Source organism: Chryseobacterium sp. ERMR1:04 (assembly GCF_001297705.1).
GTDB lineage: Bacteria > Bacteroidota > Bacteroidia > Flavobacteriales > Weeksellaceae > Chryseobacterium.
This window is the reverse complement of record NZ_LIRF01000006.1, coordinates 235686-341354: the sequence shown is the minus strand read 5'-3', so window position 1 is coordinate 341354 and position 105669 is coordinate 235686. Positions and strand designations below refer to the sequence as shown.

At 34.2% G+C, this 105669-nt stretch carries 85 protein-coding genes, 9 tRNA genes and 1 rRNA gene (1 of these 95 cut by a window edge); 45 read left to right on the top strand and 50 right to left on the bottom strand.

What is annotated here, in order from left to right:
• The 5 genes from AMQ68_RS14765 to AMQ68_RS14745 form a co-directional block, all read right to left on the bottom strand.
• Window positions 1-1085, bottom strand: a 16S ribosomal RNA gene (locus AMQ68_RS14765); the annotation flags it as partial.
• A 2092-nt stretch (window positions 1086-3177) separates the two neighbouring features.
• Complete coding sequence (locus AMQ68_RS14760; RefSeq protein ID WP_241775139.1) at window positions 3178-4191, bottom strand: DUF2931 family protein; 1014 nt, start codon at window positions 4189-4191, stop codon at window positions 3178-3180.
• Window positions 4192-4270: 79 nt separating this feature from the next.
• On the bottom strand, window positions 4271-5881 hold the full coding sequence (locus AMQ68_RS14755; RefSeq protein ID WP_054511391.1) for a DUF2235 domain-containing protein: 1611 nt from the start codon (window positions 5879-5881) through the stop codon (window positions 4271-4273).
• Window positions 5878-6285, bottom strand: coding sequence for a hypothetical protein (locus AMQ68_RS14750; protein WP_054511390.1), 408 nt, complete (start codon window positions 6283-6285; stop codon window positions 5878-5880). Before AMQ68_RS14750 ends, AMQ68_RS14755 begins: the two co-directional genes overlap by 4 nt.
• Window positions 6263-8383, bottom strand: a complete 2121-nt coding sequence (locus tag AMQ68_RS14745) for a type VI secretion system Vgr family protein (protein WP_054511389.1) — start codon at window positions 8381-8383, stop codon at window positions 6263-6265. The genes AMQ68_RS14750 and AMQ68_RS14745 overlap by 23 nt, the downstream gene beginning before the upstream one ends.
• Window positions 8384-8969: 586 nt before the next feature.
• Here AMQ68_RS14745 and ppk1 point away from each other — a divergent pair.
• The 9 genes from ppk1 (at window position 8970) to AMQ68_RS14700 (ending at window position 20892) form a co-directional block, all read left to right on the top strand.
• Window positions 8970-11042, top strand: a complete 2073-nt coding sequence (gene ppk1, locus AMQ68_RS14740; RefSeq protein ID WP_054511388.1) for a polyphosphate kinase 1 — start codon at window positions 8970-8972, stop codon at window positions 11040-11042.
• On the top strand, window positions 11039-11926 hold the full coding sequence (locus AMQ68_RS14735) for an exopolyphosphatase (protein ID WP_054511387.1): 888 nt from the start codon (window positions 11039-11041) through the stop codon (window positions 11924-11926). The genes ppk1 and AMQ68_RS14735 overlap by 4 nt, the downstream gene beginning before the upstream one ends.
• A gap of 93 nt (window positions 11927-12019) precedes the next feature.
• The gene (locus AMQ68_RS14730) at window positions 12020-13054 is read left to right on the top strand and encodes an aldehyde reductase (protein WP_054511386.1); all 1035 of its coding nucleotides are present in this window, start codon (window positions 12020-12022) and stop codon (window positions 13052-13054) included.
• 86 nt (window positions 13055-13140) lie between these two features.
• Window positions 13141-13800, top strand: coding sequence for an NAD-dependent epimerase/dehydratase family protein (locus AMQ68_RS14725; RefSeq protein ID WP_054511385.1), 660 nt, complete (start codon window positions 13141-13143; stop codon window positions 13798-13800).
• Window positions 13797-14912, top strand: a complete 1116-nt coding sequence (locus AMQ68_RS14720; RefSeq protein ID WP_054511384.1) for an MBL fold metallo-hydrolase — start codon at window positions 13797-13799, stop codon at window positions 14910-14912. The genes AMQ68_RS14725 and AMQ68_RS14720 overlap by 4 nt, the downstream gene beginning before the upstream one ends.
• Window positions 14913-15214: 302 nt before the next feature.
• A complete protein-coding gene (locus AMQ68_RS14715) occupies window positions 15215-16015 on the top strand; it encodes an AraC family transcriptional regulator (RefSeq protein ID WP_054511383.1) in 801 nt (266 codons plus the stop codon).
• 336 nt (window positions 16016-16351) lie between these two features.
• Entirely contained in the window at window positions 16352-16765 is a 414-nt protein-coding gene (locus tag AMQ68_RS14710; RefSeq protein ID WP_054511382.1) for an ester cyclase, read from the top strand.
• 161 nt (window positions 16766-16926) lie between these two features.
• Window positions 16927-19965, top strand: a complete 3039-nt coding sequence (locus tag AMQ68_RS14705; protein ID WP_054511381.1) for a choice-of-anchor I family protein — start codon at window positions 16927-16929, stop codon at window positions 19963-19965.
• 99 nt (window positions 19966-20064) lie between these two features.
• The gene (locus AMQ68_RS14700) at window positions 20065-20892 is read left to right on the top strand and encodes a Sir2 family NAD-dependent protein deacetylase (RefSeq protein WP_054511380.1); all 828 of its coding nucleotides are present in this window, start codon (window positions 20065-20067) and stop codon (window positions 20890-20892) included.
• Window positions 20893-20948: 56 nt separating this feature from the next.
• Here the strand turns inward: AMQ68_RS14700 and AMQ68_RS14695 are convergent, their stop codons facing one another.
• The 4 genes from AMQ68_RS14695 to AMQ68_RS14680 all read right to left on the bottom strand — a co-directional run bounded on the left by AMQ68_RS14695 (window position 20949) and on the right by AMQ68_RS14680 (window position 26905).
• A complete protein-coding gene (locus AMQ68_RS14695) occupies window positions 20949-21563 on the bottom strand; it encodes a response regulator transcription factor (RefSeq protein ID WP_054511379.1) in 615 nt (204 codons plus the stop codon).
• A gap of 10 nt (window positions 21564-21573) precedes the next feature.
• Window positions 21574-24546: a HAMP domain-containing sensor histidine kinase gene (locus AMQ68_RS14690; RefSeq protein WP_054511378.1), complete on the bottom strand. Its 2973-nt coding sequence runs from the start codon at window positions 24544-24546 to the stop codon at window positions 21574-21576.
• Between the two features lie 180 nt (window positions 24547-24726).
• Window positions 24727-26310: a flotillin family protein gene (locus AMQ68_RS14685; protein ID WP_054511377.1), complete on the bottom strand. Its 1584-nt coding sequence runs from the start codon at window positions 26308-26310 to the stop codon at window positions 24727-24729.
• A 28-nt stretch (window positions 26311-26338) separates the two neighbouring features.
• Window positions 26339-26905, bottom strand: coding sequence for an NfeD family protein (locus tag AMQ68_RS14680; RefSeq protein ID WP_054511376.1), 567 nt, complete (start codon window positions 26903-26905; stop codon window positions 26339-26341).
• Window positions 26906-27533: 628 nt separating this feature from the next.
• On the opposite strand from AMQ68_RS14680, the gene AMQ68_RS14675 reads away from it, so the two are divergent.
• Both AMQ68_RS14675 and AMQ68_RS14670 read left to right on the top strand, forming a co-directional pair.
• Window positions 27534-29144, top strand: a complete 1611-nt coding sequence (locus AMQ68_RS14675) for a helix-turn-helix domain-containing protein (protein WP_054511375.1) — start codon at window positions 27534-27536, stop codon at window positions 29142-29144.
• A 131-nt stretch (window positions 29145-29275) separates the two neighbouring features.
• Window positions 29276-30001 (top strand): hypothetical protein, encoded by a 726-nt coding sequence (locus AMQ68_RS14670; protein ID WP_054511374.1) that lies wholly within the window; start codon window positions 29276-29278, stop codon window positions 29999-30001.
• A gap of 145 nt (window positions 30002-30146) precedes the next feature.
• Here AMQ68_RS14670 and AMQ68_RS14665 read toward each other — a convergent pair whose 3' ends face one another.
• From AMQ68_RS14665 to AMQ68_RS14655, 3 genes are all read right to left on the bottom strand, one after another.
• Window positions 30147-30395: a NifU family protein gene (locus AMQ68_RS14665; protein WP_054511373.1), complete on the bottom strand. Its 249-nt coding sequence runs from the start codon at window positions 30393-30395 to the stop codon at window positions 30147-30149.
• Window positions 30396-30447: 52 nt separating this feature from the next.
• Window positions 30448-31554 (bottom strand): Mrp/NBP35 family ATP-binding protein, encoded by a 1107-nt coding sequence (locus AMQ68_RS14660; protein WP_054511372.1) that lies wholly within the window; start codon window positions 31552-31554, stop codon window positions 30448-30450.
• A gap of 205 nt (window positions 31555-31759) precedes the next feature.
• Window positions 31760-34102 carry an outer membrane beta-barrel family protein gene (locus tag AMQ68_RS14655; protein ID WP_054511371.1) on the bottom strand — a complete coding sequence of 781 codons (2343 nt, stop codon included), beginning with the start codon at window positions 34100-34102 and terminating at the stop codon, window positions 31760-31762.
• Between the two features lie 105 nt (window positions 34103-34207).
• On the opposite strand from AMQ68_RS14655, the gene AMQ68_RS14650 reads away from it, so the two are divergent.
• Entirely contained in the window at window positions 34208-37009 is a 2802-nt protein-coding gene (locus AMQ68_RS14650; protein WP_054511370.1) for a GH92 family glycosyl hydrolase, read from the top strand.
• 758 nt (window positions 37010-37767) lie between these two features.
• On the opposite strand, the gene AMQ68_RS14645 is transcribed toward AMQ68_RS14650, so the two are convergent.
• Window positions 37768-38481: a phytanoyl-CoA dioxygenase family protein gene (locus tag AMQ68_RS14645; RefSeq protein WP_054511369.1), complete on the bottom strand. Its 714-nt coding sequence runs from the start codon at window positions 38479-38481 to the stop codon at window positions 37768-37770.
• 272 nt (window positions 38482-38753) lie between these two features.
• Entirely contained in the window at window positions 38754-40004 is a 1251-nt protein-coding gene (locus tag AMQ68_RS14640) for a dicarboxylate/amino acid:cation symporter (RefSeq protein ID WP_054511368.1), read from the bottom strand.
• A 218-nt stretch (window positions 40005-40222) separates the two neighbouring features.
• Between AMQ68_RS14640 and AMQ68_RS14635 the strand changes: the two genes are divergently transcribed.
• The 5 genes from AMQ68_RS14635 to AMQ68_RS14615 all read left to right on the top strand — a co-directional run bounded on the left by AMQ68_RS14635 (window position 40223) and on the right by AMQ68_RS14615 (window position 48761).
• Entirely contained in the window at window positions 40223-40714 is a 492-nt protein-coding gene (locus tag AMQ68_RS14635) for a BON domain-containing protein (protein WP_054511367.1), read from the top strand.
• A gap of 6 nt (window positions 40715-40720) precedes the next feature.
• Window positions 40721-41140 carry an SH3 domain-containing protein gene (locus AMQ68_RS14630; protein WP_054511366.1) on the top strand — a complete coding sequence of 140 codons (420 nt, stop codon included), beginning with the start codon at window positions 40721-40723 and terminating at the stop codon, window positions 41138-41140.
• An 81-nt stretch (window positions 41141-41221) separates the two neighbouring features.
• Window positions 41222-43924 (top strand): outer membrane beta-barrel protein, encoded by a 2703-nt coding sequence (locus tag AMQ68_RS14625; protein WP_054511365.1) that lies wholly within the window; start codon window positions 41222-41224, stop codon window positions 43922-43924.
• A gap of 113 nt (window positions 43925-44037) precedes the next feature.
• Window positions 44038-46809 carry a TonB-dependent receptor gene (locus AMQ68_RS14620; protein WP_054511364.1) on the top strand — a complete coding sequence of 924 codons (2772 nt, stop codon included), beginning with the start codon at window positions 44038-44040 and terminating at the stop codon, window positions 46807-46809.
• A gap of 92 nt (window positions 46810-46901) precedes the next feature.
• Window positions 46902-48761: a CocE/NonD family hydrolase gene (locus AMQ68_RS14615; protein ID WP_054511363.1), complete on the top strand. Its 1860-nt coding sequence runs from the start codon at window positions 46902-46904 to the stop codon at window positions 48759-48761.
• A 483-nt stretch (window positions 48762-49244) separates the two neighbouring features.
• Here the strand turns inward: AMQ68_RS14615 and AMQ68_RS14610 are convergent, their stop codons facing one another.
• Together AMQ68_RS14610 and AMQ68_RS14605 are read right to left on the bottom strand one after the other, a co-directional pair.
• Window positions 49245-50531, bottom strand: a complete 1287-nt coding sequence (locus tag AMQ68_RS14610) for an adenylosuccinate synthase (RefSeq protein ID WP_054511362.1) — start codon at window positions 50529-50531, stop codon at window positions 49245-49247.
• Between the two features lie 98 nt (window positions 50532-50629).
• Window positions 50630-51190, bottom strand: a complete 561-nt coding sequence (locus AMQ68_RS14605) for a hypothetical protein (RefSeq protein WP_054511361.1) — start codon at window positions 51188-51190, stop codon at window positions 50630-50632.
• A gap of 92 nt (window positions 51191-51282) precedes the next feature.
• Here AMQ68_RS14605 and AMQ68_RS14600 point away from each other — a divergent pair, with 92 nt between their 5' ends.
• The 6 genes from AMQ68_RS14600 (at window position 51283) to obgE (ending at window position 56455) form a co-directional block, all read left to right on the top strand.
• The gene (locus AMQ68_RS14600) at window positions 51283-51903 is read left to right on the top strand and encodes a hypothetical protein (protein ID WP_054511360.1); all 621 of its coding nucleotides are present in this window, start codon (window positions 51283-51285) and stop codon (window positions 51901-51903) included.
• 247 nt (window positions 51904-52150) lie between these two features.
• Window positions 52151-52933 (top strand): alpha/beta fold hydrolase, encoded by a 783-nt coding sequence (locus AMQ68_RS14595; RefSeq protein ID WP_262483907.1) that lies wholly within the window; start codon window positions 52151-52153, stop codon window positions 52931-52933.
• 23 nt (window positions 52934-52956) lie between these two features.
• Window positions 52957-53358, top strand: coding sequence for a hypothetical protein (locus tag AMQ68_RS14590; protein WP_054511359.1), 402 nt, complete (start codon window positions 52957-52959; stop codon window positions 53356-53358).
• Between the two features lie 741 nt (window positions 53359-54099).
• The gene (gene hpt, locus AMQ68_RS14585; RefSeq protein WP_054511358.1) at window positions 54100-54654 is read left to right on the top strand and encodes a hypoxanthine phosphoribosyltransferase; all 555 of its coding nucleotides are present in this window, start codon (window positions 54100-54102) and stop codon (window positions 54652-54654) included.
• A gap of 154 nt (window positions 54655-54808) precedes the next feature.
• The gene (locus AMQ68_RS14580; protein WP_054511357.1) at window positions 54809-55387 is read left to right on the top strand and encodes an adenylate kinase; all 579 of its coding nucleotides are present in this window, start codon (window positions 54809-54811) and stop codon (window positions 55385-55387) included.
• Between the two features lie 84 nt (window positions 55388-55471).
• The gene (gene obgE / locus AMQ68_RS14575) at window positions 55472-56455 is read left to right on the top strand and encodes a GTPase ObgE (protein WP_054511356.1); all 984 of its coding nucleotides are present in this window, start codon (window positions 55472-55474) and stop codon (window positions 56453-56455) included.
• A gap of 67 nt (window positions 56456-56522) precedes the next feature.
• On the opposite strand, the gene AMQ68_RS14570 is transcribed toward obgE, so the two are convergent.
• Together AMQ68_RS14570 and AMQ68_RS14565 are read right to left on the bottom strand one after the other, a co-directional pair.
• Window positions 56523-58364 carry a S8 family serine peptidase gene (locus AMQ68_RS14570; protein WP_054511355.1) on the bottom strand — a complete coding sequence of 614 codons (1842 nt, stop codon included), beginning with the start codon at window positions 58362-58364 and terminating at the stop codon, window positions 56523-56525.
• A 10-nt stretch (window positions 58365-58374) separates the two neighbouring features.
• Window positions 58375-59517: a hypothetical protein gene (locus AMQ68_RS14565; RefSeq protein WP_054511354.1), complete on the bottom strand. Its 1143-nt coding sequence runs from the start codon at window positions 59515-59517 to the stop codon at window positions 58375-58377.
• A 193-nt stretch (window positions 59518-59710) separates the two neighbouring features.
• Between AMQ68_RS14565 and AMQ68_RS14560 the strand changes: the two genes are divergently transcribed.
• Together AMQ68_RS14560 and AMQ68_RS14555 are read left to right on the top strand one after the other, a co-directional pair.
• Complete coding sequence (locus AMQ68_RS14560; RefSeq protein ID WP_054511353.1) at window positions 59711-60196, top strand: DUF6438 domain-containing protein; 486 nt, start codon at window positions 59711-59713, stop codon at window positions 60194-60196.
• Between the two features lie 87 nt (window positions 60197-60283).
• A complete protein-coding gene (locus AMQ68_RS14555) occupies window positions 60284-61561 on the top strand; it encodes a DEAD/DEAH box helicase (protein ID WP_054511352.1) in 1278 nt (425 codons plus the stop codon).
• Between the two features lie 59 nt (window positions 61562-61620).
• On the opposite strand, the gene AMQ68_RS14550 is transcribed toward AMQ68_RS14555, so the two are convergent.
• The 10 genes from AMQ68_RS14550 to AMQ68_RS14505 form a co-directional block, all read right to left on the bottom strand.
• The gene (locus tag AMQ68_RS14550) at window positions 61621-62757 is read right to left on the bottom strand and encodes a hypothetical protein (protein ID WP_054511351.1); all 1137 of its coding nucleotides are present in this window, start codon (window positions 62755-62757) and stop codon (window positions 61621-61623) included.
• 75 nt (window positions 62758-62832) lie between these two features.
• A complete protein-coding gene (locus AMQ68_RS14545; RefSeq protein ID WP_054511350.1) occupies window positions 62833-63600 on the bottom strand; it encodes a TatD family hydrolase in 768 nt (255 codons plus the stop codon).
• A gap of 5 nt (window positions 63601-63605) precedes the next feature.
• A complete protein-coding gene (locus tag AMQ68_RS14540) occupies window positions 63606-64133 on the bottom strand; it encodes a DUF4269 domain-containing protein (RefSeq protein ID WP_054511349.1) in 528 nt (175 codons plus the stop codon).
• A gap of 8 nt (window positions 64134-64141) precedes the next feature.
• A complete protein-coding gene (locus AMQ68_RS14535; protein WP_054511348.1) occupies window positions 64142-65092 on the bottom strand; it encodes a GSCFA domain-containing protein in 951 nt (316 codons plus the stop codon).
• Complete coding sequence (locus AMQ68_RS14530; RefSeq protein ID WP_054511347.1) at window positions 65070-65648, bottom strand: hypothetical protein; 579 nt, start codon at window positions 65646-65648, stop codon at window positions 65070-65072. The genes AMQ68_RS14535 and AMQ68_RS14530 overlap by 23 nt, the downstream gene beginning before the upstream one ends.
• 1 nt (window position 65649) lies before the next feature.
• Window positions 65650-66258 carry a hypothetical protein gene (locus AMQ68_RS14525; protein ID WP_054511346.1) on the bottom strand — a complete coding sequence of 203 codons (609 nt, stop codon included), beginning with the start codon at window positions 66256-66258 and terminating at the stop codon, window positions 65650-65652.
• Window positions 66259-66261: 3 nt separating this feature from the next.
• Window positions 66262-67233, bottom strand: a complete 972-nt coding sequence (locus tag AMQ68_RS14520; RefSeq protein ID WP_054511345.1) for a polyprenyl synthetase family protein — start codon at window positions 67231-67233, stop codon at window positions 66262-66264.
• Between the two features lie 103 nt (window positions 67234-67336).
• Window positions 67337-68479: an inorganic phosphate transporter gene (locus tag AMQ68_RS14515; RefSeq protein WP_054511344.1), complete on the bottom strand. Its 1143-nt coding sequence runs from the start codon at window positions 68477-68479 to the stop codon at window positions 67337-67339.
• Window positions 68480-68493: 14 nt separating this feature from the next.
• Window positions 68494-69132, bottom strand: a complete 639-nt coding sequence (locus AMQ68_RS14510) for a DUF47 domain-containing protein (RefSeq protein ID WP_054511343.1) — start codon at window positions 69130-69132, stop codon at window positions 68494-68496.
• Between the two features lie 151 nt (window positions 69133-69283).
• Window positions 69284-71014: a DEAD/DEAH box helicase gene (locus tag AMQ68_RS14505; RefSeq protein WP_054511342.1), complete on the bottom strand. Its 1731-nt coding sequence runs from the start codon at window positions 71012-71014 to the stop codon at window positions 69284-69286.
• Window positions 71015-71241: 227 nt separating this feature from the next.
• Here AMQ68_RS14505 and AMQ68_RS14500 point away from each other — a divergent pair, with 227 nt between their 5' ends.
• From AMQ68_RS14500 to AMQ68_RS14470, 8 genes are all read left to right on the top strand, one after another.
• Entirely contained in the window at window positions 71242-72552 is a 1311-nt protein-coding gene (locus AMQ68_RS14500; RefSeq protein WP_054511341.1) for a TolC family protein, read from the top strand.
• 2 nt (window positions 72553-72554) lie between these two features.
• Complete coding sequence (locus AMQ68_RS14495; protein ID WP_054511340.1) at window positions 72555-73814, top strand: efflux RND transporter periplasmic adaptor subunit; 1260 nt, start codon at window positions 72555-72557, stop codon at window positions 73812-73814.
• A gap of 24 nt (window positions 73815-73838) precedes the next feature.
• The gene (locus AMQ68_RS14490; protein WP_054511339.1) at window positions 73839-74531 is read left to right on the top strand and encodes an ABC transporter ATP-binding protein; all 693 of its coding nucleotides are present in this window, start codon (window positions 73839-73841) and stop codon (window positions 74529-74531) included.
• Window positions 74521-74667 (top strand): hypothetical protein, encoded by a 147-nt coding sequence (locus tag AMQ68_RS25110; protein WP_241775137.1) that lies wholly within the window; start codon window positions 74521-74523, stop codon window positions 74665-74667. Before AMQ68_RS14490 ends, AMQ68_RS25110 begins: the two co-directional genes overlap by 11 nt.
• Before the next feature lie 24 nt (window positions 74668-74691).
• Window positions 74692-75921, top strand: coding sequence for an ABC transporter permease (locus AMQ68_RS14485; protein WP_054511338.1), 1230 nt, complete (start codon window positions 74692-74694; stop codon window positions 75919-75921).
• 32 nt (window positions 75922-75953) lie between these two features.
• The gene (locus AMQ68_RS14480) at window positions 75954-76619 is read left to right on the top strand and encodes a DUF2461 domain-containing protein (protein WP_054511337.1); all 666 of its coding nucleotides are present in this window, start codon (window positions 75954-75956) and stop codon (window positions 76617-76619) included.
• Window positions 76620-76798: 179 nt separating this feature from the next.
• Entirely contained in the window at window positions 76799-77593 is a 795-nt protein-coding gene (locus AMQ68_RS14475; RefSeq protein WP_054511336.1) for an FkbM family methyltransferase, read from the top strand.
• 9 nt (window positions 77594-77602) lie between these two features.
• Complete coding sequence (locus AMQ68_RS14470) at window positions 77603-79081, top strand: lipopolysaccharide biosynthesis protein (RefSeq protein WP_054511335.1); 1479 nt, start codon at window positions 77603-77605, stop codon at window positions 79079-79081.
• Here the strand turns inward: AMQ68_RS14470 and AMQ68_RS14465 are convergent.
• From AMQ68_RS14465 to AMQ68_RS14445, 5 genes are all read right to left on the bottom strand, one after another.
• The gene (locus AMQ68_RS14465) at window positions 79074-80144 is read right to left on the bottom strand and encodes a hypothetical protein (RefSeq protein WP_054511334.1); all 1071 of its coding nucleotides are present in this window, start codon (window positions 80142-80144) and stop codon (window positions 79074-79076) included. The two genes, AMQ68_RS14470 and AMQ68_RS14465, sit on opposite strands and share 8 nt — an antisense overlap.
• Window positions 80145-80382: 238 nt before the next feature.
• Window positions 80383-81237: a glycosyltransferase family 2 protein gene (locus tag AMQ68_RS14460; protein ID WP_054511333.1), complete on the bottom strand. Its 855-nt coding sequence runs from the start codon at window positions 81235-81237 to the stop codon at window positions 80383-80385.
• Window position 81238: 1 nt separating this feature from the next.
• Window positions 81239-82036 carry a class I SAM-dependent methyltransferase gene (locus tag AMQ68_RS14455; RefSeq protein WP_054511332.1) on the bottom strand — a complete coding sequence of 266 codons (798 nt, stop codon included), beginning with the start codon at window positions 82034-82036 and terminating at the stop codon, window positions 81239-81241.
• An 8-nt stretch (window positions 82037-82044) separates the two neighbouring features.
• Window positions 82045-83445, bottom strand: a complete 1401-nt coding sequence (aspA, locus tag AMQ68_RS14450) for an aspartate ammonia-lyase (RefSeq protein ID WP_054511331.1) — start codon at window positions 83443-83445, stop codon at window positions 82045-82047.
• A 71-nt stretch (window positions 83446-83516) separates the two neighbouring features.
• A complete protein-coding gene (locus tag AMQ68_RS14445) occupies window positions 83517-84545 on the bottom strand; it encodes an N-acetylmuramoyl-L-alanine amidase (RefSeq protein WP_054511330.1) in 1029 nt (342 codons plus the stop codon).
• A 136-nt stretch (window positions 84546-84681) separates the two neighbouring features.
• Here AMQ68_RS14445 and AMQ68_RS14440 point away from each other — a divergent pair.
• The 9 genes from AMQ68_RS14440 to AMQ68_RS14405 all read left to right on the top strand — a co-directional run bounded on the left by AMQ68_RS14440 (window position 84682) and on the right by AMQ68_RS14405 (window position 87741).
• Window positions 84682-84766, top strand: a tRNA-Ser gene (locus AMQ68_RS14440).
• A 28-nt stretch (window positions 84767-84794) separates the two neighbouring features.
• A tRNA-Pro gene (locus AMQ68_RS14435) sits at window positions 84795-84869 on the top strand.
• 32 nt (window positions 84870-84901) lie between these two features.
• Window positions 84902-84975: transfer RNA gene (locus AMQ68_RS14430), tRNA-Arg, on the top strand.
• A gap of 381 nt (window positions 84976-85356) precedes the next feature.
• Window positions 85357-86103 carry a serine hydrolase gene (locus AMQ68_RS25655; RefSeq protein WP_262483905.1) on the top strand — a complete coding sequence of 249 codons (747 nt, stop codon included), beginning with the start codon at window positions 85357-85359 and terminating at the stop codon, window positions 86101-86103.
• On the top strand, window positions 86100-86936 hold the full coding sequence (locus tag AMQ68_RS25650; protein ID WP_262483904.1) for a serine hydrolase: 837 nt from the start codon (window positions 86100-86102) through the stop codon (window positions 86934-86936). Before AMQ68_RS25655 ends, AMQ68_RS25650 begins: the two co-directional genes overlap by 4 nt.
• A 400-nt stretch (window positions 86937-87336) precedes the next feature.
• Window positions 87337-87411 (top strand) — tRNA-Pro (locus AMQ68_RS14420).
• A 32-nt stretch (window positions 87412-87443) separates the two neighbouring features.
• Window positions 87444-87517: transfer RNA gene (locus AMQ68_RS14415), tRNA-Arg, on the top strand.
• A 43-nt stretch (window positions 87518-87560) separates the two neighbouring features.
• Window positions 87561-87635: transfer RNA gene (locus AMQ68_RS14410), tRNA-Pro, on the top strand.
• A 32-nt stretch (window positions 87636-87667) separates the two neighbouring features.
• Window positions 87668-87741, top strand: a tRNA-Arg gene (locus tag AMQ68_RS14405).
• A 101-nt stretch (window positions 87742-87842) separates the two neighbouring features.
• Here AMQ68_RS14405 and AMQ68_RS14400 read toward each other — a convergent pair.
• The 9 genes from AMQ68_RS14400 to AMQ68_RS14360 form a co-directional block, all read right to left on the bottom strand.
• Window positions 87843-89081 (bottom strand): M20 family metallo-hydrolase, encoded by a 1239-nt coding sequence (locus AMQ68_RS14400; RefSeq protein ID WP_054511329.1) that lies wholly within the window; start codon window positions 89079-89081, stop codon window positions 87843-87845.
• 32 nt (window positions 89082-89113) lie between these two features.
• Window positions 89114-90382, bottom strand: a complete 1269-nt coding sequence (gene preA, locus AMQ68_RS14395; RefSeq protein WP_054511328.1) for an NAD-dependent dihydropyrimidine dehydrogenase subunit PreA — start codon at window positions 90380-90382, stop codon at window positions 89114-89116.
• Window positions 90383-90418: 36 nt separating this feature from the next.
• The gene (locus AMQ68_RS14390; protein WP_054511327.1) at window positions 90419-91756 is read right to left on the bottom strand and encodes an NAD(P)-dependent oxidoreductase; all 1338 of its coding nucleotides are present in this window, start codon (window positions 91754-91756) and stop codon (window positions 90419-90421) included.
• 87 nt (window positions 91757-91843) lie between these two features.
• Window positions 91844-92710 (bottom strand): nitrilase-related carbon-nitrogen hydrolase, encoded by an 867-nt coding sequence (locus AMQ68_RS14385; protein WP_185113402.1) that lies wholly within the window; start codon window positions 92708-92710, stop codon window positions 91844-91846.
• A 27-nt stretch (window positions 92711-92737) separates the two neighbouring features.
• Complete coding sequence (gene hydA / locus AMQ68_RS14380) at window positions 92738-94120, bottom strand: dihydropyrimidinase (protein ID WP_054511326.1); 1383 nt, start codon at window positions 94118-94120, stop codon at window positions 92738-92740.
• A 30-nt stretch (window positions 94121-94150) separates the two neighbouring features.
• Window positions 94151-94819, bottom strand: coding sequence for a cytosine permease (locus tag AMQ68_RS25835; protein ID WP_082384099.1), 669 nt, complete (start codon window positions 94817-94819; stop codon window positions 94151-94153).
• Window positions 94820-94835: 16 nt separating this feature from the next.
• Window positions 94836-95717 (bottom strand): cytosine permease, encoded by an 882-nt coding sequence (locus tag AMQ68_RS25830; RefSeq protein ID WP_082384097.1) that lies wholly within the window; start codon window positions 95715-95717, stop codon window positions 94836-94838.
• A gap of 268 nt (window positions 95718-95985) precedes the next feature.
• Window positions 95986-97335, bottom strand: a complete 1350-nt coding sequence (locus AMQ68_RS14365; RefSeq protein WP_054511325.1) for an aminotransferase class III-fold pyridoxal phosphate-dependent enzyme — start codon at window positions 97333-97335, stop codon at window positions 95986-95988.
• Window positions 97336-97561: 226 nt separating this feature from the next.
• Window positions 97562-98992 (bottom strand): CoA-acylating methylmalonate-semialdehyde dehydrogenase, encoded by a 1431-nt coding sequence (locus tag AMQ68_RS14360; protein ID WP_054511324.1) that lies wholly within the window; start codon window positions 98990-98992, stop codon window positions 97562-97564.
• 549 nt (window positions 98993-99541) lie between these two features.
• Between AMQ68_RS14360 and AMQ68_RS14355 the strand changes: the two genes are divergently transcribed.
• Window positions 99542-99616 (top strand) — tRNA-Pro (locus AMQ68_RS14355).
• Between the two features lie 32 nt (window positions 99617-99648).
• Window positions 99649-99722, top strand: a tRNA-Arg gene (locus tag AMQ68_RS14350).
• Between the two features lie 588 nt (window positions 99723-100310).
• On the opposite strand, the gene AMQ68_RS14345 is transcribed toward AMQ68_RS14350, so the two are convergent.
• Window positions 100311-101132: a hypothetical protein gene (locus AMQ68_RS14345; protein ID WP_054511323.1), complete on the bottom strand. Its 822-nt coding sequence runs from the start codon at window positions 101130-101132 to the stop codon at window positions 100311-100313.
• A 555-nt stretch (window positions 101133-101687) separates the two neighbouring features.
• Here AMQ68_RS14345 and AMQ68_RS14335 point away from each other — a divergent pair.
• Window positions 101688-102545, top strand: coding sequence for a hypothetical protein (locus tag AMQ68_RS14335; protein ID WP_054511321.1), 858 nt, complete (start codon window positions 101688-101690; stop codon window positions 102543-102545).
• Between the two features lie 18 nt (window positions 102546-102563).
• Here AMQ68_RS14335 and AMQ68_RS14330 read toward each other — a convergent pair whose 3' ends face one another.
• The 7 genes from AMQ68_RS14330 to AMQ68_RS14300 form a co-directional block, all read right to left on the bottom strand.
• Window positions 102564-102887, bottom strand: coding sequence for a hypothetical protein (locus AMQ68_RS14330; protein ID WP_054511320.1), 324 nt, complete (start codon window positions 102885-102887; stop codon window positions 102564-102566).
• A gap of 83 nt (window positions 102888-102970) precedes the next feature.
• Complete coding sequence (locus AMQ68_RS14325) at window positions 102971-103534, bottom strand: hypothetical protein (protein ID WP_054511319.1); 564 nt, start codon at window positions 103532-103534, stop codon at window positions 102971-102973.
• Window positions 103534-103740 (bottom strand): hypothetical protein, encoded by a 207-nt coding sequence (locus tag AMQ68_RS14320; protein WP_054511318.1) that lies wholly within the window; start codon window positions 103738-103740, stop codon window positions 103534-103536. Before AMQ68_RS14320 ends, AMQ68_RS14325 begins: the two co-directional genes overlap by 1 nt.
• 117 nt (window positions 103741-103857) lie before the next feature.
• The gene (locus AMQ68_RS14315; RefSeq protein ID WP_054511317.1) at window positions 103858-104529 is read right to left on the bottom strand and encodes a hypothetical protein; all 672 of its coding nucleotides are present in this window, start codon (window positions 104527-104529) and stop codon (window positions 103858-103860) included.
• Complete coding sequence (locus AMQ68_RS25345) at window positions 104519-104668, bottom strand: hypothetical protein (protein WP_160317991.1); 150 nt, start codon at window positions 104666-104668, stop codon at window positions 104519-104521. The genes AMQ68_RS14315 and AMQ68_RS25345 overlap by 11 nt, the downstream gene beginning before the upstream one ends.
• Window positions 104668-105126, bottom strand: a complete 459-nt coding sequence (locus tag AMQ68_RS14310) for a hypothetical protein (RefSeq protein WP_123905713.1) — start codon at window positions 105124-105126, stop codon at window positions 104668-104670. The genes AMQ68_RS25345 and AMQ68_RS14310 overlap by 1 nt, the downstream gene beginning before the upstream one ends.
• 287 nt (window positions 105127-105413) lie before the next feature.
• Window positions 105414-105669, bottom strand: partial view of a hypothetical protein gene (locus AMQ68_RS14300; protein WP_054511315.1) — the 3' portion only. The gene runs 242 nt beyond the window's last position; 256 of the gene's 498 nt are visible here — the last part of the coding sequence; its start codon lies off the right edge, out of view — the gene reads right to left on this strand; its stop codon occupies window positions 105414-105416.

The following is a 105669-nucleotide window of genomic DNA, read 5'->3' as shown; positions in this document are numbered from 1 at the left end:
TGCAGGACTTAACCTAACACCTCACGGCACGAGCTGACGACAACCATGCAGCACCTTGAAAATTGTCCGAAGAAAAGTCTATTTCTAAACCTGTCAATTCCCATTTAAGCCTTGGTAAGGTTCCTCGCGTATCATCGAATTAAACCACATAATCCACCGCTTGTGCGGGCCCCCGTCAATTCCTTTGAGTTTCATTCTTGCGAACGTACTCCCCAGGTGGCTAACTTATCACTTTCGCTTAGTCTCTGAAGCTTAAAGCCCCAAAAACGAGTTAGCATCGTTTACGGCGTGGACTACCAGGGTATCTAATCCTGTTCGCTCCCCACGCTTTCGTCCATCAGCGTCAGTTAAGACATGGTAACCTGCCTTCGCAATTGGTGTTCTAAGTAATATCTATGCATTTCACCGCTACACTACTTATTCCAGCTACCTCTACCTTACTCAAGGCTCGCAGTATCAATGGCAGTTTCATAGTTAAGCTATGAGATTTCACCACTGACTTACGAGCCCGCCTACGGACCCTTTAAACCCAATAAATCCGGATAACGCTTGCACCCTCCGTATTACCGCGGCTGCTGGCACGGAGTTAGCCGGTGCTTATTCGTATAGTACCTTCAGCTTTCCACACGTGGAAAGGTTTATCCCTATACAAAAGAAGTTTACAACCCATAGGGCCGTCGTCCTTCACGCGGGATGGCTGGATCAGGCTCTCACCCATTGTCCAATATTCCTCACTGCTGCCTCCCGTAGGAGTCTGGTCCGTGTCTCAGTACCAGTGTGGGGGATCACCCTCTCAGGCCCCCTAAAGATCATTGACTTGGTGAGCCGTTACCTCACCAACTATCTAATCTTGCGCGTGCCCATCTCTATCCACCGGAGTTTTCAATATCGAATGATGCCATTCAATATATTATGGGGTATTAATCTTCCTTTCGAAAGGCTATCCCCCAGATAAAGGCAGGTTGCACACGTGTTCCGCACCCGTACGCCGCTCTCTCTGTCCCGAAAGACAAATACCGCTCGGCTTGCATGTGTTAGGCCTCCCGCTAGCGTTCATCCTGAGCCAGGATCAAACTCTCCATTGTATGTTTGTCTGACTCACTCAAAGTTATTAACGTTCTAGTCTTTTCCTTACTTGGTTGTTATATCTATTTTTCAATGATCTTCTTATATCTTACGCTTTTTACTATACCTAATTTTCTGTCGTTTTCAGTATAGATTTGCGTGTGCAAAAGTAAAACTTTATTTCTAATTGACAAAGCGTTTTCTAACTTAATTTAGTGTCTTGTAAATAACCCTAACCTCGTTTTTAATACTCCTTATCTTCTACTCCTCTGCTCCCGTTTTACCGGACTGCAAAGATACAAATCTTTTTAACTTTTCCAACTCTTTCTAAGAAAAAGTTTAAGTTATTTTTTGATTCGTTTTTGTTGTGTAGATTTTGTCTTACTATCTTCTGCGCTACCAATCAACATATCGTTTTTCAGTGGGGCAAAAGTACTCTCTTTTACCCCACCAATCCAAACTTTATTAACTTAATGTTTACTTTGGGTTCATATTAAACTTTAAACTTCTGATTATAAGAGCTAAAAGTTTTAAACATTCGTTTGAGAGTTGGGGGTAATTGGGGTGATACGCGGGAGAGTTGGAGGAGTTGAGAGGTGGTGAGTTCTTAGTGATGGAGAGGTTTAGGGCTAAGATAAACTATGGTTGGGTAATATAAATGGGGGAGAATAGCTCCAGAGTTTGGTTTATGGAAAAAGAATATGTAAGGAAATATTGGAGTTCTACACGAAATCAAGTTTGAGGATAATAATCTCTCGCAGATTTAGCGGATGAAGCAGATTCTTAAATGAATCAATTTTTATCTAAAAAGGAAGGTTAGACGCTTACAGAAGATGGCAAAGATTTACACAGATGCTGTAAAACACTAAATGAGTTTTTTTTTGAAGGAATAAGTTAGGTACAGGAGAATGAGCTTTAAGGAATGATTACTTTTTTATTTCCCACAGATTTTCGCAGATTTACACAGATATTGGAATATAGCGTTCGAGGATCTTAGCCTCGGAATGTTTGAAGGTATAAATGTGTGTGATCATTTCCTAGAATTGGTTTATGGAAAAGGATATGCAAAGAAATATTGGAGTTCTACACGAGATGAAGTTTGAGAATAATAATCTCTCGCAGATCAAGCGGATGAAGCAGATTTTTTAATGAATGAATTTTTATCTAAAAAGATAGTTTAGATCATTACAGGATGACAAAGTGAGTGGTTACTGTTTTTGAGAAAAAATATTGGGCTTTGGCAGTTTAGTATAAGCTCGATTCGGTAATAAGGATAAACAAAATGCTTTTTTATCGCAAGGTCAGACAATGGATGATTGAAGTTTGAGTATACAAGCTAAACAAAGGCGTAAACTTATCAAAGTAATACAAAGGGAAAGTTTATTCTTTTGATTTATTGAGTTATTCCTACCTGGAGGTAAATGATAATGGAAGTCATAATTTAAGTTTTGGCTAAAGCCTTTTAATATTCATATCATTAAAGTGGGCTGAAGCCCACCTCTATTGAATATTAAATACAATCCCAAGTATACTATATATAAGGTATACCCTAGTAAATCTAGCAGGTTTGGACTTGAAGCGTGAGTGGACTGTTTTTCATTTCCCACAGATTTTCGCAGATTGACACAGATGTTTGGTTAAGTATTGAATAGATTGAGCATAGACAATAGTGGATGGATGAAATGTTGATTTTTTTACTCTTAAAGCAAACCTAACAGGTTTCAAAAACCTGTTAGGTTTAGAGGCGATGAGAATTACCAATAAATAATCCCCCGAGGTAAGCTTTGAAGTATTTGTCTTCGAATACATCGTTTTCTTATTTTATCTCTGAATATTTTGTGAAGCTGTCATTCTGAATGGAATCCAGTGGAGTGAAGAATCTCTATCCTTTTTTTTGAATTTAGCTATTGAGATCCTTACAGGATGACAAACTTTATGCTAATGCTGACTGTTGAAAAGAACGACCAATACCATAGCCCAGATAGAAACGGGTACCCCGCAACATTGGATTGGAGCGTAAGAGGGGTTGAGCCTTGGAGCGCGATGGCGTGAGGAGTATGAGTGGAGAGCTGGATGAAGCTCCTGAAAAAAATTATTATAATGTAATGAATTCTATTTATAACTTTCCTTATAATTTCCTGACCACTGATAAATACGAATACTATCCGTTTCTAAAGGTTGCCCGTTGAGTAAAATTTCGACAGAATTATTATCTTCCGCAATCTTCACCTGCATATCGATCTTATTACCTGCTTTTTTAAAGGCTTCATTGGTTTTTTCCCAATTGAAAAAGGCTCGGGCATTCAGTTGCTCCTGCTTTTCTTTTCCTGTTTCCCAAAAGAATACCATCTCCATAGGAATGGCTCTTTCTTTGTAAGGCATATCTAGAACCCAAGGTCTTAATGCGCCTTCTTTTTCTCCATTATAGGTATAATTAAGCACTTCAAACAATCTAAATTTAGGATGAGTAGAACTTACCACAGGACGCCAATGATAACGTACCCTATAATCATCCCATTCTTTAGGGCTAGCATCAGGTATGAAAAAAAGTTCTTTTTCCTCTTTATAACGTTCGGGGCTAATCCGATACATCGCTAAGTATTTTTCTTTGGCCTTGGCTATTTCAGTAGGATCTGTAACAGGTTTTGCCTGATAACGCCCCAACTCAATACGGGTATTCCCAAAATTTAACCAGACGACTACCATGCCTTTGGGAGCAAAACCGAAAACTAGGGTAGAAAAGCTGTCATAAGCCTTTCCACCACCTGATTGAAAACCTCTCCCTAACCTTTTGTATTCCTGGGTTTCTCCCTCTGAATCGTCTTTTCTGGAATAGGCCCGCTCCATATAGTCTTTTATTGTATCTATAGGAAAATCTATATTCAGACGATAAAAAGTTTCTGTGCCTTCATATCTTGAATAATAGGTAATATCAGCCCCAATAGGGGTTCCGTATTGCTCCGTCCATCCTTTGCCTGAATCTCCCCAGCTCCCGGAACTTCCTCCATATGGTAGTCCTGCATGATTTCCTTCCAACGTCTTTATGTTATCAAATACAGGTTCTATTCTGTATTTTGTGGCAGGAGAACTTATTTCCACCTGAAACGCCATTTTTTTATCTTCCATCTTTTGACATTGTATAAGATTGATGCATAATACAAAACAGAGTATGTAGTTGATGATGTTTTGTATTGTACTATTTATATTATCCATTTTGTATATTTCTTGTACGTTCTTTCCCGCTGGTTACCTTGCCAATCCTTGGTCCGTATCCTATTTTGGTGGCACTGGCAGACCAGTGAAGGTATTGATTTCTCAAGATTTTAAGCTTTTCCAAATCTACAAAACTTTCGTAATGCAACGCATTTAATTGGGTAAGATAATCTCCCGAGTCGTTGCTTCGGTTATACTCTTCAATATAGGTATTTCGCAACAAAGTACAGGCGTTCATATAATGGAGCAACTGGTCTCGGATTTCCAAAAGAAAAGGATCGGTTATTTTATGCCTACCCGCCAAGTCGTTATCATATTTCACTCCACATCCTTGGGAGTAATGAAACATCGCATTAAAGGAAATTTTATCATAGGTATTATAAGGCTTTCGGATTCCTTTTAAAATATGCCTTGCATCCACCCCATTCCTATGCGGAGACAGTCTTTCGATAAATATTTCTTCGGGTTTGTACCAGCCTTCTTCGATGATTATTCTTCTAAATTCTAAGCATTTTTCACCGCTGCCTTCTTCCTCATATAAATCTACTTTTTCTTCATTTTTATTAACGTAGCAACCCCCAATATCGGAATGTACTCCCGGTAAGATAAACTGCAATCCTTTTACCCCGCAACTATCAATATTGGTAAGGTCAAAATTATCACGGAATTCATCATCTGCTGTTATTTGTAAGGTAAAATGCGCCTCCTTAATAGCAGTAAGACCTAACTGTTCAGTATCTCCGGGAATGATTGGGATTCCTCCTATTTCTTTAGGACGGTGCTCAGAACCATAAGAAGCTACCGTATCATACAGCCCTGCAAAATTAAATGTTATTTTTTGTGGGATAACCTCCCAATAGGCCAAACATGCTCCAAAATATCCGTGCTTATCTGTTAGCGGAGTATGTGCTTTTATTCTAACAGCGTCTATTAAAGAATCCTGATGCTGAGGAGAAAGCGCATAAATTCCAAACTTATTTTCAACTACTTTCGCTGAAGTATTAGAAATGTGCAAAAAATGTCTGGCTGCTGTTGCTCCACGGCTGAATCCAAAGACATTTACCTTGAGATGAATGTCTTTTCCAGCATATTTTTTTAATGCTTCAGCTCCTTTTATACAACCTTTCAATACTTTGGCAATAACACCGCGTGAGCCTGTTCCAAAGAGAATTCCTTTATTAGGAACATTACCAAACAGATGCATTTCACCTTTACCATCTTCTGTTCCAATTCCTTCTATATAATAAGATACTTGGTTTTCAGCAGCCGGATCTACCGCATCATATCCTCGGGCTATATTAGAATAATCATTGGTATAGCTGTCATCATCATGATTAGATTCTTTATAATCTTTCCCTAAATCTGAATTTGTTTTATTATTTTGGGTACCGTCAAAAAAAAGATTAAGACTTACCTCCAATAAATTAACTGGCTTATTATTAGGATCAATATTTTTTGCTTTACCATAACTCACCCCATTTTCTTTTCCGGATTGTTCTAAAGAAATGCCTGTGTTATGAGTAATATCTTCTTTAGAAAACACCGAATAATCTCCTTTCACTTTAGTGATTACTTTTCCTTCTACGAAATATTCAATGCTCATGATAGTGGGATTAAAAATTCTTCTTTCATAAAATCATACACTTTTGCCTGGCCATACACATAAAAACTAGATTCCAGTAGCTCCAACATATACGAGTATTTCAGACAAACCGCAATGGATCCGTCTTCAATATTTACAGAATCTCCAGGATTTTCTAGCTCATAGGTTTTTCCACAGAAAGAAAAATTGAATCCTCCGGTACCAAAAACATTAGATTTTCCATCCACAACGTGCCGTAAATAAATCTTACTGGGACACTCTTCATTACCATAAGTATAGAAAAAAAATGCTTGGTTTCTCTTATTAAATAGAGTCATACTTTTCCCAACAATAACAACAATGGAGATTTCATCTTTTTCTAGATTCAAAATAGGAGATTGGCTAGTGATTTTTAGATTTTTCATTGCTGTTGTTTTTAATTTCTTTTTCGGCATGATGCTCTACTTTATTTTCACTACTTACCTCTACCCCTTTTATAGCGATTGTTTTATGTTCTTTTTCGCCAAAGGTTTCCATATCTCCCTTTACATAATGGGTAAGTTTCCCTATGATATTGGTGACAAAATCTTTCCCTACGGTCAACATATTCATCATCCCCACATTTAAAGATTTGTTGATTCCAACCGTTTCATTAGAGTTCATTTCAACAGTTGTTGTCATATTCTGTCCCACCACATTAAGTTTTCCTATGATATTGGTGACAAAATCTTTCCCTACGGTCAACATATTCATCATCCCCACATTTAAAGATTTGTTGATTCCAACCGTTTCATTAGAGTTCATTTCAACAGTTGTTGTCATATTCTGTCCCACATTGATTGCTAAATTTCCTCCCGCATTAAATGTTATATTATTTGGCGCTGTAATGGCAATATTCCCTTGACCGTCCATCAAATACGTATTCCCGCTAGGGTCAATAATATTCACGCTTCCTTCATTATCATTCATCAGAAGTTTTATTCCACTTTTAGTCTGCCAAGATTTCATGTGATTGTTTGCACCGCCGCCTAAACCTGTGCCACCATGAAACATTCCTCCCATCACGAAAGGTCTGTCGGGATGGCCGTGTTGAAAGTTAACCATCACCTGATCCCCCACCTCAGGAATCGCAACATAGCCTCGGTTTTGTGTAATCTGATCCGTCCCGCCAGCATCAGGACTCATCATTCGAATAAAATCGGTGGTATCATTGAGTTGCCAATCGAATCGCACTGTTACTCTTCCTTGTCCCGCAGGATCGGTATTTGAAATTACTGTAGCAATTTGAGGTTCCGGTCTTGGAACATGAAATTCAGGTTTGGGCATATAGCCTGTTCCTTCAGAAATGGCTTCAAAACTTCCTTTATAATATCCTCTGGCATCTACTTCATGAGTCGTTTCTGTAATCATAATCGTGGTGAGATGACGGGTTTGATTAGAATCCTGTACCCTTATTTTAAGATCGGTGACACATCCCGGATGAAGAAAAGGAATAGAAGTGGAGCCCGAAACATTCATCACATCAACGGCTTTACTACCCGAGGAACTTTTCTGAGAATATTCAACATCCAAATGCGTGGCAGCCTTTATAGGAGCCACTTGTAATGAAGGGGTTTTGTATATTTTATCATTGTTTGTGTAGGCAGTTTGTGCCAAGTCTCCCAAGTGTTTTATAGGAGTTTCTCCTGATGTCAATTTTTCATTCTTACTGCTGTTATAGCCGTAAAATTGAGGTTTTGTATAGACTGCTTTGATCTCTATGTTGAGATCGCTTACATTGCTTCCTTCAATTAATTGAATGCGTTTACTACTAGGTGCAGGAAGTTTCCCAAAATGTAAAACATAGCCATCGTAATAAAATTGTTCGCCATACGCCTCGGCCATTCTCGCCAGATAATTATAATGCGTTTCATCATATTGACTGCTGTATAAAATCTGTGAACTGTCGTTGGTATCAATATTAAAATCGAAATCAGAGCCACTGAGCCCTTGCTTAATGACTTCATTAGCAATGATTCCCATATTGACGGGTAAATCTCCTCCGAAACTTTGCGTATGAGGCGCGCTGTCTAACAAGATCGTTGGACTGTATCCTTTAAGAACAATATCTCCCAAACTGGTCTTTTCACGACTGAAACCCACGGAAGTAATTACGCCTACAAAAGACTTATTGGGATTATCTTCGGTATCAGCATCTTTATATTTAAAAGTAGTGGTGAATCTTTTTCCTAATAACTTATTGGCATCCTCCAAATTTTGAGATTGGCGGTTTTCTAAGCTGTCATGGGCCAAAATAATTTCAAACTCATGATGGTTGATAGCACTTTGTTTTAATTTAAAGTGTTTGAAATGCTTAATAGGTTTTCCGTTAGCGAGAACTTCAATGCCTACCACACGGTTAATTCCGGCAATATGATTTGCTGAAATACCTTTTGCATTGTTATCAGGTATAAAAGAAGGTTTTCTTAATTTTGAATAGTCTTCATTAGAAATAAGTTCATTTTCATTGTTTCTGTTTTTCATATGTAGTGTTTTTTTTAGAATTGGTGTATTGCTATCTATTCATAATTTTTTCTATTGAATAGGTGAAGGGTACCCTCTTAAAAGAATAGATGGTTAGGAAAATAGATTCCTTCAACTTGCTCTTAGAAAAAATGAGATTTCTTCCAATTATTCTCAATCTATACCGATTGAGTTTTATATAGATTGATTGCAGAATGGGAAATGAGAAGCCAACAAATGAGGGTCTTGGCTATGCTATAATCCTATCTTTTGTCTATTACAGACGATAATAAAGTTCCTGGAAATGTGATGAGTTTGACAGATCATTTGTGTTTTATTTGTGTGTTTATATTCAAATGTAATAAAATATTTCCAAAAACCCACTTATCAAACTGATAATGAAATATTTACATAATTTAAATTTTTATAACCTATCTCATTCTGATAAAAAATAATTAATTAAAATTCACAGATGTAATTTAAAAATCAATATTTGTTTTCATTTATAAGAAATATTTTCACCTTTGTTAAAATTAATTAAAGTTTAACCTTAGAAATAGAGATCAAAACCTTATGAATTATTATTTTTGATAAATTTTACACAAATATGTCATTACATTTTAATCCGAGAGATATCACATGGCTAGCCTTTAATGAAAGGGTATTGCAGGAAGCTATGGACGAAAACGTTCCTTTACATTTAAGAATCCGTTTCCTGGGGATCTTTTCAAACAATCTAGACGAGTTTTTCAGAGTGCGGGTAGCCGGATTAAAACGTGCAATGGATTTTAAAGAAAAATTAATCGCTGAATCTTTCTACCAACCGCCCTCAAAGATCCTTCAAAATATTAACGAGATCGTTATTAATCATCAACAGAATTTTGATAAAACCTGGAGAAAAATTCTGTCTGAAATGGCAGATCAAAAGGTTTTCATTAAAAATTCAAAGAACTTAACAGCTAAGCAAAAAGAGTTTGTAAGAACGTATTTCGATGAGGTGGTAGAAGCTAACGTGATCCCTATTCTACTTCACGAAAATACGCCTATGCCTTACATGAGGGATAAAAGTCTTTATTTGGGCGTTGCGATGAGAAAAAAAGACTGGCAATATTCAAGCAATTATGCCATTATTGAAATCCCCTCTCGTTTTGTGGGAAGATTCGTCTTGCTTCCAACAGAAAATCCGGAGGAAAAAAATGTAATGCTCCTAGAAGATGTGATCACCTTCAATTTACCGCATATTTTCTCTTATTTCGGATATGACGAATTTGCAGCGAACGCTTTTAAAGTGACAAAAGATGCCGAAATGGATCTGGATAATGACATCAAAACCAATTTCGCAGAGAAAATAGAAAAAGGAATTAAAAACAGAAGAAAAGGAAAACCTACAAGATTTGTTTTTGATAAAGATATCGATAAAGCTTTGCTGGAACTGCTGATCCGTAAACTGAATTTAACAAAAAAAGACAGCATCATCCCGGGAGGAAAAATTCATAATTTTAAACATTTTATGGATTTCCCTGACGTTTTTGAATCGTATGAAAAACCTGTAGAAAGAACTTCTTTTTCACATCCTGCTTTTGAACACGGCGAAAGAGTGACAGATGTTATTCTGGCAAAAGATATTCTGCTTACTTTCCCTTACCATAAATACAGTCCTGTTATTGATCTTTTGCGTGAAGCAGCAATGGATCCTGATGTAAAATCAATTCAAATTACAGCATATCGTTTGGCCAGTAGCTCAAAGATTATTAATGCTTTGATTTATGCAGCAAGAAATGGCAAAGATGTTACGGTAATGCTTGAACTTCAGGCAAGGTTTGATGAAGAATCCAACTTAAAATGGAAAGAAATGCTGGAGCCGGAAGGCATCACTGTCTTAGTCGGAATTCCAGACAAAAAAGTACACGCCAAGCTTTGTATCATTAAGAAAAGAGCTCAGAATAAAACGCTTCAATATGGTTTTGTAAGCACCGGAAATTTTAATGAAAAAACAGCCAGAATTTATGGTGATCATTTGCTAATGACCTCAGATCGTCATATCATGGCCGATATTAATAAAGTTTTTAATGTTCTTAAAAAGCCTAAAGAAGATTATTTACCTGTTTTAAAAACCTGTAAAAATTTACTTGTCTGTCCGCAGTTTATGCGTGAAAAGATTGTTCACCACATCGATAAAGAAATTGAAGAAGCTAAAGCAGGAAGAAAAACGGAGATCATTATTAAAGCCAACTCTGTGAGTGACCGTGCTTTAATTCTAAAATTATATGATGCCGCAAAAGCCGGAGTTATTATCAAAATGATTGTAAGAGGAATCTACTGCCCTATTAACCAGAAAGATTTCCAAGAAAAAATAAAAGGAATCAGTATTGTGGATGAATATTTGGAACACGCCAGAGTAATGTATTTCTACAATAAAGGTGCAGAAGATATGTATATTTCTTCCGCCGACTGGATGACCAGAAACCTAGACCACAGAATTGAGGCCTCTGCAAAGATCACCGATAAAAGTTTAAAGAAAGAATTGAAAGATATTCTAGACATACAGTTGAGAGATAACGTAAAAGCTCGTATTTTAGACAAAAAATTGAGCAATGAATATATCAGCAATGATAAAGAAGATTGTCGCTCACAGATAGAAACTTACAAATATTTAAAAGCTAAAACAAGCACGAAATGAAGATCGCAGCTATAGACATAGGAAGTAATGCAGCCCGACTTTTGATTAATGAAGTAAAAATTAATAATAAAAAACCTGAATTTATTAAGCTTAATCTTTTGAGAATTCCTCTGAGATTAGGAATGGATGTTTTTACATTAGGAAAAATCGGTGAGGAAAGAGAAAAAATGGTGGTTGATTCCATGAAAATTTTCAGTGACTTAATGAAAATTTATAAGGTTGAACATTACAGAGCCTGCGCCACGAGTGCCATGCGTGATGCAGCCAACGGACAAGAGATCATCAAACAAGTAAGAGATGCTTCCGGAATAAATATTGAAATTATTACCGGAGATGAAGAAGCGACCCTAATCTATGAAAACCACGTTGCAGAAGGTTTAGACAAAGAATTTGCCTATTTATATATTGATGTTGGTGGTGGTTCTACCGAGCTTACATTCTATGAAAACGGAAAAATGATCTATGAAAAATCTTTCAATATCGGAACCATCCGTTTGTTGAATAATTTGGTTACGGTAGACAACTGGAAAGAAATGAAGGAAGAGATCAGCAACAATATTTCCAGTAAAAAACCTATTGTCGCCATTGGTTCCGGAGGAAACATCAACAAGGTTTTCTCTATGAGCAAAACGAAAGACGGAAAAGCCATGACTCTTTCTCATTTGAAAAAAATGCATAAAGAATTCCATGATCTTACGGTAGATGAAAGAATGACAAAACATAATTTAAGAGAAGACAGAGCAGATGTTTTAGTGCATGCTTTAAAAATCTTTAATCATGTGATGACGTGGGCAGACATCAATAGAATATTCGTTCCTAAAATATCTGTCGCAGACGGACTTATCCACAATATATACAGTCAGTTGCACGACAAAAAAGACTAATATTACTGAGCTTTTCAACAAAACAAATTTGAGCTTCTCAGCAAAACATACGTACTGATTTTATACTGAAATTTGCAGTATAAAATCAGTAAAATGTACAATCAAAATACTACCATACTCGTAACAGGCGGAACCGGATTTCTCGGCGCGCACTGTATTCTTCAACTTTTACAGCAAGGTTATAAAGTAAAAACCACCATCAGAACGTCAAGTAAAAAAGACAAAGTTCTGAATATGCTTAAAAACGGAGGAATTGAACATTTCGAAAACCTTTCTTTTGTAGAAGCCGACCTTACCCAAGACAAAAACTGGGATGCAGCCGTAGACAACTGCGACTATGTTCTGCATGTTGCTTCGCCTATTCATTTACAACTTCCGAAACATGAGGATGAAATGATTCTTCCTGCAGTAGAAGGAACTCTACGTGTTTTACAAGCCGCCCAAAAAGCCAATGTAAAAAGAGTGGTAATGACCTCTAATTTTGGAGCAGTGGGCTACAGCAGTAAAAATCCGAATGAGATCATCACTGAAAAAAACTGGACAGATCCTAAAGAAAAAGGACTTTCAGCGTATAATAAATCTAAAGTAATGGCAGAAAAAGCAGCTTGGGAATTCATGAAAAATAAGGGCGGAGCGATGGAACTTTCTGTTGTAAATCCTGTTGGAATTTTCGGGCCAGCTTTAGACAAAGACCTTTCCAGTGGTTTTGATCTTTTAAAAAAAATTATTGATGGAAGCATGAAAGCCATCCCAAATCTTGTCTTAGGAATTGTGGATGTGCGTGATGCCGCAGATTTACACATTAAAGCAATGACTAATCCGAAAGCAGCTGGTGAACGCTTTCTCGCACTTTCGGACGGAACTTTTTCGCTTCCTCAAATCGCAAATTTACTAAGAGAAAAAATGCCGGAAATTTCAGGAAAGATCTCTAAAAAAGGAGTTCCGAACTGGCAGGTAAAACTGGCTGCTTTATTTAATGATCATGCAAAAGCCATTGCTCCCATGTTAGGCGTAAACCGCAATGCAAGTAATGACAAAGCCAAAACATTCCTCGGCTGGAAACCAAGAACCAAAGAAGAGGCAATTTTAGAAACCGTAAAAAGTATGATCCATTTTCAGAATATTTAACACCCAATGAGTGAAAATCATATCACTTAAAATCTTAACTTTAAGAAAGTTCATTGAACACCAATTTATATAACCCATTTTCAATCATGAATTCACAACCCATCAAAATAATTCTTACAGGCGCTACCGGAATGGTAGGCGAAGGTGTTTTACTGGAATGCCTAGAAAATCCAAATATTTCTGAAGTTTTAAGTGTAAGCAGAAAACCATCAGGAAAAAAACATGCGAAATTAAAAGAATATCTGGTTTCAGATTTTTTAAAGATAGATTTAAATGACGAAAATTTAAAAGGATATGATGCCTGTTTTTTCTGCGCCGGAATCAGTAGTGTGGGCATGAGCGAGGAAGATTACACCAAAATCACTTACGATACAACTTTACATTTCGCAAAAGTACTTTTAAACCTCAACCCAGAAATGGTTTTTAACTATGTTTCCGGAGCAAGTACCGATAAAACAGAAAGCGGAAAGCTCATGTGGGCTAGAGTAAAAGGCAAAACAGAGAACGACTTAAAAAAACTAGGGTTTAAAGATGCCTACAACTTCCGTCCCGGATTTATGAAACCTGTAGAAGGGCAAGTGAATGTAAAATGGTTTTTCAAACCTTTGGTATGGCTATTCCCTATTATTTTACCTTCAAAATCTTTAACCTTACATGAAGTTGGAAGAGCAATGATCAATGTGGTACAAAAAGGATACCCTACCTCCGTTTTAGAAATTCAGGATATTAAAAATTTAGCTAAATGAAACAAATGCTAAAAAGGATTTTCCTGGTCATTTTTGTCTTGTTTATTTTGACATCTATTTCAGGATTTATGTATATACAGCCACAATTCGGAAAACTGCCGAGCGGAGAACGGTTGGAAAGAATTAAAAAATCACCCCATTTCAAAAACGGAGAATTTCATAATTTTTCCGATACTCCAACCATTACGGATGGTCATAGTTTTTGGGGCGAAATATATGAAGCATTATTCAAAAAAAATCCAAATGCGACACCTAATCATCCTCTTCCAAATGTAAAGACAGATTTGAAAAATTTACCTAATGATCAGGATTATATTGTCTGGTTTGGGCATTCTTCTACCCTACTTCATCTTAACGGAAAAAATATTTTAACAGATCCTGTTTTCAGTGATAATGCATCGCCCATTCCTTCATCAGTTCTTGCTTTTAAAGGGACAACCCTTTATTCTGTGGATGATCTTCCTGAGATAGATTATATTGTGATCTCCCATGATCATTACGATCATCTGGATTATAAGACTATAAAAGCTTTACAACCTAAAGTTAAAAAAGTGATCTGCGGATTGGGTGTTGGTGAAGATTTTGAGTATTGGGGATATCCGAAAGATAAAATTATTGAGTTGGATTGGTTTGAAAAATATCAGGATCCCAATGGAGAACTCACGTTCAATGCAGAACCGTCAAGACATCAATCCGGAAGAGGTTTAACCCAAAATCAAACATTGTGGGCTTCTTACGTCATTCAATCTAAAGACAAAAACTATTTTGTAAGCGGTGATGGAGGTTTCGACAAACATTTTGAACAAATCGGAAATAAATATAAAAAGATTGATTTGGCCATTATGGAAGACGGCCAATACGACAAAGCTTGGCATTTTGTACATAATTTACCCAACGAAATTATTCAGGCTTCTAAAAATCTGCACGCCAAAAGAATTTTGCCTTATCATAATTCAAAATTTAATCTGGCCAAACACGATTGGAATACTCCTTTGAACGAACTAACAACCCTTGCAAAAAAGGAAAAAATCCCAGTCTTGACTCCAAAAATCGGTGAAGTTGTTTATCCCAATGATACGCTTCAACGTTTTACGGAATGGTGGAAAAAGTAAAACTTGATGAAAGTTGGATGCTGGGAAGGAAGTATATAAGACATTGAATTCAAATTATGTTTTCTAAGTTAATAGAAAAAAAATACCGGAATTATGAATTTTAACATTTTAGATTTGTAAATTCACATTGAAACCTCATCAATAGGAACGGGTTTTAACCCGTTTATATATAGCGAATCCTTCAACTGGCTTTAGCCGAAATTTTAAAATTATCACATCTCATTCTTTCAACAATATAAATTTTAAATACTGTTTTTTATTGTAAAACCTGATTTGTAAATCCTAAGCCTGCAAAATTAAATATGAAAGTTACAGAAATTACATCCTGCTATATTGGTCCGGAAATATCACCTGAACAGTTTGTTTCAGAGCATTTCTTCCTGTATTTAGGCAAAGGAAAGATCAACGGATATGATGGTAAAAAACAATATCTTCTAAAAGAAAATGAATATTGTTTGGTGAGAAAAAATTCTTTAACAAGGTATCATAAAGAAAAAGTAAACAATCAGTTTGAAAAAGTAGTCATTATTTTTGATGAAAAATTTCTGATGAGGTTTAAAGAAAAACATCCTATTGAACTTTCTAAACCATCTCTCCATGGCGCTTTTGTAAAGCTTGACAAAAATAATATGGTGCAGAATTTTATTCAATCTTTAATGCCTTACTATAATGGGAAAGGCGAAATTGATGAAACTTTTGCAGACCTGAAACGTGAAGAATTATTATTGATCTTATTGCAAACCAATCCTGATCTAAAAGATATGCTATTTGATTTTGGAATTCCTCAGAAGATAGATCTGGAAGCTTTTATGAAGAAGAATTATAAATTTAATGTAAGCACCGAGCGCTTTGCTTATTTAACGGGCAGAAGCCTTTCTTCATTTAAACGAGATTTTAAAATGGTTTTTAACCAGAGTCCCAACAAGTGGCTGGTTCAGAAAAGACTTCAGGAAGCCTATTTTTTAATCAACAAAAAAGGAAAGCAACCTTCTCAAATTTACCTTGATCTGGGTTTCGAAAATTTTTCGCATTTTTCGTTCGCTTTTAAAAAGGAATTTGGAAGTTCCCCATCTTTATTTATAAAACCGGCTAAAACTAATTAAATATTAACCACAAAAGATTTAAAAAGTTTACAACTTTGAAAATAAGAAGAGAGCATAAAAGAAAAAATCAAAGATTTTTTGAAAGCTGATGTGTCCTTTTTTGTAGTTTACATTAAACTTAAAATAACTAAAGTGTTAAACCCTTTTGTCTCTTTTGCGGTAAAACAAAAAATGATTTTTTTTAACGTAAAAAGATTTATAAGCTATTAAAAACTTTTAGGATTCCCCAAAATTTTCTACTCAGCGGACTTTAGAAAGATATCAGATTACAAATAATCATATTAATTTTAGAGAAATTATAATTTAATTAGAGATCAATAACAAAAAAACATCATAATGGATACTTTAGAAAACAACAAAGAAATAGTAAGATTATTCAACAAAAAAGTGATTGAAGAATGTGATTTAGACACCTTTAATTCCCTCATGGACAAAGATTTTATTAATCGTACGGCACCTGCCCATGCTAATGGTCCCGACGGAATGTGGAATACTTTTAACAACATCCTAAAACCTGCTTTCGCCGATTTAACGGTGGAAATCTACGATCAAGTTGCCGAAAATGATAAAGTAACTACAAGAAAAGCAATCATTGGGACTCACACAGGTGTATTGATGGGAATACAACCTACCAACAAAAAAATTAAAATTGATGTGATTGATATCGTGAGATTACAAAACGGAAAGTATATTGAACATTGGGGAATCAATACTCTACAGACTGTTATGGCAGAGCTTCAACAAGCTTAAGTATACCTATTAAGGATCACAAACTATAAAAAGATCCGAAAATCTTTAAAACATTTCGGATCTTTTATTATTCATTACGTAATATTAATCATTTCTTAAGATTCTATTAAAACCTTTACAGACTATAAAGTTCATTTTTGCATAAATCTAATTACGTAAAAATGGTTAACAACTACCTATTAAAAGGGTCTGTAATTGCCGCATTCTTTCTTCAGGGCGGGCTTTTCGGGCAGACACTTATTCACTACTGGAATTTCAATAACAATGCTTCGGCAGCTACGATCACTACTCCCACTTCTACCTTGGTAAACGGCTCACTTACCGCAGTAACAAGTGGAACAACAGAAGTAGATTTCGCTGGAGGAACCGGGCAAAACTTCAATACAGACAATCTGAATGCTAGAAATGGTGATGTTTCGGGCACCCATTTACGATATAATTTCCCAATTAACGGAAACTTACAATTCAACCTACCCACAACAGGATACAATAATGTGGTGGTAAAATTCACAACCAGAAGATCAGGCTCAGGAGCAGGAACACAAATCTGGTCTTATTCAACCAACGGAACCACCTTCCAACCTTATCAAACGGTTTCTCCTCAGGATGCCAATCCACAATTAATTACTTTCGATTTTTCTGCAATTTCAGGCGTTGCAAACAATCCGAATTTTAAATTAAAAGTAGAATTTTCAGCAGGTACAGGAGGAAGCGTTGGAAACAACCGTTTTGATAACTTCACTGTAGATGCAGCGGCAGCAGGTGGCACAGACACTACTCCACCCACCGTAGCTTATCTTCCCGTCAACAACACAAATAATGCTTCCACGACTGTAAATCCTACCATTTCTTTTAATGAAAATGTAAGATTAATAGACAATTCCGCGATCAACGATTCTAATGCACAAACACTTGTAGATTTCCGTCTTGGAAGTTCTACAGGCACACAAGTTCCCTTTACAACAACATTCAGCAACAACAAAATCACAGTAATCCCAACTGCCGGTTTAGTTCCTAATCAGGCTTACTATTTGGCTTTAAAACCCAATATGGTAGAAGATACCAGCGATAATGCAGTTACCACTGTGACTGCTACTACTTTTACCACCGCATCCACTTCAATTTCTTTAGATAAAAACTTTATTAAAGTCAATGAAAATGCAGGAAGCTTAGCATTTAAGATTAATGTAAGCAATCCATCTACCTCAACGGTTAATTTGGTGGTAAAGCCAGCGCCTTTCAGTACGGCAGACAGTAATGATTTTACGTTAGCCAATCAAACCATCAATATCACTCCATCCACAACAAGCTATACCGTTAATATTCCTATTATTGATGATACGTTGGAAGAGCAAAGCGCTGAGTATTTTGTCGTAAGTCTTGAAAATCCGGTGGGTGCTACCATTTCAGGTGACAATTCTTCAACCGTTTACATCATTGATAATGACAAACCGGCTCCCGTTCCTTCTCATCAGATACAATTAAACTATATCGGAAGTTTTGACCCTTCAGGAAACAATACAAGTTCTACAGAAATTGTAGTTCATGATCCTACCACACAAAAATTATTCACGATCAGTTCATTAACCGATGTTTTTGATATTATTGATTTCAGTAATCCAACAACTCCAGTTGTTACTAAAACAGTGAACATGGCTTCTTATGGAGGAATCACAAGTATCGCTGTGAAAAACGGAATCATTGCGGTTTCTTCCCCTAACGCTAATCCACAACTTAACGGCTCTGTAGTTTTCTTTGATATTAATGGAAACTTTATGAAGCAGGTTACCGTTGGTGCATTATCGGATATGATTACTTTCACTCCGGACGGAACCAAAGTTATTACTGCTAACGAAGGTGAACCTAATGATGCTTACACCGTAGATCCGGAAGGAACCATCAGTATTATTGATATTTCTGGCGGAATTGGAAACCTTACTCAAAGTAATGTTACAACCCTAAATTTCAATGCTTTTGATTCTCAAGTAGCGGCTTTAGCGGCAACTGGATTAAGAAAAGTAAGAACGAACAACACGCTTTCTCAAGATTTGGAACCTGAATACGTTACCGTAAGTGCTGACAGTCAAAAAGCTTGGGTTACCCTTCAGGAAAACAATGGAATTGCGGAGGTTAATTTAGCCACAAAAACCATTACAAGCATTTGGGGATTAGGTAAAAAAGATATGAGCCTACCCGGAAATGGTTTTGATGCTTCTGATAATAATGGTGAAATTTTAATTGCCAACTGGCCCGTAAAAACTTATTATACGCCTGATGCCGTACAAAACTTTAAAATCGGGAATACCAATTATATTGTAACGGCTAATGAAGGAGACGAAAAAGACTTATCGGGTTTCAGTGAAAGAACAACCGTTGGAGCTAATACGTATACGTTGGATCCTGCTATTTTCCCTAATGCTTCTATTCTGAAAGCTTCTCATAATTTAGGAAGATTCAGAGTCACCAACGCAACAGGAAATACAGACGGAGATGCAGACTTTGAAGAAATTTCAGCATTGGGAGCACGTTCATTCTCTATTTTCAATGCAGATATAAAGCAGATTGTTTATGACAGTGGTGATAAATTTGAAAGATATATTGCGGCCAATCATCCTTTGATCTTTAATGCTGATAACGAATCAAACGGAGCAAAAAGCAGAAGCCGCGCCAAAGGCCCTGAACCGGAAGGTGTAGCGTTGGGAACCATCAACGGACAAACTTATGCTTTTATTACGTTGGAAAGAACAGGAGGTGTAATGGTTTACAATATTACAGATCCTAATAACCCTACGTTTACAGATTATAAACATTCCCGTTCTACTTCGGCTTACGGAGGTGATAACGGACCGGAAGGAATCACTTATATCGCTCCTCAGAACACAACCACAGGAAAAGGCTATGTGATTATTGCCAATGAGATCAGCGGAACTTTATCAATGTATGAAGTGGCCAATTCTGCAACGTTAGGAACAGGTGAAATAAAATCTGAAAATTCTACTTTCAATATCTTCCCGAATCCTGTTGCAAAAGGAAATACGCTGTATTTCAACAGAGCGCAAGGATATGAATTGTATGATATGTCCGGGAAATTACTCGGAAAAGAAAAAAATGCTTTAACAATAGATACTTCCCAACTTTCTACAGGAGTTTACTTGGTAAAAACCTCGGAAGGTCAAGTGAAAAGACTTATTGTAAAGTAGCTTATATTATTTAGTTGATTGCAAAATGGCTTCGGAATTATTTTCCGGAGCTTTTTTGTTGTTGGGAAATTGATTAGTTTTAGGTTTTTATTATTGTACATGAAAGCACAGCTGGAAGATATCATTCAACAGGTTTATCAAAAAGAAAAGCGAAATCTTTTTACTTTCTTAACGGGAGCAGGAATTTCTTCCGATAGTGGAATTCCTACGTATCGAGGAACGGATGGTATCTGGGTAAAAGGAACGCAGTTTCATAAGCCGGAAGAGTTTGGAACCTTCAACTATTTTAAAAAACATCCCGAAGAAGTTTTGCAATATGCTTTGTTTAGAAAAAAGATGTTTGAAGATGTAGAACCTAACCAAAGTCATTTTGAATTGGCAGAGATCGAAAATATTTTGCAAGACCGATTTCATTTATTGACTCAAAATATAGATAATCTTCATCGCCGTGCTGGAAATCAAAGAATCTATGAAGTTCATGGAAACAATAGAGAGATCAAGTGTTCTAACGGATGCAAGGAAATTGTAAATCTCCCGGAAGAAATAAAAGGTAAAAATATTGACGAAGATTTAAGTCAACAAGATATCGAGCTTCTGACCTGTCAGCGTTGTGGACACTGGATGCGTCCTAATATCTTATGGTTTGATGAATATTATGATGAAAAGACGCATAAAAAATTCAGCTCTTTAAAGGTTGCCAAAAATAGCGGAGTTCTTTTTATTGTAGGAACTTCAGGAGCAACAAATCTTCCGATCTCCATCGCAGAAACTGCCTTAAAATATGGGGCAACTATTGTGGATATTAATACTGAAGACAATAACTTCACAGAATTAATTAAGGATAAAAAAAACAAGTTGATCATTAGAGAAAAATCAACTGAAGTTTTGAAAGTGATTAAAGAAATTATTAAAAATATCGCTCAATAATTATGTTTGCACTTGACACAATAAAAAAACCAGTGAAGTAACTCACTGGTTGATTGTTAATGCATTTCATCATAAATCCGTACAAGATCTACAACGTTTTTTACTTTTAATTTCTCGAAAATTTTCTTTTTGTAAGTGCTTATCGTAGACATTTTCAGATCCAGAATATTTGATATTTCAATATTTCCGTTTCCTTCTGCCAACAGCTTAAATATCTGGAATTCTCTTTTAGAAAGGTTTTCTACGGTATTACTATCTTTTGTATGTGCCAATAGCCTGCTCATCATTTTTGATGGATAATAATAGCCTTCTTCAAATATGGAAGACACTGCTTTTAAGATCTCATGTTCCGACGCTCCTTTGTTGAGGTAGCCTTCAGCGCCTTCTTCAATATACTGTATCCCTACATTTTCGTCGTAAATAGAAAACATCATGATCCTCAGATTTTTTTGATTCTTTTTAAGCTCCTTCACCATGGCTTTAAAAATGCTGTCGGGCATGTCTATATCCAGAATTACCAGATCGTATTGTTTTTTAGAAATCTTATCCTTCGTTTCAGCATAATTTTCAGCAAAATCTATCATGCAAGGATATTGAAGTTTTGATTCCAACAGCAGTGCTGTACCCGCTCTCACAACATAATGGTCATCTGCAATGAGTATATTTTTCATAGTATTAGTTTTAAATGGTTACTTCCACCAGAGTCCCTTTTGGATCGTTCTTTTTGAAAGTAATTTCTCCTCCGATTTTTTTCACAAAATGCAATACAACATGTAGGCCGAGACCGTATTTTTTCAAAGAAATTTCTTCATTATAGAGGTTTTCGACGATATTTTTGTAATAATCTATCTGTTCCTGAGAAATCCCGCGCCCAGAATCGGAAATTTTGATGACTACCGAGTTATTTTCGTATTCTGCATCAATGATAATTTTACCGTTTTTGGTGTTCTTTACCGCGTTATCAAGCAAGTTGTGGATGATCACAGAAACCGCATTTTTATTCACATTTATTTTTACACTGTGGTCGGCAATATTATAGATTTTGGTATGATTTAGAAGCGCCATTTCACGGAAGAGTTTGACTTTACTTTCAAACAATTCAAAAATATCATAGTATTCGTCTTCCGATTTTATTTCATCTCTGTACAGATTAGAATATTCCCTTAGTCCCAACGTAAATTTATACAGCTCCGCAGAAGACTTATAAATGCTGTCAAAATATTTTCGCTGCAAATCTATATCATCTGTTTCGTAGAGGTTTTTAGAAAGGTTTGAAAGATACTTTATCGGTGTCGCAATATCGTGGCTTATGGTCTCTATTATCTTCTGTTGATACTCGGTTTCATTTTTAAGAATTGCTTTTGTTTTTTCAAGATGAATAAATGCTTCTTTAAGTTTATCATCTTTTGCGAATACAATTTTCTTCAACAAAATATTCTTCGACTTTAAAAGACTTGTTCTTACATTGATGATCCATAAAATAATCAGGATAAACAGAATAACAATGGATATCCTAAACAAAAATGTTTGATAAAACTTAGGCTCAATAACAAAGCTGATGGTTTTATTAAAAAAATTTCCGTTCGGAGAGATCAATACTCTTACCTTAAGCGCATATTCTCCGGGTTGCAGATCATTAATTACAAACTTACTGTTCTCTACTCTATTCCAGTCATTGCTATTATTACTGAGGTTTGCTTCGATATAAATATTCTCACGATTGGCATAATACGGAAAGTCTATTAATATTTCTCCATTTTTAAACTCATTAGATATTCTGAGGGTATCTTTAAAAAGAATATCAACACCATTTACTTTGGCCCTTTCTACATAAATTGTTTTCGGATTGGGATAATACGTTTTTACATTTTCAGGTTTAAAGAAAACCATTCCTTCCAGAGAAGGAAATACAAAATATCCGTTTTCCAAGATATTTCCGCAGGGTAAACAGCTCCCATTGAATTCATTGGTAATAAATCCGTCTTTCTTGGTGTAGCGGTAATAATACACCTTGTTTTCTTTATTTTCAGCATATTGAAGAAGCTGCTGTTCCATTACTTTTATCAGTCCATTATTCGTAGAAATCCACATCCCTCCATTTCTATCTTCCAAAATACAGTGGGCCGACAGCATAAATTTATTAGGATCTATAGGCATTCCTATCAACTGATCACCTTTAAGCAAAAACAAACCTTTAGACATCGTGGTTACCCAAATACGACCATCCGATGTTTTTGTCATGGCCTTAATGGGGATATTCCTGCTTCCTTTGATGATCTCTATCTTATCATTCTCCAGAGAAATCATGAAAAGACCATTCTTATTTCCCACCAAAAGATGGTTTCTGTCATAATGAATAACATTACTCAGGCTATTTTTAAACCTGAATAATTTATTGACTTTCGTAAAGTTTTCATCCTTAAAAAGAGCAAGATAACTGTGACCTTGATCTGCCATGCTCAACATATAAAGATCCTGACTTTTATAAACGTCTCTTACCTCATATTTAAAACCGAAAGTTTCTGATGTTTTGTAGCCGGTATTTTTATATCTCTTGACTAATTTTCCATCATTGTCAAATAAAATATTTCCCGCGCTATCATAGATCATACTTGATCTTTTGTCTTTATAGCCTTCTTGAAAATTATAATTATGTGCCTCAGATTCATGATTAAGAACATTTCCTTTTTCGGTAATAACTGTATTATTTCCGAAAGGAAGGGAAGCGTAATATATATTACTGTCAAAGGCATCATTTTTTCTGGAAACCAGAAAGCTGTTGAGCTTTAAAACATTCAAACCTCTGCTGTAGCTTCCCAGGTATAAGGTGTTGTATTCTTTATCATAATACATTGAGCAGAAAGAATAATGTCCAAAATTCTTATAAGAAACAAGTTCTGAAACTTTAAGCTGGCCATTACGGTAATCACTTTTATAGATTCTATCTTTATTAACAAGAAACACCTGTTTATTAAGCATATTCCAATAGAATTTACTTTCAGGATCGGTGTATAAAGAATGTGATGGTGTAGTCTGTAAAATGCCTTTATTAAAAACTAAAACTTTTTTCTCAGAAGAATTAGCAATGAAAAGCACATCATCATGAACAAACATATTCTTGAGATTTTCAATATCAAATGGTAAAGATATGCTTGTTGACTGTTTTGAATTATTTTCGTAAATAATTAAATCTTTATGAAAATAATACGTTCCAGATGACAATCTAATGAAATAATTTTTATTCTTATTGAGCCTGTGTTTTGAAAATAAATAGAAATTAGTATAGCTTTTTCCTTTTCTATACGTTGTACTTTGGGTCTTTAGTGCATCATTTACGGTAAACTTTCTTTTATTGATCAACGTGGAGTTATCATCCAGATTATTGTAATTTACAATACTGTCTTGCTGAATATTTCCAACAAAAACTCCAAAATAATAGTTCGTTAAATCATGATTTTTAGCGATAACAAACTGATTGCCATCGTATTTCACAATTCCGTTATCTGTGGAAAGCCATATAAAGCCATATTTATCTTTTACAATATCCTTTATACTATTCTGTGGAAGTCCGTTATCCGTATCAAACCATATCGAAGAATATTGTGCATCCGCATATGAAAATAAAAAGAATATTAGAAGTAGAAAAAACCTCATATAGTGTCGTAAGTAACTTTTTCACAAAAATAAGACTATTAAGACTCATAGAAACATAGAATTATTTCTACATGCCTGTCATACTATTTCTAGTAATTTACTGCATGGAAATCCGGCAAGAGTCATAAAAAAAAGACAGGCTTATAAAAACCTGTCTTGTAAATATCAATGTATTTTAATTTATGCTTTTGGAAGATCTCCTGTCGGAGTGTCATTTCCTGTGGTCATATCATCATAATTCTTCTTCTCTTTTTTCTCAACCACGGTGATAATCTCTTTCTGAACTTCTTCAGGTTTTCCTTTAAGATACTCTGGTAAATTTAATCCGGCCATATTAAACAAATCATTTAAAGGCGGTACAGATTTCATCATACCTGAAACGAAATTAGAGGTAGAAGTTCCACCATCCTGTCCGTTTCCGCTGTCCCAAACTGTAATTTTATCAATCTTAATATTCTTAACTGCTTCCACCTGAGTTTTAACCAATTCAGGAAGTTTTTCAATTAATAATAATTGGAATGCACTGTTGGTATCTCCACCAGCTGCCTTTATTATTTTGTCATATCCTTCTGCCTGCTTGGTCAAAATCTCGTAAAGACCTTTTGCTTCTGCTTCCATTTTAGCAAAAATAGCATCTGCTTCTCCTTTTGCCTGAACTCTTATTTTCTCCGCTTCTGCTTGTGCATCAATAATTGCTTTTTGTTTTGCAATTTCTGCATGAACAACAATATTCGCCTGTTGGGTAGAACGCTCTCTCTCTGCTCTTGCCGTTTCTGCTTTCTGTTCAGCAAGATAAGATTCTTCCAATGATCTCGCCGCCTGTACTTTCTCGGCAGCCGTTGCAATTCTCAATGCTTCTGCTTCCTTTTCTCTTCTTTCAGCATCCGAATTGGCAATCGTAATTTTAGCCTCATTCTCCCCTTTTACAGCGATTGAGTTGGCTAATGAAGTTGCAATACGTGCTTCTTTCGCTGCTTCTGCTTTACCAATGGCTTCATCTTTACCAGCCGCTGCAATACTTACTTCTCTATCTTTTTGCGTAATTGCAATTTTAACATCTCTGTCTCTTTGCGTTTCTGCGATCTGCGTATCTTTTTCTCTGTCGGCAATTGCTTTTCCTGTTTCCCCGATTTTCGTTTGCTCAGCAACACTAATGATTGCTTCGTTGATTGCTTTTGCTGCAGCTTCTTTTCCTAAAGCTTCAATATATCCGGATTCGTCTCTGATATCCGTAACGTTTACGTTGATTAATTTTAAACCAATTTTCTTTAGTTCTGCATCAACGTTTTTAGAAATATTATCTAAGAATTTATCTCTGTCTGAGTTAATCTCTTCAATGGTCATCGTTGCGATAACCAAACGAAGCTGCCCGAAAAGAATATCTTTAGAAAGCTCCTGAATTTGCTCCTGCGCCAATCCTAATAATCTTTCCGCTGCATTTCCCATAGAATCTGTTTCTGTAGAAATGGCAATCGTAAATCTACAAGGTACATCCACACGGATATTTTGTCTGGATAAAGCATTAGTAAGATTCGCTTCAATAGAGATCGGTTTTAGATCCAAATAAGCGTAATCCTGAATCACAGGCCAAACAAAAGCACCACCCCCGTGAATACATTTTGCAGAGCTGCCTCCTGTTTTACCATAAATTACTAAAATTTTATCCGAAGGACATCTTTTATACCTTGAAATAAGGGCTAAAAATGTAACGAATAGTACAAATACAATTACTACAACGAGAATAAGTGTTCCGGGTACTGCCATAAATGAAGAATATATAGGTTATTATAATTTAAATTTTTGCGACAACAAGGGTTTGGTCATAAATATAGATCACTCTCACAGAATGATTGGTCGGAATATTTTCTTCGGCTTCCGTCATTGCCTGAAGCTCATGGTTCGTTCCGTTAGAGGAAATTAAGATTTTGCCTTTTCCACTCATATTCGCCGGAATGGTAAGGTAAACCTCTCCTACTTTTCCAATCAGATTTTCGATTTTAAACGTATTGTCTTCCGTTAATTTTAATATTTGAATAATGAGAAAGAAAAATAAGACCACGAACCCAACTCCTATGAGTATTGAAATGATGATCAAAAGGGTTTTATTTCCTATAGAATCGTAGAATGCAACACCTCCCCAACCGAAGCCTAACAGAAAATTGATAAGATTTCGCAAAGAAAACAACTGAAAAGGGGTATCATGACTCACATCACCACTAATATCGGTACTAAAATCACCTCCATGACCACTCCCAATAAAAGTTAAAACAGTTTGAAGTAAAAAAAATAAACTAGCACCTAAGGCAATATACCAAAACCCCTGATGAAGAGCATCTAAATTTTGAAGAAATTCAAACATAAATTGTGTGTTTTCTCAAATATACTCAAAAAATGTGAAATTTCCGAATGAAAACACTAAAAAAACCTTTAAATTAATATATGTTTATATTCATTATTAGTCTATTATTTTATCATGCTCATGATTAAAAAACGAGCGGCAGTATAATCATCATTTCTTCGATATTTAAACTAACATTTCTCCCTATTGATTTATTGATCTAAAGCTTTACAAATCCAGCTATATCAGATTTCTATTTTTCTTATACGATACAATAATTTATCAATAAGCGTATAATGGTAATATATAAAAAACACTAAAATTTATTCAACAGTCGACCGTTAATATCTTTTTATTTTCCGCACACTTATTATATAAAATAGCGATAGATAATTACTTTCCAACAACTTATCCCATCTAATTATATTCATTGATACAGGTTTAATTTATCTATTCTTTTTTTTACCTCAGAATATAATACCTGCAAAAATAAATATGTCATTTTTTCTTAATATACAGACTTACTAAGTAATTCTCTAAAAACATATTTTTGTACCGTAAATTTTACACACAAACCATTATCATAACCAGATTATAAAAATAAATACATCTATTACCACTGAAAATAAACCATAAAACGAACAAATAAATGAATAATTTTCTCATTTTAATATTTATTATTCTTACCAATTCTTTTTATTCTCAAGATCTTACTTCTTATAATTCTATTTATAATAAAACGTATACGGAAACCTCCGAGATAGATATGAAAAAAGCACTGAAAGTGGCCGATTCACTATATACTATTTCAGAAACACCTATTTTAAAAATTAGAAGCCTGATGCTTACCGCAGCTTTGTATCAACATTCCGGAGACTTGAAAAATGCTATTGAATTTGCTTTAAAAGCCGAAAAAATTATTTCCAAAACAGATAATAATATCGGGAAAGTTAGAGTATACGGTTTTCTTGCAACTCAGTACCGAGTTTTAGGACTTTACGACGACTCTAAAATGTATTACCAAATGGCCTATGAAATATCTGAAAAAATTGAAGATCAAAAGTTTGCCAGTGAAATGAAAGGTCTTCTTATGCAGGAAATGGCTTATTATGAAGAGCATCAGAAAAATTATAACCAGTCTATTTCCTATATTAATAAATCTCAATCCTATTTCAATACAATACAGCAGAGCCCCGAAATTTCATCCACAAGGTCAGGGAATAACGAACAATTACTTGGGCTTAATTATTATAAACTCAAAAATACTAATAAAGCAAAATTACATTATGAGAAGGCTTTGAGATTATTACACCCAATACCTACCAATTTTATTACCTGCCTTGTATATAATGGTCTTGCTGTAATATATATGGATCGAAACAATCTTCCTGCAGCAAAAAAATATATAGATCTCATGGAAAAATTTTCCAAAAAATCAAAAGATCTTGAACTAAAGAATGTGATATACACTACCACTCAAAGATATTATGAATTTACCCAGAATATGAATAAAGTGAGTGACCTGGCAAGAAAAAGAGACTCAATTAAAGATAATCTAGCCGACAAATCTAACGATATCATTAATGCTACATATTCAAATCTAAAGAAAGAAAATATTATTATAAAAGAGACAAGCAATACCAATAGATATCTAACTCTTTTATTTAGCTTATTATTAATTGGCAGTGGTATCTATTTTATTTTTTATAGAAGAAAGCAAAAAAGAATTATTGAACGTTTTAAGCAAATTCTAAAAAAATCGGATGAGAGAAAACTGAGCCGGACTAACTATACAAATACAGCCTCATCACTCATTTCTAAAATTGAGCCTCCTTCAATATTACCTGAAAAAGTTATTGCCACTCAAATTTCTGATCACAAAACAGTAATTATGACCGAAGAAACCGAAGAAAAAATATTGTCTAAACTGAAAGAATTTGAAAAGTCAGCTCTTTTTAATCTTAAAAATTTATCGCTTCCTTATCTGGCAACCTATTGCAATACCAATAACCGATATCTTTCCTATGTTATCAATACTCATAAAAAGAAAGATTTTTATAATTATATTAACGAATTAAAGATTACCTATATTATAGATAAACTCCAAAATAATCCTGAATACAGAAAATTTAAAATTGCTTCTTTAGCTGAAGAATGTGGTTTTTCGTCCCCTAATAAATTTACCCTTGTTTTTAAAAAAGAAACCCAAATATTACCCTCAGCATTCATTAAACTTTTAAATCAAAAAGATAAATTATAGAATCTTCTTTTTGATAATTTAAACAATTACCAATAGCAGTATAATGGTAGGTTAAACATTTCATTTAGATGGTTTTGATAAGTAGTTTTGGCCATGAAAAATTCTTGACAATAACTTATAAAATTAACATCATGACTAAAATTATTTCCTCTTTATTATTCTTGGCTGCTGCTGCAACATCAAACGCTCAAGTGGGAATTAATACAGGAAATCCCCAAACAACATTCCATGTAGATGGAGGTAAAGACAATCCCTCAACAGGAGCTCCTTCTCCTACACAGGAAGCTAATGATTTCACGGTAAATTCTCTAGGAAACGTGGGAGTGGGAACAATCTCCCCTTCTGTGAAATTGGATATAAAATCAGCAACCCCTGGTGCTGTTAAAATTGTGGACGGAACCCAGGGTGAAGGAAAAGTTTTAACATCAGACGAATTCGGCTTAGCTTCATGGAGTTTCACCCCTATCAAATATGCATCTGTTTCCAATTACAACCCCGTAGTGATGACTAACAAAGCTAATACTTGGACTAACAGTGGTATGTCTCTTACTGTTCCAGAAACAGGCTTGTATTATTTAAATTTTAATGCGCGAGCATTTATGGGAACCTATGTTGACGGACAATATTGGAAGTGTCAATTAAGGGTTAACGGATCAACTGTGATAGGTACTGTTTTTGGTATACACGCGTCAAGTGGAGGAAATAATGCGGACTCAACGAGTAGCTTTTCCAATGTAGTATCATTAAATAAAAATGACACCCTGAGTTTATGGTATTTTGGACAATCCAATAATTACACAGCAGTAGGAAACGTAGATGGAGGGTCGAGTATAACTATTTTCAGATTAGGTTCATAATATAACTTTACCAAGACCTGTCACTAATCATTTATTAAAATTAAAGATTCTAGAAACACATAACACAAACAATCCCTCAAATTAATTACAAAAAAAAAAGACAGGCTTAAAAAACCTGTCTTTAAAAAATATATTTTTATTTTTCTTACTCGATATTGATTACTTTTTCAATTTCCGGAGCATGTTGTTTAATGGTTGTTTCAACTCCTAATTTTAGGGTAGAAAAATTCAGAGAACATCCGGAACAATTTCCTAAAAGTTTTACATAAACAGAGTTATCTTTCACATCAATAAGCTCAATGTCTCCGCCATCTTTATTCAAAAACGGACGAATACTATCTAAAGCTTCCATTACTCTTGTTACAGTATCTTCGTGTGTAATATTTGTTTCCATATTTTTTTCTTCGGTTCAATTCGGTTTTTCAAAATTCTATTGAAAATTATTATTATTTTGCTTTTGGTGAACATCCAGCCATTGTGGATATTTTCACGGCTTCCGTTGGAGGAAGATGCTTATTTCTTTCAACAAGACTTTCTATCATCTTACGCGCAGTATCTGTATAGATTTCTGCAATTTTAGAATTCTCCTGTAAAGCTGCCGGTCTCCCAACATCTCCTGCTTCTCTGATGCTTTGAATTAAAGGAATCTCCCCTAATACAGGAATCCCAAGATCATCAGCTAAATATTGCGCTCCTTGGTTTCCAAAGATATAATATTTATTGTCAGGTAATTCTTCCGGTGTAAAATACGCCATATTTTCGACTAATCCAAGAACCGGAATGTTAATACTTTCCATATTAAACATCGCAATTCCTTTTCTTACGTCTGCCAGAGCAACATGCTGAGGAGTACTTACAATCACGGCTCCTGTTACCGGAACCTCTTGAATGATTGATAAGTGAATATCACCTGTTCCCGGAGGAAGATCAATCAATAAAAAGTCTAATTCTCCCCAAGCTGCATCTCTTATCATTTGGTTTAATGCTTTTGAAGCCATTGGGCCTCTCCACACTACCGCTTGATTGGCACCTGAGAAATATCCTATAGATAGCATTTTCACGCCGTAATTTTCGATAGGTTTCATTAAGCTTTTTCCATCTACATCTACAGAAACCGGCTTTTGACCTTCTGTATCAAACATGGTAGGAACAGATGGCCCATAAATATCGGCATCTAATAACCCTACTTTGAAACCCATTTTTGCCAACGTCACTGCAAGGTTTGCAGCCACCGTAGACTTACCAACACCTCCTTTTCCGGAAGCAATGGCGATAATATTTTGAATTCCAGGAATTTGTTTTCCTTTGATCTGACTTTGCTGAATTTCGCTAGGTTCTGGAGAAACAATTTTAAGTTTTAAGTTAATTTCTTCTCCAAATTCACTTGCAAAAGCTTGCTTCATTGCTGCTTCAAGCTTCTTTTTTTCGTGCATTGCAGGTGAGTGAGCCGTCATGTCGATATAGACATCATTACCCATCACTTGAAAATTAGTCACTAAGTCATCTACTTCTATCTCTTTAAGGAAATCCTGAACCTTTTCTTTCGTCAACATAAAATATTGCTATAAATTGTTCACAAATTTACGGATTTTTTCGTCAATTTAGAATCAATAAAATCTATAACACAAGGTGATAAATAAGATTACTAAGGTATTTTCTGATCTTTTCCCTTAAAAGCATGACTAAAATCATGTATATCTATTCTCACCTCTCATCATTCAGGTATAATTTATCGTTTGTGGCATCAGATTGTTTTTTCTAATTCGCTCTGTTCTTTTCATCAAATTTCACATTGCGTTCTGCGCCTTTTACTTTTTTATTTCCAAAGTTATAGGTCAAAGAGACAGTAAGATTTCTTCCGTCATAATAATTATCAAAATAATGGGTAGAATCCTGATAATAAATTTCGCCGTGACTTTTTGCCTGTCTAAAAATATCAGAAACATAAACGTTCATCTGAAGATCTTTATTCATCATATTTAATTTTATGCCGGACGTAAAATTACCCACGTAATAAGAATAGGTATTCCCTAAACTTGAAGGCAGGCGGAACCAATAGTTCATGAAAAACTGAATCGTTTTATCTTTACGTAAAGAAAAATTATTCTGAATATTGAAACTGGCACTATTTCCTTTTCTGGAAGCGGCATCCGTCGCAAAAACCTGAGTTTTCATATAAGAAAAATCTGCAGAATAATTCGCTTCCCAAAATTTAAAGAATGTATCAGAATAACTCAAAGAAATTCCTGTACTGTTTTTATTGAAAAAATTATAGAAATTACTTGTCTTATCCTGTCCTTCTAAAGTAACAAGTTGGCTGAAAGCATCGAGTTCTCTTTGGAAATATGCTGACGCGGAAAACTTGCCTTTATACAAATATGACAATTCAAAATTATGATTGATGGAAGGGCTCAAAGCCGGATTTCCTGAATAATATGAATTGATGTTCGTATACCATCGGAATGGATTGATCGCGCGGAATCCAGGCCTGTTTATCCTTTTCGAATAATTAAGATTAAAGGTATTATTCTCATTGGCTTTATACGTTAAATACGCTGTAGGAAAAAACTTTCCGTAAGAATTTTCTGTCCTTTGATCAGAAGAAACTGAATTCCCATTGATTATAGAATATTCATAGCGAAGTCCAGCTTTAACAGACCATTTCTCAGTCAATTGCTTTTCCATACTCACATAGGCTGCATAATTTTTCTCGTTATACTTAAAAAGATTACTTCTCAGAGGATCTGTTATGTAGTTTCCATCTGTAAGATTCTGGTATTTAATGTCAGAATTATTATCAAAATTGGTAAACTTAATACCTGCCTCTGTCTTAGCAAAGGTATAAGGAAGCGTGAGATCTGCCTGACCAGAATAAATTTTATAATTTAATTCAGAAGGAGTTTTGATGACAAAGGAACCTCCTAAATTATTTACAGTCGTAAAATCAATATTACTCTTCGGTGTATTAGAAAAATAATTTCCTGTAATACTCAGTTTGTTATTAAGCTTTCCAAATTTAATATCATAATAAGCACTTATTGTATTCTGCTTGTTTTTAGTACGGTGCTCGGCATAGGTAGACAAAGTATTGGTATATTTTTCATTTTGAAAATAATCTGAAGTATTGGTAATGTCCATCCCAGAGTCTCCAAATCCGTAATCATACACCAATCCTATACTCGATTTTTTATTGAGCTCATAATCTAAACTAAAATTAGCACCTGCACCCTTCCAAAAATCTCTTCTGTCATCTGAACTGGCTAATCCGTCTGCTCCTACAATCTTATAATTTTCATAAGAATGTTTCTGATTGTCATACTGCCTCAGTTTCAGTGAAGACCTCAGTTTTTCATTTTGATAATTAATAGAAGCCGAATTAGAAAACCCAAAATAAGTCGTCTGTAAAAGACTGGTTGTTAAACTCCCATTCCAACCCAAATTTTGATTTTTCTTTAAAACAATATTGATCAATCCGCTGTTTCCCTGCGCTTCATATTTGGCAGGAGGTGCGGTAATTACTTCTATTCTTTCAATATTTTCGGATCTTATACTTTTGAGATATTTAATCAATTCATCTCCTGAAAGATTCAGCATCCTTTCATTAATCATCACAGCAACACCACTTTTACCAACCATTGAAATTCCGGTATTTTCATCTACTTTTAGCTGAGGAGTATTGCTCAATGCTTCTACCCCATCCATTCCCTGTGAGGCAATAGAATTGGAAATATTAAATATCAGCCGGTCTGCTTTTCTTTCAATTAATCTTTTTTTAGCAGTTACAGTAATACCTTCAATCTGTTGTTCCTGTTTTTTGTCGATAGAAAAATTCTGTTTCATATCCCCATTTACTGTTAAATCAGTATTTGATATTTCGGCTCCGTCATGAATCAATTTTATATTGTAATTCCCATTCTCAAGAAGTTTTAAAGTATAATTTCCTTTTTCATCTGAAATGGTGGTTTGTTTGGATTTTTCTTTAACAGCAATAACTTCCACATAGGAAAGAGGAGTTCCATTCTGATTAATTTTACCGATGATGCTTTGTGCAAAACAAAAAACGGAGGATAGAACAGAAATTGATAAGGAAATTTTTTTCATAAAGTGTCTTTATAATAAAACACCCCTCAGCTTACTTTCATTACATATTTAACTCAATTATTTTTTTTATATATTGGCAACACCTTAAAAATAGCTCTCCTTTTTATGAAAAAATATCTTTCTCTGCTTTCCTTATTCTTTGTTTCTCTTGCGTATGCCCAAAACTATTCGCAGTATGTAAATCCTTTTATAGGAACCGGCGGACACGGACACACCTTTCCCGGAGCTATCGTTCCTTTTGGAATGGTACAACTTTCACCCGATACCAGAGTCGACGGAAGTTGGGATGGTTGTAGTGGCTATCATTATTCAGATTCTGTAATCTATGGATTCTCGCACACCCATCTTAACGGAACCGGAGTTTCAGATTATGGCGATATTATGTTGATGCCTACTATGGGAAATCCAAGCGTTGACAGCAAAGAGTATTCTTCAAAATTTTCCCACAACAATGAAAAAGCTTCGGCAGGATTTTATGCTGTTAAGCTAGACAAAAACAATATTGATGTTCGTTTAACCACAACAAAAAGAGTGGGCTATCATGAATACACTTTCAACAATGCAGGAAACGCCAACATTATTTTAGATTTAAATCACCGAGATAAATTATTGGAAGGCGAGGTTAAAATAATTGATGATAAAACCATTGAAGTTTTCCGAAGAAGTGAAGCTTGGGCAACCAACCAATACATTTACGCAAGAATAGAGTTTTCAAAACCTTTGAAAATTTCAAAAAAAGAAGTGAATGGAAAACAAGAAAATAATCTTTTTACAGGAACTAAATTGGCTTTAGCATTTTCAACTCAAGTAAAAAAAGGTGAAAAAATTAATGTAAAAGTGGCCCTCTCTCGAACAGGTTATGAAGGTGCAGGAAAAAATATGTTAGCTGAAGGTCAGTCTAATGATTTTGAAACCATCAAAAAGCAAGCAGTTGCAGATTGGGACAAAGAATTGTCTACAATTGAAGTTAAATCTAACGATAAAGATAAACTCGCTATTTTCTACACTGCATTATATCACGTTTTCACACAGCCAAATATCAATATGGATGTTGACGGAAAATACAGAGGCCGCGACAACAAATTTTACACCGCAAAAGATTTCGATTATTACTCGGTTTTTTCGCTATGGGATACTTTCAGAGGAGCACATCCTTTGATGACTTTAATTGATAGAAAAAAAACTTCCGACTTCATCAATACTTTCATTAAACAATACGAACAAGGCGGAAAATTACCCGTATGGGAACTCGCTTCCAACGAAACGGAATGTATGATTGGCTACCACTCGGTTTCTGTAATTGCAGATGCCATGGCAAAAGGAATTACAGGTTTTGATTACGAAAAAGCATTTCAGGCTTCTAAACATTCGGCCATGTTGGATATTTTCGGATTAAATGCTTACAAGCAAAATAATTATATCGCTATTGATGACGAACATGAAAGCGTTTCTAAAACAGTTGAATATGCCTATGACGACTGGTGCATCGCTCAGATGGCCAAAATTTTAGGTAAAAAAGAAGATTACCAGTATTTCATGAAACGTTCTCAAAACTGGAAAAACCTTTATAACCCAAAGAACGGATTTATGCAGCCCAGAAAAAACGGAAATTGGTATGAACCATTTGAACCTAGAGAAGTAAACAACAATTATACAGAAGGAAATTCGTGGCATTATTCCTATTCTGTTCAGCAAGATATTCCCGGATTGATCGCAGCACACGGAGGAAAAGAAAAATTTGAACAATTTATTGATGCCATTTTCTCTGCGCCCAATACAACTACCGGAAGAGAACAGGTGGATATCACAGGCTTAATGGGACAATATGCCCAAGGAAACGAGCCAAGTCATCATATTGCTTATTTGTACAATTATGTTGATAAACCGGAAAAAACAGATGCAAAAATCAAATATATTCTTGATCATTTTTATAAAAATACTCCAGATGGTTTGATAGGAAACGAAGATTGTGGGCAGATGAGTGCCTGGTATATTTTAAGTTCAATGGGTATTTATTCTGTCACTCCGGGATTACCCGAATGGCAGACTAACACGCCTTATTTTGATGAGGTTACAATTCATTTAGAAGACGGAACAACAAGAACAATCACCCAAAATACCCGTAAAGAAGAGCTTAAGAAATTAGGTTTTGAGAATACAAAATCATTCAAAGATTTTAAATATGAAGAACTGACTGCTTCTCCGGTTATTAAAGCAGACCGAATTTTCGATTTCTCTACGAAAGTTGAAATCACTGCATTACATCCCAATGATAAATTATATTTTATGACAATGGATGCGGGCGATGCAAATGTGAGAAAGACTTTTAAAGCGTATAAAGAACCATTTACGATCACTAAAACAACCCAAGTTTCTGCGTATGCTGAAAGAAAAGGCCAGAAAAGTTCAGTCGTAACAGCCAATTCCAACAGAAGACCGAATAATTGGGATATCACCGTCAATTCCACTCCCACGCCACAATATAGCGCAAGTGGAAAGTTATCATTAATTGATGGCATTAGCGGAGATATCAACTGGAGAAAAGGAGAATGGATAGGCTATCAAGGGCAAACTTTCGAGGCAATTATTGATATGAAATCACCTCAACAGATCACAAAATTATCTTCAACTTACCTTCAGGACAGCAGAGCATGGATTATGATGCCTAAAAAAGTAGAATATTATGCTTCTATGAATGGTAAAGATTTCATTCTTTTAAAAACGGTTGACAATACAGTTGATCCCAAAAATGAAACCGTTCAGACTAAAGAATTCGGGACAGATATTCTTCCGACCGAAGCTCGTTATGTTAAAGTAAAAGCTTATCATTTCGGAGCTCTTCCGGAGTGGCATCAAGGTGCTGGCAGACAATCGTATATCTTTATTGATGAGATTTCTGTGAAGTAATTTTAAAATTTGATACTCAATAATAAACCTCTTTCGGCTTGAAAGAGGTTTTGTTTTTATTTTATTTTAATTCTCGCAGATTTAGCAAATTACGCAGATTTTTTAGCGTAAACATCTGCGAGATTTGTGTAATCTGCGGGAGAAAAGTAGATTCTTCACTACACTTTGTTTCGTTCAGAATGACATCAGGGTGTTAATTCATACTTTTATACTCATTCAACTCTTCCAGAGTGGTATCAGGGAGCTGGGCAATCGTATATCTTTATTGATGAGATTTCTGTGAAGTAATTTTAAAATTGATTCTCAATAATAAACCTCTTTCGGCTTGAAAGAGGTTTTGTTTTATTTTAATTCTCACAGATTTAGCAAATTACGCAGATTTTTTAACGTAAAAATCTGCAGATTTGTGTAATCTGTGGGAGAAAAATAGATTCTTCACTACACTTCGTTTCATTCAGAATGACATTCAGAGGTTAATTCATCCTTTCAGACTAATTCAACTCTTCCGGAGTGGCATCAAGCTGCTGGCGGGCAATCGTATATCTTTATTGATGAGATTTCTGTGAAGTAATTTTAAAATTGATACTCAATAATAAATCTCTTTCGGCTTGAAAGAGGTTTTGTTTTTATTTTAATTCTCGCAGATTTAGCAAATTACGCAGATTTTTTAACACAAACATCTGCGAGATCTGTATAATCTGCGGGAGAAAAATAGATTTTTCACTACACTTCGTTTCATTCAGAATGACATTCTGGATTTAATTCATCCTTTCAGACCAATTCAGCTCTTCCGGAAGTTCTCTATCAGAAAATTCAATGTGAATCACTCTCCTTTTTTTACCATTGGTCGTTCTATTAGAACCATGAAGAAGTAAAGGTTTCATAATCATAACTCCTCCTTTTTCTACATTGCAGATCTTTTCGGTTTCTACGCTCCAATCTATTGTTTCGGGTCTATAAATTCCTTTAGCATGTGATTGTGGAACTACTTTTAAGGCTCCATTATTTTCATCAGTATCATCTAAATGAATTCTAATCGTGAAAATATTTTCAAGAATATCTAATGGCGGCTGAACCGCAAACTGATTCTGTTTGGTTGTCCAAGGTCCAAAATTAGGCAACTCAAGTTTCTTATCCACAGAAATCGTTAGATCCTGATGATAGGCAACATACCAATTTGATTTTTCAGGCTTATCAAAATAAATACTTTTTACAGCAGCATATTTATCCCCGAAAACTTCTTTGATTATTTTTTTAATATTTTCATTAAATATCAATTCATTGACCTCTGGAATTTCTTTCAGGAATTGTCTTATCGCAAACAGATCTTCGGATTTCCTGAAAGTATCTTTGGAGGTATCTATATTTTGAATGGCATCTGTAATTCTATCAATTTCATCATCAGAAAAGATCGTATTGATCACTGTGAAGCCATTTTCAGAAATTGAATTTTTATGATGTTGTAAATTCATTTAATAATTTGATTTTTTATTGAATCTATTTTAAATACAAAGATCGCAAAGATTTTCTTTACAATCAGTGAGAATATTTTTCGTTCGCAATGACAAATTTTGAAAGAAAGACAACTACCTAGCCCCGATAGAAATGAAAATCCTTTTTTGAAAAAAAAAGATTGTAATGGAAAGCGGGAATAGCTTCAAATAAAAAATAAATGGTCAATAATGAATCTTAAAAATTCACTATTGACCATTCTTTAGCCTTCGCTATATTGAAAATTTATTATTTATACTTCAACACCGGGATTATCCAACTGTCCTTCCCATTTCGAAACAGCAGAAGTGGCTAACGCATTTCCTAAAACGTTTGTCATACTTCTTCCCATATCACAGAAATGGTCAATTGGTAAAATTAAAGCAATCCCTTCTGGTGGAATACCAAACATTGAACACGTTGCTACAATAATGACCAAAGAAGCTCTTGGAACTCCTGCAATCCCTTTTGAGGTAAGCATAAGTACTAGAAGCATGGTAATTTGTTGTCCGATTGTCATTTCAATTCCATAAATCTGAGCGATGAAAATTGACGCAAACGTCATATACATCATACTTCCATCCAGGTTGAATGAATATCCTAGCGGTAAAATGAAAGATACGACTCTACTATTACATCCGAATTGTTCTAATTCTTCTACCAATTTAGGGAATACAGCTTCTGAACTTGTGGTAGAAAAAGCGATCAATAAAGGTGCTTTTATTCTTTTTAATAATTCGAAAAGGCGGTTTCCTAAAATCAGATAACCTACCAATAATAAAACCAACCAAAGAACCCCTAATGCAAAGAAAAAGTCTCTTAGATAAATGGCATATACTTTAAAAATTTCAAAACCATTGACGGCAACTACAGCTGCAATAGCTCCTAAAACTCCAAGCGGAGCAAACCACATAATATAGGCTACCATTTTAAGGATCGCATGGGCTACAATATCAAATAATTTGATAACCGGTTGCGCATATTCCTCACCCATATTAGCCAAAGCCACACCAAACATAATGGAGAATACTACAATTTGTAATACTTCATTGGTTGCAAAAGCTTCAAATATACTCTTAGGAACAACATGTTTCACAAAATCTTCCATAGAAAATCCTTTGCTGCTTTTTAATAATTCTTCAGCAGAAGATACGTCCTGAATAGGAAGTTTAGTTACATGTCCCGGTTCAAGCCAATTTACAAGGATCAAACCAATAAAAAGAGACATCAGAGAGGCAGAAATAAACCATAACATGGCTTTTGTTCCTACTCTTCCGATCATTTTAATATCGCTCATTTTAGCAATTCCCACGACCAATGTTGTGAAAACCAAAGGGGCAATAATCATTTGTACCAACCTAATGAAAACGGTTCCCAGAAGTTTGATATTTTTAGAAAAAGGTTCGGCGCTTTCCGGATACTGCATATGCACCACACCACCAATTCCTACCCCTATAAGAAGTGCAATGATAATTGCTATAAAAAGTTTATTTTGTCCTTTCATATAAATTCAAGTTTCGCAAATATAATAGTTTTTTAATTGGTGTAGAATTTATTAAAGTTGTAATAAATTTATGTTAAGTTTATATTACATTAAAATTAATAGTCTGATTTATAAAATATTGAAAAAAAAACAAGAAACATTTCTCTAATTTTAATCCTTTTGGTATAAATTTTATTATTACATTTGATTGTATTAACAACATTAAATAAATATACAATATGAAAAAAACTATCGCAATGGCTGCATTGGCTATAGCAGTATCTTTCGGATCAATTGCTTGTAAAAAGAAAGTTTCTGATGCTGATCTTCAGACTCAAGCTACAACAATCGTAACCTCTAATCCGGGTGCTTCTGTTGAAGTAAAAGAAGGACAGGCTCATTTAAGCGGAACTTTTGCTGATCAGGCTTCTAAAGATGCTATGATTGCTCAACTTAAAGCAATCAACGGTATTAAAGGAGTGCATGATATGGCAACTATTGAGGCAGCTCCTGCAGCTGCAGCTCCGGTTGAAACTACTTCAGCGCTAGATCCTGCTGTTCAAAAGAAAGTAAAAGATGCTCTTAAAGATTTCCCATCTGTAAAAGTAGAGGCCGTAAATGGAACTCTAACGCTTACAGGAAATGTATCTGCTCTACAAGCAAGAAAAATCAAAGAATCTGTAGATGCTTTGAAAGTTGGAAAATATAATAATAACTTAGTTGTAAAATAATTAGAAATGAGCACATTACAAGATAAATATTCAAGCGTAGTCTCTGCTGCTCAGTCAGCTGGAATTGCAAACCTTCAGGTTCAGGAACAAGATGGAATTCTTTATGTTTCAGGAAGTGCTTCAAACACGGCTTCAAAAGATGCTGTTTGGAATGCTTTAGGAGCTATTGATTCTACTTACTCTGCAACTGATATTAATATTGACGTACAGATTTCAGGTCTTTCTGCAGGAGCATCTCTTACAGTTGCTACAGAAGATTCTAACCTCAACATCAGACAGGAGCCTTCTACAGAAGCTGCTGTTGTTGGTAAAGCGGCAAAAGGTTCTGCAGTTACATTAATTGAGCAGACTTCTGACGATTGGTGGAAAGTGAAAAGCGCTGACGGACAAGAAGGTTACGCCTATTCAAGATATTTGAAAGCTTAATATTTTTAAAATATTAATCGTAAACACCTCTACTTTGGAGGTGTTTTTTTATTTTTACGCCCTAGAAATACACACATTATAATGAAAAAGGCTCTATTGCTGTGGATTATTGTATTCAACATGGGTATTTTGGCTGCTCAAAAATTAAGCATCGACGGTAAAATTTCAAATTTTGAAAAGAAACCTATCGAAAATGCTACAGTCTACCTCCTAAAACAAAAAGATTCTTCCATCATCAACTATACCGCATCCAACAAAGAAGGTAAATTTTCTCTGAAAACAGATAAGTTGGATATTCCTACTATTTTAAAAATTGATTTTGATAAACTGAGTTCTTTTTCCAAAAACTTCGAGACAATAGACCAATCTATTTCTTTAGGAGAAATTGAGCTCGAAAAAAATGCCGTTTTCTCTATTGAAGAAGTTAAAATTAAGGTCTCCCCGATTAAAATAAAAAAAGACACCATAGAATTTAATGCCTCTTCATTAAAAGTACGCCCCGACAGTAAAATTGAAGAACTTCTAAAACAGATTCCCGGTGTGGAAATCAGCAATGATAAAAAGATTACGGTAAACGGTAAAGAAGTAGATCAGATCATGATCAATGGGAAACCCTTCTTTAATAAAGACGGTAAGATCGCTTTACAAAATCTTCCGGCTGATATTATCAAGAACATTCAATTTACAACGACCAAAACCAAAGAGGAAGAATTAAGTGGAAAAACACCAAAATCAAAAAATGCCACCATTAATTTTACCATTGATGACAAGAAAAATAAAGGACTTATTTCCAGGCTTACTCTTGGCTACGGTTCCGATAAAAGATATGAAGGCAATGCATTTTTAAGCTATTTTAAAAATGATACCAGAATAAGTGTGGTGGCTTCATCCAATAATATCAATTCTGAAGGCTATTCCAGTGACCAGGTTTTTGACAGTATGAGAAATAATGGAGGAACTCAAACAAAACAGGGGCTCCAAAAATCTTCGATGATAGGGCTTAATTACAATGATAAATTTGGAAAAGATTTTGATCTGGATAATTTTGGCCTGCTACAATCTAAAAATAATCTGGAAACTCAGTCAAAGGTTTCACGAACGACCCTCCTTCCCGACTTTACCCTAAAAACAAATTCTGAAGCAAAAGGTGAGAGCGAAACCGAACAGTATAATTTTAATTTTTCAACAAGAATAAAACTGGATTCACTCACTGATATTTATTTTTCGCCCTCTTTTTCTAAAAGCAAGAGTTTCAGTTTTAACAACTCTACCTCAACCACTTTAAAAGATAATATTCTTCTGAACGAAAGTGATGCTTACACCAATTCCAACTCAGAAAATAATTCATTTAGTCCTAATATATATATTTCTAAAAGGTTTAAAAAAGAAGGACGAACAGCCAGTATGGGCATCAACACGTCTATTTCTGAATCTAAAAACAATGACCTCAACAGATCAAATACGATATTTTATCAAAGTAACAACCTCAATGACAACAGAGATCAACTCGCTAAAAATAAAAACCAGAATAGTGATTACAGCTTCACGGCAGGTTATACCGAACCCATTTCTGATTCTGTGAGCTTAACTGCTAATGTTAGGTATCAGGCAAAATTGATCAGTGATTTTAAAGAGGTTAATGATTTTGATTTGAATACAGGGAAATATTCAAAATACAATTCCGTTTTGTCCAACAGTCTGGATCAGAAGATCAATCAGATTTCTCCAGAATTAACGTTATCGGTCAACAAAAAGAAATTCAATATTTGGTTTTCTCTAAGTCTTGATATTTCTGATATGAAAATGAGCTCCATTTTTAATCAGCAACAATATGATTTACAGAAAAGTTTTTTCCTTCCTAATTACAATGCCGTTTTTCAATATGCATTTTCCGAAGCTAAGAGATTAACTTTAACCAATTATTCAGGTTTTACAACGCCTACCGCTAGCCAGTTAATTCCCTATTTAGATCTTTCCGATCCTCTCGTGAGTTATCAGGGGAACCCCGATCTAAAAAGTACATGGGCCAATAAAGCCTCTCTTTATTTCAGTAATTTCAATCTCATAAAAAACCTTTCTTATTATCTAAATATAGATTTCGGTTATATCAACAATGACATCACCAATTTTTCCTATTATGACGCTTCCGGAAAGCAGTTTGTAACGTATGCCAATGTTAGCGGGAATAAAACCGTTGCTTTAGGAGGAAATATTGCCAAAACATATAAATGGGAGAAAAGTAAATTCACCATTAATTCCACCTTTAATATGACTTATGATTACAAAAGAGGCTTTATTAATGATGAAAAATTTACAAGCAATTCATATAGTATAAATCCTGGGATCAATCTTACCTACGAGATCCCCGATAAATTTACGGTAAAACCATCCTATTCAATCGGCTATAATTCTTCAAACTATACAAATTACAGTATTGGTAAAGTACAAACCACCAACCAATCATTAAAAGTAGAGATTACAAATTACGTCCTAAAAAGCAATCTTGTATTTGGAAATGATTTCGTGTACAATACAAGTTCCAACTTTGCTCCGGGATTCAAAAGAGATTATTATTTCTGGAATACAAGTCTAGGCTATTCTTTTTTTGATAAACAATTGATTGCAAAAGTTAAAATTTATGATGTTTTAAACCAGAATCAAAGTGTAAAAAGAACGATTACCAATTCTTATTTTGAAGATCGTGAAGACCTTATTTTAAAGCGATACATCATGTTTTCTCTAACAATGAAACTGAATAAATTTGCGGGAAAGAAAGTAGAGTAATTGCATAGATTATAGATCGCTAATTTCATTGTTTAATACAAAAATTACAGAAAACGCTTTTGTTTTAGAAGTGTTTTTTTGTATTTTACAACCCTAAACACAAACACATTAAGATGAAGAAACCTTTATTACTGTTGATTCTTGTCATCAACATGAGTATTTTAACAGGCCAAAAACTGAGTATTGACGGGAAAGTTTCAAATTTTGAAAAGAAACCAATCGAAAACGCCACCGTCTACCTTCTTAAACAGAAAGATTCTTCCATTATCAATTATACCGCAACCAATAGAGAAGGGAAATTCTCTTTGAAAACGGATGAATTACGCGAACCAGCGCTATTAAAAATTGATGCAGAAAAATTAGTTTCTTATACCAAAACTCTAGAAAAATTAGAGCATTCATTGTCTTTGGGAGATATTGAACTTGATAAAAATTCAATCACGAATATTGATGAAGTAAAAATTACGGTTTCGCCCGTAAAAATTAAAAAAGATACAATTGAGTTTAATGCTTCAGCCATTAAAGTTCGTCCCGACAGTAAGATTGAAGAACTTTTAAAACAAATTCCCGGAGTTGAAATTAGTAACGAAGGAAAAATAACGGTCAATGGGAAAGAAGTAGATCAAGTTATGATCAATGGAAAACCTTTTTTTGATAAAGATGGTAAAATTGCCCTACAAAATCTTCCTGCAGATATTATTAAAAATATCCAGTTCACCACGACAAAAACCCAAGAAGAAGAATTGAATGGAAAAACAGCAAAATCAAACAATGCTACCATTAATTTTAATATTGATGAAAAGAAAAATAAAGGATTAATTTCCCGACTCACTCTTGGGTATGGAACTGATAAAAGATATGAAGGAAGTGGACTTTTAAGTTACTTTAAAAAAGATACCAAAATCAGTATTCTGGCCTCCTCAAACAATATCAACTCACAAGGTTTCTCCAGTGATGAGGTTTTTGACAGCATGGGACACGGCAGAAACTCTTGGCTGATGCAAGGCGGAAGTATAAATACTGTAGGAGGTAATACCTATTATGTGCAAGGGGGAAACAACAATAAAGGAATTCAAAAATCTACCACTATAGGAATAAGCTATAACGACAAGTTTGGAAAAAATGCAGACCTTGATCGTTTTAGTTTGATGCATTCTAACAACAATATGGAAACACAATCCAAAGTTTCCAGAACGACGTTACTTCCAGACTCCACCTTGAAAACCAACTCAGAAAGTAATGGTGAAAACGAATCTAAACAATATAATTTGGATACATCAGCCAAAATAAAGCTGGATTCCCTTACAAGTATTTATATCTCCCCAACATTTTCCAGATCGGAAGGCTTTAATTTTAACACTTTACAATCCAATACATCAAAAGATAATACACTTCTTAATCAAAGTGATTCTTATACCAGTATAAAATCAGAAAGCAACAGTTTTAGCCCTAAAATTTATTTTTCAAAAAAGTTTAAGAAGAAAGAAAGACTTGTTTATGCGAATATAAATACTACAATTTCAGAGTCAAAAAATGATAATCTGAATAAGTCACAAACGATTTTTTACCAAAGTACAGACCCAAACGACATCAGAAACCAATTTGCTAAGAATAAAAAACAGATCAATGAATATAATTTCAGTGCAGGATATACAGAACCTATTTCTGATTCTGCAACGATAAATTTTGAAATGAAATACAGTTCAAAACTCAATCGTAACCTAAGAAATGTTAATGATTTCAATGAAAATACAGGAGAATATTCAGATTACAATATGCCTTTATCCAACCGTATGAATCAGAAGATCAACCAAATTTCTCCGGAATTATCTTTAGCGGTCAATAAAAACAAAGTCAATATGTGGGGTTCTATTGCCGTTGATATTTCTGATATGAAAGTACATTCTATTTATAGTGGTGAGCAATATGACCTCCAGAAAAACTTTACCCTTCCCAACTATAATCTAGGTCTTAATTATGAATTTTCAAAAAGTAAAAGATTAAGCGTTTATCATTCTTCAGATTACACGATTCCAACTGCAGAGCAGCTTACTCCTTACAAAGATTACTCTAATCCGTTAATTATTTATCAAGGAAATCCTGAGTTGAAAAACACATGGTCAAACAGAACTTATCTTTATTTTAATAATTCTAATCTCGTGAAAAACATCACCTACTATATGAATGCCGGCTTCACCTATAGCAATAATGATATCATTAATTATTCTTATTATGACGAATCAGGAAAACAGTTTGTGACGTATGCCAATGTAAGTGGAAGTAAAAACTTCAATCTCGGCGGTGGATTTAGTAAAACTTTTAAATGGAAAGAAAATAAACTTACCATCAACCCAAGATTTAATATGAATCTAAGTTACGGGAGAGGATTTATTAATAGTCAGCAATTTACTAGCAATAACTACAACATCAATCCAGGACTGAACCTTACTTATGAAATAAAAGATAAGATCACCATAAAGCCATCATACAAAATGAGCTATAGCCTCTCAAATTATACCAATTACAGTATTGACAAGGTAGAAACAGCCAATCAAGTTTTAAAACTTGAACTCACCAACTATATTTTTAAAAGCAATCTTGTTTTTGGAAATGATTTTGAATACAACACCAATTCAAATATTGCTCCCGGATTCAAAAGAGATTTCTATTTCTGGAATACGAGTTTAGGATATGCTTTTTTCAACAAACAGCTTACCGCCAAAGTGAAAGTATATGATGTTTTAAACCAAAATCAGAGTGTAAAAAGAACCATTTCAAATACCAATTTTGAAGACCGTGAAGATCTGATTTTAAAACGATACATCATGTTTTCATTAACGATGAAGCTCAACAAATTTGCAGGAAAGAAAATGACAGGTAAATAAATTATGATTATTAAATGGATGGAAAAACTTCCATCCTTTTTTTAATTTCAGTTAAAGTTTTTTTATTTTTAAATTAGCAGCAAATTAAATTCATGAAGATCCCTATTTCAATTGTATGCATTCTCTTTTTCATTATTGGTAAATCTCAAAGTACACCACCCACTGATTCGTTTGTGAAAGATAATTTCATCAAAAAGGAAATGTATATTCCTATGCGGGACGGAACGAAACTTTTCACCGCAGTTTATATTCCTAAAGATATTTCTAATAAGAACAAATATCCATTTTTAATGCAGAGAACCTGCTACAGCATTGCTCCATACGGTGAAAATGAGTATAAAACCAAGATTGGTCCGAATCAATACTTGATGAATGACAAATATATTTTTGTATTTCAGGATGTTCGCGGACGATATATGAGCGAAGGAACTTTTACCAATATGACGCCGCAGGTGGATCATAAAACGAAAAAAGATGTGGATGAAAGTACCGATACGTACGATACCATTGATTGGTTAATAAAAAATATTAAAGACAACAACGGAAAAGTTGGTCAATACGGAACCTCTTATCCCGGATTTTATACTGCTGTAGGAATCTTGGCAGAGCATCCAGCGTTAGTTGCATCTTCTCCGCAAGCTCCGATTTCCGATTTTTGGAATGATGATTTTCTTCACAACGGAAGATTTATGTTAGGTTATTTTAAAACATTCCCTGTATTTGGAGTTCAGAAAACAAAAGCCGAAAATAAAGCTTGGTATTCAGATTCAATGATTAAACCAACCTCTGAAGATGGTTTGAAATTTTATAGGGATATGGGAACGTTGAAAGATGGTTACGAGAAATATTACAAAGACAATTTCTTCATGACCGAAATAATGAATCATCCCAACTATGATGAATTTTGGCAAAAAAGAGGCCTTCTTCCTCATCTTAAAAATGTGAATCATGCCGTAATGACTGTTGGTGGTTGGTTTGATGCTGAAGATCTTTCCGGACCTTTAAATATTTACAAAACCATTGAAAAAACAAGTCCGAAAGCTAAGAATACTATCGTAATGGGACCTTTTTCTCATGGTGGCTGGGGACGCGAAGAAGGAAAACACTTCCACAATCAGATCTATTTTGGAGACAGCATTGCTACCTATTATCAAAAAAATATTGAAACGAAATTTTTCAATCATTATCTAAAAGGAAATACAAAACAGGATGCCGGACTTCCAGAAGCTTTGATGTACGACACCGGAGCAAAACAATGGAGAGAGTTTACAACTTATCCTCCCAAAGAAGGACAAAAAGTTAATTTCTATTTAACAAACGGAACATTGAAAAAATCTGCCGGCCAAGGTTCATCAGAATACTATAGTGATCCCAACAACCCGGTATTAAGTTCAGATAATCTTAAAGATTTTAATGGATTTACACCTAGAAATTACATGTCGGAAGATCAAAGATTTGCAGAAGGAAGACCTGATGTATTGACTTTCACAACCGATGTTTTAACAGATGATATGACTTTCGCAGGAGAAATTATGGCAAAATTAAATATTGCTTCCACTTCTACAGATGCAGATTTCGCCGTGAAATTAATTGATGTTTATCCTGAAGATTTCAAGCCTGTAGAAAAGAAAGACGGTGTGATTTATGGAAACTACCATCAAATGGTAAGAAGTGAAATTATGCCTGCCAAATTTAGAAACTCCAGAGAAAAAGCAGAAGCTTTGGTTCCGAATCAGAAAACCGCTGTGAACTTTAGATTACAAGATGTGGTTCATACTTTCAAAAAAGGACATAAAATCCAGATACAAATAAGTTCAACCTGGTTTCCTCTATTTGCTATTAATGCACAGAAATTTATGGATAATCCGAATTTTGCAACAAAGGAAGATTACACGAAAGCGTTTATCAAGGTTTTTGATGATAGCGCAATTGAAGTGGAAGTGCTGAAATAAGAAATAATAATTTTACAATATTGATGGTGACTTCGAGAATATCGGTCACCATTTTTGGTTTCTATCTCTCGCTGATGACGCAGATTTTTTGAATATAATCATCTACAAAATTTGCGAGAGATGGAAAATATGAAATTTTAAAATTGTCTTTAATATCCTTTCAGAATCGTAAAAGGAATGTTGATTACATTGTGAAGAATTGAAACGGCGACAAAACCCCTAGCCACGATAGGAACGGTTACCCCACAGCAAGCATTGGAAAAGTGGAAGGGTTTAGGAGTTGGAGCGCATTGGCGCAAGGAGTATGAGTGGATAGCGGGAAATAGCTCCCAAAAAAATGAGTAATGAGTAATGAGTAATGGGTAATATGTTGGATAATGGAATTATATTATGAGATTGCTTCGTCGCTTCGCTTCTCGCAATGACGAAAAAAGAGACTGTCAATGATTGACAGTCTCTTTTAAATTTATTTGAAAATATTCCTTAGAATAATTCTTTTCTGATGATGTTTTGGCTTCTTTCAGGTCCTACTGAAACTAAGTAAACATTGATTCCCAAATACTTCTCGATAAACTCGATGTATTTCTGAGCGTTATCAGGAAGTTCGTCGTAGCTTCTTACTTGTGTAAGATCTTCGCCCCAACCTGGTAGATCTTGATAGATCGGCTCGTAGTTGTATAATTTTTCTGTTGAAGAAGTGAAATAATCGATGATTTTTCCGTCTTCAGTTTTGTAATGTGTTACGATTTTAAGGTTTTCAATTCCTGTAAGAACGTCTAGTTTCGTAATTACTAAGTTATTGATACCATTGATCATACAAGCATGCTTTAAAGAAACAAGGTCTAACCAACCTGTTCTTCTTGGTCTACCTGTAGTTGCTCCGAATTCACCACCAATCTGTCTGATGCTTTCTCCTAGCTCATTGTCTAATTCAGAAGGGAAAGGTCCGTTTCCTACTCTTGTACAATATGCTTTTGCAACACCAATTAAGTTTTTAAGTGAAGTTGGCGGCACACCAGCTCCTGTACAAACTCCTCCTGTAGATGGAGAAGATGAAGTTACGTAAGGATATGTTCCGAAGTCGATATCTAGCATCAACGCCTGAGCACCTTCGAATAAAACGTTTTTACCATCTCTGATTGCTTCGTTCAATTCAACCTCTGTATCAACGATTCTGTCTTGAAGTTGTTTACCAATCTCTAAAAATTCGTTGTAAATTTCTTCAACATCCAACGTTGGCTTTCCGTAATATTTTTCGAAAAGTGAGTTTTTAACTTTTAAGTTTTTCTCAATTTTATCTCTTAAGATTTCAGGATTTAAAAGATCTACCATTCTGATACCGATCCTTGAGATCTTATCTTCATAACATGGCCCGATTCCTTTTTTAGTCGTTCCGATCTGAGTTCCTCCGTGCTCTTCTTCACGGTAAGTATCCAAAAGGATGTGGTAAGGCATGATCACATGCGCTCTTCTGCTGATAAAAATGTGGTCTGTTCTAAGGCCTTTGCTTTCGATCTGGCCTACTTCTCTAATGAAAGATTTAGGATTTACCACTACTCCATTGGCAATGATACATTTTCCTTTACACTGCAAAACTCCTGAAGGAAGAAGGTGCAAAACAAATTTCTCTTCACCCACATAAACCGTGTGACCTGCGTTGTCTCCCCCTTGGAAACGAACAACATAATCCGATTTTGCAGATAAAACATCCGTGATTTTTCCTTTACCTTCATCTCCATATTGAAGACCTACAACTACGTAAGTTGACATATTTTACTTTTGTTTTTAGATTCATGCAAAATTACTTTTAAAAAATAGGGTGACCAAATTTGTGGTGGATTTTATTTTAAGTTAGAAAAGTTTAGTCATTAATTTTTAATCTTTTTTCGACGAATAATAATTAAAAGAAATAGTAAAGCGACAAAACAAAAAGCTAAAATCATTTCTTTATTAATTTCTTTCGTCTCAGTTTCCGTTTTAATGATGGTATTATTATTTGCTATAATAATACCGTCATTCGCATTAGAAATACCAACGGTTTGAGCTGCATTATCATAAGCCTTTTGCTCTGGAGTTCTACCTGCTGTCTCAGCAGCTTCTATTAAATCAGATGGAGCTTTTGGAATCGGTGATATAGAATTGGCAGCTCTCTTTAGAGCATTATTTGCAATATTTTGATATTGATTACTTTCCTCTTCTTGTTTTTTAGCTAAATCGTTTATTTCAATTCGTTTTTGTCTACGAGTATTTAAAGCTTGCTTTATTTCCCTTATTTGTTCAGTATCATTTGAAGATTCTGTATAAGGATTATTTTGTTGTTGATATTTTTTTTCGTACTTATCAAAGACTTTATTCAAATTATCCAATCTCTCTTGGCAATAAGCTAAATAAAAGAATAACAGTGTCCCTAGTATTAAAATCTTCTTCATTTTTTATTTGTTTTGAATCAAATATACTTATAAAATTCACAATTATTGAACGGGAATCCGTAAGTTTAGTTTTCAAAAACATTTAAGATAAAATGCAGGAAAACATTAAGGATGAATATCTAAAAATAGCCAGAGAATATCTTTTAAATAAAGTTGGAGATATCGTTGAAATAGACACTATACATGAAACTGATGACACATTTTGTTTCCATTATCAATCTAAAAAGTTTTTTGAAACATTAAGATTTGAAGACCAATTTGTAGGACATGGACCTTTATTCATTTTAAAAAGAAGTAAAAAAATAATTTCCTATGGAAGTGCAACAGGGGAAAAACCTGGTCTTATTCATATAATTAATCAATTGAATAAGGAAAGACTAATAAGAGTCTACTATAAAGATTATGATATTTGGGATGGAAAGTATGATTTAATAATTAATAAAGTTGAAGATGAGATGGGTTTTGAAGAACTAATTATTGAAAGAATAGTAAATGTTCTATTAAAGCATAAAATCTGGAAAACTAATCAATACGATAGTGATAATCCAACTGCTCATTACTATACTGAAGAAGAATTAAAAGAAATTCTAATAAAATCCCCATTAATATTAAAAATAAATTTTTGCAAAAACTTGGAAGATCTTCTTGTGGATATTATTAATAAAGATATTTACCTTGATTGGACATTATCAGAGGTTAAGCAGCCACTATAATCAAACCTAACAGGTTTTAAAAACCTGTTAGGTTTAGAGTTTGCAAAAACATATCTTTAACCCTTCTCCAAAACACCAAAAGACAATCCCCACCATGAAATCACTACAACAATCCGCATACTTAGCAACAACTACAAACGATCAAACCCCACTCTTCTACACTTTATTTTCTCCGCAAACAATTCCTGTAAAAGCGACCTTACAAATCGTTCACGGGATGCAGGAACACAGTGGCAGATATTAAGAAATTGCGGAGTATTTTGCTAATAGAGGATTCGCGGTGTTGACTTATGATCATTTAGGACACGGAAAATCGGTAAAGGATAAAAAAGATATTGGTTTCTTTCAACTTAACCATCCGGATGAAAGATTGATTTCAGATGCAGAAAAAATAAGCAAACATCTTATGGATCAATATCCGGATGTTCCTCATTTTATTCTCGGACATTCAATGGGGTCTTTTATTACGCGTTGTCTGTTACAAAGGGCGAGCGGTAAATTTGCTGGAGCTATCATTACGGGAACGGGCGGACCGTTACCCGGAATAGATTTATTAAGAGGTTATTTATCATTAGCAAATGCCATTGCGCCTCGCCGCCGTACTTTTTTGAATTCTGTTTTTACGAATGTTAATAATAAGCAATTCAAAAAAGATAAAGACTTTAGCGATACCAGCTGGCTTAGCCTAAATCCTGCCAATAGAAATGCTTTTTCTCAGGATGAACTTTGTGGAATTCCTTTCACCTACAATGCATTTTATGCGTTATTTAGTATTTACAAAAAAGCAACGGTTAGAAATTGGGCACAAACCATTCCGAAGTCCTTCCCTTTTCTATTCATTAGCGGACAGAATGATCCCATAGGTGATTTTGGAAAAGGAGTAACAAAAACTGTTGAGAATTTAAAACTTGATGGATTCAAAGATGTAGAAGTGGAAATATATCCTGAAATGCGACATGAAATATTGAATGAGGAAATTAGAGAACATGTATTGAATCAGATAGATCATTGGATTTCAAAGCATTTGTAAAATATTAAGCTATTTGAGCCTCCATGAAAACAACATACATATTTACATTAGCATTTATTTTAATAAGCTCTGCATATTCATCACAAAGAACTAGAATTAAAGGAAACAAATACGAAATAACAGGAAAACTAATTAATAATGTTTCTCTACCTCCTAATTGTGGATATTTTGCTTTTGCAACAGTTATGGAATTTGAAATTATTTCCACAACTATGAAAAACTATCACGATAAGGTAATACCCGTGATTGTGCGTTGTCCTGAATTTTATGGCGAAAACTTTTTTAAGTCAGACAATATTTATAATCTCAAAATTGCAGATAAAAAACAAGCCGATTTCAGCTGGACAGTATCCAATATAAATATTGCAAGAAAATATAATCTTGAGAAAGATCTATGGGTAACAAACGCCGAAAAGCAAAAATAACTTTACTTAATTTTATAAAAAACATTAGATTTATATCATTTCGGAAGAATCTAAACTCTGTTTTTAAATAACATTATAGAGATTCCTCCGGAATGATAAAGAACATGTAAAATATTCTATTAGTTTAAAACAATCTCTTTCTCCACATCAATTTCATTCAAAAAATCTCATCTTGGGAAATCTCTAATAGAATTAAAAAGTCGATTTCCTTCAAAAAATACTAAATATATGTTTTGTAGGAAAAGCATAATTTCTTTCTTAATTAAAGTTAAACTTCAACAACCTAACTTCTATATTATTCAATCCATTACTCATTTTTTCGGGAGCTATTTCCCGCTCTCCGCACTCGCTATTTTCTTTTTGCAAAAGAAAATGAGCTCAAACAAATGCTGCGATCGGGGCTACGGTCTTAGTTTTACATATCAACATTAGAAATAAACATCAAGCTTTTCACGCAATTCTAACAAATTGGATGAAATCACCGACAGAATTGAAATTTAATCTCGTACAACTTATCTACAAATAAAATTCATGTAATAATTTCAGGAAAAACGTTGCGATATCTACAAAAAAAACAGACTCCTTCTTCGCTTAATTCCGCGGAATGACAAAAATCATGCTATTTCGTAAAACATTCATAAACATATCTGTTACCCTAAAAAAGGATAAAGTCTGAATATCACAAAATACGAAAATATTTTAATCAAAAATCCGTAACTTTGCCGACTATTAATTTTTTTTATGGAAAGCATTCAAATTCACGACAAAAGTTTTGTTCCTTATCTAGAGGAAGATGAAATTCAGGAGATCGTAAAAGCAACAGCTTTAAAAATTTATGAAGATTACAAGGATGAAGTTCCTGTTTTCATAGGCGTTTTGAACGGAGTGATCATGTTCTTCTCAGACCTTTTAAAGCATTATCCAGGAAATTGTGAGATTGCTTTCATCCAGATGAGTTCTTATGCAGGAACAGAATCTACCGGAATTGTTTATCAAAAAATGGAATTGACGAAAGACGTAAAAGACCGTCACATCATCCTTGTAGAGGATATTGTAGACACAGGAAATACGGTTGAAAGTCTTTTTAAATATTTTAGCGAAACGCAACGTCCAAAATCTGTAAAAATTGCTTCGTTTCTTTTGAAACCGGACGTTTATAAAAAAGATTTCAAGTTAGATTACATCGGAAAAGAAATTCCGAACAAATTTGTTCTAGGTTATGGGTTAGATTATGATGAGTTAGGAAGAAACCTTCCGAATCTATATCAATTATCTGACGGACAAATTAATCATTAGATTGCCGATAGCTATTAGCTTCTGGCTTTTAGCTTTAAATATTAAATCGAAATAAAAGTAAAATATTAACTAAACAAAGCTGAAAGCATAAAAGCAAACCGCCAAAAGCCAAAAGCTAAAAGCTAAATGCCGATTGCCAAAGCGCTTCAACATTATGATAAACATTGTTCTGTTCGGCCCTCCAGGAAGTGGAAAAGGAACTCAGGCTCAGAATCTGATTGAGAAATTTAACCTAAAGCAAATCTCAACAGGTGATCTTTTCAGATTCAACATGAAAAATGATACTGAACTTGGGAAATTAGCTAAATCTTACATTGATAAAGGAGAATTGGTTCCCGATCAGGTAACCACAGATATGCTGATTGACGAATTGAGAAAACCGACCGACACAAACGGATTTATTTTTGATGGTTATCCAAGAACTGTTGCACAAACAGAAGCATTAGAAAAAATCGTAAAAGAGGAATTGAATGACAATATTGATGTTTGTCTTTCATTGATCGTAGAAGATACTGCTTTGGTTGAAAGATTACTGAAAAGAGGTGAAACAAGTGGAAGAACTGATGATAGCAATGTAGAGATCATCGGAAACAGAATAAAAGAATATTATGCAAAAACAGCTGAAGTAGCTGAATTGTATAAGCAGCAAGGAAAATATGTGGAGGTAAATGGAGTTGGCGAGATCAGCGAGATCTCTGAAAAGCTTTTTGCTGAAGTAGAAAAAATAAAATAGTTAAAAGTTATGGGTGATGGGCTATAAGTTCTCTTAAAAATTCATAACTCATAATTCATAACTCATAACTCATAATTATAAGAAATGTCAAATTTTGTAGATTACGTAAAGATTCATTGTAAAAGCGGTCATGGTGGTGCTGGTTCTACCCATCTTCGCCGTGAAAAATATATTCCTAAAGGAGGACCCGATGGTGGAGACGGAGGACGTGGAGGTCACGTTATTATGAAAGGAAACGCTCATGAATGGACTTTACTACCTCTTCGATACACGCGTCACATTAAAGCGGAGCGTGGTCAGAATGGGGCTAAAAACCAACTTACAGGAGCTTACGGTGATGATATTTACATCGAAGTTCCAATTGGGACTATCGCTAAAAATGAAGAAGGAGAAGTGGTTGGCGAAATCATGGAAGACGGTCAGGAAATTATCTTGATGGAAGGGGGAAAAGGAGGAAAAGGAAATGAACATTTCAAATCTTCTACCAACCAAACGCCTAGATTTGCACAACCGGGAATGGACGGTCAGGAAGGTTATATTGTTTTTGAGCTTAAAATCTTAGCAGATGTTGGATTGGTAGGTTTCCCTAATGCAGGAAAATCAACTCTTTTATCGTCTGTTTCTGCTGCTAAACCGAAAATTGCTAATTATGCATTTACGACATTAACTCCCAACTTAGGAATTGTAGATTACAGAAATTACAAATCTTTTGTAATGGCTGATATTCCGGGAATTATAGAAGGTGCTGCAGAAGGAAAAGGTCTTGGTCACCGTTTCTTAAGACATATTGAAAGAAACTCCATCTTATTATTCCTTATTCCGGCTGATTCTGAAAGTCATTTTCAAGAGTTTAAAATTTTAGAAAACGAACTCAAAGAATACAACCCTGAATTGCTAGATAAAGATTTCATTGTTTCTATTTCAAAATCTGACCTTTTAGATGATGAACTGAGAAAAGAAATCTCTAAAGAATTCCCCGAAAATAAAAAACCTTTATTTTTCTCAGGAGTTACAGGAGAAGGTCTTATGGAACTGAAAGATGCTATCTGGAAGCAATTGCATGGATAGGAAAATATCTTAGATAAAATTAAAAAAGGATAAACATTAGTGTTTATCCTTTTTTGTTTGAATTATTTTATTGTTTCACTATTTTTTTAGAATAATGTTTTTTACCATCAAATAAAATATCTAAAATATAATTGCCAGCTACAAGTTTAGAAAGATTAATTGAAATAATATTATTTTTATTATTGTTTAGATTCTGTTGTACTAATCTACCATTACCATCATATATTTTAATTTCTGCTGTATTAAAGTCAATATTAGATTTTATAAAAATATTTTCTTTAGCAGGAATAGGATATATACTTATGTCATTATTTTGTAAATCACTGTAAGTTTCCTGTTTAAAGTCTGCTTTCTTATTTGTGATTATATTACTAGGATTGAAAGTAGGTTTAAAATTGTAACAGGTATTCTCATTAGAAATATATAAATAATCACTTTTGTCTGGTCCAGGTTTTAATAAAACATTTCCTTCTAACAAAATATAGTTTTTAGCTCTGAATACAATATCAGCATTATCAGTAAATGATTGATTTCTTAATATAATCTTCTCTGGAGAATTTAGTAACTCAAAATGCCATTTATCAAAACTTCTATCTTCTATTATTACTTCACCTCCATTGGACGGATTCATTTGCCAAGCCATTTTCGTAGCCTTTCCTGCATCAATTCTTCCCGCTCCTAATTTTCCTATGTAAGGTTGGTTTTCTGGAATATTATCTAATCTTGCAGATGTAAGCTTTAAAATGGATTCAATCTCATCAGTATTCAAACAATTATTTACTGCAAATAATAAGGCTACAATACCAGATGCTTGAGGTGCCCCTAAAGATGTTCCCCAAGCTCCACCATAAGAACTATCGCTCTCTGCTGTTGCTCCTAAAACATTAAACGCTCCTACTCTTAAATCTACCATATCATTGTTTTGATGAGTTGAATTTGGATCACCAATTACTTGTTCTACACGATCTTTCCATCCTACAGATAAATTATTATATACATATCCTACATCTTCATGCCCAACAGTAGAAATACTAACTACATGATTATAACTTGCTGGATAAACATAATTATTAGGTCCTCCACAAGTTTTCCCATTACCAGCAGCAGCAACAATTACAGTTCCATTGTTGTGAATCTCGTCCATAACCGTTTGTTCTATAGAACTGTACGGACAGTAGTCACCAATACCAGTATGCCAACTTGCATTAACCACTCTTGCTCCATTTTGTGATAGAACTAATAAAGTATTTATCAGACCTCCATCATTCATAGATTTAAATAAAACACTAGAATTAAAACCTGTACCAGGAATTCCTTTATTATTATCTGTATTTGCAGCAGCATGGCTAGCAACAGCCGTTCCATGAGAGTCTGGTGTTATATAATTCGTAAGGCTTGTTATTTTACCTACCAAATCTTCATGCGTAGCTCTAATTGGTGTATCACTTATCCCTATTTTAAATTTTGGATCTCCATGAGTATAGTCCCATGCTTCTTTTATATTTATTAAATCTAAGTTTTTGTGAGGGTTGGAGCTTCCAGAAGGATAATTATAATCATTTGGAGTATATAATAATTCTGGTTTATAAGTTTCTTCAGAATAAGGGAAATATTGTTTATAGTTTTTTAATTCATTAATAAGATTGGAGCTGTTAGTTTCCAATAAATAAATTGTTTTTAGGTAAGGATTTTTTGCAGTCGGAAATGCCTGTTCTAATTTCACAATTTCATATTTAGAAAATAAATCTGAAACTTTTTGATCATTATGAGTAGCAATAACTTTACCATCTGTGGTAGAAATTACTTTGGGTACATTATCTTTATTCGGAATTTCAAGATAGTAAAGTTTATTTTGGCCGAATCCAAAAAAGCCAACGAATAAAAACAAGGGTAATATTTTATTTTTCATAAATTTAATTTTACTTGAACTTACTTTCTAAGACTTCAATACGCTTTTGTTGCTCAATAGCATGAAGAGTAAGTTCTTCAACTTTCTTCAAAAGAAGGATATTCATAGCTTTTAATTCTATCCCATTTTCAATAGCTTCTTTAGTTGTAGGAACTTCTGGTAAGTGACCATTTTTGCTAATAAATTGATCAAGCTCATTCAATGACATCAGTTTATAATCCTTTTCAAAAACATAATCTGCCCAACCATTGCTGGATGCAATATCTACTTTTACTTTTTCAGTTCTTATACCGTCTTTTACGAATAATTTATACTTTTGTCCATCTGCCGCAATTCCATCCCCTGGTAATTGGTTCGTAAACTGTCCAATACCTATTGTACCATTATTTCCTACAATCCAGTTTCCTATATTCAATTCATTATCTGGAGTTGAAGAATAGGGTACAATATTACTTCCTATAAAAATATTATTATTTCCTGAAAGGATAAGATTAGCATTGCTTGCTCCAAGGTTAATATTATTAGACCCCGTTCTTAAAGCTCTAAAAGCATTCCCTCCTACTATTACATTTTCATTACCATTTTTAAGATATCTTGCAGCGCTATTTCCTACACTCACATTATTATTTCCAATAAGCGTTTCAGAACCCATTGCAGCTACCCCTACTCCAACATTTCCTTCACCAGATATAAGATTTTCTAAAGCATTCGATCCTACTGCTACGCTCAATTTAGCAGTCTGTGTATTTCTCATTGCACCAGAACCTATAGCAGTATTAGCATCACCACTTGTAGCTAAAGACATGACATTCGCTCCTATAGATGTATTTCCTGCTCCAATTGTATTTTGGGTAAAAGCTCCCATTCCAAAAACTGTATTAAGTATCGCTGAAGAACTCTCTACTCCTCCTCCAAAAAATAAATTTTTATCAAAAAGCTGGCCAGCTCCTGTTACATTAAAAAATACAAACCTTCCATTTGGAGTAATTTTTAATTTTTCAACATTATTTGTTTTAAATACTATCGACTGATTATCAGAAGTTCCCAAAAAGTTAGTACCCGGATTTGTTCCCGCATTTCCTGTAAGATTCCATGATTGTGCATTTGCTGTAAAGCCAACAATTACAGTTAGTAAAATGATCGTTTTTTTCATGATTATAAATTAATTTTTTAATTCACTCAAAAATATATCATCTATGTTAGAATAATTTATGTAATTCATGTAAATCATTACATTATAACAATAAAAAAGTCTTTATTCGAGTAGCTTTGTGAAATTTATTTTAATTTTTAGTTATTAATGATTTCTGGAACAATTATTGAGAGACTCCCATCAAATTTAAACTATGAAATATCTACTAGGGCTGTGTGCATTTATATTATTATTTTCATGCAATTCACAGAAAGTACAATCACAATATTCTAAAATTGAATATAAAACCACTCCTTGCTTTGGATTCTGTCCGGTTGCTACAATGATTATAAATTCAGACAGAACAGCAGTTTTAGAGGCGGAGCATTTTAATTTCACCAAGACCCTTTCAAAAGACGAGTTCTCACAACCTCGTGAAGGAACTTTCACAACAACAATTAAAGAAGCTGATTACAATAAGCTTGTCTCTTTATTAAATGGTTTAGATGTTAAAAATTTAAATGAAAAATATGGTCAGAAAGTATCTGACCTCTCCACTTCATATTTAACAGTAAATCTTACTGACGACACCTCAAAAAAAGTGGAAGATTATGGAAAGAGAGGAAGCGAAAAATTGGTTGAAGTGTACAAATTCTTTGAAGATTTGAAACATAATCAACAATGGACCAAGGTGAAGTAATATACTTAAAAATATTTAAACTACCTTTGTAAAATATAATTCCTTCACATTGAGGGAATTTTTACTTTAAATTAAAAAATAATTCATTTGAATTTTACAGACCTAAACCTAATAGAACCCATTGCAAAGGCAATTCAGGAGCAAGGATACACTACCCCTACTCCTATTCAGGAAAGATCAATTCCTGAAATCTTAAATGGTAGAGACTTTCTAGGATGTGCACAAACTGGTACCGGAAAAACGGCAGCTTTCGCCATTCCTATTTTACAAAATTTATCTAAAAATAAAACACCAAACAAAAACATAAAAGCCCTTATTCTGACTCCAACTAGAGAATTGGCGATACAGATTGAAGAGAATATTAAAGCTTACGGAAAATACCTTCCATTAAAGGAATTGGTAATTTTCGGAGGGGTAAAACAAAGTGGCCAAGAAGCTGCTTTGAAAAGAGGAGTTGATATTTTAGTTGCGACACCGGGAAGATTGCTTGACTTTATTGCTCAGGGAATTGTAAGCTTAAGAAATCTTGAGATCTTTGTACTTGACGAAGCCGACAGAATGTTGGATATGGGTTTTGTACATGATGTAAAAAGAATCATTAAACTTTTACCTCAAAGAAGACAGACTTTATTTTTCTCTGCAACAATGCCTTCTGAGATTCAGAAATTAGCAGATTCTATATTAAATAATCCTATAAAGGTTGAAGTTACCCCTGTTTCATCAACGGCTGAAACAATCAATCAAACGGTTTATTTTGTTGAAAGAGATGATAAATTAGATCTTCTTACTCATATTCTGCAAAATAATATTTCTGATTCTGTTCTCGTATTTTCTAGAACGAAGCATGGGGCTGATAAAATTGCAAGAAAACTTCAGGCCAGCAAAATATCTACGGAAGCCATTCACGGAAATAAATCTCAAAATGCACGTCAGAATGCTTTAAATAACTTTAAGTCAGGAAAGACAAGAGTGTTAGTAGCTACCGACATTGCAGCAAGAGGAATTGATATCGACGAACTTAAATACGTTGTTAATTTTGAACTTTCTGATGTTTCTGAAACTTATGTTCACAGAATTGGAAGAACGGGTAGAGCCGGTGCAGAAGGAAATTCAATTTCATTCGTAGACGGATTAGATCTTGCCAATCTAAAAAACACTGAGAAATTGATTGGAATGAAAATTCCTATCATAAAAGATCATCCTTTCCATACAGATAATCTGGTTGCACAGAAAAGAGATTCTAATAATAAACCTTCTGGTCCTAGACCTGAAAGACCGAAACAACAAACTGCAAATACTAAAAAGAAACCTGCAGTTGATGCCGGAAAGAAGCCTAAAAACAAGAGCTTCTTTAGAAAAAAATAATAGGAAAGCCTTCTCAATTGAGAAGGCTTTTTTTATCATCTGTTCCGTCCTAAAATACATCAAAATTTAACAGAGGGAATTTTATTGTCTATATATTGTAATAATACCTCTTCCGAATTACCCGAACTGTCGTACTGTATGTGAAGGAAAAATACAATAAAAAAAACGATACTTATAAAGAACAAAGAAATATTAAACCTACCTTCAAGATAAGTTGTTTTCCCAACATTATTGGGCAATGCAGATATTATTAATATGATAAGTAATATGGCGTAAATATGATTCCAGCGAAACCAGTCTGCTCCTAAAAAATAAAGAGGACTAACCCAAAGCAAGGAAATCAAAATGAAAATTTTGAAATTCTTAAGTTGTAGAGGTAAATATTTTTTCACAAAAGTAAAAGATAGGAAAACCATAAACAATAGCTCTAGCGCAAACAAGATATACGACTTATAGGCAGCAACCATATCTTTCCTTTCCTTAACCATATCATAGGTAAAAATATTGAACTTATTAAGTTGTACCCCACGATTTTTTAAAAATACTAAGCTTTGCCCTTGATTAATTTCTCCTCCAAAAAAGAATAAGATTAAGACAACGAGTGTAGAAGCTACAAATAGACTTCCAATATATTTAAAATCTATCTTATTTGTCTTTAAAGTATAAGCAGCAATTACAAAAGGTAAATAAAAATAGAATAATTCGTGCAAGAATAACCCAATGATAAAGCCTATAAAAAGGAGATATTTCTTTAATTTACTTGGATTTCCGTAAACAAAAAAAGACAGTAAAGCTATTAAGACAATCTCTTTTCTTCCCGAATTAAAAATATTAACAGGAATAAATAAAAGGCAAAGTGGGGAGCATAATAAAATTAAAATATCCCAGTTGAGTTTTTTAGATTGAAGTAAGCGAATTATAAAATAAAAAATAAGCAGGAAAAAAAATGATTGGATTATAAAAATCTGACTCGTAAGTGGAATTTTTAAATGGTCCTGAATAAAAAATAAGATACTACCCGACAGTCCTCTTCTTTTAAATCCGCCATCCTCGTAGTTTATCAGCCAATCAGATCCTGTCCAACTAAGCTCCGGAAGATGTGATTTAACATACAACTGAGCTATTATATATGCAAAAACTATTATAAGAAACCCTATATAACCATAAAATTTAGTGTCGTTAGATATTTTTATCATATTGTATTTTTACGCTAAAACATCTCTTAACTTCAAGTTGTAATACTCCAAAATAAAATATTTTCATCAATTGGATTACTTTACAGAAAATAGATTTTTTGCATTTTCCGTCGTTATTCTATCAATCTCAGTAAAATCTTTACCATAAATATTCACCAGTTTTCCGGCAACGAGATCTAAGTAAGAACTTTCGTTTCTTTTCCCTCGGTGAGGAACAGGGGCTAAATAAGGAGAATCTGTTTCCAGAACAATTTTATCTAAAGGAATTTCGTTTAAAAACTGATCTATTTTACCATTTTTAAAGGTTACTACTCCACCGATTCCCAGAATGAAATTCAGATCGATTGCATGTTTTGCCTGCTCAAGATCACCAGAAAAGCAATGGAAAATTCCGCGAAGTTTCGGGTGTTTTTTTCTTTCTAAGACTTCAAAAGTCTCTTCAAAACTTTCTCTTGTGTGAATGACAATCGGTAAATCCATTTCAATTGCCCAATCAATTTGTTGTTCAAAAGCTTTAACCTGAATATCTAACGTTGTTTTGTCCCAATACAAATCAATACCAATTTCTCCAATCGCAGGAAAATGCCTTTGATCAAGATGGTTTTTAACAATTTCTAGTTCTTTCTCCCAAGATTCCGGCTTTACATAACAAGGATGAAGGCCCATCATAGAGAAAATCTGATTTGGATATTCAGCTTCTAATTGCAACATCTTTTCATGGGATTCAGAATCGATGGCTGGAAGATAAAACTCAGTAATTCCTTTATCTAAAGCTCTTTGAATAGCTTCTTTTCTATCTTCATCAAATTCTTCAGCGTATAAATGGGTATGTGTATCAATCATTATTTTTAAAATTTTAATAGATCTTCATAAGGATTTTCAAGGTTCATCAACAAGCCAAAAGCAGGTTCTGTTTTAATTCCCTGTTTCTTTAATTCTATTATTTTTTGTTTAAATTCTTCTCCTTTTTCTTGTAATATTTTGTATTCGGCAATCATGTGTCGGTAAGCATTTTGCGCTGTTGTTGGCTTATTTTGTCCAAAAATTTCAACAGGAAATTCGTCCAACATAAAATTTAAAACAATAGATTTTTGACCATCTATAATTAAATTCTCAACATTAACTTCAGTATCTAGAGAAATCATTTTACTAAAAGCTATATCGTCTAAAAAATCTTCTTCAAACCTAAAATCAACCTCACAAATAATATCTAAATCACTTCCTTCAATATCAATTTCAATGGGAATTGTTCCGGCTAAAATGGGTGAATAACAACTTAATATTTCGAAAATTCTATATTTTGTGAGAACTTCATACGCTCTTTTCTGCTTATCATTTCCCTCTTTTAAATAATCAATTTTTGTAAAGTCAATCATTTTAAAAATTAGAATATTTTATGTTTTACCTTTTTTCGTTGCGCTTCAATCTTTGCATTGAGTTTTTCTTTAAACTCCAGGTATTTTGGATCTTTGTCATCATTTGTTCTGTGTTCTAAAGCCTTATTAATTTTGAAATTCTCTTTAATAAAACTTTGCGTTTCACTAGAAAAGTAAGCACTTCCAAATTTTTCAAAAATATAGTTTACTGCTTGAGAACTTGGGTGAATCATATCTTCTTTATAGAAACGGTAATCGCGCAAATCATCCATTAAAATCTCATAAATTGGAAGATAATGGCAGTTTTCAAACAATACAATTGCTTCATGGATTGCGGTAATCAGTTTTGACTTACTGAGTTGATTTTCAACCATTCCATCTTTTGTATGACGAACTGGCGAAACCGTAAATAAAATCTGAACATCATCTTTGCAGATATCTTTCAAATTCAAAATCGTATTGTAAATAGAATCCGTAAGTTCCTGATGTGTCAGTAATCTCTTTTTAAAGAATTTTTGTGGAATTTTATGGCAATTGGCAACCAATTTATTCTTGGGAATAAATTCATAAATAAATGAAGTTCCGTAAGTTATAATAACCCAATTGGTATTTTGAAGAAACTGATTTCCTTCTTCAATTTTAGAATTAATCTTTTCTAAAGTCTGATGAACAAATCTGGTGTCAAAACTTGTATGATGGTCTAAAGAAATAAATTCTTCATTAAAGGTGATTAAATCCTCTTCATTATAAAACTCCGAATTATGTAGTGTTCTGATAGCATTGCTAATGGAAAACGGATTAAAAATGGTCCCAAACGGATTGTCGACTGTTTGTAACTGTCCTTGATAAAACAAATCTGACATTTCGGAAGCAAAACAAGATCCTATTGAAAATATTTTATCTTCAATTTCTATCTTTTTCTCTGATTCTTTAATATCAACTTCTGTTCTGAATTTCATTAAAATTAGTAAGTATTTCTCTCTTTAAATTTATTTTAGCATATTTTGAAACTTCCACTTTATAAGCTTTAGCTTGTAAGGATTCTGGATTCTTCTTTGAGGAAAACATTATTTCGCTCAATGCAAATTCATTCGGTTCAAAAACAGTCTTATAATCAGACATTCCCATTAAAGTTTTCTTAATGTCTTCATCCAATTCTTTTATTTCACGAACCTTTACGATAGCTATTAATTTGTCTCTATTTTCAATATCTTTTTTAATATTGGGAATGTGCAAGACATAGATATAACATAAAATCAGTAATATTAAAAACGGAATAAATATAAAATAAACAACATTCTGAGGCCCCAGCTCTATAAATAAAAATTCTGAGTCGTGAGATAGATTCCTACCTCCTTTAAAAAATCTCAATAATGAAATAGGTGTAAATAAAGGAAAACATATAACAAGAGTGCCATAACCTATCAACTTTAGAAATCTTGTTTTATTAGTTTCCAGAAGATTTATAAGATAAGTTAGCTCCTTTTCGTTAATTTTCTCAGTTTTATATTCCATATCAAGTTATGTTTTCTATCGTTTTATATCTATGGAAAATGTCCTGAAAAAATTTTTCCGTTGCTTCATTATCATATAAATAGCAATCATATACTAATATTGGAAACAAAAATGGTAAATGTTCATCTGTATATGCTTTATTTTTAACCAAATCTTTCCAATTTATGCCGAACCTTTCTTTAAAATTTTCGATAAAACCTTTTTGAACACTAAAAGCAACATTACTTCCCAAAAATTTAGGGAGGGCATTGATATAAACAGATCTGCTCAATAATTCTCTTATCTGCCTATCTTTTTTAGTGTAAGAATCAAGTAAGAAATAAACCATGAGATTAATTATCAAAACGATAGAAAACAATTTCTCAAAAGCCATATCGTAGTAATCCCTTGTAAAATATTTAGCTAAAAGATAAATAATAGAGGCCATGATAAAATATACCTTTACAGCCTGCTTCCAATACAAATCAATTTCAATAGTTCTATTCGTATCTTTAAATATATAAAAGCTTTGTATTGGTACTAATGGAATTCCTACAATAACAAATCTTGTCCCGATCCCTTGATTTTTAAATTTTCTATAGGTTCGGATTACATAATGCCCTACTATCATATTTTAACTCTCTCTTCTTAAAAGATAATTAGCCAATTCTATAAACGGCTTCTTCTTTTCTTCAGGAATATCTATTTTCTTAAGATAGCTTTGACCGATTTCGTTGTGTTTTTCGATCAAACGCAAGGCTTTTTCGTCTACTTTAGTTCTTCTGAAGATTTTTTCAACATTATAAACCTTATCGATATTATCCGTCTTTTTAGAATACCAATAATCTAGTTCTTTTCTTTCTTCGTCTGTTGCATGCTCTCTCGCCATCAAATAAAGAACCGTTTTTTTGTTCTCATAAATATCACCTGCATGTTTTTTCCCAAACTGAGCCTGATCTCCAAAGACATCCAAATAATCATCCATGATCTGGAAAGCGATACCAATATGTTTTCCGAAGTTGAAAATTGCCTTCGCGTCTTTAAAATTAGCTTTTGCAATCAGTGACCCAATCTCGAAAGAAGAGGCACTCAATACTCCTGTTTTGTATGTAATCATTCTGATGTAGTCATCAAAAGTTACGTTTTCCTGCGTCTCAAAATTGATATCATACTGCTGACCTTCACATAAAAGAAGTCCGGTGTGTGTGAAAATTCTGATACAAGCTTTAAAAATTTCAGGTTCAAGATCTTCAAAAAATTTGTAAGCCTTTAGCATCAATCCGTCTCCGGAAAGAATTCCTACGTTGATCCCGTGTAAGGTATGAATCGTAGGTTTATTTCTTCTTAAAGGCGCTTCATCCATAATATCATCATGGATCAAAGTGAAGTTATGGAAAAACTCGATGGCCAAGGCTGGTTTAATTGCTTCTTTAAGATCACCACCAAACAAGTCACAAGCCATTAAAACCATGATCGGACGAAGACGCTTTCCACCGTGGGAAATGATGTAATTCATCGGGTCATATAATTCCGTAGGTTTATCTTTAAAAGTGTACTTCGTAATGGCGTCATCAACAATTTGTTGGTATCTGTTTAAAAATTCCATAAAATCCTATAATTTCAACAAAAATACAATTTTTCAAGGCTTTATAAAACAAAAAACTTTGCCCAAATGGACAAAGTTTATGATTGTTATTTAAATTTCTATTTTAAGTTAAAAATGTAACCAAAAGATAAGTAAGTCCGGCAACAATTGCTGAAATAGGAATTGTTAATACCCAAGCCCAAAGTAAGCTTACTGTGATACCCCATCTTACTGCTGAAATTCTTTTTGTTAATCCAACCCCAATGATAGACCCCGTAATTGTATGTGTTGTAGATACCGGAATACCAAAATGGTCTGTAATAAATAAAGTAATTGCTCCTGCTGTTTCAGCACTTACGCCTTCTAATGAAGTTACTTTTGTAATTTTAGTCCCCATTGTTTTAATGATCTTCCAACCACCACTCATTGTACCCAATGCAATTGCGATGAAAGAAACCAAAGGAACCCAAATATAGTGTTGTGCAAAATAATCGAAACGTCCCGCAGATGGAATATTAAGATAAACAGGATCCTGAAGCATATTTACGTGATAATAGATCATCGCAGCTCCAATAATACCCATTACTTTCTGTGCATCATTCAAACCATGTCCTAAACTGAACAAAGCCGAAGATACCAACTGTAATCTCTTAAATGACTGATCTGCTTTGTGTGGATTTGATCTTTTATAAAGGTGAACAATGATTAAAGTGATAATGATTGAAATAATCATCCCAATAATCGGAGCCATAAAAATGAATAAGAAAATAGGAATTACTTTATCAAATTTAACAACACTTTGTGTCGTTACCTGATAAGCAGCTGCCTTAAATGTTTCCCACATTCCCAATTCAGGGTGAGCAGATACCACTTCATGATAATCCATTGTAAAAGCATGCATTAGAGCCGCTCCTAAAAACCCACCAATTAAGGTGTGTGATGATGATGAGGGAATCCCAAACCACCAAGTTAATAGATTCCAAGCTATCGCAGCGATAAGTCCTGAAAATATAACTTCTAAAGTAATAAAGTTTTCGTTAACCGTTTTGGCAATCGTGTTACCAATTTTAAATTCTCCAATAATGTAAGCGGCGATAAAGAAAGCTGCAAAATTCCAGAGTGCTGCCCAAAGTACAGCTTGGAATGGAGTTAAAACTTTTGTAGAAACAATAGTCGCAATTGAATTGGCCGCATCATGAAAACCATTGATATAATCGAAAATTAAAGCCAGCGCAATAATAACTACAAGTAAAATCGGAAATTCCATTTTTGTTATATTGTTTAGGCGTATTTAATCATGATGTTCTCAATAGTATTGGCAACATCTTCTGCCTTATCGGTTACTATTTCAAGATAATTAAGTACAGATGAAACTTTGATAATATTGATAGCGTCGTTTGTTTCAAACAATTCTACCATAGAATTAGAAAGAAGGTCATCTGCAATATTTTCAATAGAATTTACCTTAATACAAGCTTCTTTTACCTGCTCCATATTTTTAAACCCTTTAAGGTTTTTCATTGCATTCTGGATTTCCAGACAAGCTTTGTGGATCAATAAAGAGAAATCTGAATAAGCCTTCAATTCAGGAGACTTATAAAGGAAGATATATTTTGTAGAAGCATAGATGTAATCTGCGATATCATCTAAACCTGTAGCCAACGTGTGAATATCTTCACGATCAAAAGGAGTGATAAAGTTTTTACCTAGTTCTATAAAGATCTCGTGAGTAAGCTCATCATTTTTGTGCTCATAGTCACTCATTTTCTTCAACATAGAATCGTCATTAAGATCGAAATCTTTGATACCAGTATTGAATTCTTCAGACATTTCAACTAGGTTTTCTGTTACTTTTTCGAAAAGCACAAAAAAGATTTTGTCTTTTGGTTGAAAAGCGTGGAAAATATTACCAATTCCCATTTTTTAGTATTTATAATTTTGTGCAAATTTCCTAAAAAAGGACCTGACCTGAAACAATCCGACGTTAAGTTTTGTTAACATTAGCTTATCCCCTGATTATTAAACAAAAAAACCGGCTGTAATGCCGGTTTTATATAGTTTAGAATGAGTATTAATTCGCCTCTTCAGCTCTCATATCTTTTCCTTTGAATTTCATTGATGCAATATTATTCAAAAGCTCTCCTTTAAATGATTTTTCGATTTCAAAGAAAGAGAATTTCTCTAAAATTTCGATATCACCAATTTCAGCTCTTTTCTTACTTCCCTCTGCAGGGGTAGTTGCTTTGTTGATAATGTCTAAAACATCTAATTTTTTCAATTGGTCTTTCTTCCCTAAGTTGAAGAAGAATCTTACCATATCTTCATTCTTTCTCCTAGGTTTTCCACTGCGCTCTCTTCCTCCTCTGTCTCTATCTCCACTTCTGTTGTCGCGGTCTCTTCCTCTGTCTCTGTCTCTGTCTCTGTCTCTATCACGACCTCTATCTCTGTCTCTTCTAGGATAGTCATCATCTCTAGAGCTGAATTTCTGCTCAACAAGATCATGTTTATCTTTGTAGTACAATGCAAGATCTTTCAATTGGAACTGCAATAATTTGTGTACCAATTCTTCTTTTGTGAAAGCGCTTAGATCTGGAATTAAGCTATCATCAAATTCAAATACATCTTCGTGCTCTGTCAATAACTTTTCGAAAACTCCTCCAACCTGAGCCTTGATAACCTCTGCTCCTGTTGGGATAATTTTTTCAACGATATCAATTTTCGTCGTAGATTTAATTTGCTTTAATTTTCTGCTTTCTTCAGGCTTGATCAAAGAAATTGAAATTCCATCTTTTCCTGCTCTTCCTGTTCTTCCACTTCTGTGAACGAATACTTCAGGATCATCAGGTAAAGAATAATGAATAACGTGAGTCAATGAATCTACATCCAATCCTCTAGCCGCAACGTCTGTTGCTACCAAAATATCGATGTTTTTCAATCTGAATTTCTTCATTACAGTATCTCTCTGCGCTTGAGAAAGATCTCCGTGAAGAGCATCAGCTGCATAACCATTCTGCATTAAGAAATCAGCAACCTCCTGAGTTTCCATTCTCGTTCTACAGAACAAAATTGAATACTGGTTAGGGTTTGCGTCAATTAATCTTTTAAGAGCTTCTTTTTTGTTACGGTACCCAACAACATAGTATTCGTGCTTAATGTTCTTTTTAACTTCGTTAATAGAACCTACAGAAATACGGTGTGGTTTTGTAAGATAATTTTTAGAAATTCTTTCCACTTCTTTATTCATCGTTGCAGAGAATAAGAAAGTTTGTTTTGTTTCAGGAGTTTCTCTTAAAATTGTTTCCAATTCATCTTTGAAACCCATTGAAAGCATTTCATCAGCTTCGTCTAAAACTAACCAATGAATAGCAGAAAAGTCTAATGCTTTTCTGTTGATAAGGTCGATAACTCTTCCTGGAGTACCTACAATAATTTGTGGCTTATCCTTTAGAGATCTAATTTGGTCCATAATACTGCTTCCACCATAAACTGCTGTAGTTTTGATGTCTTTCATGTACTTAGAGTAATTTTTTATGTCTTTAGAAATCTGAAGACATAGTTCTCGTGTCGGGCAAAGCACCAAAAATTGGATTTTGCGACTCGTATCGTCAATCATATCCAAAATCGGAAGCGAAAACGCTGCTGTTTTGCCTGTCCCTGTTTGCGCAAGTGCGATCAAATCGCGAATATCTGAAAGAATAAAAGGGATAGTCTGTTTTTGGATTTCTGTTGGGCTTTCATAACCCAGTTCGCCAACTGCCTTAAGAATGTCAGGACTTAAATTGGACTCCGTAAATAAATTCATTAAATATTATAAAATTTCTGCAAATATACAATTAATATTTGACTTTATTTTGAACAAAGTGTTAAATAAGCAATCTTAATTTCAGAATTCTTTAATATTTTTTTAATTTTTAAAAAATTAAACGCAAAAAAACACTCTCTCTGTTAAATACTCGTTAAATATTGTTTTTTTTTGTTAAATTGGATTGATTTTTTCAGTGTTATTTATGAATTTTCAAAAATAAAACCATGAAACTTAAATTTTTCTTTTTGATATTTCTGTTTAAAATCATTGACGTATCTGCTCAAACACAGGCCTATCCTAGTAATTGGACATTAGAAAACTGTATTGAATACGCAAAAGAAAATAATATCTCGATCAATTCTTTGAGGCTTTCTAAAAATTCAGCAGAACAAGATCTTCTCCAAGCCAAAGAAGCCAAGTACCCTAGCCTTAACGGAACGGTTTCCCAAGGACTTTTTGCGATAAACGGAAGCAATGGACTCAACATAAATGGAGCGCCCTCTCAAAGCATCGGTGCAAATTCTTCTATGACACTGTATCACGCCAATTATATTAAAAACAATGAAATTTCTAAAAATCTGAATGTTCAAATGTCTGACCTTTCCGTTCAGGAAGCAGAAAATAATATTACACTGTCCATAACTCAAGCCTATCTGAATATTCTCATGTCTCAGGAAAATATTGTTTCTCTTGAAAGTATCCTGACCACTACTAAAACCCAATTAAAACAAGGAGACCAGTTTTATAAAGCCGGAAATATTTCAAAATTAAACTTTTTACAAATCCAGGCGCAAGTGGCACAAGATGAATATAATTTAATTTCCTCTCAAAATAGTTTAAAAACAAATATTGTTAACCTCAAACAATTGCTGCAACTCCCCTCTTCTTATGATTTTCAGATTGAAAAACCTGACAATATTATCGTAGATGAGAATTTAAAACCTTTACAAGATGTTCAGAACTCCGCTCAAAATGAACGTCCGGAAGTAAAATATGGTGAATTGAATCTGGAAAATTCAAATACCAATTTAAAAATGGCTCAGGCGTCCATTCAGCCGACTTTAAGTGTGGTGGGAAATATTTCAACTAATTATTCCACCGGAAACGGAAATTATTTTAATCAATTGGGAAATAACTTTTATCTACCGATCGGATTAAGTCTTGGAATTCCGATTTATAACAACAGAATCTATAAAACAGAAGTTGAAAAATCTAAAATCGCTATAGAACAGGCTAATTTGGATTTAAAAAACACAAAGACCGTTCTTAATCAACAAATTGAACAATCTTATATCAGTCTGCAAAATTCTATTTCTCAGTATGACTCTGCTTTAAAACAAATGAATATCAATAAAGAAACCTATGATATTGTTAATGCTCAGATGAAACTCGGAAGCATAGATTATGTACAATTACAGCAACAAAGATTAGTATATATCCAAACGATTCAAAATTATCTACAGGCAAAATATTCTGCCGTTCTTAATAAACAGATTTACGAATTCTACGCAGGTAACCCTATAACTATTAAGTAACTATGAAAGCAAAAAATAAAAAATGGTGGCTCTGGCTCATTGGCGGCATCATCGTTATTGCAGGAATTTGGTATTTTTTCATCAAAGAAGAACAGGTGAAAATTCAGCTCGAAACAACAAAACCCGAGATGGGTGAAATTTCAAATTCTATTACGGCTACAGGAACTGTTCAGCCCGTAGATACGGTTGCTGTGGGAACCCAGGTTTCTGGAATCATTAAAAACCTTTACGTTGATTTTAATTCAACGGTAAAAAAAGGACAGCTTTTAGCAACTTTAGATCCCGACTTGTTACAATATCAGACCGAACAGATTACTGCTAATTTGCAAAATGCTAAAAGTAATTTGGCATATAATGAAATCAATATCAACCGTCAGTCACAGCTTTACAAAGTAGGCGCGATAAGCAAAGCTGATTACGATAATGCCCAGAACCAATACAATGTAGCCAAAGCACAGGTAAATTCGGTAAAAGCACAACTTTCGACAGCTAATAAAAACCTATCATTGACCAATATCTATTCACCAATCGATGGAACAGTTCTGAACAGAAGTGTAAGTGAAGGACAAACGGTTGCCTCAAGTTTTAGCACCCCTACTCTTTTCAGTATTGCAAAAGATTTAACAAAAATGCAGGTTCGTGCCTCTGTAGATGAAGCTGATATTGGCAATATCAAAGTTGGTCAAAAAGCAACCTTTACTGTAGATGCTTTTCCTGAGGAAACTTTTAAGGGACAAGTCTCTGAGGTTCGTCTTCATCCCACCGTTTCTTCCAATGTGGTAAACTACACCACGATTATCAATGCAGATAATTCAAGTTTAAAATTAAAACCGGGAATGACCGCCAATATTACCATCTATACTGTTGTTTTAGAAAATATCATGAAAATTCCGGTGGCAGCAACCAGCTTTAAACCGGATAGCCTTGTTGCTGAAAAATATAAAATCAATTCTCCTTTTGCCAAAGGTAAAAAAGAAGGACATCAACAGAAAAAGGGCAAACAAAACAAGACGGATAAAAACGGAGCCGGCGTATGGGTTATTGGAAAAGACAGTGTGATAACCCGTAAAAAAATAAAAATAGGTATGGATAATGATACGGAAGTGCAAGTTATTTCAGGATTAACCACAAACGACAATATTATTACCGGATATAAAAATCTATCTAAAAAATCTTCAGGAGGTGCTGCAAAAAGTCCATTTATGCCTCAACGATCAGGAGGCGGAAACAAAAATAGCGGCGGTGGTGGCGGACCAAGATAGATTTATAATTAAAAAGTAAAGATCATGACAACAAAAATCCTTGAAATAACAGATCTTAAAAGAGATTTCAAAATGGGTGAAGAAACCGTACACGCTTTAAAAGGAGTTACTTTTTCTGTGGAACGTGGCGAGTTTGTTACCATTATGGGAAGCAGTGGTTCCGGAAAATCTACGTTGCTTAATATTTTAGGATGTCTTGATAAACCTACGAGTGGCGATTATAGTTTAGACGGGGTTAATATTAAAAACCTTGACCGTGATGAATTAGCCGTTCTTAGAAATCAAAAAATTGGTTTTGTCTTTCAATCGTATAATCTTCTGGCCAGAACTTCAGCAAAAGAAAATGTAGAATTGCCGTTGCTTTATAACTCAAAAGTATCCACTGATGAAAGAAATGAACGCTCTTTAAAAGCGTTAGCTGCCGTAAAATTAGAAAATAGAGTCGACCATCTTCCCAATCAAATGTCGGGTGGTCAACAACAAAGAGTTGCGATTGCCAGAGCGCTAGTCAATGAACCTGTTATGATTCTTGCGGATGAAGCAACGGGAAACCTGGACACCAGAACCTCTTACGAAATTATGGCACTCATGCAGGATCTCAACCAACAGGGAAGAACAATTGTTTTTGTGACCCATGAACCCGACATTGCTATGTTCAGCGGAAGAACTGTTACTTTAAGAGACGGGAAAGTGATAAATTGTTTTTGTGACCCATGAACCCGACATTGCTATGTTCAGCGGAAGAACTGTTACTTTAAGAGACGGGAAAGTGATAAAAGATATCAAAAATGAAAACGTAAAATCAGCAAAAGAAGCTTTAGAAAACTTGCCGACTAATGACGATTACAAATAGTTTAGCCTAAAAAAACGATACAAAATGAATCTTTCTAACCTCTTCAGAATTGCCTGGAAAGCACTTTTAAGAAATAAGCTTCGTGCATTTCTTACCATGCTTGGGATCATCATTGGTGTAGCCTCCGTTATTGCTATGACAGCCATTGGGGAAGGTTCTAAAAAAAGTATCAGCGACCAGCTTTCGTCAATGGGCTCTAATATGATCACCATTCGTCCAACGAGTAACGTGAACGTTTCAGGAGGTGCCAGAATTGGAGCTGCCGGACTCCAAACGCTAAAAGCACAAGATGCAGATGCTATTGCCAACGGAGCTCCTGATATTTCCTATGTTTCACCTGCCGTTCAGACGAACGGACAGTCTATCAACGGGGCTAATAACTGGCCAACACAACTTCAGGGAGTGAACGTAGATTACTTTAGCATAAGAGACTGGAATGTTTCAAATGGTACTCTTTTTACCCAAAAAGATGTGACTTCTTCTAATAAAGTCTGTCTTCTTGGGCAAACCGTGGTCACTAATTTATATCCAAGCGGTGGAAATCCTATCGGAACCATTATTAGATTCAATAAAGTTCCGATGAAAGTAATTGGTGTATTAGCAGCAAAAGGCTCCAATGCTTTTGGTCAGGATCAGGACGATGTGATTATTGCTCCTTTTAACACAGTACAGAGACGATTCTTAGGCATAACTTATGTGCAAACCATTTACGCTTCATCCACCAATGAAAATACATCACAACAAGCAACCGATGAAGTCTCAGAAATTTTGAGAAAGCAACATAAGCTTCCGTTGGACGGAAACAACGATGATTTTTCTGTAAGAACCCAAGCAGAACTGATCTCTACCATGAGCTCTACAAGCCAGCTTCTAACTGTTCTTTTATCCGCAATAGCAGGAATTTCTCTTATTGTGGGAGGAATAGGAATTATGAATATTATGTATGTTTCCGTTACAGAAAGAACCAAAGAAATAGGCCTAAGAATGTCTATTGGCGCACGAGGAAAAGACATTCTGTATCAGTTTCTTATAGAAGCTATTCTTATCAGTATAACGGGTGGCGTTTTAGGAGTCATTTTAGGGGTTTTAGTTTCAGAATTGGTGACTATTTTTCTTTCATGGCCAACGTTTATTACAGAATCTTCGATTATTATTTCTTTTATTGTCTGTGCCATTACAGGCGTCTTTTTTGGGTATTATCCAGCCTTAAAAGCTTCAAAATTGGACCCGATCGAAGCATTGCGATATGAATAGTTTTAGCTAAATTTGAGGTAAAATAAAAAAACATGTCGGCTACCATTTCTACAAAAACCTTTGATTTCTTAAAAAAACTGACCAAAAACAACAATCGTGAATGGTTCAATGAAAATAAAAATCTGTATACAGAATCTCAGGGAAATATGATTGCTTTTCTTGAAGATCTTATCAACGAAATGGGAGAATTTGATCAAGACCTAGCCAAACTTGATGCTAAAAAAGCACTATTCAGAATTTATAGAGATACGAGATTTTCAAAAGACAAAATCCCCTATAAAACCAATTTCGGAGCTTCTCTAGGAATGGGAAAAGGCAGCCAGAAAGGTGGATATTACCTTCATACAGAACCCGGAAAATCATTTTTAGCAGGCGGAATTTATATGCCTGAATCTTCTGTTTTAAAAGATGTAAGAAAAGAGATTTCATTATATGGAGACGATTTCCTAAAAATTATCAACAATAAAGATTTCAAAAAATATTTTCCTGAATTAGATCAAGCCGACAAATTGAAAAAAGTTCCCCAAGGTTTTGAAAAAGAAGATCCAATGGGCGAATTGCTAAAACTAAAAAGCTTTATTGTAGTTTATAATTTAAAAGATGAAGAAGTATTGGATAAAAGTGCGGTAAAAAACATGACTGAAATTTTTAAAGTCATGAAACCTTTTAATGATTTTCTGAATACACCGTTTCAATAAATCCCGCCCATTTTTTATGCTGTAAAAAATTAAACTGCTATAATTACACTTTTACAGCTAATCTCTTATTTAAAAAACACTCTTACGTTTATAACTAACAGTCAATTAATTACAATTAAACAAAATTAACATCAGTTTCACATTTTTATGTACCTTTGCGGTTCGTCAAAAAACTACCGATGTCTTTATACCAAAAAATTGCAGAGAAACTACAGTATATTAGTCCGAATTTTTATAAAAAAAGATATTTTAAGACCTTAAACCATCTTAATAAAGATAATTTTTCAGCACGTAATGTAGAACCAGAATTGGTCTGGATCAAAGAATATTTACCCAAATCAGCAGTAATTTTAGACATTGGTGCCAACGTTGGAACGTTTCTTTATCAGCTGGAAAACAAGCTCAACCACGATCAGATCTACGCTTTTGAACCCAATAAGAAATTATATACCCGTTTAAAAAGATTATTTCCTACCATGAGGGTTCTTCCTTTGGCTCTTTCAGACGAGAATACGACTGCAGAGTTTAAAGTTCCTATTATCAATGGTAAAATGATTGCGTCAAGAGGAACGCTTAATACTTCCTACAAGGAAAAAGGCGAGAAAAAAAGCTATACTGAAAAAGTAAAAGTCATTAAACTAGACGATTGGGCGGCAATAGAACATTTTAACAGACTCGATTTCATCAAGATAGATGTTGAAGGTAACGAGATGAAAACACTGAATGGAGCAAAAACTATTATTCAGCAGTTTTTGCCAACATTAATGGTTGAAATGGAACAAAGACACCATGACAGCCCTATTTGGAAAGACATTGCCGAAGTGGAAACTTGGGGATATGAAGCAAAATATCTGAACAGACATACCTTTGAGCTTGAGAAACTCACAGAAGAAATTTTGATACAAAATACCAACGACGAAAAAAATAAAACAGAGTACATCAACAACATTATTTTCATACCCAAGAACCTTTAAAATATCATTATGAGCGTAGTAGCAAGGCAAGGCTTCAAATATTCCATTATCGGTTATATTGGTTTTTTGTTAGGTACAATTTCTGCAATTTTCATTTTCCCTTATGATTTTGAATTTTACGGAAAATTGCGCTACATCCTTCCTGCCGCTGAAATGCTGGTTCCTTTTGTTGTTCTTGGAATTTCTTATTCGAATGTGAAATTTTTTCACACCGTAGAAAAAGACGGCAAGAAACAGAATATGCTTTCGCTATCATTGCTTACTGTTTTTATTAATTTCCTCGCATTCAGTATAATATTTTTTATCATCCCTTATTTTTATCCAAAATTCAGATTTTCGGAAGCCTGGAAGAATAAAGAAATGATTCTTCCGCTGATCTTAATTCTCTCGTTTTGCGCCATTTTTAATAAGTATACCTCGAATTATAAAAGAATTGTTGTATCCAATATATTTGATAACATCTTCCCGAAAATAGCTAATCTAGGAGCCTTTTGCTTGTTTTTCTATTTTGCGCTGTCTCAGAAAATAGCTTTTGCTTTCTTTTTTGGGATCTTTACTTTAATGCTTTTCGGATATATTTATTACACCAATAAATTAGAAAAAATACAACTTGATTTCAGTACGGACTATTTTAAGAAAAATGGTTTCTGGAAAGAGTTTTTCAACTACAGTTTTTTCGGATTTCTAGGAACATTCGGTAATTATCTAGCCATCAACAGCTTTATGATTGGTGAATATTTAGGAATGGAAGAAGTGGGAATTTACTCGGTTTTATACGCCTTGATTTCTTTGATTTCTATTCCGCAATTGGGATTATTTAATATTTCTGCACCCATCATCAACAAAACATTGGCAGACGGAGATATGGAAGAACTGGACAGATTTCACAAAAAGACGTCTTTATCTTTATATTTTTTAGGGGCCGTTTTATTCTCATGCATCATGGTAGGATTTCCTTTTCTAACGCAATTCATGCCTAAAAACGGAACAATGCTAAGAGAATATGAACCGGTAGTTTGGATCTGGGGTTCAGCAGTTTTAGTAGACCTCGCAACAGGATTCAACGGGAATATTATTTCATTGTCTAAATATTACCGCTTCAATATTTTGGTAATGCTTTTATTGGCAGGGTTAACGATTAGTTTAAACTTTTATTTCATCAAAAACACAGACCTTAAGTTGATAGGAATTGCCTTATCTACAGCGATTTCATTAACAACTTACAACGTTATTAAAATCATATTCAATTATGTTGTTTTCAAGGTTTCTCCTTTAACCATCGAGATGATCTTTGTATCAATTATCTGTACGTTAGCAATAACTGTGGCTATTGTATTGCCTACTTTTGATAATAATTTAATCAACTTAATCTATAAGCCATCTGTTGTTTTGATATTAATTTATATCGGAAACTATTTCACGAAAATATTTCCTGTAGAAAATTATTTGAATGTAAAATTTATTAAAAGTATTTTAAAAATTAAGTAGTCATTAATTGATGTAAAACCTTTTCTAGTTTTTCCTGAACTGATTTCTTATTATACTCTTTTTGAAAATTAAAACCACTGTTTTTTAACGCCTTAAACTGTTCGATTACAGGATCGTTCTCAGGAATAATACAATCTAATTTGGAGCGATAATTCTTAGGGAAAACAGCCAGTTTTCCATACTTAATCGCATCACCAAGATTACCCGTCATTTTTGTTGTTCCGTAGATTTCTTTTTGGCTGAAAAATTCAGTTTCCTGCTGAATCGGGCACCATAAAACATCTCCTTCATTCATCCATTTTTCAAAATCAAGTTGAGAAATTCTTTCTGAAAAGTAGGTGATGTTGATATATTCTAAAGACTTTTCTAAGTCCATTATTTCTTGTAATTCTTTTCCGTCAGCTTTTCCTAAAAATATAAATTCAATTAATTTGCTTCCAAGATTCGAACCTTTTTTCAGTTCATTTTCCCATTTTCTTATGTCCGAAAACACCCTTTTATAATCTCTTCTCATTTGAGAAACACCTCCGGGAATAACAACTTTCAATATATTATTTTCTGAATGATGCCCATTTTTAGTATAAAACAGAGGAAGAAATGTATACTGTTCAGAAGCTAATTCCTGATCTAAAACCAATAGATTTTTCGCTTTTTTATATACTTTAGGAGCATAAAAAAGCCCTTCTTTCCACCATAATTTCAATCGGTAAATTACATCTTTTTTAAAGACATTTTTTATTAAATCAGATTTTGAAATTGTGGTAAAATTAATATTATGAACAACAATTGCCGTATTAAATCTCTCAGTAATAGCTTGAAATGTATTGAAATAGCGATGAACAGTTCCGATAATAATCAGGTCATATTTTTTAATTTTCAGCTGATCTATAATCATTGAACTGTCTGACAAAAATACATTCTCCTTCGATTCTTTTATCTGACTTTTAATTTTTTGAGAAAAATAATAATCCACTTCAAATTCATGGGAATCTTGCATGATTTCAATAAAATCCTGAGCAATTTCTGCGTGAGTGTCTATTTCTATGTAGGCTATTTTTTTCACTGTAGGTTTGGGCGGAAGCCCATTGATTTTTACTTACTATTTTAAACGGGCTAAAGCCCGTTCCTATTGATATTTTTAATATGAAAAATTCGTAAAAACATTTAACAGCAATTTCATATACATTTTCTTTGTCATGCTGGAAGCATCTCTACAACACCTTTTATAATTGGAGTTTAGATTCCTACGGAAATTGAAGATTCAACGAAGTCAATGAAAAACTGCATGCTTAATTATTGAACTAAATCTTTAACCATTTTTTTTTCAAAGCTTCCCAACGTTTATCGTTAATCGCTTTTTGCTCATCTTTTGTGATTTTCAGTTCCAGTTTTTTTGATCTGCAGTTTTCGTACGACTTCACAATTTGAAAGAAAAAAGGAATCGATTTACTCTTCATGGCTTCTTTGGAAGAGGCGATGTAAGCCAAACATCTTTTTAGCCCAAGAAAATAAAAATATCTTCCGTAATAATCAGATTCTTTTACGGTGTAGTCTGCACCTTTTACTTTAATTAATTTCACTTGTAATTCGGGTAAAACCACTTCTTTCCAGCCCAAATTTTGCAACAAAATAGAATCAATATTATCCCAACCTAATGTTTCTCTTAAGCCTCCGATCTCCATAAAACATTCCTTTCGATACGCTTTCATCGGTCCTCTCACATGATGTTTATTTGAATTTCCTTCATACACCCACTCTCCATTTTTTTCGATATATAAAAGCCCTCCAATCAAGCCATATTTAGGGTTATTTTGAAAAGATTCTTGTATTTTTTCTAGATAATTTTCGGGTAAAATAATATCAGCATCAAATTTACAAATGATATCAAACTCATCTAAATTCTGAGTTTTTAATCCATTTTTAAAAGCATTAACCACTTTTGAGCCCGGCTGATGCGCCGATTTCTGAAGATTTATCGTTTGAAAACGCGTATTCAGATCTGTATATTTCTTAATAATTTCAGAGGTTTGGTCCGTAGAACCATCATTCACCACCACTACCTTAAACTCTTTACAACTTTGCTGCTGTAAAGAGTTTAGAGTAAATGGCAGATTATCTTCTTCGTTATGGGCAGGGATAATAATGAGAAATTTCACCTTATTTTTTAATTTTCAAATTTACTTCAAATAAAAACTCAGGCTCTTGTAAGCTTTCAAAAGTTTTTGTTTTAAAATCACCTTTAATGAAAACCGCACACATCGAATTAGCCACATGATATAAATTTTGATGAGAATCTGTAGGCAAGCCATCTAATATCCCTTGAAAAACTTCGTATCTTATTTTCTCTGGATTAAAGGCGTAATCATGCCACACCACTACCGTATTATCGTGTACAAGATGTTGAAAAACTTTTTCAGTATCATTTTTCACCATCTCATAGCAATGATCACCATCGATAAAAATAAGGTCGTATTTTTTATTCAATCCTCCAAAATCAAATGTTTTTGAATTTCCTTCTAAATGAAGAATCTCAGGATTTTTCTTGGAAATAATCCCATGAAGATCAGCGTACTTTTTATCTACACCGAGCTCCAACAAGTCTTTTTCTGAAAGGTTAAAAGTTGTGCAATCGTTAATCACTTTAGCAACGTTCCAAACACTTTCTCCTCTCCATGTTCCAATTTCAAAATAACTTTTCTTTCCTTTTGCCAATGTTTTTAACAAAGCTAAATCTGTAGGAATTGAACCTCCATCCAAAAAGCATAAATCAATGGTTTCATCAAAAAAACCTTCACTCAAATCAAGAAGATTGACCTGAGGAAGGGTTTCCAAATGAGGATATTTTTTAAGAAATTCTTTTTTCTTTACATTTCTATCGTTAAGCACCAAGTTAAGCAGACTTGGATCCTGTGCTATATTTTGTAATGCCTTGACAGTTTTGTTAATTTTACTCACTGAAAATATTATTTATTATGAGGTTTCAGCATGTTCTTAGGATCAAGGATCTCATCAAGCTTTTCCTGAGAAAGTAGCCCTTTTTCCAACACTAAATTATATACACTATTTCCTGTTTCTAACGATTCTTTTGCAATCTGTGTAGATTGTTTATAACCGATGTAAGGATTAAGAGCAGTAACAATTCCGATGCTATGTTTAACCATGTTTAAGCACACTTCTTTATTTGCTGTAATCCCAACAACACATTTATCACGAAGCGTATCTAAAGCATTGCAAAGGAAATTGATGTTTTCCATAATTGCATGGGAAAGAACCGGCTCCATTACATTTAATTGTAACTGACCCGCTTCTGCTGCAAAAGTCACCGTTAAATCATTTCCAATTACTTTATAACATACCTGATTCACCACTTCCGGGATAACAGGATTTACTTTTCCCGGCATAATAGATGATCCTGGCTGCATCGGTGGTAGATTGATTTCAAACAATCCAGCTCTTGGTCCTGAAGATAACAATCTTAGATCATTACAAATCTTTGATAATTTCACAGCAAGACGTTTCATAGCGGAAGAATAAATCACATAAGCACCTGTATCAGGCGTTGCTTCTACTAAATTTGGTGCTGAAACGATAGGGAAACCTGTAATCTGAGATAAGTTTTTAGCACAAAGTGTTGCATACCCAATCGGAGCATTAATTCCTGTCCCGATTGCTGTAGCTCCCATGTTTACTTCAACAAAAAGATCTGCGTTGCTATTCAATTTAGAAATATCTTCTTCTAAATTGGCTGCAAATGCTTCAAACTCCTGTCCCAACGTCATTGGAACCGCATCCTGAAGCTGGGTTCTTCCCATCTTGATGACATCCTGAAACTCTTCTCCTTTCGCACGGAAAGCTTCCACTATACTTTGCAGTCTATCTACCAAACCAACATTCATCTGTAATAATCCCATTTTTATTGCGGTAGGATAAGCATCGTTGGTTGATTGTGAAAGATTAATATGATCGTTGGGTGAACAAAATTCATATTCTCCTTTATTTTTACCTAATTTTTCCAACACTCTATTGGCAATTACTTCGTTTGCATTCATATTGATCGAAGTTCCTGCGCCACCCTGAATCATATCTACAGGAAATTGCTCATGAAGTTGCCCAGCAATTAGTTCATCACACGTTTCTGCAATTTTGAAATACAGTTCTTCATCAAGCAAACCTAATTCATAATTGCTTTTGGCAGCCGCTTTTTTCACAAAAGCTAACCCTCTGATAAAGTCCGAATACGAAGAAAGCAACTGTCCTGATATTTTGAAGTTATCAATCGCTCTTTGAGTCTGAACTCCATAATAAGCATCCATCGGTACATTTAGTTCTCCCAATAGATCGCTTTCTTTTCTGAAATTTTCCATTACAGATTTTTTATTTTTTAATATAGTTTTAAATAGAGCAAAAACGCATCATAACTGACGCGCTTTACATTTTATTTTACAGGGTATTTCTGACTTAAAGCTTGTAATATCGACCATGTTTCCGGATCCATAATTCCATCATAATTTTGTGGACGGAAATGATACTGAATGGCTTCAATTGTTTTTTTCGTAGCATCATCCCATTTACCACTCAAGTCTAGTGAATATCCAAACTTCTGCAATTGTGTTTGTACATTGAAAACAAATGAAGGCTCATTGTACTTTGCTGTAAAGTCTGTTGATACTGCGGTATCATAAAAACTTTTTTTGGTTGCTTCATCATACCACATTCCGATTTGATACTCATCATACAGCTTTTTCCAAGGAAAAGATGGTCCCGGATCCTGTTTTCTGGTTGGTGCAATATCCGAATGTGCCAATACATTAGTGGCAGGAATTTGATATCTTACAATAATATCCTTAGCCAAAGCAGCTACTTTTTTAATTTGATCATCACTGAAAGGAGCAAATATTTTTTTACCTGTAGCATCTGATGTATATCCAGCATTAACAATTTCAATTCCGATAGAAGTATCATTAAGATTTTTATCATTTCTCCAAGAGCTTACTCCTGCATGATAAGAACGCTTATTTTCATCTACTAATTGATAAATCTCTCTATCTCCTGTATTATTCACCAGGTAATGCGCACTAACCGCCTGCTGAGTAAGCACTGTTATTGATTTATCGTCTGGCAATGCTGTATAATGTAATATCAGATATTTTTGTCTGAAATTTTGAGCAATAGCCGGAAAATACGTTTTCACTACTTGATATCCTGCAGGTTTTGCAGAAACAATAGAACCATAACTCGCCGTATTATCATTTTTAGTCGCATCTGCAATATTAGTAGTAAAAAATTCTACACCGCGATCATTTGTAATTTGTGGCTTAGGTTTTTCTTGAGTTTGTGTTTTTACCGCAGTTTTTGGCTGTGATACTGGGGCTTTTGGTTTATAAGAACTTTTTTTTACGTTTTGTTGTGGAGTACACGAAAAAACGAAAGCGCTTAATCCGATGATATATAATGTCTTACGCATTAGTCTATTTTTTTAATCATTTATTACCTCAAAAATACGTAAATTTTTCTTGAAAAATATTTGGTTAATAAAGAAATCTATTCTATATTTGCACTCGCAATAACGGAACAACGGTCATTAAAATTTAAAGAAAAAAGGAGGGTTGCCAGAGTGGTTAATGGAGCAGTTTGCTAAACTGTCGACGCGAAAGTGTCGCAAGGGTTCGAATCCCTTACCCTCCGCACTTTTTTCTTTTCAATCTATTATATTCGGGGCGTAGCGTAGTCCGGTCATCGCGCCTGGTTTGGGACCAGGAGGTCGCAGGTTCGAATCCTGCCGCCCCGACTGTTTTAATAATTTTCTCAAAATTATTCAATGGGTGCGTAGCTCAGCTGGATAGAGCATCTGCCTTCTAAGCAGACGGTCTCAGGTTCGAATCCTGACGCGCTCACATAAAAAACCTCATAACGTAAGTTGTGAGGTTTTTTGTTTATATTAGTTCATGTGTTATTGTTATATTCTTTACTCACAATCTTTAAATAGATATATAGCGATACACAAAAAAGAATCTTTATTCTCTATCCTATCCGCTTCTTACTTTTTAATTTTCTTCCACAGTTTTCATTACATTTAAATGAATCCCGCATTCCTTACCTCATCTAAACAGATTACCAAACCTTTAAGCTAACAATCCCAAGAAATAAGTAATAAAAACTTGATACATCGGTTAGATTTATTTTTAATCTTTAAATTTACCCCACCTAAATCCCTCTAGCTTCAAGCCAGTAAAGATTTAGATAAAAACTAAAACAATGACAACAAATAATTAATTATGACAAAAATAAAACTGCGTCTATTCATCATTCCAATCCTAACATTACTAGCAAGCAATCATGTGTTGGGACAAATAACCTCCAAAGAAGTAGATGCACTTGTTACTAACGCCATGGGAAAATTCAATGTTGCCGGCGTTGCTGTAGCCATTGTAAAGGATGGAAAAATAATTCATGAAAAAGGTTACGGTATCAAATCAATAGATACAAAACTGCCCGTTGATAATCATACTAATTTTGAAATTGCCTCTAATAGTAAAGCTTTCACAACTGCCGCTTTATCGATTTTAGTAGACGAAGGAAAACTTTCCTGGACTGATAAAGTCAAAAAATACATTCCTGAATTTAAAATGTACAACGACTATGTGACAGAAAATTTCACTATTAAAGATCTCCTATGCCACCGAAGCGGACTAGGCTTAGGAGTGGGAGATTTAATGATGTTTCCAGACGGTACAGACTTCACCATAAAAGATGTGGTAACTTCATTCCAACATTTCACGCCTGCTTCAGGTTTCCGAACACAATTTGATTATGATAATCAATTGTATTTAGTAGCAGGTGAAGTAACCGCAAGAGTAAGCGGAATGACTTGGGAAGCTTTCATACAAAAACGCATCATGGAACCTTTGCAAATGCAAAACTCATTCAGTTCCATCAACCAAGTAAAAGACATGAGTGCAATGGCTCTTCCCCACTCCTCAGAATCAGGCAGTATAAAAAAATATCATTATATGGAGCCATGATAAATGGTGCCGCAGGAGGAATTGTATCCAACGTTAATGATATGTCTAAATGGATGCTTACTCAATTAAACAAAGGTAAATATGGATCTAATTTAGAAAAACAACTTTTCACTGAAGAAAGGCAAAGTGAAATATGGACCATTCATACGGTGGATAAAACAGATCCTAACCCCAGATATAACCAACATTTCAATGGATATGGCCTAGGTTGGAACTTATCTGATATCAAAGGAAATCTAAGTGTTTCGCATACTGGTGGACTACCAGGAATGCTTTCAATTGTGACTATGATCCCAGATTTAAATTTAGGTATCGTTATTTTAACCAATACAGAAAATGGAGGTGCTGGTGTTTTCTCATCGGTAAGCCAAACCATTATTGACAGTTATTTAGGACTGAATGATTTTGGATGGGTAGATAAGTATGCCTCTCATTTTCAATCACAAAAAAAATCTGGAGATGAAGTCACTCAAAAAGTTTGGGAAACTGTAAGCAAAGCAAAAAATACCACCTTAAAAAATGAAGATTTGATCGGGCTGTATGAAGATAAGTGGTTTGGAAAAGTTGAAGTTTTCTTAAAAGGAAATCAATTATGGTTTAAATCATATCGTTCACCCAAGCTCAATGGACCTATGAGCTTTTACAAAGCAAATACTTTTGCCATTAAATGGGAGTACAAGGATATGAATTGTGATGCCTTTGCTATCTTTAGTTTAGATGAAGAGGGCAAGGCGCAACGTATAAAAATGAAAGGCATCTCTCCGGATATTGATTTCAGCTTCGATTTTCAGGATTTAGATTTACAAAAAGTAAAAAACTCCACAGTTCAATAATCATCTTTTCATCCTCACAGAAAAAACTCACAATAAAAATTGTGAGTTTTTTCTGTTTTTCATCCCTCTCCTCACTTACATTTTAGCATCAAAAAACAATAAAGTCATGCTTTTTTCATTTTATTTACACTGAAATTTTACAATCTCTTTTTTTCTAAATTCTTTCCCAACATCCTCCTATATCATCAAAGGAAAAATAAAAGTGTAAAAAATCATCATTATTTTCCCACACTACAAATTATGTTAACTCAATGGTTACTAAACGAGTAACCTTACCATTTATTTAATTAAAAAAAACCATTAAAAACTATTTAGCTTTTTGTTTTTTTATTTAAAAAAGTATCCTATCTTTGCACCCACAAAAAAACAAGGCAATATGCATTGTTTTAGATGACTTAATCGGGGCGTAGCGTAGTCCGGTCATCGCGCCTGGTTTGGGACCAGGAGGTCGCAGGTTCGAATCCTGCCGCCCCGACTGTTTTAATAGTTTTCTCAAAATTATTTAATGGGTGCGTAGCTCAGCTGGATAGAGCATCTGCCTTCTAAGCAGACGGTCTCAGGTTCGAATCCTGACGCGCTCACAAAAACAAAGTAATACACATTGTTTTTTTTAGATGACCTAATCGGGGCGTAGCGTAGTCCGGTCATCGCGCCTGGTTTGGGACCAGGAGGTCGCAGGTTCGAATCCTGCCGCCCCGACTGTTTTAATAGTTTTCTCAAAATTATTTAATGGGTGCGTAGCTCAGCTGGATAGAGCATCTGCCTTCTAAGCAGACGGTCTCAGGTTCGAATCCTGACGCGCTCACTTAAAAAACCTCATAACGTAAGTTGTGAGGTTTTTTGTTTATATTTAATTCATGTGTTATTGTTATATTCTTTACAAGATAACCAAATAAGAAATTATCATTATTTATCCAGAATATCCAGTATTGTTCCATATAAAACTTCTGCGCCTAAAGCCAGATCTTCGGGAGAAGAAAACTCCAGAGGGTTGTGCGAAATCCCGTCTTTACACCGTACAAATATCATCCCGTAGTCGCAGGCATAAGAAATGGCCATTGCATCGTGAAATGGTCCGCTCATCAATTCAGGGACATCATTCAACCCGATTCTTTCACAATTGTTTCTTATAATGTTTTTAATCCAATCTGCACAATATCGCGGTTCACTTTTCCAGTCTTCAGAAATCTCATACGAAAGGCCATGCTTTTGAGCTACTTCATCTATTGCATTCATCAATTGCTTTTCATAACGGTTTCTTCTTTCTAGATCGATATCCCTTAAATCAAGAGTAAATTCCACTTCTTCCGGAATGATGTTTCGGGAAGCCGGAAAAACTTTAATTGTTCCGCATGTTCCAACGGTCGGATTTCCCGGAACCTGATTTGCAATTTTGTTTAGGGCAACAATAATTTCTGAAGCACCTACTAAAGCATCTTTACGCATCGGCATCGGAACAGAACCAGCGTGTCCCGCCATACCTTTCAGTTTCACAGTAAGCCAAATCGGTCCTGAAATCCCAGATACCACAGCTATGGGTTTATTTCCGACGTCCAAGACCGGACCTTGTTCTATATGCAGTTCCAGATAACAGTAAATACTGCCATTCTTATACTCGGATTCTTTAAATTTTGTAACATCACAGCCAAATTCCTTCAGAGCCTGTTCTCTTGTAATTCCGTTGGCATCGGCACGCTGCAATTCTTTTTCTTCCAATCGTCCCAAAATTCCGCGAGAACCAAATAATCCTTTATTGAAACGCCAGCCTTCTTCATCTGCAAAGGAAATAATCTCCAAAGAGCGTTCCGGTTGTATTCCATTTTCGTGCATTGTAATAGCTGCCTCAATAGCACATAAAACACCCGCAACTCCGTCATATCTTCCTCCGTAAGGTTGAGAATCCAGATGTGAGCCCACCACCAGAACAGGTAAATCAGGGTTTTTACCCTCTAATTTACCGATAAGATTACCGAAATTGTCAATTTTTGTTGTCATTCCTGCCTGTTTCATCCACGAGGAAGCCAGTTCAAATGCTTTCTTTTCTTCAGAAGAATGAGCGGGTCTGTTGGTTCCGGTTTCACCGATCTTACCAATTGTACTCATTTCGGTAAAGAAATTTTCCAGGCGTGCAGAATTGATATTCATTTATTTAATTAAGAGATTAATAGATTTTAAAATTAATGATCGTTTAACGGAAGTCCGAGCTCCTGAAATTTGGTCCAGTTGAGATAATCCGGAGCAACCCGTTTTTCTACCATTGAAATACAATTGTCTACCGGGCAAACTAATTTGCATAGGTTACAGCCTACACATTCCGGCTCATTAATCGTATAAGTATTATACGGCATTCCATCTGCTTTGAAAATTGCCTGGTGTGAAGTATCTTCACAGACGATGTGGCACAATCCACAATGAATGCATTTATCTTGATCAATGTTGGCAACAATGTGAAAGTTAAGATCAAGCTCTTCCCATTCTGTAATGGCAGGAACAGATTTTCCGATAAAATCAGTAATTTTTTCAAAACCTTTTTCATCCATCCAGTTGTTAAGACCTTCATTTAAATCTTCAATTATCCGGAAACCATATTTCATCGCAGCCGTGCAAACCTGAACGGAAGTTGAACCCAGCAACATAAATTCCACAGCGTCCTGCCAAGTCGAAACTCCGCCACTTCCAGAAATCGGAACTCTGGAAGTGATTGGATCTTTTGCAATGTTCGTAAGCATTTTCAAGGCAATTGGTTTAACAGCAGGTCCGCAATACCCTCCAAAAACAGATTTCCCACCAACATTCGGATTCGGGACAAAACTATCCAGATCAATTCCCGTGACAGACTGAATGGTATTAATTAATGATAATGCGTTTGATCCAGCATTTACCGCTGCTTTTCCTGTAGGAACGACAGAGTGAACATTTGGGGTAAGTTTTGTAATGACCGGCAAAGTGGCAACTTCCATCACCCACTCCACGATCATACCTGCAATTTCCGGGTCTTGTCCCACTGCAGCTCCCATTCCTCTTTCCGTCATTCCATGCGGACAGCCGAAATTAAGTTCAAAACCATGAGCTCCGGTTTGTTCACAACGTTTTACCATGTCGTGCCATGCTTCTCTGGTATTATCTGCCATAAGAGAAATAATCATTGCCCTATCCGGAAATTCTTTTATCACTTCTTCAATTTCCCGAAGATTAATTTCTAAAGGACGGTCGGAAATCAATTCTATATTATTGAAACCTGCGATACGCTGCCCATTGAAATTGATCGCAGAATACCGGGAAGAAACATTCTTTACCTGCGAACCGAGGGTTTTCCAAACAACACCACCCCAGCCTGCCTCGAAAGCACGCATTACATTTATTTTTTTATCCGTTGGCGGAGCAGAAGCCAGCCAAAAAGGATTTGGAGATTTTATGCCTAAAAAATTACAAGATATATCTGCCATTTTTTGAATTTTAATTTATAGATTTTGAATTATTTTTCAATTTAGGATATATTCTAAAATAGAACGAGCTGCGAGTTTTCCGTCTTGTGCTGCATTTACCACTTCTTTTCCACCATTGATACAATCGCCTCCTGCAAACACTCCTTTCCAATTGGTTTCATAATCAGAATTTACAGAAACTTTTCCAGATGAATTTTGTAATTCGAAATTCGAAATTAAATCTTCAAATGGGGTTTGTCCTGCCGCTTTTATGATCATATCACAATCTATTTCAAAGGTTTCTCCTGTATCAACCGGACTTCTTCTTCCCGAAGCATCAGCTTCACCTAATTTCATACGTCTACAGATCAAAGTTTTTACATTGCCGTTTTCAGAAATAATCTCTTTCGGAGCAGCAAGATATTCCAGATTACATCCGTCTAATTTGGCGATATTCAATTCAACGTCCGTGCATGGTTTTTCATTTTCAGTTCTTCTGTAAACTATGGTTACTTGTTTTGCTCCAAGTCTTTTCGTCTGAGTTGCCGCATCTATTGCCGTCATTCCAAGACCGATAACCGCTACTCTCTCACCAACAGGAATATTTGAAAAATCATTGGTTCTAAGATGGTGGATATAAGAAATTGCATCTTCAACTCCTCCCGAATTTTCCCCATTAATATCCAACTGCCTTGCAATACCTACTCCGATTCCGAGGAATACTGCATCATAATTTGTCTGCAGATCCTTCAACTGGAAATCTTTCCCGAGCTCCTGGTTGTATTTGATATCAATTCCGCCAATTGAAGTAATATATTTCACCTCTTCTTCACAAAACTCAGGGGTCACTTTATAAGCTGCAATTCCGTAAGTCATCAATCCACCTCCTTTTGTTTCTTTCTCAAAAATGGTAACCTCTACACCTTCTTTTGCAAGATTAAAAGCACAGGAAAGCCCGGCTGGGCCTGCTCCTACCACCGCAACTTTTTTTCCGACAGAGGTCTTTTTTTCGAAAAGCTGCCAATTGTTTTCCATTGCTTTTTCTGTAGAATATCTTTGTAAGCGTGCAATCTGGATGGGCTCTTCATGAAGCAGATTATAAACACATGATCCTTCACAAAGTATTTCTACAGGGCAAACTTTAGAACAACTTGCTCCCATAATATTATCTGTAAAAATAGTTTTCGCCGAACCTTTCAGATTCTCTGTAGCAATCTGCTTGATGAATTTCGGAATGTTGATATGAGTAGGGCACATCTTTATACAAGGGGCATCGTAGCACATAATGCAACGGTTTGCTTCTATCACTGCTCCTTCACGATTTTCGAAAGGCGGATGAATATCTGCAAAATTTTCCTGATATTGTTCAAAGGTAAGACGGTTATTGACGATCATATTTATTCTATTTTATATTTTGAATGTTGAATTTTAAATTTATGTTTGCATTAAATGCTGTGAAATTTTAATATTCAACATACATTATTAAAGTTTTGTTAAATCTTCATAGGTTTCCGGCCTTCTGTCCCGATAAAATTGCCATTTAGAACGTACCTGATCTATCATATCCAAATCAAATTCTGCAATTAAAAGTTCGTCTTTATCTTCGGAAGCACAGGCGAAAATTTCTCCAAGAGGATTAACGAAATAGGAAGTTCCATAAAACTCTCCAAGATTCCATGGCTTTTCTATCCCCACCCGATTAATACATCCCATAAAATATCCATTCGCCACGGCATGAGCCGGCTGTTCCAGTTTCCATAAATATTGAGATTGTCCGACTGTAGTCGCAGATGGATTATATACGATTTCAGCCCCATTAACTCCCAAAGCTCTGGCTCCTTCCGGAAAATGCCTGTCGTAACAGATATAAATACCTACTTTTGCATATCGGGTCTGAAAAACCGGATACCCCATATTTCCAGGCTTAAAAAAGTATTTTTCCCAAAATCCCCCTGTCTGTGGAATATGATTTTTACGGTATTTTCCTAGATATTTTCCGTCTGCATCTATTACAGCAGCGGTATTATATAAAATCCCTGCTCCATCTTTCTCATAAATAGGGACGATGATTACCATTTGATATTTTTTAGCATATTCCGACATAAGATCCGTAGTCGGACCAGGAACTGTTTCCGCAGATTCATACCATTTGGAATCCTGACCAGGGCAGAAATACGGCGTATTGAATATTTCCTGAAAACAAAGGATCTGTACACCTTGTTTTCCAGCTTCATCAATATAAGGAAGATGTTTTTCCAGCATTGCCTGTTTGATTTCATCAATATTCCCCTCTCCTTCTGTTTTGGCGAGAGACATTTGTATCAATCCAGATTTTATGATTCGAGACATGTATTCAATTTTAAATTATTAATTGATTTAGATTTTATCTGTAACCTTATTTCGTTTTATGAATTGTCCATAGCCTTTTTCTACAAGACATTCATTGTTATTAATCACCACTTTTCCACGAAGAAGGACGGTCATTACTTTTCCTGTGACTTCCCAACCTTCATAGCCGCTATAATCTACATTCATGTGGTGTGTTTTTGTAGAAAGTGTATGCTTTTTATTAGGATCAAAAATCACCAAATCTGCATCAGAACCCACTGAAATAGTTCCTTTCTTAGGAAACATTCCGAAAATTTTCGCAGGATTTGTACAGGCGACTTCCACAAATCTATTCAATGTAATCCTTCCTTTATCCACCCCTTCGGAATAAAGAAGCTCCATCCGATTTTCAACAGCAGGATGCCCATTCGGGATTTTAGAAAAATCGTCTTTTCCCATTAATTTTTGCTCCCACATAAACGGACAATGGTCTGTTGCCACCACATTTACCAATCCTTGGTTAATTCCGGCCCACAGTGTTTCCTGATCTTTCTTTTCACGCAAAGGCGGTGACATAACCCATTTTGCGCCTTCAAAATCCTTTTCGTAAAGTGAAGCATCCAAAATAAGATACTGAATACAGGTTTCAACAAAAACATGCTGGTTTCTTTTGGTTGCATTTCTAACGGCTTTCAAAGCACCTTCACAAGTGAGATGAACGATATAACCGGGGCAACCTGTAAAATTGGTCATATCTACAAATCGTTCGCTTGCTTCTGCTTCCGTTACTTCCGGCTGTGAAAGGTAATGGTAAATTGGAGCCCTGTTTCCCTTGCTTCTGTTTTTCTGAACGAGATAATTGATCATATCCCCATTGGTTGCATGAACATTGATCATCCCGCCATGTTTTTTCACTTCTTCCATCAATCCCACCATTTGATGGTCATCGATCATCAATGCTCCTTTGTAAGCCATAAAAGTTTTGAAAGAGGTAATTCCCTCCTCTTCAATCATTTCACGGATCTCAGGTTTTGTATTTTCATTAAAATCAGTAACAGCCATGTGAAAACTGTAATCTCCAACTGCATTTCCATTGCTTCTTCCTTTCCATTCTTCTAAAGCAGAACGGAGAGATTTTCCCTGAACCTGTAGAATAAAATCAATCACCACCGTTGTTCCGCCGAAAAGCGCAGCACGGGTTCCCGTTTCGTAAGTATCGCTGGAAAATGTTCCCATAAAAGGCATCTCCAGATGGACATGAGGGTCTATTCCGCCAGGGAAAATCAGTTTTCCGGAAGCATCAATGATTTCATCTGCCTGAAAATTTAAATTTCTTCCGATCGCAGAAATGGTTTCGTTTTCGATAAAAATATCTCCTACAAAATTTTCCGAAGCTGTAACGATATTTCCGTTTTTAATTAAAATGCTCATATCTGATAATTGTGAATGTTGAATTATAAATTAACTTGGTTTTCTGTTTTTCATTATGATGTAATACACAATAGCACTGATAAAAAATCCTACAAACCAACCATAATGATAAAGATTGGTAAGCCATTCCGGAACGGAAGTTTTGGGAATCACTTTTATTGTTACTAGAAAACCAGGGATGTTTGGCAGAATCCCAAGAATTAATGAAACAATTGCTTTAGCATTAAAACCATTTTTATAGGAATAACTTTTATTTTCGTTATATAAATCTTCCAAAATCAGTTCTTTTTTTCTGATCAAGAAATAATCACAAATCATGATTCCACCGATCGGTCCCAGCAGACCTGAATATCCGACCAGCCAAGTGAAAATATAACCGGACGGATCGGCAATCAGTTTCCAAGGGCAGATTAAAAACCCTATAATTCCTGTTATATAACCTCCTGTCCTGAAGCTTATTTTTTTCGGATTAAGATTGGCAAAATCGTTTGCAGGGCTTACAATGTTAGCGGCAATGTTAGTTGCTAATGTAGAAATTGCAATGGCAAGCATTGCCAATGTAACAATAATCTTATTTTCAAATTTTCCAGCAAGAATTACCGGATCCCAAATGGTAGTTCCGTAAATAATGGTAGTCGCCGATGTTACTACAACCCCAATAAAGGAGAAAACAGCCATTGATGGTGGTAAGCCAATCATTTGCCCTTTTATCTGTTCATTTGCGATTTAGCATATCCGTAATAATGGTAGTCGCCGATGTTACTACAACCCCAATAAAGGAGAAAACAGCCATTGATGGTGGTAAGCCAATCATTTGCCCTTTTATCTGTTCATTTTGCGATTTAGCATATCTCGTAAAATCCGGAATATTGAGCGATAATGTAGCCCAAAATCCTACCATTCCTGTAAGAGCCGGAAAAAAGAATTTCCAGAATTCTGGAGATGATTGGAATTTTGAGGGTTGATTAAGAATTTCACCTAATCCTTTTGTAGAATAAATAGCCCAAAACAATAATGCAAACGCAGCAGCCGGTAAAAATATGGCTTTGAAAACCAAAAGCTTCCTGATACTTTCTACCCCAAAATATACTACAACCATATTAAGAAGCAGAAAAATTACAAAGCAAAGCATTTCTGGAAATGGTGGGAAAAATCCTGTAATTAACGGTTCCGGAAGTGAAGGAATCCAGACTCTCAATATCTGATAAAGAGAAACACCGCCAATCCAAGCTTGAATCCCAAACCAGCCACAGGCTACAATAGCCCGTAATAAAGCAGGAATATTCGCTCCTGATGTTCCAAAACTTGCTCTTGCCAAAACCGGAAACGGAATCCCGTATTTTGTTCCTGCATGCCCATTCAGAATCATTGGAATCAGCACAATCAGGTTTCCCAAAAAAATGGTAAGAACAGATTGCCACCAGTTCATTCCTCCTTCTATTAAAGAACTTGCAAGCATATATGTCGGAATACACATTGACATACTGATCCACAATGAAGCAAAATTCCAAGTTCCCCATGTTCTTTTCTGTTGAGGAACTGGAGCAAGATCTTCATTATAAAGGGAGGAGGTTTCCAGATTTAACTTTTCATCCATATTTTATTTTTTAACTTGTTTTAAAAAATTATCATCTATGATCATTCGTTTTATTCCATTCTTTTCTTCACTTGTAAGCTCTCCGTGTAAAAAGTACAATATGTCCTTTCTAAGATCATTGATAGGCTAATACTTTTTAGAATATCCAAGAATCCTCACTCTTATACCATCATATTGTCTGGTTTACCAATAAGCCTTGTCTATTTCTCCGGACATTCTACTTTTAGGCGCTTCTGACCAGTCAATGGTTTCAAAATCTATTCTCAGATTAAATAACTGCTTGATCTGCAATCTTCAATGCTTCGGAAATGATCGCTAAACCTTCTTGCACTTCTTCTTTTGTAATCGTGAGTGGCGGTGCAATGAAAATGTATCCCCATCTTACAAATGTGTACATTCCAAGTTCTTTTATTTTTGCTGCCACCTGATTCATGACTACCATTTCTTCAGGTTTCGCATTGAAAGGAGCCATCGGTTCCTTGGTTTTTCTATTTTTCACCAATTCAAGGCAACCTAATAATCCTGTATTCCGGAATTCTCCGATCGAAGGATGGATAGCTTTCATTTCTTCGATTTTTTCTTCTATATATTTTCCCATTTCTGAAGCACGTTCAATCAGATGATCTTCTTCATAAATTTTCAAAACTTCCAAAGCAGCGGAACAGCAAACTGAGTGAGCTGAATACGTTAAACCTAATGGTAAAACAGTATCATCGTATTTTTGCGCAATTTTTTCGGAAACCATCACACATCCCAAAGGAAGATATCCACAGGTAAGACCTTTTGCCATGCAGATCATATCGGGAATAATATCATGATTCTGAAAACCAAACCATTTTCCCGTCCTTCCGAAACCAGACATTACTTCATCCATAATCAATAAAATCCCATATTTGTCACAAATTTTTCGTACTTCTTTGAGATAACCTTTTGGGTATTGTAAACAACCGGAAGTTCCTGATTCGCCTTCTAAAAGGATGGCTGCAATATTATTAGGACCTTCATATTCGATCTGCCTTTCCAAAGCAGCAATAGAATCTTTCAAAAGATTTTCTTCACCGTATTCATAACGATAGGCAACCGGAAGGTCAAAATGAATAAAATTTGGCGCCTGCTGAGAATCTACCGGAAATTTTCTAGGATCTCCTCCTGCAGAAATAGCTCCGATCGTTGCACTGTGATAGGATTGATATCTCGTGAAAATTTTGTGACGTCCTGTATAAAGCCTTGCTAATTTAACAGCATTTTCAATAGCACTTGCACCGCAAAGTGTGAAGAAAGCACGATTTAAATCTCCAGGACATATCTCTGCTAATTTTTTTCCCAAATCTCCACGAACCTTAGAAACACAAGCGGGAGAAATGAAGGCAACCTGCTGCATTTGCTTTACCACCGCATCTGTAACACGCTGATTACCGTAGCCGATATTGGAATTCATCAGACCGGAAGAAAAATCGATAATTTTCTGCCCGTTAAAATCATATAAATAAACTCCTTCTGCGCGTTCTATCGCAAATGGTTCAATCCCTTTCTGTTTAGACCACGACATAATTGTATGATTGAGGGCATTATCTATTACTTCCTGCCTGTTGATTTTATTTCCTAATGTTTCTGACATCTTTATTTAAAAATTTATGTTATTATTTATAAAAGATTTTTATAGTGAATTTATGGTCAATATTTAAGACTCTCTCTATTTTTTGTTTGAAATATACTCGGAAATAAGGGCTAAAGTATGGGGTTAAAAAAACAGCTTCTTTTCAAACAATTTTCAAATTCATTTTTTTAATTGTAATGATTTTTCAAATTCCAACTTATTCACTTCGGTCATATATTTTAAAATTTTAACTCATCCAGTTAATTCCTGCCTCCGGGCTCCATTTGGTAGTCATTTTTTTCAATTTAGTCCAAAATTCAATAGAACTTTTACCGGTAATATCTCCTACTCCGAATCTTGATTCATTCCAGCCACCAAAAGAAAAAGGTTCTCTTGGAACAGGAACTCCTATATTTACTCCAATCATTCCTGCGGAAGCGTGCTCCATGACATATCTTGCCAAACCTCCGCTTTGTGTGAATACAGAAGCTGCATTTCCGTAAGGGTTTGCATTTTCAATTTTGATCGCATCATGTAACGTTCTACTTCTTATAATGGAAACTACCGGACCGAAGATTTCTTCTTTTGCAACAGACATTTCCTGTGTTACAAAATCAATAATGGTAAGACCAACGTAATATCCGTTTTCTTTTCCTTCTACTTTACAATTTCTTCCATCCAGAAGGATTCTTGCTCCATCTTTTTCAGCCTGATCAATGTATCCTTCAATTCTTTCTTTAGCAGCCTTGGAAATTACTGAGCCCAGATTTTTCCCAGGGATCACTTTTTTGGCTTCTTCTACCATTTTTTCGATGATATGATCAGTTTGTCCTACTGCAACCATTGTGGAAGCAGCCATACAGCGCTGACCTGCACACCCGGACATGGAAGCTGTAACATTCGATGCCGTCATTTCAGGGTTTGCATCAGGTAAAACCAACAAGTGGTTTTTTGCTCCACCTAAAGCCAAACATCTTTTGAGGTTGGCGGTAGCTCTCTGATAAACAATTTTTGCCACTTTTGTAGAACCTACGAAAGAAACCGCTTCGATATCGGGGTGATCGCAAATGGCTTCTACAATTTCTTTTTCACCGTGAATAATATTGAGAACTCCATCAGGAAGTCCTGCTTTTTTTAGAAGCTCAGCAATCTTCATAGCACTGAGAGGAACGAGTTCCGAAGTTTTAAGGATCATACAATTTCCTAAAGTAATTGCATTGGGAATTGTCCAATTCGGAACCATTGACGGAAAATTAAACGGGACAATGGAAGCAACAACTCCCAAGGCAACTTTTTCAGTTCTGCATTCCACACCACGGCTTACTTCCATAATTTCTCCTTGTATAAGCTGCGAAAGCGAGGTTGCAAATTCAGTAAGCTCTATACTTTTTTCGACTTCAGCTTTGGCTTCATCAAAAGTTTTCCCGTTTTCTTCCTGAACCAGTTCGGCAAGTTGTTGCATATTTTCCTCAAGTAAAGTTTTATATCGAAAGAAAATCTGAACCCTCTCTTTTATCGGGGTTTTTGACCAAACTTCGAAAGCTGATTTTGCTGCAGCGACTGCTTTATCCAAATCTTCTTTTGAGGAAACTGCGACTTCCGCAATTATTTCTCCTGTGAGTGGAGATTCTACATTCAACCATCTGTCAGTAACCGTAGCCACAGGACTTCCGTTAATATAATTATTAACTTTTCAATATTTAACCATATTCTTTAATAATTTTGTAATAATTTTTAACGATAAGCAAATTATCAATAATATTAGTCTTATCCAAATTTATCTCTTTATTTATAATTATTCTAAAAAAATTAGAACAACCAAATCAAATATCCATTACCAAATGAGAAATTATTATTGTATATATTATCCGTTCATAATTATTTCTTAAATGTAGAAGGCCCTCGTATTGTTGGTTGTTGTTCGCATCTATTGTTGGATTTTCATTAACGGCTATCTACACTTATTTCAGCAATATGCCGCTATTATTAGAATATGCACATGTTTGCCAAAAAGAAAGAGGGGGTCACTCAATGGGCTCTTGATGCTCCCCAATGATGCTTCTTTGAGCAGAGGGTTTTTAGTTAAAAAGTGCTCGAAAATGATCATATCATTGTCACAAAGCCTCTCAAGAAATTGTGAGTTTTTTTATTTTTTTATTTAAAAAAGTATCCTATCTTTGCATTCACAAAAAACAAGGTAATATACACTGTTTTTAGATGACCTAATCGGGGCGTAGCGTAGTCCGGTCATCGCGCCTGGTTTGGGACCAGGAGGTCGCAGGTTCGAATCCTGCCGCCCCGACTGTTTTAATAGTTTTATCAAAATTATTCAATGGGTGCGTAGCTCAGCTGGATAGAGCATCTGCCTTCTAAGCAGACGGTCTCAGGTTCGAATCCTGACGCGCTCACTTAAAAAAACCTCATAACGTAAGTTGTGAGGTTTTTTGTTTATGTGTTATTGTTATATTCTTTACTTACATATATTATGGATCAAGGACAAAACTTGGGGGACGATTAAATTTATATCCATAAAGTTTGTCATCCCCGCAGGGATCTAAGCATAGTATTAGAAAACAAGACTAAAAAAATTCTTTATTTTCTCTTTAACGCTATCGATCGCTAAGGCTTTGCATCTCATTACAACTATTTTCGGTTGCAATGGCGTTCCACTCAGCAAATGACAACAATACTTACCTCAGCTTAACTATTATACTTTGAAGACAGAGCCCACAAAGTTTTTTTGACAACCAGTTGGTCTAAGCTTCACAAAGCCGTTCCACTTATAAAAGACAACAAAAAATTTATCTATTTTCTCCCCAAGTTTTGAGATTGAGCCTATATTATGCACAGGATAAATTGTTGGAGATGTTTACTTGGGGTTAGATGAATTGTTTTACAAAAAATTCAAGAAAATAATTTCCTGGATTTTAATTTTATATTAACCGTATGTTCACTCCAACAAAAGAAAACACAAAAACACTCTAATAATCAATACATTATTGATTAATAAATTCTCTGGAAAATTTCCTGATTTTATCATTCTCATCATTTTCCAATTCTTTACAGAGCAGTATAAGTCTGTATTCATCATTATCTTCCGTGTAAAATCTACATAAGGCATCAAAAGATCTTTCTCTTTGGTAAACAATTTTACTTTTTTTTAGAATATCATTTAGCTTATCTATAATTTCTTCTAGTAAGTTTCTATCTTTAATATTAACTGCATTTGCAAAATGACAACCAAAATCGACCATTTTTTGATTATCAGAATTTAGTAATATTAAAATATCATTTAGATCTCGTCTAAATCCAAATTGGAAGTAAAGATTATCCAAAAGTATATCTATATGATGCCTATTATTATAACTTAAAATTTTTGAAATTTCAAAAATAATATCTGGTTGTGACTTATTTTTATTTCTTTCAATAAATTCTTTTGCACCATCTCTAATATCATTAACTGGATGTTTTATCATCTCTTCACATAGCAAAATATATCCATTCTCATCATCATTTTCACAATACATCCCGTATAAAGCATGATAAGCTCTAACCATATTATTACTACTTGTATCATTCTTAAGGATATCATAGAGTTTATCCATTATTGCTTGATGAGCCTTTTTATCTTTAATAACTGTTTCATTCACAATACTACAACCAAAATACCTTATTTGCTCATCCTCAGAATTTAATAGTGTTAAAATATCATTGGGATCTCTCCCTTCCCTGAACTGATCATAAAGGCTATTTAAAAGGACTCCCGAATGATTTGAATTTGTATAGCTAAGAATTTCTAAAATTTCATTAATTATCATTGTTCATTATTATTTTTCTCTTCTTATTACTTCATTTTATAATTTTTGCAAAAATAAAAAGCAAAGAAACAATTATAATATCATTGAAAGAATTACTAAAGCATGTCTTGAAATATTCTAATGCAATTTTGCATTTACTTTTGCATTCTAGTTCATCATCTTTTCCATTATTCCATCGAAAAAAATCTGAAAAATTCTCGTTAAAATCATATCCAACAAATATTATCAATAAATTATGAAAATACAAAGTAATACAATTAAAAAATGAATTATTCCTATACTGATACGAACATATCGGCTATACTCTCATTACATTACAAACTTAAAGCTATGATTATCATTCCAATAATTGATCGTATTATTTCCAGAGGACAAATTCATCTTTTCAAGGTATCATAAAATGATACAATTTTAATTTTTAGTATTGAAACATGAATGATATATAACTATCTAATTGTTGTATTCATAAATTGTGATGTATATTCACTGAAGGATTATTTTACATTTGCAAAAGAAAATTCATATTTCTCTTGCCATAAAATATCATAAGAAAAAATGAGAAAAATATTAATAATTGTACTTTCTTTAATACTTACAAATTGTATTGCACAGAAAAAAGAAACCGCCTTCAAAAAGTACAATAAAATTAAAATACCCAATATAAACAATATTAGAATCCCTCAATTATCTGAATTAGTTGATATGAAAAATGATATTATTGAAATAAGTATAAATAATATTCATTACCGTAAGCCAAATGACTCCATAAAGGAAGACATTGCAATGAATGTAAAAAGAATAGGAAAATATTCTATGTCCCTTCCTCAAAACAACTTAGAAGATCTAGAAATAAGCTTACAAAAAGATCCATATTACATTGAAAAATATACGTTTAAGAATGACAAGCTTATAAAAATTGTAACGAAATTAGATGACAAGAACCTTGTTCCAAGAGAGAACAAATATTTTGAATCTGGATATTTTGAACAAGCCATACATACAGTCATTGATTTTTATCCTACCAAAAAAATTCATATCGTAAGACAATATAACTCCAACTCGAACGGAAGTTTTCCTGCAGGAGACTGGTATATTTATGATGAAACAGGCAAAATATTAAAACATATAAATCATGAGAAAATTTATAGAATGTCTTATTATCAAATAGCCCAAATTGCGGATAAATATAATTATCCTTCAACAAAAATAAGAAGAGTTTTTGATGATAAAAATTCATATTGGGAAATCATTTTAGAGGGTTATCAAGATCTGCCTTATGAAAAGAAAATAGTTTTCATTAATGATAAGACCCAAGAAATAGTTTACGAAATAGATCAACAGAATCTTAGCTCTTTTAAAGGATTAAATCATCTATTAAAGTTCCAAGAGAATTTATATGACCAATTTAATTAAAATCCAAATTACAGAAAATCAAATCCATAAATCATTGAAATATTTTGCAAAAACATCTAATCCTTTTTGGATTTTTTCTTTCCTTTCATCTATTCGTATATTCTCAAAATTCTCTGGGTAACAATAATATTCAAAAGGAAAAATCATTTCTTCGAGCCTTTCACTCCAAAACTTATACATTAAATCCACAGTCCTCTTTTTATCTTCAAAACAGCTTTCATCTTTGAATTTAGGCAAACTTGGCATCTCCTTTTTATCTAATTTATCTTTAAAAGCTTTGAGCATTGGATAAATACTTTCGGATAAAGTATATTTTAAATCGTACAGTTCCTCTTTTCTCATTATCAAATTTTTAATGAATCATTTTATAGTATTAATAATACATTTTGAATTGGCTTGAGCTTTTTAAAATATTTATTTCAATTCTATCGATTTATCTTAATTGTTTTAAAAATCCGCAAAAATATCTCCTTATTTTCTTCACTTAAATCATTACTAATAATTGCTAATTTATTTTCATAAGTGTTTACACTATCAAAGTAAATTCCAATTAATCCTTTATTAGATTTCTTTGGAAGCATTATTTGAGCAATATTTTTATTAATAGTATCATAATAGTAATAATTATCATTAAAAATACCATTTCTGTAGTCTCTATCCATATTTTCAGAAAAATATGCCTTCAATTCTCTATTTTTAAATTTTTCAAATAACTCCTTTTCCTCAGTAATAAAATACGTAGTCTCTTCAAAAGCGTTATAATCTCCATAATAAATATAACCAATAATCTTATTTTCTACTGTAATACTATAGACCACTGAGTCTTCACTATTTTCTTTTTTAACAATAAATGACTTAGGAGACTCAAAAGACACATTTTCAATCGTATTCTTTTTGAATCCCCTCTTTTCATTACAAGAAAATAGAACCATAGCACTTACTAAGTGTACGAAATATTTATACATCTTTTTAAAGAGGGCTTTCTTCATTAATTTTTCATTAATTTCATAAAATATTTGTATCCAAATTTCAAATAATATAATTTATTTGCATCAGAATTCATTAAAAAACACTCGCTACAATACTCGTTAAATTTAACTGCATATTTTAATTTAGAACCATCATAGAGTAATAAAATATGATTATAACCAGCAGGACACCTTGGTTCAGGCATATATTCTTCATATTTTTTCATTTAATGAATATGATGCGCAGGATAAATTTTTGGGGATACTTACTCGGGGTTAGATGAATTTTTTTATACTTACTAGGCACGAGCAAGATGCTTGCGCCATTATGAGTTCCCAAGAATCTAGTTTCTTAGAATATATTCAAATCTATTATCAAATTTTTTAATATTCTGTATGAACATGTTTCCAAACTCTAATCCTTTTTCATTCATACTATAACAACCAAAACCTATATCATCATGTGAATAAATAACAACATTATACATAGGTATTATAAAGAATAGGTATCCACTGTTACTGCTCATAATGTCTGATTCCATCATAATAGATGCCAAATCAATAATTGTCTGAAAACTGGCATTATGAAAAATTCTAAAAGATGAAGTCAACTCATTTAACTTATGATCTGAGTCTAGTAATGTCTTATCATTATATAAATGCTCATCATAAAGATAAATCTTTTCCGCAATAGGAAGTATATATCCTGTTGTTGATAACAAATACTCTATCGTATTCTTTTTCCTTTTTATTCTTTTTGCAGAAATAAAAAGTGAAGAAACAATTATAATATCATTGGAAGAATTACTAAAGCATGTCTTGAAATATTCTAATGCAATTTTGCATTTACTTTTGTATTCTAATTCATCATCTTTTCCATTATTCCATCGAAAAAAACCTAAAAAATTTTCGTTAGTAATATCCCCAATATTTTCGTTAAAATCATATCCAATAATTCTGGAAAGAATTTGATAGATTTCAACCTTTTTTAAATCCTTTTTCCTATTATTTACCATCTTTTTTTTTAATATTTATCCTTCCTTCTCCAAATGGATATTTTCTCGACTTAACAGATATACCTTTTCTAAGTCCTACTTCTCCATTTACTAGGTGTACGAAATATTTATACATCTTTTTAAAGAGGGCTTTCTTCATTAATTTTTTATTAATTTCATAAAATCTTCATATCCAAATTTCAAATAATATAATTTATTTGCATCAGAATTCATTAAAAAACACTCGCTACAATACTCGTTAAATTTAACTACATATTTTAATTTAGAACCATCATAGAGTAATAAAACATGATTGTAACCAGCAGGACACCTTGGTTCAGGCATATATTCTTCATATTTTTCTTTAAAAAGAATAGCATCTAATTTCAGACTTGATTTAAAAGCTCCTTTGAAACTATAATTTAATTTTTCTATTTCAGAATAAAGATTACTATCCGATAAATGACTTTTGTAAATCATATTATTAGCCGCATCATCATCCCATGGCTTTCCATTATATTCATACAATTTAATCACGTTATAACTGTAAGGACTTGAGTATTGACTTTTCTGGCAGGAAGACATTATTAGAATGAACAACAATATAATATATTTCATTTTATACTATTTACGAAATATTTCAACTATTTTTTTAAACACCCAATATAAGAAAGTAGATACCAAAGAGCTACCCAATATTATTGCCCACCAATAAGGCAACACCCATAAAACAAAATATTTCACAGAATTAATAAGGTAATATATTCCATTTTCAGAATGATAGACATCTTGAAAAGCACTATCTGTAAGCCCAAATACATAAGCAGTTATTGACAAAACGATAATACTTGTAATAAATATTCTGAAGATATTGCTTTTCATATTATTTTTGCTGAAATATTTGACTAGAATCCCGAAGTCCATAATAGATCATTTAAGGTAAATTGATCAACTATAAAATCATCAGGATAATTCTTAAAACCTTTCTTCTTTTTTAGAGTATCAACAATCTCGTTAACCTTATTTTCATCTAAAAATACTCCAATTATTCTCTCATCATCTAAAAAATTGTGAATGGTGTACGTGTGACTTATTTGAAAAACATATTCTAAATTCAACTCTTTTATTGATTTACTACCTTTAGCTATAACATCTTCTTCA

What these genes read in the sequence shown, in the direction of transcription:
- AMQ68_RS14605 (WP_054511361.1), bottom strand. Translation starts at nt 51,190, where the DNA reads ATGAAGAAGATTTTAATACTAGGGACACTGTTATTCTTTTATTTAGCT.
- AMQ68_RS14320 (WP_054511318.1), bottom strand. Translation starts at nt 103,740, where the DNA reads ATGAAAAAATATGAAGAATATATGCCTGAACCAAGGTGTCCTGCTGGT.
- AMQ68_RS14485 (WP_054511338.1), top strand. Translation starts at nt 74,692, where the DNA reads ATGAATCTTTCTAACCTCTTCAGAATTGCCTGGAAAGCACTTTTAAGA.
- AMQ68_RS14700 (WP_054511380.1), top strand. Translation starts at nt 20,065, where the DNA reads ATGAAAGCACAGCTGGAAGATATCATTCAACAGGTTTATCAAAAAGAA.
- AMQ68_RS14650 (WP_054511370.1), top strand. Translation starts at nt 34,208, where the DNA reads ATGAAAAAATATCTTTCTCTGCTTTCCTTATTCTTTGTTTCTCTTGCG.
- AMQ68_RS14635 (WP_054511367.1), top strand. Translation starts at nt 40,223, where the DNA reads ATGAAAAAAACTATCGCAATGGCTGCATTGGCTATAGCAGTATCTTTC.
- AMQ68_RS14690 (WP_054511378.1), bottom strand. Translation starts at nt 24,546, where the DNA reads ATGAGGTTTTTTCTACTTCTAATATTCTTTTTATTTTCATATGCGGAT.
- AMQ68_RS14315 (WP_054511317.1), bottom strand. Translation starts at nt 104,529, where the DNA reads ATGGTAAATAATAGGAAAAAGGATTTAAAAAAGGTTGAAATCTATCAA.
- AMQ68_RS14580 (WP_054511357.1), top strand. Translation starts at nt 54,809, where the DNA reads ATGATAAACATTGTTCTGTTCGGCCCTCCAGGAAGTGGAAAAGGAACT.
- AMQ68_RS14540 (WP_054511349.1), bottom strand. Translation starts at nt 64,133, where the DNA reads ATGATTGACTTTACAAAAATTGATTATTTAAAAGAGGGAAATGATAAG.
- AMQ68_RS25830 (WP_082384097.1), bottom strand. Translation starts at nt 95,717, where the DNA reads ATGGATGAAAAGTTAAATCTGGAAACCTCCTCCCTTTATAATGAAGAT.
- AMQ68_RS14310 (WP_123905713.1), bottom strand. Translation starts at nt 105,126, where the DNA reads ATGAAATATATTATATTGTTGTTCATTCTAATAATGTCTTCCTGCCAG.
- AMQ68_RS14730 (WP_054511386.1), top strand. Translation starts at nt 12,020, where the DNA reads ATGTACAATCAAAATACTACCATACTCGTAACAGGCGGAACCGGATTT.
- AMQ68_RS25650 (WP_262483904.1), top strand. Translation starts at nt 86,100, where the DNA reads ATGATAAATGGTGCCGCAGGAGGAATTGTATCCAACGTTAATGATATG.
- AMQ68_RS14470 (WP_054511335.1), top strand. Translation starts at nt 77,603, where the DNA reads ATGAGCGTAGTAGCAAGGCAAGGCTTCAAATATTCCATTATCGGTTAT.
- AMQ68_RS14615 (WP_054511363.1), top strand. Translation starts at nt 46,902, where the DNA reads ATGAAGATCCCTATTTCAATTGTATGCATTCTCTTTTTCATTATTGGT.
- AMQ68_RS14715 (WP_054511383.1), top strand. Translation starts at nt 15,215, where the DNA reads ATGAAAGTTACAGAAATTACATCCTGCTATATTGGTCCGGAAATATCA.
- AMQ68_RS14530 (WP_054511347.1), bottom strand. Translation starts at nt 65,648, where the DNA reads ATGGAATATAAAACTGAGAAAATTAACGAAAAGGAGCTAACTTATCTT.
- AMQ68_RS14665 (WP_054511373.1), bottom strand. Translation starts at nt 30,395, where the DNA reads ATGGAAACAAATATTACACACGAAGATACTGTAACAAGAGTAATGGAA.
- ppk1 (WP_054511388.1), top strand. Translation starts at nt 8,970, where the DNA reads ATGTCATTACATTTTAATCCGAGAGATATCACATGGCTAGCCTTTAAT.
- AMQ68_RS14570 (WP_054511355.1), bottom strand. Translation starts at nt 58,364, where the DNA reads ATGAAAAATAAAATATTACCCTTGTTTTTATTCGTTGGCTTTTTTGGA.
- AMQ68_RS25345 (WP_160317991.1), bottom strand. Translation starts at nt 104,668, where the DNA reads ATGAAGAAAGCCCTCTTTAAAAAGATGTATAAATATTTCGTACACCTA.
- AMQ68_RS14365 (WP_054511325.1), bottom strand. Translation starts at nt 97,335, where the DNA reads ATGTCAGAAACATTAGGAAATAAAATCAACAGGCAGGAAGTAATAGAT.
- AMQ68_RS14590 (WP_054511359.1), top strand. Translation starts at nt 52,957, where the DNA reads ATGAAAACAACATACATATTTACATTAGCATTTATTTTAATAAGCTCT.
- AMQ68_RS14475 (WP_054511336.1), top strand. Translation starts at nt 76,799, where the DNA reads ATGTCTTTATACCAAAAAATTGCAGAGAAACTACAGTATATTAGTCCG.
- AMQ68_RS14610 (WP_054511362.1), bottom strand. Translation starts at nt 50,531, where the DNA reads ATGTCAACTTACGTAGTTGTAGGTCTTCAATATGGAGATGAAGGTAAA.
- AMQ68_RS14525 (WP_054511346.1), bottom strand. Translation starts at nt 66,258, where the DNA reads ATGATAGTAGGGCATTATGTAATCCGAACCTATAGAAAATTTAAAAAT.
- AMQ68_RS14735 (WP_054511387.1), top strand. Translation starts at nt 11,039, where the DNA reads ATGAAGATCGCAGCTATAGACATAGGAAGTAATGCAGCCCGACTTTTG.
- AMQ68_RS14345 (WP_054511323.1), bottom strand. Translation starts at nt 101,132, where the DNA reads ATGATAATTAATGAAATTTTAGAAATTCTTAGCTATACAAATTCAAAT.
- aspA (WP_054511331.1), bottom strand. Translation starts at nt 83,445, where the DNA reads ATGGAAAATTTCAGAAAAGAAAGCGATCTATTGGGAGAACTAAATGTA.
- AMQ68_RS14330 (WP_054511320.1), bottom strand. Translation starts at nt 102,887, where the DNA reads ATGAGAAAAGAGGAACTGTACGATTTAAAATATACTTTATCCGAAAGT.
- AMQ68_RS14510 (WP_054511343.1), bottom strand. Translation starts at nt 69,132, where the DNA reads ATGGGAATTGGTAATATTTTCCACGCTTTTCAACCAAAAGACAAAATC.
- AMQ68_RS14655 (WP_054511371.1), bottom strand. Translation starts at nt 34,102, where the DNA reads ATGAAAAAAATTTCCTTATCAATTTCTGTTCTATCCTCCGTTTTTTGT.
- AMQ68_RS14640 (WP_054511368.1), bottom strand. Translation starts at nt 40,004, where the DNA reads ATGAAAGGACAAAATAAACTTTTTATAGCAATTATCATTGCACTTCTT.
- hydA (WP_054511326.1), bottom strand. Translation starts at nt 94,120, where the DNA reads ATGAGCATTTTAATTAAAAACGGAAATATCGTTACAGCTTCGGAAAAT.
- AMQ68_RS14445 (WP_054511330.1), bottom strand. Translation starts at nt 84,545, where the DNA reads ATGCGTAAGACATTATATATCATCGGATTAAGCGCTTTCGTTTTTTCG.
- AMQ68_RS14535 (WP_054511348.1), bottom strand. Translation starts at nt 65,092, where the DNA reads ATGAAATTCAGAACAGAAGTTGATATTAAAGAATCAGAGAAAAAGATA.
- AMQ68_RS14505 (WP_054511342.1), bottom strand. Translation starts at nt 71,014, where the DNA reads ATGAATTTATTTACGGAGTCCAATTTAAGTCCTGACATTCTTAAGGCA.
- AMQ68_RS14385 (WP_185113402.1), bottom strand. Translation starts at nt 92,710, where the DNA reads ATGTCTCGAATCATAAAATCTGGATTGATACAAATGTCTCTCGCCAAA.
- AMQ68_RS14390 (WP_054511327.1), bottom strand. Translation starts at nt 91,756, where the DNA reads ATGATCGTCAATAACCGTCTTACCTTTGAACAATATCAGGAAAATTTT.
- AMQ68_RS14695 (WP_054511379.1), bottom strand. Translation starts at nt 21,563, where the DNA reads ATGAAAAATATACTCATTGCAGATGACCATTATGTTGTGAGAGCGGGT.
- AMQ68_RS14720 (WP_054511384.1), top strand. Translation starts at nt 13,797, where the DNA reads ATGAAACAAATGCTAAAAAGGATTTTCCTGGTCATTTTTGTCTTGTTT.
- AMQ68_RS14500 (WP_054511341.1), top strand. Translation starts at nt 71,242, where the DNA reads ATGAAACTTAAATTTTTCTTTTTGATATTTCTGTTTAAAATCATTGAC.
- AMQ68_RS14670 (WP_054511374.1), top strand. Translation starts at nt 29,276, where the DNA reads ATGACTAAAATTATTTCCTCTTTATTATTCTTGGCTGCTGCTGCAACA.
- AMQ68_RS14625 (WP_054511365.1), top strand. Translation starts at nt 41,222, where the DNA reads ATGAAAAAGGCTCTATTGCTGTGGATTATTGTATTCAACATGGGTATT.
- AMQ68_RS14675 (WP_054511375.1), top strand. Translation starts at nt 27,534, where the DNA reads ATGAATAATTTTCTCATTTTAATATTTATTATTCTTACCAATTCTTTT.
- AMQ68_RS14685 (WP_054511377.1), bottom strand. Translation starts at nt 26,310, where the DNA reads ATGGCAGTACCCGGAACACTTATTCTCGTTGTAGTAATTGTATTTGTA.
- obgE (WP_054511356.1), top strand. Translation starts at nt 55,472, where the DNA reads ATGTCAAATTTTGTAGATTACGTAAAGATTCATTGTAAAAGCGGTCAT.
- AMQ68_RS25655 (WP_262483905.1), top strand. Translation starts at nt 85,357, where the DNA reads ATGACAAAAATAAAACTGCGTCTATTCATCATTCCAATCCTAACATTA.
- preA (WP_054511328.1), bottom strand. Translation starts at nt 90,382, where the DNA reads ATGGCAGATATATCTTGTAATTTTTTAGGCATAAAATCTCCAAATCCT.
- AMQ68_RS14490 (WP_054511339.1), top strand. Translation starts at nt 73,839, where the DNA reads ATGACAACAAAAATCCTTGAAATAACAGATCTTAAAAGAGATTTCAAA.
- AMQ68_RS14550 (WP_054511351.1), bottom strand. Translation starts at nt 62,757, where the DNA reads ATGATAAAAATATCTAACGACACTAAATTTTATGGTTATATAGGGTTT.
- AMQ68_RS14760 (WP_241775139.1), bottom strand. Translation starts at nt 4,191, where the DNA reads ATGGAAGATAAAAAAATGGCGTTTCAGGTGGAAATAAGTTCTCCTGCC.
- AMQ68_RS14755 (WP_054511391.1), bottom strand. Translation starts at nt 5,881, where the DNA reads ATGAGCATTGAATATTTCGTAGAAGGAAAAGTAATCACTAAAGTGAAA.
- AMQ68_RS14515 (WP_054511344.1), bottom strand. Translation starts at nt 68,479, where the DNA reads ATGGAATTTCCGATTTTACTTGTAGTTATTATTGCGCTGGCTTTAATT.
- AMQ68_RS14335 (WP_054511321.1), top strand. Translation starts at nt 101,688, where the DNA reads ATGAGAAAAATATTAATAATTGTACTTTCTTTAATACTTACAAATTGT.
- AMQ68_RS25835 (WP_082384099.1), bottom strand. Translation starts at nt 94,819, where the DNA reads ATGATTGGCTTACCACCATCAATGGCTGTTTTCTCCTTTATTGGGGTT.
- AMQ68_RS14680 (WP_054511376.1), bottom strand. Translation starts at nt 26,905, where the DNA reads ATGTTTGAATTTCTTCAAAATTTAGATGCTCTTCATCAGGGGTTTTGG.
- AMQ68_RS14660 (WP_054511372.1), bottom strand. Translation starts at nt 31,554, where the DNA reads ATGTTGACGAAAGAAAAGGTTCAGGATTTCCTTAAAGAGATAGAAGTA.
- AMQ68_RS14630 (WP_054511366.1), top strand. Translation starts at nt 40,721, where the DNA reads ATGAGCACATTACAAGATAAATATTCAAGCGTAGTCTCTGCTGCTCAG.
- AMQ68_RS14480 (WP_054511337.1), top strand. Translation starts at nt 75,954, where the DNA reads ATGTCGGCTACCATTTCTACAAAAACCTTTGATTTCTTAAAAAAACTG.
- AMQ68_RS14620 (WP_054511364.1), top strand. Translation starts at nt 44,038, where the DNA reads ATGAAGAAACCTTTATTACTGTTGATTCTTGTCATCAACATGAGTATT.
- AMQ68_RS14325 (WP_054511319.1), bottom strand. Translation starts at nt 103,534, where the DNA reads ATGAAGAAAGCCCTCTTTAAAAAGATGTATAAATATTTCGTACACTTA.
- AMQ68_RS14725 (WP_054511385.1), top strand. Translation starts at nt 13,141, where the DNA reads ATGAATTCACAACCCATCAAAATAATTCTTACAGGCGCTACCGGAATG.
- AMQ68_RS14645 (WP_054511369.1), bottom strand. Translation starts at nt 38,481, where the DNA reads ATGAATTTACAACATCATAAAAATTCAATTTCTGAAAATGGCTTCACA.
- AMQ68_RS14495 (WP_054511340.1), top strand. Translation starts at nt 72,555, where the DNA reads ATGAAAGCAAAAAATAAAAAATGGTGGCTCTGGCTCATTGGCGGCATC.
- AMQ68_RS14600 (WP_054511360.1), top strand. Translation starts at nt 51,283, where the DNA reads ATGCAGGAAAACATTAAGGATGAATATCTAAAAATAGCCAGAGAATAT.
- AMQ68_RS14565 (WP_054511354.1), bottom strand. Translation starts at nt 59,517, where the DNA reads ATGAAAAAAACGATCATTTTACTAACTGTAATTGTTGGCTTTACAGCA.
- AMQ68_RS14520 (WP_054511345.1), bottom strand. Translation starts at nt 67,233, where the DNA reads ATGGAATTTTTAAACAGATACCAACAAATTGTTGATGACGCCATTACG.
- AMQ68_RS14560 (WP_054511353.1), top strand. Translation starts at nt 59,711, where the DNA reads ATGAAATATCTACTAGGGCTGTGTGCATTTATATTATTATTTTCATGC.
- AMQ68_RS14745 (WP_054511389.1), bottom strand. Translation starts at nt 8,383, where the DNA reads ATGAAAAACAGAAACAATGAAAATGAACTTATTTCTAATGAAGACTAT.
- AMQ68_RS14705 (WP_054511381.1), top strand. Translation starts at nt 16,927, where the DNA reads ATGGTTAACAACTACCTATTAAAAGGGTCTGTAATTGCCGCATTCTTT.
- AMQ68_RS14545 (WP_054511350.1), bottom strand. Translation starts at nt 63,600, where the DNA reads ATGATTGATACACATACCCATTTATACGCTGAAGAATTTGATGAAGAT.
- AMQ68_RS14400 (WP_054511329.1), bottom strand. Translation starts at nt 89,081, where the DNA reads ATGAATATCAATTCTGCACGCCTGGAAAATTTCTTTACCGAAATGAGT.
- AMQ68_RS14750 (WP_054511390.1), bottom strand. Translation starts at nt 6,285, where the DNA reads ATGAAAAATCTAAAAATCACTAGCCAATCTCCTATTTTGAATCTAGAA.
- AMQ68_RS14710 (WP_054511382.1), top strand. Translation starts at nt 16,352, where the DNA reads ATGGATACTTTAGAAAACAACAAAGAAATAGTAAGATTATTCAACAAA.
- hpt (WP_054511358.1), top strand. Translation starts at nt 54,100, where the DNA reads ATGGAAAGCATTCAAATTCACGACAAAAGTTTTGTTCCTTATCTAGAG.